111 protein-coding genes, 1 tRNA gene and 1 pseudogene (1 of these 113 only partly in view) are annotated in these 110,071 nt (G+C 66.9%); 61 read left to right on the top strand and 52 right to left on the bottom strand.

Annotated features, from left to right (window positions below; genetic code table 11):
* Positions 1–168: 168 nt before the first annotated feature.
* Positions 169–1,599 (top strand): oxygen-independent coproporphyrinogen III oxidase, encoded by a 1,431-nt coding sequence (gene hemN, locus NGK62_RS25335; protein WP_251880881.1) that lies wholly within the window; start codon positions 169–171, stop codon positions 1,597–1,599.
* 32 nt (positions 1,600–1,631) lie between these two features.
* Here hemN and NGK62_RS25330 read toward each other — a convergent pair whose 3' ends face one another.
* The gene (locus NGK62_RS25330; RefSeq protein ID WP_059380524.1) at positions 1,632–2,372 is read right to left on the bottom strand and encodes a response regulator; all 741 of its coding nucleotides are present in this window, start codon (positions 2,370–2,372) and stop codon (positions 1,632–1,634) included.
* Between the two features lie 598 nt (positions 2,373–2,970).
* On the opposite strand from NGK62_RS25330, the gene thrS reads away from it, so the two are divergent.
* The 6 genes from thrS (at position 2,971) to ptsP (ending at position 9,233) form a co-directional block, all read left to right on the top strand.
* Positions 2,971–4,923 carry a threonine--tRNA ligase gene (gene thrS / locus NGK62_RS25325; RefSeq protein WP_251880879.1) on the top strand — a complete coding sequence of 651 codons (1,953 nt, stop codon included), beginning with the start codon at positions 2,971–2,973 and terminating at the stop codon, positions 4,921–4,923.
* A gap of 20 nt (positions 4,924–4,943) precedes the next feature.
* Positions 4,944–5,495 carry a translation initiation factor IF-3 gene (gene infC / locus NGK62_RS25320; RefSeq protein ID WP_080551054.1) on the top strand — a complete coding sequence of 184 codons (552 nt, stop codon included), beginning with the start codon at positions 4,944–4,946 and terminating at the stop codon, positions 5,493–5,495.
* Positions 5,496–5,649: 154 nt separating this feature from the next.
* Positions 5,650–6,621: a glutathione synthase gene (gshB, locus tag NGK62_RS25315; protein ID WP_251880877.1), complete on the top strand. Its 972-nt coding sequence runs from the start codon at positions 5,650–5,652 to the stop codon at positions 6,619–6,621.
* 18 nt (positions 6,622–6,639) lie between these two features.
* Positions 6,640–7,041 (top strand): PTS sugar transporter subunit IIA, encoded by a 402-nt coding sequence (locus tag NGK62_RS25310; RefSeq protein WP_054458255.1) that lies wholly within the window; start codon positions 6,640–6,642, stop codon positions 7,039–7,041.
* A 109-nt stretch (positions 7,042–7,150) separates the two neighbouring features.
* The gene (locus NGK62_RS25305) at positions 7,151–7,420 is read left to right on the top strand and encodes an HPr family phosphocarrier protein (RefSeq protein ID WP_013392913.1); all 270 of its coding nucleotides are present in this window, start codon (positions 7,151–7,153) and stop codon (positions 7,418–7,420) included.
* A 103-nt stretch (positions 7,421–7,523) separates the two neighbouring features.
* A complete protein-coding gene (gene ptsP / locus NGK62_RS25300; RefSeq protein ID WP_059380527.1) occupies positions 7,524–9,233 on the top strand; it encodes a phosphoenolpyruvate--protein phosphotransferase in 1,710 nt (569 codons plus the stop codon).
* Between the two features lie 107 nt (positions 9,234–9,340).
* Here ptsP and amt read toward each other — a convergent pair whose 3' ends face one another.
* Entirely contained in the window at positions 9,341–10,579 is a 1,239-nt protein-coding gene (gene amt / locus NGK62_RS25295) for an ammonium transporter (RefSeq protein WP_013392915.1), read from the bottom strand.
* A gap of 28 nt (positions 10,580–10,607) precedes the next feature.
* Positions 10,608–10,946, bottom strand: coding sequence for a P-II family nitrogen regulator (locus tag NGK62_RS25290; protein WP_054458254.1), 339 nt, complete (start codon positions 10,944–10,946; stop codon positions 10,608–10,610).
* Between the two features lie 540 nt (positions 10,947–11,486).
* Between NGK62_RS25290 and NGK62_RS25285 the strand changes: the two genes are divergently transcribed.
* The 10 genes from NGK62_RS25285 to NGK62_RS25240 all read left to right on the top strand — a co-directional run bounded on the left by NGK62_RS25285 (position 11,487) and on the right by NGK62_RS25240 (position 19,622).
* Positions 11,487–11,900, top strand: coding sequence for a DUF5339 family protein (locus NGK62_RS25285; RefSeq protein ID WP_251880875.1), 414 nt, complete (start codon positions 11,487–11,489; stop codon positions 11,898–11,900).
* A gap of 180 nt (positions 11,901–12,080) precedes the next feature.
* Positions 12,081–12,332: an accessory factor UbiK family protein gene (locus tag NGK62_RS25280; protein WP_054458252.1), complete on the top strand. Its 252-nt coding sequence runs from the start codon at positions 12,081–12,083 to the stop codon at positions 12,330–12,332.
* 183 nt (positions 12,333–12,515) lie between these two features.
* On the top strand, positions 12,516–14,045 hold the full coding sequence (locus NGK62_RS25275; RefSeq protein ID WP_251880873.1) for a YifB family Mg chelatase-like AAA ATPase: 1,530 nt from the start codon (positions 12,516–12,518) through the stop codon (positions 14,043–14,045).
* A gap of 342 nt (positions 14,046–14,387) precedes the next feature.
* Positions 14,388–14,585, top strand: a complete 198-nt coding sequence (gene rpmI, locus NGK62_RS25270; RefSeq protein ID WP_006218740.1) for a 50S ribosomal protein L35 — start codon at positions 14,388–14,390, stop codon at positions 14,583–14,585.
* A gap of 17 nt (positions 14,586–14,602) precedes the next feature.
* On the top strand, positions 14,603–14,962 hold the full coding sequence (gene rplT, locus NGK62_RS25265; protein WP_006218741.1) for a 50S ribosomal protein L20: 360 nt from the start codon (positions 14,603–14,605) through the stop codon (positions 14,960–14,962).
* 75 nt (positions 14,963–15,037) lie between these two features.
* Positions 15,038–16,060: a phenylalanine--tRNA ligase subunit alpha gene (gene pheS / locus NGK62_RS25260; protein WP_118933318.1), complete on the top strand. Its 1,023-nt coding sequence runs from the start codon at positions 15,038–15,040 to the stop codon at positions 16,058–16,060.
* 13 nt (positions 16,061–16,073) lie between these two features.
* Positions 16,074–18,491 (top strand): phenylalanine--tRNA ligase subunit beta, encoded by a 2,418-nt coding sequence (gene pheT, locus NGK62_RS25255; protein ID WP_251880871.1) that lies wholly within the window; start codon positions 16,074–16,076, stop codon positions 18,489–18,491.
* A gap of 3 nt (positions 18,492–18,494) precedes the next feature.
* Positions 18,495–18,836, top strand: coding sequence for an integration host factor subunit alpha (locus NGK62_RS25250; protein ID WP_054458248.1), 342 nt, complete (start codon positions 18,495–18,497; stop codon positions 18,834–18,836).
* 57 nt (positions 18,837–18,893) lie between these two features.
* Positions 18,894–19,325 (top strand): MerR family transcriptional regulator, encoded by a 432-nt coding sequence (locus NGK62_RS25245; RefSeq protein ID WP_173142878.1) that lies wholly within the window; start codon positions 18,894–18,896, stop codon positions 19,323–19,325.
* Between the two features lie 220 nt (positions 19,326–19,545).
* Positions 19,546–19,622 (top strand) — tRNA-Pro (locus tag NGK62_RS25240).
* A gap of 146 nt (positions 19,623–19,768) precedes the next feature.
* Here the strand turns inward: NGK62_RS25240 and NGK62_RS25235 are convergent.
* Positions 19,769–20,206: an acetyltransferase gene (locus NGK62_RS25235; protein WP_059380533.1), complete on the bottom strand. Its 438-nt coding sequence runs from the start codon at positions 20,204–20,206 to the stop codon at positions 19,769–19,771.
* Between the two features lie 142 nt (positions 20,207–20,348).
* Here NGK62_RS25235 and NGK62_RS25230 point away from each other — a divergent pair, with 142 nt between their 5' ends.
* From NGK62_RS25230 to NGK62_RS25220, 3 genes are all read left to right on the top strand, one after another.
* Positions 20,349–20,795 carry a hypothetical protein gene (locus NGK62_RS25230; RefSeq protein ID WP_251880869.1) on the top strand — a complete coding sequence of 149 codons (447 nt, stop codon included), beginning with the start codon at positions 20,349–20,351 and terminating at the stop codon, positions 20,793–20,795.
* A 96-nt stretch (positions 20,796–20,891) separates the two neighbouring features.
* Complete coding sequence (locus NGK62_RS25225; protein ID WP_251880867.1) at positions 20,892–22,163, top strand: rhomboid family intramembrane serine protease; 1,272 nt, start codon at positions 20,892–20,894, stop codon at positions 22,161–22,163.
* Positions 22,164–22,268: 105 nt separating this feature from the next.
* Positions 22,269–23,021, top strand: a complete 753-nt coding sequence (locus NGK62_RS25220; protein ID WP_118933337.1) for an SDR family oxidoreductase — start codon at positions 22,269–22,271, stop codon at positions 23,019–23,021.
* 28 nt (positions 23,022–23,049) lie between these two features.
* Here the strand turns inward: NGK62_RS25220 and NGK62_RS25215 are convergent, their stop codons facing one another.
* Positions 23,050–23,916, bottom strand: a complete 867-nt coding sequence (locus NGK62_RS25215) for a spermidine synthase (protein ID WP_251880865.1) — start codon at positions 23,914–23,916, stop codon at positions 23,050–23,052.
* 242 nt (positions 23,917–24,158) lie between these two features.
* Here NGK62_RS25215 and NGK62_RS25210 point away from each other — a divergent pair, with 242 nt between their 5' ends.
* From NGK62_RS25210 to NGK62_RS25195, 4 genes are all read left to right on the top strand, one after another.
* Entirely contained in the window at positions 24,159–25,097 is a 939-nt protein-coding gene (locus tag NGK62_RS25210; protein ID WP_059380537.1) for an SMP-30/gluconolactonase/LRE family protein, read from the top strand.
* A gap of 36 nt (positions 25,098–25,133) precedes the next feature.
* On the top strand, positions 25,134–26,060 hold the full coding sequence (locus NGK62_RS25205; RefSeq protein WP_251880863.1) for a 3-hydroxyacyl-CoA dehydrogenase family protein: 927 nt from the start codon (positions 25,134–25,136) through the stop codon (positions 26,058–26,060).
* A gap of 434 nt (positions 26,061–26,494) precedes the next feature.
* Positions 26,495–27,505: a Bug family tripartite tricarboxylate transporter substrate binding protein gene (locus NGK62_RS25200; RefSeq protein ID WP_118933312.1), complete on the top strand. Its 1,011-nt coding sequence runs from the start codon at positions 26,495–26,497 to the stop codon at positions 27,503–27,505.
* 20 nt (positions 27,506–27,525) lie between these two features.
* Positions 27,526–29,262 (top strand): IlvD/Edd family dehydratase, encoded by a 1,737-nt coding sequence (locus NGK62_RS25195; RefSeq protein ID WP_251880861.1) that lies wholly within the window; start codon positions 27,526–27,528, stop codon positions 29,260–29,262.
* 2 nt (positions 29,263–29,264) lie between these two features.
* Here NGK62_RS25195 and NGK62_RS25190 read toward each other — a convergent pair whose 3' ends face one another.
* Positions 29,265–30,158: a LysR family transcriptional regulator gene (locus NGK62_RS25190; RefSeq protein ID WP_059378420.1), complete on the bottom strand. Its 894-nt coding sequence runs from the start codon at positions 30,156–30,158 to the stop codon at positions 29,265–29,267.
* A 134-nt stretch (positions 30,159–30,292) separates the two neighbouring features.
* On the opposite strand from NGK62_RS25190, the gene NGK62_RS25185 reads away from it, so the two are divergent.
* Entirely contained in the window at positions 30,293–31,282 is a 990-nt protein-coding gene (locus NGK62_RS25185) for a 2-hydroxyacid dehydrogenase (RefSeq protein ID WP_118933311.1), read from the top strand.
* 19 nt (positions 31,283–31,301) lie between these two features.
* Here NGK62_RS25185 and NGK62_RS25180 read toward each other — a convergent pair whose 3' ends face one another.
* Both NGK62_RS25180 and NGK62_RS25175 read right to left on the bottom strand, forming a co-directional pair.
* On the bottom strand, positions 31,302–31,781 hold the full coding sequence (locus tag NGK62_RS25180) for a hypothetical protein (protein WP_118933310.1): 480 nt from the start codon (positions 31,779–31,781) through the stop codon (positions 31,302–31,304).
* A 245-nt stretch (positions 31,782–32,026) separates the two neighbouring features.
* Entirely contained in the window at positions 32,027–32,455 is a 429-nt protein-coding gene (locus NGK62_RS25175; RefSeq protein WP_251880860.1) for a hypothetical protein, read from the bottom strand.
* A 141-nt stretch (positions 32,456–32,596) separates the two neighbouring features.
* Between NGK62_RS25175 and NGK62_RS25170 the strand changes: the two genes are divergently transcribed.
* Positions 32,597–33,502, top strand: a complete 906-nt coding sequence (locus NGK62_RS25170) for a PhzF family phenazine biosynthesis protein (RefSeq protein WP_118933308.1) — start codon at positions 32,597–32,599, stop codon at positions 33,500–33,502.
* Positions 33,503–33,751: 249 nt separating this feature from the next.
* Positions 33,752–34,186, top strand: a complete 435-nt coding sequence (locus NGK62_RS25165; protein WP_251880858.1) for a GNAT family acetyltransferase — start codon at positions 33,752–33,754, stop codon at positions 34,184–34,186.
* 30 nt (positions 34,187–34,216) lie between these two features.
* Here NGK62_RS25165 and NGK62_RS25160 read toward each other — a convergent pair whose 3' ends face one another.
* Positions 34,217–35,170: a M14 family metallopeptidase gene (locus NGK62_RS25160; RefSeq protein WP_251880856.1), complete on the bottom strand. Its 954-nt coding sequence runs from the start codon at positions 35,168–35,170 to the stop codon at positions 34,217–34,219.
* An 11-nt stretch (positions 35,171–35,181) separates the two neighbouring features.
* Complete coding sequence (locus tag NGK62_RS25155) at positions 35,182–36,180, bottom strand: Bug family tripartite tricarboxylate transporter substrate binding protein (RefSeq protein ID WP_059378413.1); 999 nt, start codon at positions 36,178–36,180, stop codon at positions 35,182–35,184.
* Between the two features lie 117 nt (positions 36,181–36,297).
* Here NGK62_RS25155 and NGK62_RS25150 point away from each other — a divergent pair, with 117 nt between their 5' ends.
* The 3 genes from NGK62_RS25150 (at position 36,298) to NGK62_RS25140 (ending at position 38,327) form a co-directional block, all read left to right on the top strand.
* Positions 36,298–37,161 carry a MurR/RpiR family transcriptional regulator gene (locus NGK62_RS25150; RefSeq protein ID WP_251880854.1) on the top strand — a complete coding sequence of 288 codons (864 nt, stop codon included), beginning with the start codon at positions 36,298–36,300 and terminating at the stop codon, positions 37,159–37,161.
* Positions 37,137–37,613 carry a hypothetical protein gene (locus NGK62_RS25145; protein WP_251880851.1) on the top strand — a complete coding sequence of 159 codons (477 nt, stop codon included), beginning with the start codon at positions 37,137–37,139 and terminating at the stop codon, positions 37,611–37,613. The genes NGK62_RS25150 and NGK62_RS25145 overlap by 25 nt, the downstream gene beginning before the upstream one ends.
* 120 nt (positions 37,614–37,733) lie before the next feature.
* Positions 37,734–38,327: a BPSL1445 family SYLF domain-containing lipoprotein gene (locus NGK62_RS25140; protein WP_059378409.1), complete on the top strand. Its 594-nt coding sequence runs from the start codon at positions 37,734–37,736 to the stop codon at positions 38,325–38,327.
* 68 nt (positions 38,328–38,395) lie between these two features.
* Here the strand turns inward: NGK62_RS25140 and NGK62_RS25135 are convergent, their stop codons facing one another.
* Positions 38,396–38,629 (bottom strand): hypothetical protein, encoded by a 234-nt coding sequence (locus NGK62_RS25135; protein ID WP_059378407.1) that lies wholly within the window; start codon positions 38,627–38,629, stop codon positions 38,396–38,398.
* 100 nt (positions 38,630–38,729) lie between these two features.
* Entirely contained in the window at positions 38,730–39,200 is a 471-nt protein-coding gene (locus NGK62_RS25130) for an Lrp/AsnC family transcriptional regulator (RefSeq protein ID WP_006226939.1), read from the bottom strand.
* Between the two features lie 160 nt (positions 39,201–39,360).
* Here NGK62_RS25130 and NGK62_RS25125 point away from each other — a divergent pair, with 160 nt between their 5' ends.
* From NGK62_RS25125 to NGK62_RS25100, 6 genes are all read left to right on the top strand, one after another.
* On the top strand, positions 39,361–40,272 hold the full coding sequence (locus NGK62_RS25125; protein WP_059378405.1) for a DMT family transporter: 912 nt from the start codon (positions 39,361–39,363) through the stop codon (positions 40,270–40,272).
* Positions 40,273–40,370: 98 nt separating this feature from the next.
* Complete coding sequence (locus NGK62_RS25120; protein WP_059378404.1) at positions 40,371–41,117, top strand: sulfite exporter TauE/SafE family protein; 747 nt, start codon at positions 40,371–40,373, stop codon at positions 41,115–41,117.
* Positions 41,118–41,187: 70 nt separating this feature from the next.
* A complete protein-coding gene (locus NGK62_RS25115; RefSeq protein WP_059378402.1) occupies positions 41,188–41,412 on the top strand; it encodes a hypothetical protein in 225 nt (74 codons plus the stop codon).
* 326 nt (positions 41,413–41,738) lie between these two features.
* Entirely contained in the window at positions 41,739–41,951 is a 213-nt protein-coding gene (locus NGK62_RS25110) for a hypothetical protein (RefSeq protein WP_008159938.1), read from the top strand.
* 148 nt (positions 41,952–42,099) lie between these two features.
* Complete coding sequence (locus NGK62_RS25105) at positions 42,100–43,206, top strand: AGE family epimerase/isomerase (protein WP_251880848.1); 1,107 nt, start codon at positions 42,100–42,102, stop codon at positions 43,204–43,206.
* A 103-nt stretch (positions 43,207–43,309) separates the two neighbouring features.
* Positions 43,310–43,525: a hypothetical protein gene (locus NGK62_RS25100; protein ID WP_042792993.1), complete on the top strand. Its 216-nt coding sequence runs from the start codon at positions 43,310–43,312 to the stop codon at positions 43,523–43,525.
* Positions 43,526–43,624: 99 nt separating this feature from the next.
* Here the strand turns inward: NGK62_RS25100 and NGK62_RS25095 are convergent, their stop codons facing one another.
* Positions 43,625–44,557 carry a LysR substrate-binding domain-containing protein gene (locus NGK62_RS25095; RefSeq protein WP_251880847.1) on the bottom strand — a complete coding sequence of 311 codons (933 nt, stop codon included), beginning with the start codon at positions 44,555–44,557 and terminating at the stop codon, positions 43,625–43,627.
* A gap of 112 nt (positions 44,558–44,669) precedes the next feature.
* On the opposite strand from NGK62_RS25095, the gene NGK62_RS25090 reads away from it, so the two are divergent.
* The 3 genes from NGK62_RS25090 to NGK62_RS25080 all read left to right on the top strand — a co-directional run bounded on the left by NGK62_RS25090 (position 44,670) and on the right by NGK62_RS25080 (position 46,936).
* The gene (locus NGK62_RS25090; RefSeq protein WP_054458219.1) at positions 44,670–45,659 is read left to right on the top strand and encodes a Bug family tripartite tricarboxylate transporter substrate binding protein; all 990 of its coding nucleotides are present in this window, start codon (positions 44,670–44,672) and stop codon (positions 45,657–45,659) included.
* A 2-nt stretch (positions 45,660–45,661) separates the two neighbouring features.
* On the top strand, positions 45,662–46,531 hold the full coding sequence (locus NGK62_RS25085) for an N-formylglutamate amidohydrolase (RefSeq protein WP_251880846.1): 870 nt from the start codon (positions 45,662–45,664) through the stop codon (positions 46,529–46,531).
* A 72-nt stretch (positions 46,532–46,603) separates the two neighbouring features.
* Entirely contained in the window at positions 46,604–46,936 is a 333-nt protein-coding gene (locus NGK62_RS25080) for a hypothetical protein (RefSeq protein ID WP_059378397.1), read from the top strand.
* A gap of 194 nt (positions 46,937–47,130) precedes the next feature.
* On the opposite strand, the gene NGK62_RS25075 is transcribed toward NGK62_RS25080, so the two are convergent.
* Positions 47,131–47,973, bottom strand: a complete 843-nt coding sequence (locus NGK62_RS25075) for a LysR family transcriptional regulator (RefSeq protein ID WP_118933302.1) — start codon at positions 47,971–47,973, stop codon at positions 47,131–47,133.
* A 107-nt stretch (positions 47,974–48,080) separates the two neighbouring features.
* Here NGK62_RS25075 and NGK62_RS25070 point away from each other — a divergent pair, with 107 nt between their 5' ends.
* The gene (locus NGK62_RS25070; RefSeq protein WP_059378394.1) at positions 48,081–49,064 is read left to right on the top strand and encodes a bile acid:sodium symporter family protein; all 984 of its coding nucleotides are present in this window, start codon (positions 48,081–48,083) and stop codon (positions 49,062–49,064) included.
* A 34-nt stretch (positions 49,065–49,098) separates the two neighbouring features.
* Here the strand turns inward: NGK62_RS25070 and NGK62_RS25065 are convergent, their stop codons facing one another.
* Together NGK62_RS25065 and NGK62_RS25060 are read right to left on the bottom strand one after the other, a co-directional pair.
* Positions 49,099–49,488, bottom strand: coding sequence for a Rieske (2Fe-2S) protein (locus NGK62_RS25065; RefSeq protein WP_251880844.1), 390 nt, complete (start codon positions 49,486–49,488; stop codon positions 49,099–49,101).
* Between the two features lie 51 nt (positions 49,489–49,539).
* Positions 49,540–51,345, bottom strand: coding sequence for an ABCB family ABC transporter ATP-binding protein/permease (locus NGK62_RS25060; protein WP_165867890.1), 1,806 nt, complete (start codon positions 51,343–51,345; stop codon positions 49,540–49,542).
* 335 nt (positions 51,346–51,680) lie between these two features.
* Here NGK62_RS25060 and NGK62_RS25055 point away from each other — a divergent pair, with 335 nt between their 5' ends.
* Positions 51,681–52,508, top strand: a complete 828-nt coding sequence (locus NGK62_RS25055; RefSeq protein WP_251880842.1) for an aldo/keto reductase — start codon at positions 51,681–51,683, stop codon at positions 52,506–52,508.
* Between the two features lie 33 nt (positions 52,509–52,541).
* Here the strand turns inward: NGK62_RS25055 and NGK62_RS25050 are convergent, their stop codons facing one another.
* Together NGK62_RS25050 and NGK62_RS25045 are read right to left on the bottom strand one after the other, a co-directional pair.
* On the bottom strand, positions 52,542–52,727 hold the full coding sequence (locus NGK62_RS25050; protein ID WP_054458208.1) for a hypothetical protein: 186 nt from the start codon (positions 52,725–52,727) through the stop codon (positions 52,542–52,544).
* Entirely contained in the window at positions 52,724–53,899 is a 1,176-nt protein-coding gene (locus NGK62_RS25045) for a PepSY-associated TM helix domain-containing protein (protein WP_251880840.1), read from the bottom strand. The genes NGK62_RS25050 and NGK62_RS25045 overlap by 4 nt, the downstream gene beginning before the upstream one ends.
* Positions 53,900–54,076: 177 nt before the next feature.
* On the opposite strand from NGK62_RS25045, the gene NGK62_RS25040 reads away from it, so the two are divergent.
* Positions 54,077–54,790, top strand: coding sequence for a metallophosphoesterase (locus NGK62_RS25040; RefSeq protein WP_059378388.1), 714 nt, complete (start codon positions 54,077–54,079; stop codon positions 54,788–54,790).
* A gap of 36 nt (positions 54,791–54,826) precedes the next feature.
* Here the strand turns inward: NGK62_RS25040 and NGK62_RS25035 are convergent, their stop codons facing one another.
* Together NGK62_RS25035 and NGK62_RS25030 are read right to left on the bottom strand one after the other, a co-directional pair.
* Positions 54,827–57,424 carry a penicillin-binding protein 1A gene (locus tag NGK62_RS25035; RefSeq protein ID WP_187774057.1) on the bottom strand — a complete coding sequence of 866 codons (2,598 nt, stop codon included), beginning with the start codon at positions 57,422–57,424 and terminating at the stop codon, positions 54,827–54,829.
* A 107-nt stretch (positions 57,425–57,531) separates the two neighbouring features.
* On the bottom strand, positions 57,532–58,332 hold the full coding sequence (locus NGK62_RS25030) for an AraC family transcriptional regulator (RefSeq protein WP_251880838.1): 801 nt from the start codon (positions 58,330–58,332) through the stop codon (positions 57,532–57,534).
* Positions 58,333–58,514: 182 nt separating this feature from the next.
* Between NGK62_RS25030 and NGK62_RS25025 the strand changes: the two genes are divergently transcribed.
* The gene (locus NGK62_RS25025) at positions 58,515–59,759 is read left to right on the top strand and encodes an MFS transporter (RefSeq protein ID WP_059378384.1); all 1,245 of its coding nucleotides are present in this window, start codon (positions 58,515–58,517) and stop codon (positions 59,757–59,759) included.
* Between the two features lie 62 nt (positions 59,760–59,821).
* On the opposite strand, the gene pgaD is transcribed toward NGK62_RS25025, so the two are convergent.
* From pgaD to pgaA, 4 genes are read right to left on the bottom strand one after another with little or no spacing between them, the layout of a single operon-like run.
* The gene (gene pgaD, locus NGK62_RS25020; RefSeq protein WP_251880828.1) at positions 59,822–60,268 is read right to left on the bottom strand and encodes a poly-beta-1,6-N-acetyl-D-glucosamine biosynthesis protein PgaD; all 447 of its coding nucleotides are present in this window, start codon (positions 60,266–60,268) and stop codon (positions 59,822–59,824) included.
* On the bottom strand, positions 60,265–61,605 hold the full coding sequence (gene pgaC, locus NGK62_RS25015; RefSeq protein ID WP_118934541.1) for a poly-beta-1,6-N-acetyl-D-glucosamine synthase: 1,341 nt from the start codon (positions 61,603–61,605) through the stop codon (positions 60,265–60,267). The genes pgaD and pgaC overlap by 4 nt, the downstream gene beginning before the upstream one ends.
* The gene (gene pgaB, locus NGK62_RS25010) at positions 61,602–63,635 is read right to left on the bottom strand and encodes a poly-beta-1,6-N-acetyl-D-glucosamine N-deacetylase PgaB (RefSeq protein WP_251880826.1); all 2,034 of its coding nucleotides are present in this window, start codon (positions 63,633–63,635) and stop codon (positions 61,602–61,604) included. Before pgaB ends, pgaC begins: the two co-directional genes overlap by 4 nt.
* Positions 63,636–63,655: 20 nt before the next feature.
* The gene (gene pgaA / locus NGK62_RS25005; protein WP_251880824.1) at positions 63,656–66,127 is read right to left on the bottom strand and encodes a poly-beta-1,6 N-acetyl-D-glucosamine export porin PgaA; all 2,472 of its coding nucleotides are present in this window, start codon (positions 66,125–66,127) and stop codon (positions 63,656–63,658) included.
* A 548-nt stretch (positions 66,128–66,675) separates the two neighbouring features.
* Between pgaA and NGK62_RS25000 the strand changes: the two genes are divergently transcribed.
* Positions 66,676–67,887, top strand: a complete 1,212-nt coding sequence (locus NGK62_RS25000; RefSeq protein ID WP_059378373.1) for a GGDEF domain-containing protein — start codon at positions 66,676–66,678, stop codon at positions 67,885–67,887.
* Here the strand turns inward: NGK62_RS25000 and NGK62_RS24995 are convergent.
* From NGK62_RS24995 to NGK62_RS24985, 3 genes are all read right to left on the bottom strand, one after another.
* Positions 67,877–69,793 (bottom strand): S9 family peptidase, encoded by a 1,917-nt coding sequence (locus NGK62_RS24995; RefSeq protein ID WP_251880822.1) that lies wholly within the window; start codon positions 69,791–69,793, stop codon positions 67,877–67,879. The genes NGK62_RS25000 and NGK62_RS24995 overlap by 11 nt on opposite strands.
* 123 nt (positions 69,794–69,916) lie before the next feature.
* Complete coding sequence (locus NGK62_RS24990) at positions 69,917–70,882, bottom strand: Bug family tripartite tricarboxylate transporter substrate binding protein (RefSeq protein WP_251880820.1); 966 nt, start codon at positions 70,880–70,882, stop codon at positions 69,917–69,919.
* 29 nt (positions 70,883–70,911) lie between these two features.
* Positions 70,912–72,984, bottom strand: coding sequence for a metallophosphoesterase (locus NGK62_RS24985; RefSeq protein WP_251880818.1), 2,073 nt, complete (start codon positions 72,982–72,984; stop codon positions 70,912–70,914).
* A 108-nt stretch (positions 72,985–73,092) separates the two neighbouring features.
* On the opposite strand from NGK62_RS24985, the gene NGK62_RS24980 reads away from it, so the two are divergent.
* Positions 73,093–73,908: an IclR family transcriptional regulator gene (locus NGK62_RS24980; RefSeq protein WP_251880816.1), complete on the top strand. Its 816-nt coding sequence runs from the start codon at positions 73,093–73,095 to the stop codon at positions 73,906–73,908.
* Between the two features lie 67 nt (positions 73,909–73,975).
* Positions 73,976–74,431: a BPTD_2524 family lipoprotein gene (locus NGK62_RS24975; protein WP_251880814.1), complete on the top strand. Its 456-nt coding sequence runs from the start codon at positions 73,976–73,978 to the stop codon at positions 74,429–74,431.
* Positions 74,432–74,461: 30 nt separating this feature from the next.
* On the opposite strand, the gene NGK62_RS24970 is transcribed toward NGK62_RS24975, so the two are convergent.
* Positions 74,462–74,884: a PaaI family thioesterase gene (locus NGK62_RS24970; protein WP_054458193.1), complete on the bottom strand. Its 423-nt coding sequence runs from the start codon at positions 74,882–74,884 to the stop codon at positions 74,462–74,464.
* A gap of 102 nt (positions 74,885–74,986) precedes the next feature.
* On the opposite strand from NGK62_RS24970, the gene dinB reads away from it, so the two are divergent.
* Positions 74,987–76,066 (top strand): DNA polymerase IV, encoded by a 1,080-nt coding sequence (dinB, locus tag NGK62_RS24965; protein WP_251880812.1) that lies wholly within the window; start codon positions 74,987–74,989, stop codon positions 76,064–76,066.
* A 66-nt stretch (positions 76,067–76,132) separates the two neighbouring features.
* Here dinB and NGK62_RS24960 read toward each other — a convergent pair whose 3' ends face one another.
* The 4 genes from NGK62_RS24960 to fabG all read right to left on the bottom strand — a co-directional run bounded on the left by NGK62_RS24960 (position 76,133) and on the right by fabG (position 78,986).
* Entirely contained in the window at positions 76,133–76,594 is a 462-nt protein-coding gene (locus tag NGK62_RS24960) for a GatB/YqeY domain-containing protein (protein WP_013392984.1), read from the bottom strand.
* A 78-nt stretch (positions 76,595–76,672) separates the two neighbouring features.
* On the bottom strand, positions 76,673–77,113 hold the full coding sequence (locus NGK62_RS24955) for an excinuclease (protein WP_251880805.1): 441 nt from the start codon (positions 77,111–77,113) through the stop codon (positions 76,673–76,675).
* Between the two features lie 47 nt (positions 77,114–77,160).
* Complete coding sequence (locus NGK62_RS24950) at positions 77,161–78,384, bottom strand: beta-ketoacyl-ACP synthase (RefSeq protein WP_251880804.1); 1,224 nt, start codon at positions 78,382–78,384, stop codon at positions 77,161–77,163.
* Positions 78,384–78,986: a 3-oxoacyl-ACP reductase FabG gene (gene fabG, locus NGK62_RS24945; protein ID WP_353506924.1), complete on the bottom strand. Its 603-nt coding sequence runs from the start codon at positions 78,984–78,986 to the stop codon at positions 78,384–78,386. The genes NGK62_RS24950 and fabG overlap by 1 nt, the downstream gene beginning before the upstream one ends.
* Before the next feature lie 87 nt (positions 78,987–79,073).
* Here fabG and NGK62_RS24940 point away from each other — a divergent pair, with 87 nt between their 5' ends.
* Positions 79,074–80,159 (top strand): IS5-like element ISPst12 family transposase, encoded by a 1,086-nt coding sequence (locus tag NGK62_RS24940; protein WP_251880955.1) that lies wholly within the window; start codon positions 79,074–79,076, stop codon positions 80,157–80,159.
* Between the two features lie 168 nt (positions 80,160–80,327).
* On the opposite strand, the pseudogene NGK62_RS24935 reads toward NGK62_RS24940, so the two are convergent.
* From NGK62_RS24935 to NGK62_RS24860, 16 genes and pseudogenes are all read right to left on the bottom strand, one after another.
* Positions 80,328–80,450 (bottom strand): annotated as a pseudogene (locus NGK62_RS24935) (SDR family NAD(P)-dependent oxidoreductase); the annotation flags it as partial.
* Positions 80,447–80,902, bottom strand: coding sequence for a hotdog family protein (locus NGK62_RS24930; protein ID WP_251880802.1), 456 nt, complete (start codon positions 80,900–80,902; stop codon positions 80,447–80,449). The pseudogene NGK62_RS24935 and the gene NGK62_RS24930, both read right to left, overlap by 4 nt.
* Complete coding sequence (locus tag NGK62_RS24925) at positions 80,899–82,098, bottom strand: beta-ketoacyl-ACP synthase (protein WP_251880801.1); 1,200 nt, start codon at positions 82,096–82,098, stop codon at positions 80,899–80,901. The genes NGK62_RS24930 and NGK62_RS24925 overlap by 4 nt, the downstream gene beginning before the upstream one ends.
* Positions 82,095–82,649 (bottom strand): DUF3261 domain-containing protein, encoded by a 555-nt coding sequence (locus NGK62_RS24920; RefSeq protein WP_251880799.1) that lies wholly within the window; start codon positions 82,647–82,649, stop codon positions 82,095–82,097. Before NGK62_RS24920 ends, NGK62_RS24925 begins: the two co-directional genes overlap by 4 nt.
* An 8-nt stretch (positions 82,650–82,657) precedes the next feature.
* Entirely contained in the window at positions 82,658–83,908 is a 1,251-nt protein-coding gene (locus NGK62_RS24915; RefSeq protein WP_251880797.1) for an NAD(P)/FAD-dependent oxidoreductase, read from the bottom strand.
* Positions 83,909–83,923: 15 nt separating this feature from the next.
* Positions 83,924–86,284 (bottom strand): MMPL family transporter, encoded by a 2,361-nt coding sequence (locus NGK62_RS24910; RefSeq protein ID WP_251880795.1) that lies wholly within the window; start codon positions 86,282–86,284, stop codon positions 83,924–83,926.
* On the bottom strand, positions 86,268–86,885 hold the full coding sequence (locus NGK62_RS24905) for an outer membrane lipoprotein carrier protein LolA (protein ID WP_251880794.1): 618 nt from the start codon (positions 86,883–86,885) through the stop codon (positions 86,268–86,270). The genes NGK62_RS24910 and NGK62_RS24905 overlap by 17 nt, the downstream gene beginning before the upstream one ends.
* The gene (locus tag NGK62_RS24900; protein WP_251880792.1) at positions 86,882–87,325 is read right to left on the bottom strand and encodes an acyl-CoA thioesterase; all 444 of its coding nucleotides are present in this window, start codon (positions 87,323–87,325) and stop codon (positions 86,882–86,884) included. Before NGK62_RS24900 ends, NGK62_RS24905 begins: the two co-directional genes overlap by 4 nt.
* On the bottom strand, positions 87,318–88,241 hold the full coding sequence (locus NGK62_RS24895; RefSeq protein WP_251880790.1) for a lysophospholipid acyltransferase family protein: 924 nt from the start codon (positions 88,239–88,241) through the stop codon (positions 87,318–87,320). The genes NGK62_RS24900 and NGK62_RS24895 overlap by 8 nt, the downstream gene beginning before the upstream one ends.
* Positions 88,238–88,990: a glycosyltransferase family 2 protein gene (locus NGK62_RS24890; protein ID WP_118933737.1), complete on the bottom strand. Its 753-nt coding sequence runs from the start codon at positions 88,988–88,990 to the stop codon at positions 88,238–88,240. The genes NGK62_RS24895 and NGK62_RS24890 overlap by 4 nt, the downstream gene beginning before the upstream one ends.
* Positions 88,977–90,677 (bottom strand): ApeI family dehydratase, encoded by a 1,701-nt coding sequence (locus NGK62_RS24885; protein ID WP_251880788.1) that lies wholly within the window; start codon positions 90,675–90,677, stop codon positions 88,977–88,979. Before NGK62_RS24885 ends, NGK62_RS24890 begins: the two co-directional genes overlap by 14 nt.
* Before the next feature lie 3 nt (positions 90,678–90,680).
* A complete protein-coding gene (locus NGK62_RS24880) occupies positions 90,681–91,229 on the bottom strand; it encodes a COG4648 family protein (protein ID WP_251880786.1) in 549 nt (182 codons plus the stop codon).
* Positions 91,226–91,480 carry an acyl carrier protein gene (locus NGK62_RS24875; protein ID WP_013392999.1) on the bottom strand — a complete coding sequence of 85 codons (255 nt, stop codon included), beginning with the start codon at positions 91,478–91,480 and terminating at the stop codon, positions 91,226–91,228. The genes NGK62_RS24880 and NGK62_RS24875 overlap by 4 nt, the downstream gene beginning before the upstream one ends.
* Before the next feature lie 17 nt (positions 91,481–91,497).
* Positions 91,498–91,758 carry a phosphopantetheine-binding protein gene (locus NGK62_RS24870; protein WP_059380556.1) on the bottom strand — a complete coding sequence of 87 codons (261 nt, stop codon included), beginning with the start codon at positions 91,756–91,758 and terminating at the stop codon, positions 91,498–91,500.
* A gap of 4 nt (positions 91,759–91,762) precedes the next feature.
* Positions 91,763–92,602, bottom strand: coding sequence for a lysophospholipid acyltransferase family protein (locus tag NGK62_RS24865; RefSeq protein ID WP_223283414.1), 840 nt, complete (start codon positions 92,600–92,602; stop codon positions 91,763–91,765).
* Positions 92,599–93,324, bottom strand: a complete 726-nt coding sequence (locus NGK62_RS24860) for a beta-ketoacyl synthase chain length factor (protein ID WP_059380558.1) — start codon at positions 93,322–93,324, stop codon at positions 92,599–92,601. The genes NGK62_RS24865 and NGK62_RS24860 overlap by 4 nt, the downstream gene beginning before the upstream one ends.
* Before the next feature lie 112 nt (positions 93,325–93,436).
* Between NGK62_RS24860 and NGK62_RS24855 the strand changes: the two genes are divergently transcribed.
* From NGK62_RS24855 to NGK62_RS24825, 7 genes are all read left to right on the top strand, one after another.
* The gene (locus tag NGK62_RS24855; RefSeq protein ID WP_251880784.1) at positions 93,437–94,093 is read left to right on the top strand and encodes a 4'-phosphopantetheinyl transferase family protein; all 657 of its coding nucleotides are present in this window, start codon (positions 93,437–93,439) and stop codon (positions 94,091–94,093) included.
* Between the two features lie 88 nt (positions 94,094–94,181).
* Positions 94,182–95,399, top strand: a complete 1,218-nt coding sequence (gene hmpA / locus NGK62_RS24850) for an NO-inducible flavohemoprotein (RefSeq protein WP_059380560.1) — start codon at positions 94,182–94,184, stop codon at positions 95,397–95,399.
* A gap of 61 nt (positions 95,400–95,460) precedes the next feature.
* Positions 95,461–95,898 carry an Rrf2 family transcriptional regulator gene (locus NGK62_RS24845; RefSeq protein WP_251880782.1) on the top strand — a complete coding sequence of 146 codons (438 nt, stop codon included), beginning with the start codon at positions 95,461–95,463 and terminating at the stop codon, positions 95,896–95,898.
* A gap of 108 nt (positions 95,899–96,006) precedes the next feature.
* The gene (locus tag NGK62_RS24840) at positions 96,007–97,257 is read left to right on the top strand and encodes a D-amino acid dehydrogenase (RefSeq protein WP_059380562.1); all 1,251 of its coding nucleotides are present in this window, start codon (positions 96,007–96,009) and stop codon (positions 97,255–97,257) included.
* Positions 97,258–97,414: 157 nt separating this feature from the next.
* Complete coding sequence (locus tag NGK62_RS24835; RefSeq protein ID WP_059380563.1) at positions 97,415–98,317, top strand: DMT family transporter; 903 nt, start codon at positions 97,415–97,417, stop codon at positions 98,315–98,317.
* 73 nt (positions 98,318–98,390) lie between these two features.
* Complete coding sequence (locus NGK62_RS24830) at positions 98,391–99,350, top strand: proline dehydrogenase family protein (protein ID WP_251880780.1); 960 nt, start codon at positions 98,391–98,393, stop codon at positions 99,348–99,350.
* Positions 99,351–99,371: 21 nt separating this feature from the next.
* Positions 99,372–100,205, top strand: a complete 834-nt coding sequence (locus tag NGK62_RS24825) for a helix-turn-helix transcriptional regulator (protein WP_251880778.1) — start codon at positions 99,372–99,374, stop codon at positions 100,203–100,205.
* Here the strand turns inward: NGK62_RS24825 and NGK62_RS24820 are convergent.
* A complete protein-coding gene (locus NGK62_RS24820) occupies positions 100,124–100,795 on the bottom strand; it encodes a flavodoxin family protein (RefSeq protein ID WP_118933745.1) in 672 nt (223 codons plus the stop codon). The genes NGK62_RS24825 and NGK62_RS24820 overlap by 82 nt on opposite strands.
* 128 nt (positions 100,796–100,923) lie before the next feature.
* Here NGK62_RS24820 and NGK62_RS24815 point away from each other — a divergent pair, with 128 nt between their 5' ends.
* The 4 genes from NGK62_RS24815 (at position 100,924) to NGK62_RS24800 (ending at position 104,541) form a co-directional block, all read left to right on the top strand.
* Positions 100,924–101,805, top strand: coding sequence for a LysR substrate-binding domain-containing protein (locus NGK62_RS24815; RefSeq protein WP_059380567.1), 882 nt, complete (start codon positions 100,924–100,926; stop codon positions 101,803–101,805).
* Positions 101,806–101,863: 58 nt separating this feature from the next.
* Positions 101,864–102,769, top strand: coding sequence for a LysR family transcriptional regulator (locus NGK62_RS24810; RefSeq protein ID WP_251880777.1), 906 nt, complete (start codon positions 101,864–101,866; stop codon positions 102,767–102,769).
* Between the two features lie 123 nt (positions 102,770–102,892).
* Positions 102,893–103,531, top strand: a complete 639-nt coding sequence (locus NGK62_RS24805; protein ID WP_059380569.1) for a glutathione S-transferase family protein — start codon at positions 102,893–102,895, stop codon at positions 103,529–103,531.
* A 29-nt stretch (positions 103,532–103,560) separates the two neighbouring features.
* Positions 103,561–104,541, top strand: coding sequence for a pyridoxamine 5'-phosphate oxidase family protein (locus NGK62_RS24800; RefSeq protein ID WP_251880775.1), 981 nt, complete (start codon positions 103,561–103,563; stop codon positions 104,539–104,541).
* Here NGK62_RS24800 and NGK62_RS24795 read toward each other — a convergent pair.
* On the bottom strand, positions 104,538–104,993 hold the full coding sequence (locus NGK62_RS24795; RefSeq protein WP_059380571.1) for a winged helix-turn-helix transcriptional regulator: 456 nt from the start codon (positions 104,991–104,993) through the stop codon (positions 104,538–104,540). The two genes, NGK62_RS24800 and NGK62_RS24795, sit on opposite strands and share 4 nt — an antisense overlap.
* 117 nt (positions 104,994–105,110) lie before the next feature.
* On the opposite strand from NGK62_RS24795, the gene NGK62_RS24790 reads away from it, so the two are divergent.
* Positions 105,111–106,385: an MFS transporter gene (locus tag NGK62_RS24790; protein ID WP_251880773.1), complete on the top strand. Its 1,275-nt coding sequence runs from the start codon at positions 105,111–105,113 to the stop codon at positions 106,383–106,385.
* Here NGK62_RS24790 and NGK62_RS24785 read toward each other — a convergent pair.
* On the bottom strand, positions 106,304–108,073 hold the full coding sequence (locus tag NGK62_RS24785; protein ID WP_251880771.1) for an acyl-CoA dehydrogenase: 1,770 nt from the start codon (positions 108,071–108,073) through the stop codon (positions 106,304–106,306). The two genes, NGK62_RS24790 and NGK62_RS24785, sit on opposite strands and share 82 nt — an antisense overlap.
* Before the next feature lie 39 nt (positions 108,074–108,112).
* The gene (locus NGK62_RS24780) at positions 108,113–109,771 is read right to left on the bottom strand and encodes an acyl-CoA synthetase (RefSeq protein ID WP_059380269.1); all 1,659 of its coding nucleotides are present in this window, start codon (positions 109,769–109,771) and stop codon (positions 108,113–108,115) included.
* A 162-nt stretch (positions 109,772–109,933) separates the two neighbouring features.
* On the opposite strand from NGK62_RS24780, the gene NGK62_RS24775 reads away from it, so the two are divergent.
* Positions 109,934–110,071, top strand: partial view of a Crp/Fnr family transcriptional regulator gene (locus NGK62_RS24775; protein WP_251880768.1) — the start only. Its footprint extends 573 nt past the window's final position; the window shows 138 of its 711 coding nt (coding positions 1–138); its start codon is at positions 109,934–109,936; the stop codon falls past the right edge of the window.

Genomic DNA, 110,071 nt, shown 5'->3' with positions numbered 1-110,071 from the left:
TGGTTTCCTTGTTGTGCATCTTTTTGACAGGCGCATTTTACGGGGACGAGGCCGCAAGCGCCGCAGGGAGTCCCTAGGGGGGCTGGCGGATAGGAGGGGGGGCAGCAAGACGCCGGCATTTGCGCAAGATCAACCCGGACTGGCCGGCGCAGGCGAATAATTCCAGGTATGCAAGCCGCCCTACGCCCGTCACAGACAGAATCCCGCGAGCCCTCCGCCGCCAGCCCATTGTTCCCGCCCCAACTGCTGGCGCGGCTGGACAAGAACGGACCCCGCTATACCTCGTATCCCACGGCCGACCGGTATCACGGCGGTTTCGGCGAGCAGGAGTACCGGCAGGCGCTGCAGCAGCGCCGCGCGGCGGCGCCGGCTGAGCCTTTGTCGCTCTACGTGCACATTCCGTTCTGTGAGTCGGTCTGTTATTACTGCGCCTGTAACAAGGTGGTGACCCGCCACCACGACCGCGCCGCCCGCTATCTGGACGCACTGGCGGCGGAGATCGAGCTGCATGTGCGCGAGCTGGGCGAGGGTGTGCCCGTATCGCAGTTGCATTTCGGGGGCGGCACGCCGACCTTCCTGTCCGACGAGGAATTGTCGCGCCTGATGGCAAACCTGCGCCGCGCCTTCCGCTTCGAGCCCGACGCGGAAATCTCGATAGAGGTCGATCCGCGCACCGCCACGCCCGAGCGCCTGGCCCATATGCGCGAACTGGGCTTTAACCGCCTGAGTTTCGGCGTGCAGGATTTCGATCCTCGGGTGCAGGCGGCGGTGCATCGCATGCAGTCGTTCGAAGACGTGCGGGCGCTGATGCTGAGCGCCCGGGCCTTGGGCTATGCCTCGGTCAACATGGATCTGATCTATGGCCTGCCGCTGCAGACCACGGAATCCTTTGCCCGCACCATCGCGCAGGTCATTGCGTTGCGACCCGACCGTATCGCGCTGTATGCCTACGCTCATCTGCCCGCGCGCTTCAAGCCGCAGCGCCGCATCAACGAGGCCGACCTGCCCGACAGGGAGACGCGGGTGGGGCTGCTGAGCGCCGCCATCGACGGTTTCCTGAAGCAGGGCTATGCCTACATCGGCATGGACCATTTCGCGCTGGAAACCGATGCGCTGGCGATCGCCAAGCGCAAGGGGGAACTGCACCGCAATTTCCAGGGCTACAGCACGCAGCCCGACCGCGACCTGGTCGCGCTGGGCGTGTCCGCGATCGGCCGCATTGGCAATACCTACAGCCAGAACGCCAAGGTCCTGGACGAGTATTACGCAGCGATCGAAGCGGGGCGCTTCGCCGTCGAAAGAGGGCTGGCGCTGAGCACGGACGATCTGGTTCGGCGCGAGATCATCATGGACATCATGTGCCAGGGCCGCGTGGACTACAGCCGGATCGAGACGCGCCACGGACTGCGGTTCGCCGACAGCTTTGGCCCGGAACTGCGGCAGATGGCGAATCTGGCCGAGCTGGGCCTGGTCAACCTGCGCCCCGACGAGCTGCGGGTGACCGGCCTGGGCTGGTACTTCGTGCGAGCCGTCGCCATGGCGTTCGACGGCTACCTGCAGGCGCCGGGCACCGCGGCGAGTTACTCGCGGATCATCTGAGCCGCGGCGTCGCGCGGAGCCTGGGGCTGCGTTCATTCGGCGAACTTCTCCCGAAGATAGAGCGCCAGCGACAAATCGTCGGACAGCTGCAGCTTGCGCATGGCGCGGCGCTTGTGGGTGCTGATGGTCTTCTTGCTGCGCATCAGGCGCGCCGAGATCTGCGTGACGGACAGGCCCTGGCTGATGTGGCGCAGTACCTCCACTTCCGAGGTGGTCAAGGCCGAATGAGGGTGCGTCGGCTGCTGCGGCCGGACCTTGCCGTCCTGCACCGTGAGGAACGCCTCTTTGCCAGCCAGCACGCCGCGGATCATTTCCGGCAGCAGCACCATGCCGCATTCCTTGGCGAAGTAGCCGTTCGCGCCTGCGCGAAAGGCGGCGTATTGGGTTTCCTGGCGGCTGCCCGCCGAGAAGGTGATGAGCGCCATTTCCGGGTGGTGGCGGCGCAGGCGCCGCAGATAGTTCACGCCATCCCAGGGTTCCAGGGGCAGGTAGAAATCGACGAGGGCGACTTCGCAGGGCGAGTGGGACAGTTTCTCCAATAGGGAACGTGCCGAAGTTTCCCGATGCACCACCCGGAAACCCGGCCGGCTCTCCAGATAGGCGCCCACGCCCACGGCAACCACGGGGTGGTCGTCCAGGATCGCCACCTTGATGAGAGGCGGCGGCCGGGACAGGAGCAGGTGCCGGCGCGTGCCCGGGCGGTCGCCGCTGTCGGCGGGCTCGGGGTTGAGGTGCGGGGGCGCTTTGAGGGTGAGCGCTGAGACAGTTTTCATCGATGCTCCACATGCAGGATGGGGGAACGCCGGCGGTCGATTGCGCAGGTCGCGGGTGTCCTGAATTTGCGAAGGCAGATTACGTTTTCGCATGGCCTGCGGGAGGTGAATCGCGCCAATATCAGACTGTTGCACCGTCGACCTGTCATATATGCGAGAAGCACGCGTGGAACAGCCGGGATTTAGGCCGCGACGGCAGATGAGGTTTTGAGTTATGGCGCCCGCGCGCGCCGGCGGGCGCAACCGACGCGCCCTGAAGGGCGTGTTGTGGCGCTTTAGCCACGGAAAAGGCGTAAGTAGTGATACAATCGTGGACGATAAGCACAGCTTCTGTTGCGCGGTGCATTGTTTGCTGTTTTTGATCCCTGCCGCTGCGGCGAGCATCATTAGGTCCAGACACCATGTTTTTCCCGCTGGCACGAACTACGACCCGGAACTTTCGCCCTATGTCGCGTTAAGTTTTCGTGCGTCGGGTTTCACCGTGTCAGGTCAGCGGTAGGACTCAGCAAGACAATCCAAGAAACGCGGCTCTCTGGCCGCGTTTTTCGTTTCCGTATTTTGTTTTTTAGTTCCCAGAACCCCCCAGGAAGCACTCCCGATGGTACAGATCACATTGCCCGATGGTTCGCAGCGCCAATATCCGGGGCCGGTAACGGTTGCCGAAGTGGCGCAATCGATCGGTACGGGCCTGGCGAAGGCCGCCTTGGGCGGCCGCGTGACGTTTGAGGGCTCGGATTCCAAGCTGGTCGACACCAGCTTCCGCATCGAGGGCGACGCGCGCCTCGCCATCGTCACCGCCAAGGACGCCGACGGCCTGGATCTGATCCGCCACTCGACGGCGCACTTGCTGGCCTATGCCGTCAAGGAGCTGTTTCCCGATGCCCAGGTCACCATTGGTCCGGTGATCGACAACGGCTTCTACTACGATTTCTCGTACAAGCGCCCGTTCACGCCCGAAGACCTGGCCGCCATCGAGAAGAAGATGGCCGAACTCGCCAAGAAGGACGAAGTCGTCACGCGCGAGGAATGGTCGCGCGACGACGCCGTTGAGTTCTTCAAGGGCATCGGCGAAAAGTACAAGGCCGAGATCATCGCCTCGATTCCGTCGAACGAGCCGCTCAGCCTGTACCGTGAAGGCGACTTCATCGACCTTTGCCGCGGCCCCCACGTGCCGTCCACGGGCAAGCTGAAGGTCTTCAAGCTGATGAAGGTGGCCGGCGCCTACTGGCGCGGCGATAGCAAGAACGAGATGCTCCAGCGCATCTACGGTACGGCCTGGGCGACCAAGGAAGAGCAGGAAGCCTATCTGCACATGCTGGAAGAGGCCGAACGCCGCGACCACCGCAAGATCGGCCGCGAGCTGGACCTGTTCCATTTCCAGGACGAGGCCCCGGGCCTGATCTTCTGGCACCCCAAGGGCTGGGCGCTGTGGCAGCAGGTGGAGCAGTACATGCGCTCCGTCTACCGCGACAACGGCTACCAGGAAGTGAAGGCGCCGCAGATCCTCGACATTTCGCTCTGGAAAAAGACGGGCCACTGGGACAACTACCGTGAAAACATGTTCACGACGGAGTCCGAGAACCGCGTCTATGGCCTGAAACCGATGAACTGCCCGGGCCACGTGCAGATCTTCAATGCCGGCCTGCATTCCTATCGCGAGCTGCCCCTGCGCTACGGCGAATTCGGCCAGTGCCACCGCAACGAACCCTCGGGTTCGCTGCACGGCATGATGCGCGTGCGCGGCTTCACGCAGGACGACGGCCACATCTTCTGTACCGAAGAACAACTGCAGGACGAGTGCGCCGATTTCACGGCGTTGCTGCAAAAGGTCTACCGCGACTTCGGCTTCACGGAAGTGTTGTACAAGGTCGCCACGCGTCCGGAAAAGCGCATCGGCACGGACGAAGTCTGGGATACGGCGGAAGCCGCCCTGATGGAGAGCCTGCGCCGCACGGGTTGCGAATTCGAGATCTCGCCGGGAGAGGGCGCCTTCTATGGCCCCAAGGTGGAATACACCCTGAAGGACGCCATCGGCCGCCATTGGCAGTGCGGCACGATCCAGGTCGATTTCTCCATGCCCGTGCGCCTGGGCGCCGAGTACGTGGACCAGAACGACCAGCGCCGCCCGCCGGTCATGCTGCACCGCGCGATCCTCGGTTCGCTGGAGCGTTTTATCGGCATGCTGATCGAAAACCACGCCGGCGCCATGCCTCCCTGGCTGGCTCCGGTGCAGGCGGTCGTGTGCTGCATTTCCGAACCTTCGGCCGATTATGCGGCTGAAATCACGCAAAGCCTGAAAAAACAAGGCTTTAGAGTAGAGTCCGATTTGCGCGGTGAAAAAATCACTCGTAAAATTCGGGAGCACAGCCTGCAAAAGGTGCCGTACATCCTCGTCGTCGGCGACAAGGAAAAGCAAAACGGCACCGTAGCCGTACGCGGACTGGGCGGATTGGATCTTGGAGCCATCGCATACGACGAGTTCGTCGCGCGTTTGTCCGAGGACGTTTCCGCCCGTCGCGACGTCGTTCATCCTGATAGCAGCGCTGCTTAACATTTCTAGGAGCTTTCAACATCGCCACTGAAAAAGCCAATCGCATCAACGGTGAAATCCGCGTCCCCGAGGTGCGCCTGATAGGTCTGGACGGAGAACAGCTCGGCATCGTCAAGATTGCCGACGCCTTCCGTCTTTCCGAGCAAAGCGACGTGGATCTGGTGGAAATCGCGCCGAACGCCGAACCGCCGGTCTGCCGTTTGATGGACTACGGCAAATTCAAGTACCAGGAGCAGAAGCGCCAAGCCGAAGCTCGTTCCAAGCAGAAGGTCATCCAGGTCAAGGAAGTCAAATTCCGTCCGGCCACCGACGAGGGCGACTACCAGGTCAAGCTGCGCAACCTGCGCCGCTTCCTCGAAGAAGGCGACAAGGCCAAGGTGACGCTGCGTTTCCGTGGCCGCGAAATGGCTCACCAGGAACTCGGTATGCGGGTGCTTGAACGTGTGCGCGACGATCTGCTGGAACTTGCCCAGGTCGAAGCCATGCCGAAGCTCGAAGGCCGTCAGATGGTCATGGTGCTGGCGCCGAAGAAAAAGGCCGTGCCTGCGGGCAAGCCTGAATCGGCTGCCTGAGCTCCTGCCGTAGTCTCCCCAGGGAGGCTACGCCGCTTGTGCGATCTGCCGCCAGCCATGGCGCCGGCGGGTTCGCTAATTGGGCGGCTCTGCGCTACGATGTCATAAAGCCGCCTTCCCGCGAGGGAAGGCGGTGTCCGTTCAGGGTGTCGCGATGCATGTATTGTTCGTTTTGGATCCCTTGCCGCTGCTCAAGGCGTACAAGGACAGCTCTGTCGCCATGATGCGCGCCCTGGTGGCGCGCGGCCATACGTTAAGCGTGGCCATGCAGGGCGATCTCTATATCGAGGCGGGCACGGTCAAGACCGCGGCCACCCCCATCGAATTGGTCGCGGACGCCGATCTGCACGGCCACGACTGGTGGCGCGAGTCTGCCGCCCAGGATCTGCCGTTGGCGGAATTCGGCGCGGTGGTCATGCGCAAGGATCCGCCGTTCGACATGGAGTATGTCTACTCCACGCACCTGCTCGAGTACGCCGAGGCGCAAGGCGCCCGCGTCTTCAATAGCGGCGCGGCGATCCGCAACCATCCCGAAAAGCTGGCCATCACCGAAATCAGCGAGTTCACCGCGCCTACGCTGGTGACCCGCAGCATGGCCCGCCTGAAGGCGTTCCACGACGAGCATCGCGATGTCATCGTCAAGCCGCTGGACGGCATGGGCGGCACGGGCGTGTTCCGGCTGCAGCCCAAGGATCCCAATCTCAACGCCATCCTGGAAACGCTGACGGACAATGGCGCGCGCACCATCATGGCGCAGCGCTACATTCCCGACATCGTCAAGGGCGACAAGCGCATCCTGCTGATCGGCGGGGTGCCGGTGCCGTATTCCCTGGCCCGCATTCCGCTGGCCGGTGAAACCCGCGGCAACCTGGCGGCCGGCGGCCGCGGGGTGGCCCAGGAACTTTCCCCGCGCGACCGCGAGATCGCCGAGGCCGTGGCCCCCAAGCTGGCCGCCCGCGGCCTGCTGCTGGTCGGCCTGGACGTCATTGGCGATTACGTTACCGAAGTCAACGTCACCAGCCCTACCTGTTTCGTGGAAATCGCGGAGCAAACCGGTTTCGACGTCGCGGGCATGTTCGTCCAGGCGCTGGAAAAGGCCGTGGCGCCCCCTGCCGCTGCCGCTTGACCCGCCAGGATTCCTGTCATGACCACCGGTATAGTCATCGTCGTGCACGCGCCCCTGGGCGCAGCGATACGCGATTGCGCCAGCCACGTCATGGGCAACCTGGACGGCATGCTGGCCATACACGACATCCAGCCTGAAGACCGGCCGGACGATCTGGCGCCGCAAGTCCTCAAGGACATCCTGGAGCAGGAGCACGGCGCGGGCGTACTGGTGCTGACCGACCTGATCGGCGCCACGCCCGCCAATATTGCCAAGCGCGCCGTCTCCGATGCCCAGGCCCAGGGCATTCAGTGCTGCGTGCTGGCCGGATTGAACACCCCGATGCTGCTGCGGGCCCTGACCTATCGCAATCTGCCCTTGGCCGAAACCCGCGAGAAGGCGCTGGCCGGGGGGCTTCAGGGTGTCTTACGTGTAGACTGACGGGCGGAAGTTTGCCCTATTATGTCGGCTATCCATTCAGGCCGATTGACGGTTCGACGGTTTGCTGTGATCAACACTGCGGCCTCATGCCGCAGCCATAATATTTCCTATGCCTAATACAGACATCGTCATCAGCAATAAACTGGGCCTGCATGCCCGGGCGGCGGCCAAGCTGACGCAGCTGGCCAGCAAGTTTTCCAGCGAGATCTTCATCTCGCGCGGCGCGCAGCGCGTGAACGCCAAGAGCATCATGGGCGTCATGATGTTGGCGGCCGGGCTCGGTGTGACGGTAAAGCTGGAGGCCTCCGGCAATGACGCCGATCAGGCCCTTTCTGAAATTCAATCATTGTTCGATAGCAAATTCGGTGAGCAGGAATAGAATTTCTTCCGAATCCGCCGGCCTGAGCATCGCCCAGGCCGGCGCGTCTACGACCCTCCATGATGCACCCAACGGGGCTGGCTTTGCCGGCCCCGTTGTCTGTTTGTACGGCAAAGGCGTCGCCAAGGGATATGCCATCGGCCGCGCGGTCGTCATGGGCGCGGCGGCGCTGGAGGTCGCGCACTACCGCATCTCGCCCGAGGATGTGCCTGCCGAAAGCAGCCGGCTCACCGATGCGCTGGCTTCGGCGCAGCAGGAACTGCTGCAGCTGGCCGATACCTTGCCGGCCGACGCGCCGCGCGAGCTCGGCGCCATGCTCAACGTGCACAGCCTGCTGCTGGGCGACCCGCTGCTGGCCGAGCAGACCCTGGCGCTGATCGCCGAACGCCACTACAACGCCGAATGGGCCTTGACGACGCAGGGCCAGATCCTGGGCCAGCAATTCGACGCCATGGAAGACGAGTACCTGCGCGAGCGCGGGGCCGACGTGCGCCAGGTCATCGAACGGGTACTGCATGTGCTGGCCGGCACCTCGGCGATCCTGCCCGACATGTCTCACATGGGCGGCGACGACGCGCTGGTGGTCGTGGCCCACGACATTTCGCCCGCCGACATGCTGCGCCTGCGCGGCGGCCGCTTTGCCGCCTTCGTGACGGACCTGGGCGGTCCTACTTCGCATACCGCCATCGTGGCGCGCAGCATGGCCGTGCCCGCGGTGGTCGCCATGGGCAACGTGCGGGAACTGGTTCGCGACGGCGACATGCTGATCATCGACGGCGCGGCCGGCGCGGTGATCGTCAATCCGTCCAGCCGCATTCTCGAGGAATACCGCCGCCGCCAGTCGGCCTATGCCGACGAGCGCGCCGAGCTGAGCCTGCTGCGCGACGAGCCTTCGGTCACGCTGGACGGCATCGATGTGGTGCTGCACGCCAACATCGAATTGCCTGAGGAAGCCGCGCTGGCGCTGGCTTCCGGCGCGCACGGCATCGGCTTGTTCCGCAGCGAATTCCTCTTCATGGGACGTCCGGACCTGCCGGGCGAGGAAGAGCAGTACGAAGCCTATTCGTCGGTGGTCAAGGTGATGGCCGGCAGGCCGGTCACCATCCGCACGCTGGACATCGGCTCGGACAAGACGCTGGACGGCGAGGCCACCGTGGCCACCAATCCCGCGCTCGGCCAGCGCGCCATCCGCTATTGCCTGGCGCGCCCGGAGATGTTCGCGACCCAGTTGCGCGCCATACTGCGGGCCTCGGCACACGGGCCCGTGCGCCTGCTGATTCCCATGATCGCGCACATGCACGAGGTGGTGGCGACCAAGGCTGCCATCGAATCCGCCCGCCGCGAGCTCGATGCGCGCGGCCAGGCCTACGCGCCCCACATGGACGTGGGCGCCATGGTCGAGGTGCCCGCCATCGCCATCGCCATCGAACCGTTCGCGCAGGCGCTGGATTTCCTGTCCATCGGCACCAACGACCTGATCCAGTACACGCTGGCGATCGACCGCGGCGACCACGACGTGGCGTCCCTGTACGATCCGCTGCATCCCGCGGTGCTGCGCCTGGTTGCGCACACCATCAATGCGGGCGAGCGCGCCGGCAAGCCGGTTGCCGTGTGCGGCGAGATGGCGGGGGATTCGCGCATGACCCGGCTGCTGTTGGGCCTGGGCCTGACCGAGTTCTCCATGCACCCCCAGCAGCTGCTGGACGTCAAGCGCGAGGTCCGGCGCGCGCACTCCAACGCCTTGCGCGTGAAGGTGGCCAGCGCCCTGAACCGCGCCTTGCCGGTAGACCTGGACACGCTGGACCTGGCCTGAGGCGGTTCGCCGCTGCATGAAAAAAGGCGCCGGGGCGGAATGCCCCGGCGCCTTTCTTATCCCCGCCCGCCCATGCCATCCGGCCGGCGGGGGGAGAGGCTTCTGACTTAGCTGTGATACGCCGATTCGCCGTGGCTGGTGACGTCCAGGCCTTCGCGCTCCTGGTCTTCCGGCACGCGCATGCCGCACAGGGCGTTGGCGATCTTGTAGGCGATCCACGCCACCACGCCGGACCAGACAATGGTCAGCAGCACGCCTTCCAGCTGGACCCACAGTTGATGGCCGATCATGCCCGGCTCGGCCAGGCCGGGACCGCCGAGGATCTGCGCATTGAACACGCCAGTCAGCAGGGCGCCCACGATACCGCCCACGCCGTGTACGCCGAATACGTCCAGCGCGTCGTCGGCGCGCAGCAGGCGCTTCAGGCCGTTGACACCCCAGACGCAGACGATGCCGGCAATGACGCCGATAACCAGCGCGCCCACCGGACCCACCAGGCCGGCGGCCGGGGTGATGCCGACCAGGCCGGCGACGGCGCCCGAGGCGGCGCCCAGCATCGAGGGCTTGCCCTTGACGGCCCATTCGGTGAACAGCCAGGACAGTACGGCGCCGGCGGTCGCGATCATGGTGTTGAAGAAGGCCAGGGTGGCGTTCTCATTGGCGGCCAAGGCGGAGCCGGCATTGAACCCGAACCAGCCCACCCACAGCAGCGCCGCGCCCACGAAGGTCATCGGCAGGTTGTGCGGCTGCATGGCTTCGCGGCCGTAGCCGACGCGCTTGCCCACCACGTAGGCGCCCACCAGGCCGGCCACGCCGGCGTTGATGTGCACCACGGTGCCGCCGGCGAAGTCCAGGGCGCCCTTGGCGTTCAGCAGGCCCGGCGCCGTTTCGGACGCGAACCAGACCATGTGGGCAATCGGTACGTAGGCGAACGTGAACCAGATCACCGTGAACACCAGCACCGCCGAGAAGCGGGCGCGTTCGGCGAAGCTGCCGACGATCAGCGCGCAGGTAATGCCGGCGAAGGTGGCCTGGAAGGAGGCGAACAGCAGTTCGGTCAGCGAGTTCGACATGGCGTACTTGCCGTCGGACGGGGTGAACATGCCGGAGAAGAAGGCGCGCGACAGGCCGCCGAAGAAGGCGTTGCCTTCGGTGAAGGCAAGGGAATATCCGTAGATGAACCAGAGCACCAGGCCCAGCACGAACGTGCACAGCACCTGCAGCAGCACGGACAACACGTTCTTGCTGCGCACCAGGCCGCCATAGAACATCGCCAGACCGGGTACGGCCATCATCAATACAAGCAGGGTAGAGACGAGCAACCAGGAGATATCTGCTTTATCCATTTTCAGGCTCCATTGAGTCTTTATTTATTTACAGCGCAGCTTCGCCGGATTCACCCGTTCTGATGCGGATCACTTGTTCGAGCGGCGCGGCGAAGATCTTGCCGTCGCCGATCTTGCCGGTGCGGGCCGCCTGTTCGATGGCTTCAATGACCTGATCGACCAGATGGTCAGGCACGGCGGCTTCGACGCGCAGCTTGGGCAGGAAATCGACGGCGTACTCGGCGCCGCGATACAGCTCGGTATGGCCCTTCTGGCGGCCAAATCCCTTTACTTCAGTGACAGTCAGACCCTGGACGCCGATCCCGGATAGAGCCACCCGCACTTCGTCGAGCTTGAAGGGCTTGATGATGGCGATGATGAGTTTCATGGCATTTCCTCTCATGGTTGCACGTTGGCCTCACCTATCAAGCAAATTCCATGCCATGTCGGACATGGCCCAGCGGAGGAGGTTGGTGCGCTGAAGGTGTGCCTGATTGCACCGATTTGGTGCTTCATGCACCGCTGGTCGGCTTCAAGTTGGTGCGCCGCGCCAGCCCTTGGGGCAAGCAACAAGATATGTTTCTCAACCAATATTTGTAGCAAATTGATGCGTGTTTTATTGCGTTTTATATTGGCATATCAGCTTATTTATAGAGCCATCGACGGACCGCCTGTTGCCCGCAGAGCCATGCGTGGCGCGCCTCTGGCGCAAATCGACAGACATGCGGCGAGACGTCGGAGCGCGCCGGAATCGGTGCGGCCGGCGCGGTCGCGTGATACGAGGGTTTACACCCGTCGGCTTGTTGCCGAAGAGCGGCTGCAGAAGAATCGATATCAGTTCAAGCCTGTCCCCAAACAGGCTGGGCCGCAGGCGGAGCCTCCGCGTCGACGGATCTCCAAGAGAAAGCAGGAACGGGAAGGGGTAGTCATGAAGATCCACCGCAAGGCTTTCTGCACTTTGGCCCTGGCCGCGTCGCTCGCCGCGCTGGCCGGTTGCAACAAGAGCGAAGAAAAGGCTGCTGCGCCGGCCGCCACCGCTCCTGCGCCCGCACCTGCGGCTCCCGCGACGCCGCCTCCACCCGCAACTCCGCCTTCCTCGGCTGCTCCAGCGGCAGGCGCTGTGGCGTCCGTTCCCGCCGAGTGCGAGGCCTACGTCGCCAAGATCAATGCCTGCATGGACAAGCTCGGCAGCGGCAATCCGGCTGCCGCCGCGATCAAGGAGCAGCTTGACGCGGCCAGGGCGCAATGGGGTGCGGTCAGCGACAAGGCGCAGCTGGCGGCGCAATGCAAGCAGTCGTCGGATGCGTTCACGCAGTCGGCAAGCCAGATGGGTTGCCCGTAACGATGTTGGTAGGGGGTTGCCGCCATGGCAGCCCGGTTTTCTCCTGTGCTTTGAAGGGCGGTCACCGCATGCGGCCCGCCCTCTTTTTTTGGATCGAGGCGGCCCTTTTTTGCCGGACGGGTCCGGAAACGGCATTCCGACGCACTACACTTGAGGCATCAAGAACACAGTGAGGCCGTCATGAACAATCGCACCCAGTGGATGGAAGACATCCAGAAGAACATCTCCGACCTGATCGCCCGCAGCCCGGCTGCGGATGTGGAGCGCAACGTGCGCGCGATGATGACGCAGGCATTCTCCAAGCTGGATCTCGTCACGCGCGAGGAATTCGACGTCCAGGCCGACCTGCTGGCGCGCACCCGCGCCCGGGTGGACCAATTGGCCGCGCAGGTGCAGCAGCTGGAGTCGCGCTTGTCCGCGCTGGACAAGTAAGCGCTGGCGGCCGCATCGCGGCCGGCAGGGAACGCTTCCCGGAAACGGCCGCGATCAGCGGCCGTTTTCCATTTCCGCGTGCGCATCTGTGGCGGGCGGGCGTGATGCTTCTGTCACGGCCGCCGCCGCGGACGCCTCGCGTTTGCGGATACTGGCGGACTCAGCTCTTACTCGGAGGCCGCCTTGACGCTAGCCGTACTTGCCAGCCGCGCCCTGTGCGGCCTGGATGCCCATGCGGTCCGCGTGGAAACGCATCTGGGCCCGGGCCTGCCCAGCTTCAATGTGGTCGGCCTGCCCGATACCGAAGTGCGCGAAAGCCGCGAGCGCGTGCGCGCGGCCATCCTGAATAGCGGTTTCGAGTTCCCGCCAGGCAGGATCACCGTCAATCTTTCGCCCGCCGACATCCCCAAGGAGTCGGGGCGTTTCGACCTGCCCATTGCCCTGGGCCTGCTGCTGGCCTCCGGCCAGTTGGCCGCGCCGGCGGACGTCCGTGATCCGGAATCACCCGTTCGCGATCCGGCCCTGGCCGACTTGGTGCTGGCCGGCGAGCTATCCCTGACTGGCGCGTTGGTGCCGGTCGCGGCGCCGCTGGTCATCGCGCTGAGCGTCGCCCGGGAGGCGCCCGGCGCCACGCTCATCCTGCCTGCGGGCAGCGCCGAGCAGGCAGCCTGGGTTCCCGGGCTGCGCGTGTTGTCGGCGCGCACATTGGCCGACGTGGCTGCGCACGCCGCCGGTGCGTGTCTATTGCCCAACGCCGTACCCCGGCCCTGGCCGGCGACCGCGCCCGGGCCGTGCCTGTCGGACGTGCGGGGGCAGCCGGGGGCGCGGCGGGCCCTGGAGGTTGCTGCGGCGGGCGGACATAGTCTCTTGATGATAGGGCCGCCGGGGGCGGGCAAGAGCATGTTGGCGGCGCGCCTGCCGGGGCTGCTGCCGCCGCTGGCGCGCGGCGAGGCGTTGGAAGTGGCCGCCGTTGCCGCGCTGGCTGGCTTGTCCGACGCGCCCGTGGGCCAGCCTCCGTTCCGGGCGCCGCACCATTCCGCCACGGCGGCGGCGCTGGTGGGCGGGGGGAGCCGTCCCCGTCCAGGCGAGATCAGCCTCGCGCATCATGGGGTGCTGTTTCTGGATGAATTGCCGGAGTTCAGCCGCCGTACGCTGGAGGCCCTGCGCGAACCCCTGGAGACGGGCAGGGTGGTCATCGCACGGGCGCTGCGCGCAGCGCAGTTTCCTGCCCGTTTCCAGTTGGTGGCGGCCATGAATCCGTGTCCTTGCGGTTGGCGTGGGCACCCGGGGCGGCCCTGCGCCTGCACGCCGGATCAGGTGGCGCGCTATGCAGGCAAGATATCGGGTCCGTTGCTGGACCGCATCGATCTGCACGTGGCCTTGCCGCCATCCGACCCCGAATGGATGGGCAAGCCGCCGGGGGAGGCGTCCGGCCCGGTCCGCGAACGTGTGGCGCGTTGCCGCCAGCGCCAGCAGGCCCGCCAGGGCAAGCCCAACGCTGCGCTGGCGGGAGCGGAACTGGACGAGCATTGCCGTCTGGATGACGAAGGCCAGGCCCTGCTGCTGCAGGCCATGCGCCGCCTGGCGGGCTCGGCCCGCGCCATGCACCGGGCGCTGCGGGTGGCGCGCACGATCGCCGATCTGGAAGGGGAGGACGCCCTGGGCGCCCGCCACATTGCCCAGGCTGTGCAGTACCGGCGGCCGGGCGTATGAGACTCCCTGCGGACGCCCAATGAGCCTGGGTTGCGCTTTGCCGGCTGCCTGGCTCGACAAAATGCAGGAAATCACCATATAATCAAAGGCTTTCCCGGATCCGGATCAGATTTGACCTTCTCTGGGGAGAATCCGCTTGGCAGCGATGCTGGCGGAAAGTACCCCGGAAGTACTTCGAGAAGTATCCCAAGAAGTACCCCCCGGAAGTACCCCAAGTAGTACCCCAAGAAGTGGCAACAGGTCTCCAAGTTTTGCCGCCATGGAAGGTTTCATCGGCCGTCCATGCGTCAAGCACCTGGTGTCATGCATATCAACAATGAGTGTTTAGTTTAGGGAATCAACATGCCCAAGATGAAAACCAAGAAAAGCGCCTCCAAGCGCTTTAAGGTTCGCGGCAGCGGCTCCATCAAGCGCGGTCAGGCGTTCAAGCGCCACATTCTGACCAAGAAGACCACCAAGGCCAAGCGTCAACTGCGCGGCTCGACGGCGGTCCATGAATCCAACGTGGCCTCCGTCAAGGCCATGATGCCTTTCGCTTGATCTAAGGGAGATCTACTATGCCTCGCGTCAAACGCGGCGTAACCGCCCGCGCACGTCACAAGAAAGTCATTGCCGCCGCCAAGGGTTACCGTGGCCGCCGCGGTAATGTGTTCCGTATTGCCAAGCAAGCAGTCATGCGCGCTGGCCAATACGCCTACCGCGACCGTCGTAACAAGAAGCGCACGTTCCGTGCTCTGTGGATCACGCGTATCAACGCCGCCGTCCGCGAACATGGCGTCAGCTACAGCGTGTTCATCGCCGGCCTGAAGAAGGCTTCGATCGAACTCGACCGCAAGGTTCTGGCCGACCTGGCCGTGCGCGACAAGGCCGGCTTTGCCGCCATCGTGCAGCAAGCCAAGGCTGCCTTGGCTGCCTGATCGCGCTTTAACTCATCGCGCATCGCTGCAAACGGGGCTGTAATGGCCCCGTTTGCGTTTTGAAGGCTGGATTTCATGACTCAAACGGTTGACGACCTGGTCTCCCAGGCGCAAGAACGCTTCGCCGCGGCCTCCGATGCCGCCGCGCTGGAAAATGCAAAGGCTCGGTTCCTGGGCAAGGAAGGCGCGCTGACGGTGCTGCTCAAAGCCCTAGGCAAGCTCGAACCCGAGCAGAAGCGCGAGATGGGCGCCCGGATCAATCAGGCCAAGCAACAGGTCGAAGAGCTCCTGAACCTGCGCCGCGCCGCGCTGGCACAGGCTGAACTGGACGCCCGCCTGGCATCCGAAACCATTGACGTCACCCTCCCGGGCCGCGGTCGCGCGCCGGGCGGCATCCATCCGGTGATCCGGACCTGGGAACGCGTGGAAGAGATCTTCCGTTCCATAGGCTTCGACGTGGCCGACGGCCCCGAAGTGGAAAACGACTGGACCAATTTCACCGCTTTGAACAACCCGCTGGACCATCCGGCGCGTTCCATGCAGGACACGTTCTACGTCGACATGAACGACGCCGACGGCCTGCCGCTGCTGTTGCGCACGCACACCAGCCCCATGCAGGTGCGTTACGCCCGCATGCACAAGCCGCCCATCAAGGTCATCGCGCCGGGGCGCACCTATCGCGTCGACAGCGACGCCACGCACTCGCCCATGTTCCACCAGGTGGAAGGGCTCTGGATCGCCGAGGACATCTCGTTTGCTGACCTCAAGGGCGTGTACACCGATTTCCTGCGCTGCTTCTTTGAAACCGACGACCTGGCCGTGCGTTTCCGCCCGTCGTTCTTCCCGTTCACGGAGCCGTCCGCCGAAATCGACATGATGTTCACCTCGGGTCCGAACCGCGGCCGCTGGCTGGAGATTTCCGGCTCGGGCCAGGTGCATCCGCAAGTGGTGCGCAACTTCGGCCTCGATCCCGAACGCTACATCGGCTTTGCCTTCGGTTCCGGACTTGAGCGCCTGACCATGTTGCGCTACGGCGTCAACGATCTGCGCCAGTTCTACGAAGGCGATTTGCGCTTCCTGCGCCAGTTCAACGAATAACAGACGGCTGATCATGCAATTTCCCGAATCCTGGCTGCGTACGCTGGTCAACCCCGCCATCGCCACCGATGAACTTGCACACCGGCTTACCATGGCCGGCCTGGAAGTCGAAGACACCGTGCCCGCCGCGCCCGCCTTTACCGGCGTGGTCGTGGGCCACATCGTCGAAATCGCGCCGCACCCCGACGCCGACAAGCTGCGCGTCTGCAAAGTGGACGACGGCTCCGGCGAACTGCTGCAGATCGTGTGCGGCGCGCCCAACGCGGCTGCCGGCCTGAAGGTGCCGCTGGCGCGCGTCGGCGCCGAGCTGCCTGGCGGCATGAAGATCGGCGTGGCCAAGATGCGCGGCGTGCAGTCCTCGGGCATGCTGTGCTCGGCCCGCGAACTGGGCCTGTCGCAAGACCATGCGGGCCTGTTGGAACTGCCTGCCGACATGACGCCGGGCCAGTCGATCCGCGAGGCGCTGGATCTGGACGACACGCTCTTCACGCTGAAGATGACGCCCAATCGCGCCGACTGCCTGTCCATCCTGGGCGTCGCGCGCGAAGTGGCCGCCCTGACTGGCGCACCGCTGTCGGTACCCACGGCCGTCGCCGTGCCCGTCACGCTGGATGAGCGCCTGCCGGTCAAGGTCGAAGCGCCCGATCTGTGCGGCCGTTTTGGCGGCCGCGTGATCCGCGGCGTCAACGCCCGCGCCGCGACTCCTGAATGGATGAAGACGCGCCTGGAGCGCGCCGGCCAACGTTCGGTGTCGGCGCTGGTGGACATCTCCAACTACGTCATGCTCGAACTGGGCCGCCCCTCGCACGTGTTCGACCTGGACAAGATCCGCGGCGACCTCAGCGTGCGCTGGGCCCGCGAAGGCGAGACGCTCGAACTGCTGAACGGCCAGACCGTTGCGCTGGACTCCAAGGTCGGCGTGGTAGTGGCCGGCGACCAGGTGGAAAGCCTGGCCGGCATCATGGGCGGCGAAGCCACCTCGGTCACGCTCGATACCCGCAACATCTATCTGGAAGCCGCGTTCTGGTGGCCGCAGTCGCTCGCCGGCCGCGCGCGCCGCTACAAGTTCAGCTCGGAAGCCAGCCACCGCGGCGAGCGTGGCGTGGACTACGCCACCATCCCCGAGCACATCGAATTCATCACGCGCCTGATCATTGACATCTGCGGCGGCGAAGCCGGCCCGCTGGATGATCAGATCGTCAACCTGCCCAAGCGCGAACCTGTGCGCATGCGCCTGGCGCGTTGCCACCGCGTGCTGGGCGTGCCCGTCACGCAGGCCGAAGTCGCCAAGATCTTCGGCAGCCTGGGCCTGGACTTCAAGATCGAAGGCGACGACTTCGTCGTCACGCCACCGTCCTACCGCTTCGACCTGGAGCTTGAGGAAGACCTGATCGAGGAAGTGGCCCGCATCTACGGTTTTGAAAACATTCCGGCCGAGCCGCCCATGGCGCGCGCCAAGATGTACTCGCAGCCGGAGATCCGCCGTGGCGCCCACGCGCTGCGCCGCCTCACCGCCGCGCAGGACTACCAGGAAGTCGTGAACTACAGCTTCGTCGAAGCCGATTGGGAACGCGACTACGCCGGCAACGAGACGCCGGTGCGCCTGGTCAACCCGATTGCCAGCCATCTGTCGGTCATGCGCTCCAGCCTGATCGGCGGCCTGATTGCCAACATCCGCCACAACGCCAATCGCAAGCAGACGCGCGTGCGCCTGTTCGAACTGGGCCGCGTATTCATGCGCGATGCGTCCGCCCAGGATGGTCCGCTGGAAGTGGCCGGCGTGCGCCAGCCCATGAAACTGGCGGGCGCGGCCTGGGGGCCGGCCGTGGAAGAACAGTGGGGCGCCGCAACGCGCCAGGTGGACTTCTATGATGTGAAGATGGATGTCGAGGCGCTGTTCGGCGCGCGCGGCAGCCGTCTGCGCTTTGAAGCCGCCTCGCATCCCGCTCTGCATCCGGGCCGCGGCGCCCGCATCGAACTGGACGGCAAGCATGTCGGCTGGATCGGCGAGCTGCATCCGCGCTGGGCGCAACAAGCCGACCTGGCGCACGCGCCTGTCGTGTTCGAAATGGACGTCGCCGCGCTGTCCGAAGGCGAACTGCCGCAAGTGCGTGAACTCTCGCGCCAGCCCGTGGTGGTGCGCGATCTGGCGCTGTGGGTCGATGCTCATGTGTCGGCGCAATCCATGCTCGACACCGTCGCCGCGGCCGTCAAGGCGGACCCGCAGCTGTCGGTGGTGCAGGACGCGCGCCTGTTCGACGTGTGGCGCGAGAAGGCCCAAGGCAGCGAGCCCGTCTCGGAGAAAAGCCTTGCTTTCCGTTTCTGGCTACAGGACACTGAGGTCACGCTGGACGAGGCCCGCGTGGCGGATTGCCTGGCACGCATCAAGGAAGCCTTGGTGGCTGCGCACGGCGCTCGCCAACGCGCTTGAACCATGGGGAACAGTATGCTTGCTGCCGAGCCGCGCACTCTGACCAAGGCTGAACTGGCCGAACTGCTCTTCGAGCGGGTCGGCCTGAACAAGCGCGAAGCCAAGGACATCGTCGATACTTTCTTCGAGGAAATCCGCGACGCCTTGGCGCGCGGTGATTCCGTCAAGCTCTCCGGTTTCGGCAACTTCCAGGTGCGCGACAAGCCGCCGCGCCCTGGCCGCAATCCCAAGACCGGCGAAACCATCCCCATCGCCGCGCGCCGCGTGGTTACCTTCCACGCGAGCCAAAAGCTCAAGAGCGTGGTGGAGCAGGCAGCGCCCGCAGCACCCGACGCCGAGGAGTGATACGCTTTGTCGGCAATTGTTATCGGCACCTGACGCATCGCGGCATAAAATCCCCTTATGACACGTACCGAATCCACCGTTACCTTACCGCCCATTCCCGCCAAGCGTTACTTCACCATCGGTGAAGTCAGCGACCTGTGTGGCGTCAAGCCTCATGTCTTGCGGTATTGGGAACAGGAATTCACGCAGCTCAAGCCGGTGAAGCGGCGCGGCAACCGCCGCTACTACCAGCATCACGAAGTGCTGCTGATCCGCCGCATCCGCTCGCTGCTGTATGAGCAAGGCTTCACGATCAGCGGCGCGCGCAATCGCCTGGGCGATGCGCGCGACGTGCCGCACGATCAGGACGCGGCAGTGCGCCTGTCGGGCGCCGAGATGCAAGCCTTGCGTAATGAGCTGGGCAACGTCTCGACGATGCTGGCCGAAGCCTTGGGCACGGCGGCGAACGTTGCAGGCGCAAGCGCCAGCAACGCCAGCCCCGCGGCCTGAACGCGGCGCGTCGTCTTTCCCAATATTGTTTGAACGCAGTACCTGCAACGCGCGGCTTATGCCGCGCGTTGCATTGAGCAGTACCTCGCGCTGCAATCATCGACGCGCATGCGGTTGATGCACTCGATGAACACAGCGCGAAATTTTTTTTGAGTATTCAGCACTTTTTTTGCACGAATGCGTGCAAACAATTTTTTGTTCTGCTATACTCTTTTTCTTTCGGGGCGTAGCGCAGCCTGGTAGCGCACTTGCATGGGGTGCAAGGGGTCGCGAGTTCGAATCCCGCCGTCCCGACCAGTAGTTCCAAAGGCCGTCAGTGAGAAATCACTGACGGCCTTTTCATTTTTGCTGCATCTATTTTCGATGCGACCAACGCAAGTCCAATGCATCGGCGCCTGCCAAAAGAAAGCCACCTGATGCAGGTGGCTTTTATTTTCTTCCGATCAGCTTCGATACGCCAGATGGATCAGCGGGTATGGCCTGCCTTGATCATCAAGCGGCGAACGTCCTGTACGCTTGAAGCCCATCCTTTCATAGAAGCCTACCGCCTGGCCATTCTGTTCATTGACGTCCGTCGTCATGTTGGGATGAAGCGAGAGTCCGTGCCGCACCAGCGCGGCGCCGATGCCTGTGCCGCGGCAGGCGGGATCGACGAACAACGCCTGCATGTGGCCGTCGTCGATCAGCATGAATGCCTGCGGATAATCGTTGGCGTCGACCGCAAGCCAGAGCGGCACTTGGGGGAGAAAGCCGCACACCATCTCGTCGATGGCCTGGCGATCCTCGGGTGAAAGAAAGTCGTGCGTGGCGTCCACCGCATTGCGCCAGATTTCGACGGCGCGCGCGCCTTCGTCGGGGCGGGAGGTTCTTATCGTAATCATCGGCGCAGAGTATTGGATTTCCTTTTGCGTCGTCAAATTGACGACGATCTGGTGCGTACCTGAATGGTATAAGTGCTCGGCAGCGCAACGACGGTGCGCTTGATGGTCACTGATTACTCCAGGCGGTCTGCGGATGAAAGTCATGAGAACTCTTGCGTTGCTCCTTTTGCTGACGCTACAGGCGGCCAACGCCGTTGCCGAAACGCAGGCGGACACGTCGGTCGCGCGCGTGGTGCAGGGCGGCCGCTGGACCGACGGCGCAGCCACGGGCGCGTACCGGATTGTCGTGGAAGAGGTCGGCTTCGAGCACGTCAGCTGCCGCGTACGGATTCAATGGATCGGGTCCGCGGCCGACGGCCGCCTCGCGAAACCCGTCGCGGAACAGACCTTTGCTGAACTCTCAACCACCTTCTGGAGTTGCGGGCAGGGCAAGCAGAGCGTGCTCGTCGGGGGCAATGTGCTGAAAGTGCAGGCCACGCACGCGTATTCCGGCGAGTCCTGCACATTTACGGCGAGGCTCGGCAAGCCGGGCCGATATCAATACGAAGGATGCAGCAACGAGAAGCCTGCAACCAAGGCTGGCGGTTGAGTCGCTCACCGCGGTGGTAAATCGCGCACCGCGAACCCCTGCGACGTCACGCCCGGCTTGGTTAAGATAACGCCCACTCTTCGATATGCCTACCTGATGCCTCTATCCCAACGCCGGTCCCTGCTCAAAAGAATATTCGCCAGCAAGATCACGCTTCTGCTGATTGCCTGCAATGTCGCGGTGTACGGCGTGGCGGGATTTTTGGACTCGCGGGCGTTCGAGAGCCTGAGCGAAACCTCGTTCCTGATCGATTGGGGCGGAAACGTGCCCGCCTTGACCTTGTCCGGGGAATACTGGCGCCTGTTCACCAGCATGTTCCTGCATGTCGGCTTCCTGCATCTGGCAATCAATATGCTGGCGCTGTGGTCGCTGGGGATCATTCTGGAGGCGCGTATGCGCTCCTGGGTGTTCCTGGGCGTGTATCTGCTATCTGGCCTGTGCGGCAGCCTGGCTACGGCGCTATGGCATCGCGACGATTTTTTCCTGAGCTGCGGGGCTTCGGGCGCGATCCTGGGCATTTTCGGGGCGGCGATCGTTTATGGCCTGCATGACCGGCGCATGGGCCGGCCGCACATCCCTCCCGGCAATCTGCTGTTCAGCCTGGTGCTGACCTTCGGCGCCGGCTTCGCGTTCGACGTCGACAACGCGGCGCACCTGGGCGGCTTGCTGTCGGGAGCACTGCTTGCGGGTATCGCGCTATACGCCGAGCGCTTGCGGCCGATGACGGCGGCGGTGGTCCTGGCCGCGACGGGCATGCTCAGCGCCGCGGCGCTGGCGGCGGTGACGCTAGCCAATCATGACCGCGACATGCAGGAACAGCTTGCCGCCGCCCAGTTCGGGCGCACGCTGGGAAAAATGGGATTGCTGGGCTCGGATCAGGCGCTATGGAAGGCTCCGTCGCTGGATGAGTGCATTGCCGGCGCGTTGTCCGCCGCTGCGCGCGACGGATCGCAAACGCCGGATCTGCGAGGTTGCGCGAAACCCGGCGACAGGGATCTGGCCTTGTTGGCGAGGTTCATGCCGCAGCAATACCAAAGCTGCCACGCGCAGATCGCAGGGTTGCGGAAACTCTACACGGCTGCCGCTGCGCAAGAGGCATTGACCGCGGCAGACCAGTACTGCGAACTTCAAACCCGGATCTATGGCGCGGTCTTTCAAAAAGACGGCGCTGAGATCGATCCTGAAACAGCGCGCCAGACACGTTTGAAGATGAACTTCCTGCTCGACACGAAGGGGATGTATCGGACCGATTCGGCGCAATTGCGGGCGCAGGCAGCAGCCCTGAAGGCGATACTCCGGCGGCCGGGTGAACTCGCATTGGCGGTCATCAGCCGGTCTGGTTGCCCATACTGGAGTTGCGAGCGCTAGCGCCAGCGACCGGGGCCATAAGCAAACGCAGCAATAAACGGGAGGACAAGGCGCCCCGGCATTCGTAGGATGCAGGCATTGTTCATGTGCCTGGAGCAGACGCCGATGTCTTTATCTCTTGCTGGAAAAGTGGCTTTGGTGACGGGCGCGTCCTCGGGCATCGGGCGCGCGGTGGCGTTGCGCCTGGCAGCCGAAGGCGCGGCGCTGGTGCTGACGGCCAGGCGCCGTGATCCGCTGGAGCAGGTGGCCGATGAGATCAGAAGCGCTGGCGGGCGGGCCTGCGTTGCGGCGGGAGACGTCGCCTTGCCGGACACGCACAGACTGGCGGCGCAGAGCGCGCAGCGCGAGTTCGGCGGCCTGGATATCGCGATAAACAATGCCGGCACCATCGGGCCCTTCAAGCCGCTTGCGGAAGTGGCCCTGGACGAATGGGAACACACGCTGAGCGTCAATCTCACGGCGGCGTTCCTGGGGGCGCGGCATCAGATCCCGGCGATGCTGGAGCGGGGCGGCGGCGCGCTGGTCTTCGTGTCCAGCTTTGTGGGGACGAGCGTGGGCCTGCCCGGGATGGCTGCCTACGGCACGTCGAAAGCCGCGCTGATGGGCTTGGTCAAAGGCATTACGGCGGACTACGGCGCGCAAGGCATCCGCGCCAATGCGCTCTTGCCTGGCGGAGTGGACACCGAGATGGCCGGGAATCAGGAGCAGAAGGACTGGGCGGCCAGTCTGCACGCGATGAAGCGGATTGCGCGGGCCGATGAAATCGCCTCGGCGGCGCTGTTCCTGGCCAGCCCGATGGCAAGCTTCGTGACGGGGTCGGCGCTTTATGCGGATGGCGGCAACTCCGCGGTGAAGTGAGCGCGCGGCAAGCACTCGCCGCGTGCGCTCAATCGTGCAAGACCGGCGCCTCGTTGGCAACCGCCTGCCGGCGCGAGTACATGTCCAGGGCTTCCTTGGCATTGACGCCCAACGGCCCGAGGACGCCCTCCAGCGCCTTGGCATTGCGGGCAAGCTGATCGCGGCCGGGTAGTTCGCCGTTGACCGCCATGATGACGCGATTGCCTGTTTGCAGATTGAAGAACTCTCCGAACACCGCGGCATAGGTCGCCGATTCGCGCGCGTATAGCTGGCTCTCGGTGAACGTGTTCGCCACCGCCACGCCGCCCGGCGCGAGGATGCCGCGCACGTGCTGCAGGAACTCCAGCGTCATCAGGTGTTCGGGGATGTAGTCGACGTCGAACGCGTCCAGCATCACCATGTCGTATTGCAGGCCGTCGCGATGGGCGCGTTCGATGTGGGCGCGGCCGTCTTCCAGGAAGAGGCGTTGCCTGGGGCCTTCCTGATAGCCGAAGTAGCGCGCCGCGACCTTGCCCACGGCGGGATCGATTTCAACGGTATCGATGACGGTGTCGGGCAGGAGCGCGGCCAGGGTCTTCTGCAGCGTGGCGCCGCCCAATCCGACGATCAGGATGTTGCGCGGCTTGGGATTGATGTAGAGCGCGGTCATCATCATGCGCGTGTACGAAAACACCAGCTGCCCGGGATGCGCAAGGCTCATGCAGGTCTGGCGGCCGACGTCGTGCATGGAGTTGAAGTTCATGCATCGCTCGCCGTTTTCCTCGAACACGAGCAGCTTGCCGAACTGCGAATCTTCGCTGTGGATCAGCTGGGGGCCGCCCGTGCCTCGCAGCAGCACCAAGGCGGCGCTGGCGATGACAAGGACGAGAATGGCGCGCAGGGCAATACGGAGCATGTAGCGGCAAGCAACAAGTGGGGGACGCGTCATCGTATCGTGCGCCGAGGCCTACCGTGCGGCGCGTTGGCGCGTGACCCCGGCTGGCAAGGCTGCGGCAACCTCGGGACGGCAGAAATCAACGATCGTTTTTTTGGAAAGACACGTTCGATATATTTCATTTCCTTAAATGCTCGGCTCTCCTTAGAATTTTGCTCGAAACGGGGCATAGATTCCCGTCCGGAAAATCAGAGGAGACCCGCATGTTCTACGATCCCGTCCCCAGGATTCAGGCCAGCGTATACGCCCGGCTGCCCGACGAGCTGAAGTGGCAAGGCCGGGACCTGAACGAGTGGGTCGCCAGCCAGCCGCAGGGCAATCCGCCGCGCTCGTTGCTGGAAGGGCCTTCCTTCGGGCCGGACGGCCTGTTGTATTGCGTGGACGTGATCAACGGCCGCGTCCTGCGTGTCGACGCGCGCGGCGAGTTCGAGCCGCTCGTGCAGTACGACGGCTGGCCCAATGGCCTGAAATTCCATCGCGACGGCCGCATCTTCATCGCCGACTACAAGCACGGCATCATGCAGTTCGACCTCGAGCGCCGCGAGGTGCGTCCGGTGCTCGAACGCTACAACATCGAGCGCTTTAAGGGCGTGAACGACCTGTTCTTCTCGCAAGCGGGGGACCTCTATTTCACCGACCAGGGCATGACCGGCTGGCAGGATCCGACCGGCCGCTTGTTCCGCCTGCGGCCGGACGGAAAGCTGGACTGCCTGCTCGACTGCATTCCCAGCCCCAACGGCCTGGTGATGGATCTGGACGAGCACGCGCTGTATGTGGCGGCGACGCGGGCCAATGCCATCTGGAAGGTGCCGCTGCTGCGCAACGGCCAGGTCGGCAAGGTCGGCACCTTCATCCAGATGTCGGGCGGCGGCGGCCCGGACGGCCTGGCGCTGGATGCCCGGGGAGGGCTGTGCATCGCCCACGTGGGCCTGGGCACGGTGTGGTGCATGGACCCCCTGGGCCAGCCGGCCCTGCGCATCCAGTCTCCGGAAGGGCTGCACACCACCAATGTGGCCTTTGGCGGGCAGGGCGGGCGCACGCTTTACATCACCGAGTCCAGTTCGGCCAGCATCCTGCGCGTCGAACTCGACGTGGCGGGCAAACCCATGTACCTGCCGGCGCCGCAGGCGCAGGCTCTCTGAACACCACATACCCCAACTACCAAAAGGACGGAAAAGATGGATCAGGCAATTGTGCTGGGCGCGGGCACCATGGGGGCCGACGTCGCCGCCGGCTTTCATGCGGCCGGCTGGCGCGTATGGCTGGTGGAGCCCGACGCGACGGCGCGCGCGGCGGCGACGCGGCGCGTGAACGCATCCAGCGAAATGATCGGCGGGCAGGCGGACGCCGGGCGCATCGTCACCAGCGCGACCATGGAGGAAATCGACTGGCGCGATACCCGCATCGTGGTCGAGTGCGTGCCGGAACTGCTGGAAGCCAAGCGTGCGGTGTTCGCCCGTCTGGAACAGCTGGCGCCCGCTTCCATTCCCTTGACCAGCAATTCGTCGAGCTTTCCCATCAGCGCCATCGGCGAGGGCTTGCAGACCCGCGCACGCATGGTGGGCCTGCATTACTTCATGCCGGCCCATTTGGTGCCCGCCGTGGAGGTGATACGCGGCGAGGCCACCGATGAAGCCATGGCCCAGGAAGTCAGCCGCATCATGCGCGATACCGGCAAGAAGCCGGTGCAGGTCAAGCGCGACGTGCCTGGGTTTCTTGCCAACCGCATCCAGCACGCGCTGATGCGCGAGGCGATCGCGCTGGTCGAGGAAGGCTTCGCGTCCGCCGAGGACGTGGACACCGCCGTGCGCTACGGGTTCGGATTCCGCTACATCGCGGCCGGCCCGCTGCTGCAGAAGGATCTGGCCGGCATCGACATCCATTGCGCGGCGGCTGCGACCATGTATCCGCATCTGCGCACGGACGACAGGCCCAGCGCGCTCATGCGCGAGCTGGTCGAGCAGGGCAACATCGGCGTCAAGTCGCCGTCGCTGAAGGGCTTCTATCAATGGACGCCGGACCGTGTCGCCCAGGAGCAGCGGCGCTACCAGGTCGCCCTTGGCAAGGCCATGCAGATCCTGAAGGATGAGGAAGCGTTGGCCTGACGCAGATTGCGACCGGGCTTCGAGCTTGCGGATGTCAGGGTTCTTTAGCCGCCAAGGCAGCCCTGCGCCATTCCGATGCTCGCCCCAATGGGGCTGCGCTTCGGATGGCTCCGGGCTACCTCGGCTGACAGTCGCCTAATGCGTTGGCTTCAGCCCCCTTCATGGGCAGATGCCTTGAGCCGGTGGCCGGGCGGAGGGATCCGAAGCGCAGCCCCACCGGGGCGAGCATCGGAATCCCGCAGCCCGGACGCCGGCGACTCAAGAACCCTGCTTCACAACACCGAAGTGCGATCCCGGATTTTCCTCATCCGAACGCCCCAGGACTCGCACGGATTTTTTTGACAGAACATAAATTTTTTTCTCTTTTCGCAGACGAGAGTTTGCGAACATGCGCCTAGAGCTTTCAAGCCATAAGAACGCATCGGGAGACAACAATGTTCTGTAAGAATGCCGCGCGCAAGCGCATTCACATCGCCGTGGCCGCCTTCATCGCGGCAGCCGCCTTCACCGTTCCTGGCCATGCCTACGCACAGGGCGCCGATAGCTATCCCGGCAAGCCCATCCGCCTGATCATTCCGTACCCGCCGGGAGGCGCGACCGACGTGATCGGGCGCATCGTCGGCCAGCGCCTGAGCGAACAGATCGGCGGCCAGGTCGTGATCGAGAACCGGGGCGGAGCGGGCGGCAATATCGGCGCGGCCGAAGTGGCGCGCGCCCAGCCCGACGGCTACACATTGTTGATGGGGGCGCTGACTTCGCATTCGGTCATGGCGACCCTGGAGAAGGACACCATTCCCTACGATTTGCGCAAGGACTTCGCGCCCGCCGGAGTGGTCGGTTTCGTGCCGCTGGTGGCCGTGGTCAATCCCAAGCTGCCGATCAACTCGCTGGCCGATCTGGTGAGCTACGCCAAGGCGAATCCCGGAAAACTCAATTTCGCCTCGTCGGGCGCGGGCGCGCCGCAGCGCATGGCGATGGAACTCTTCAAGCAGATCGCGGGCGTCAACATCGTGCACGTGGCTTATCGCGGCAGCGGCCCGGCCATGACGGACCTGGTCGGCGGCCAGGTGGAGACGATGACAGAGACGGTGCCCGCCGCGATCTCCTTCATCAAGTCCGGCCAGCTGCGTCCGCTGGCCGTGCTGACGCCGCAGCGCGTTTCGATGTTGCCGGATATCCCCACCGCCGAGGAACAAGGCTTCAGCGGCTTCAACGTCAGTTCGCTCTTTGGCGTGATGGCGCCGGCCGGCACGCCGGCTCCCATCGTCGCCAAGATCAACAAGGCGCTGACCACGGCGCTGGCCAAGGACGATGCCAAGGCCCAGCTGTTGCAGCAAGGCGTCTACGCCGACGCGTTAGACGTCGAAGCCTCCAAGGCGCGCCTGAACGCTGAAATCGAGCAGTGGGCCAAGGTCATCCGCGACGGCGGCATTACCGCAAATTAACTGGAAGCAGCTTGAACAAGATGAGCAAGAAAAACACCGAGGCGTCGCAGGGCGAGGCCGGCGGCCTGCGCAAAGGCCTCACCAGCTATGGCGACAGCGGCTTTTCGCTGTTCCTGCGCAAGGCCTTCATCAAGGGCGCGGGCTACACGGACGGCGCGCTGGACCGGCCGGTGATCGGCATCGCCAACACGGGCAGCGCCTACAACCCCTGCCACGGCAACGCGCCGCAGCTGCTGGAGGCCGTGAAGCGCGGCATCATGTTCGCCGGCGGGCTGCCGATGGACTTCCCGACCATCTCCATCCACGAGAGCTTTTCCTTTCCCACCAGCATGTACTTGCGCAACCTCATGTCCATGGACACCGAGGAGCTGATACGCGCCCAGCCCATGGATGCGGTGGTGCTGATAGGCGGATGCGACAAGACCGTGCCCGCCCAGCTCATGGGGGCCGCGTCGGCGGACATCCCGGCGATCCAGCTGGTGACGGGGTCGATGCTGACGGGTTCGCACCGTTCGGAACGGGTGGGCGCATGCACGGATTGCCGCCGGTACTGGGGCAAGTACCGCGCCGAAGAGATCGACGCTCAGGAGATCGCAGACGTCAACAACCAGCTCGTGGCCAGCGTGGGCACCTGTTCGGTCATGGGCACGGCAAGCACCATGGCCTGTATCGCCGAAGCGCTGGGCATGACCGTGCCTGGCGGCGCCACGCCGCCGGCCGTCACTGCGGACCGAATGCGTATCGCTGAACTCACGGGCGCACAGGCCGTCGAGATCGCCAGGCAGCGCCTGTCGGTCTCGAAGATCCTGACCGCGGATTCCTTCGAGAATGCCATGCGCGTGCTGCTGGCCATCGGCGGGTCCACCAACGGCATCATCCACCTGACCGCCATCGCCGGCCGGCTGGGCCTGGACCTGGATCTGCAGGCGCTGGACCGCATGGGGCGCGAGACGCCCGTGCTGGTGGACCTGAAACCGTCGGGCCAGCACTACATGGAGGACTTCCACAAGGCGGGCGGCATGGCCACGCTGCTGCGCGAACTCAAGCCGCTGTTGAAGCTCGACGCGCTGACCGTGACCGGCAGGACGCTGGGCGAGGAGATCGAGCGCGCGGGGCCGGGGTTCCCGCAGACCGTGGTCAGGACCAGGCAGAATCCGATCTATCCGCAGGGCGGGATAGCGGTGCTGTCCGGCAACCTCGCGCCCGAGGGCGCCATCATCAAGCAGTCTTCCGCCAACGCCGGGCTGATGGAGCACGAAGGCCGCGCCGTGGTGTTCGAGAACGCCGAAGATCTGGCGGGCCGCATCGACGCCGCCGATCTGGACGTCACGCCGCAGGACATCCTGGTGCTGAAGAACATCGGTCCCAAGGGCGCGCCCGGCATGCCGGAGGCGGGCTACATCCCGATCCCCAAGAAACTGGCGTCGCAGGGGGTGAAGGACATCATCCGGATTTCGGACGGCCGCATGAGCGGCACCGCCTTTGGCACCATCGTGCTGCACGTCACGCCGGAAGCGGCCATAGGCGGGCCGCTGGCCTATGTCAGGAACGGCGACCGCATACGCCTGAGCGTGAGCCGGCGCGAGATCTCCCTGCTGGTGCCGGACGAAGAGCTGGACCGCCGCCGCCGCGAGCAGCCGGTCACGCCGCCGACGGCCGAGCGCGGCTACAAGAAGCTCTTCCTCGATACGGTGACCCAGGCCGACAAGGGCGTGGATTTCGACTTCCTGCGCGGCGTGCCGGGCAAGTCGAAGTAGGGCTATGGCGTTGCCCGGCGTGCTTCCATGTTGCCGAAGAGGGTCCGGGCATCCTGGGAAATCGACGCGGCCATCTTGGCATGATGGCCGCGGGTATTCCAGATCAGGCCGTTCCGGCGCACGGGCGCGCGGTTGGGCAGCGGGATGCGCGCTACGTCGAGCGACTTCCACATGGACGACCAGTCCGGAATCAGCGCAACGCCCAGGCCTTCGTGCACCAGCGCGACGATGGCAAGCAGGCCGTCGATTTCCAGCCGCTGCTTGGGCCAGATCTGATGGTCGCGCAGATAGCGGTCGGCCAACTGGCCGCCGTAGATGTTGCGGTCATACCGTATGAAGGGTTGGGTCGACAGCAGGGTGTGGGCGTCCTGGTCCGCAAGATGGGACGGCGCCACCACGACCAGCGGCTCTTCCATGAACGGCTGCCAGAGACAGCTCTTGGGCACGGCGAACTGCGGTTCCACCACGATGGCAGCGTCCAGTTCGCCGCTGACCACCTTGCCGCACAGGTCGATGGAGCCGCCGGGCGTGACGAAGACGCAGGCGTCCGGATGCTTGCGGTACAGCGATTTCAGTATCGGCGGCAGCACGTTCGTCAACGCGGACACGAAACAGCCGATGCGGAATTCGCCCGGCTGGTCGCCGTCGACGGCCATGGCGCGCAGATCGCGGATATTGCGGATGGCCGCCTTGGTGCCTTCGAGGATGCGCATGCCGCTCTCGGTCGGCCGCACCGAACGCCCCGAGCGCTTGACCAGCGCCACGCCCAGGTCCATCTCCAACGCCTTGATGCGCGCGGCGATGGCGGCCGAGGTCAGATCGAGCTTGCGCGCCGCTTCGGCGAACGAACCGGCTTCGACGACCGCGACGAAGCTCTGCATGCACTTGATGTCCATGATGCGATGGGCCTATTGCCCTGAAAGGAGAAACTTCAGGTTGAAGATCGCACGAACCGCTACGAACCCGGCTGCGATGGTTGCAGGCTTATCGCGCCAATTTTCCGTATGTTATAGCGTCGAGGTTGAAATCCATGATCGAGCATGAACTGGCCCAAGCGCGCCAGGCAGCAGCAAATGGCCCCGGCAAGGGGGACGGCGGGTTTCCCCCTCTGCTCAAGGTAGGGGTTTTTCCCGAGTCGGTGGAAGCGCAGTTCCGTTCGAGGTTCACGTTGATCGACGAGGAGGCGCTGCAAAACGATCCCGCGCAGGCCGAGGCGATCGGCGGCATCGTCACGCGCTCGAACTACCGGATTCCCGCCGAGCTGATGGATCGTTTGCCTGGGCTGCGCATCATCGCCACCAACGGCGTCGGCTACGACGGCATCGCGCTGGACCGCGCGCGTGAAAAGAACATCGTCGTGACCAACACGCCGGACGTGTTGAACAAGGCCGTGGCCGAATTGGCGGTGGGGCTGTTGCTCGCCCTGCTGCGCAAGCTGCCTGCGGCCGACAGCTTTGTGCGCGCGGGCGCGTGGGAGGCCTCGCCCTTTCCGTTGGGGGCGAGCCTGGCGGGCAGGAAGGTCGGCATCGTCGGTTTAGGGCGCATCGGCAAAGAGATCGTCCAGCGGCTCGTGCCGTTTGAAGTGGACCTCAGCTACTTCGGCCGCACGCGCCAGGAGGCGCCGTGGCGGCATTTTGATTCTCTGCCTGCCATGGCCAGCCATGTGGACGTGCTGGTCCTGTCGTGCCCCGGCGGGGCGGCGACGCACCATATCGTCGACGCCGCCGTGTTGAGTGCGCTGGGGCCGGAGGGGCTGGTCGTCAACGTCGCCCGCGGCTCGGTGATCAACGAGGCCGACCTGTGCCATGCGCTGGCCAACGGCATCATCCAGGGCGCCGCGCTGGACGTCTTCGAAAGCGAGCCGTTGGGCGAGAGCCCGCTGCGGCACCTGTCCAACGTGATCCTGGCGCCCCATATCGGCAGCGCCACGCACGAGACTCGCCGCCAGATGGCGGAGCTGGCGATACGGAACCTGGTGTCGTTCTTTACGACGGGGAGGGCAGTTACGCCAGTGGCGTAGCTGGACGTTGGGCTGCCCGCTAGAACCACACCGTGGCAATCAACAGCGCGCAGCCCGCCGTCGCGGTGGCTGCCATGATGACGGCCAGGCGCAAGGCGATCTTGCGTTCCTTGCGGCCGACGTTGGGGTTGCCGACGTTGGCGGAGCGCAGTTGTTCCCAGGTCCACGCGGCGCCCGCTTCGCGGCTCTGCAAGGCCGAGGCGGCGTTCGCCGTGGAGCGGGAAATGCGGGTGAGCCGCAGCGCCGGATAGGCCAGCAGCAGCCCGGCCAGGAACAAGGCGCAGGCGCTGATTGCGCCCGCCGTGAAGGCCGAGCTGTCGCGCGCGGCGAACAGGATAAGGGACGCCGCCAGGCCGATGAGGTTCAAGCCGGCCAAGGCTTTCAGCGCCTGGACTCCCCAGGGGCCAGTGGCTTCCTCGGTGAAGTCTCCGACCGAGCGCCAGTAAGCGGCGTCGTTGGATGCGGCCTGGAAAAAGAAGGCGAGATCCCTCAGGAGCACGTCGCCTTGCCTGTCGTCGGGGCTCGTGTCCCGATGCCATTGGGTGGCGAACTTCCGGCTTCGATCGGCGTCCGCGTGATGCGCGCGGGCCCAGTTCTCTGCCAGACGTACCGCCGCTTCGACGGTAAGAGCCCCCGCGGGTCTTGCACTGTCTTTCATCTTTTTCATCCCCATATATGGGACATTGTACTAGGCCTGCGTGGGGGCGAGTTGATGCAAGACAGGAGGGCGATGCGCCGCGGAGATCAAGGCAGGGCGGCGCCCGGACCTGGGGCAGGCCGGGAGAAACACACTTCGAGCAGACTGTTGCTGCGCAATTTGATGGTGACGTCCATTCGTTGCCTGCCCGGGGCGGTGGCTGCAAGCAGTCCGAGGCCCAGGGCGCCGATCCAGGCGGGAAGAAAACTGGCCAGATCCCAACCCGTGATGCCGGTGTTGTAGGGCTGCTTGAGCACCCGAGCGGTCAGTCCGTGTTCATGGCAGAACGCCTGCATCGCCGCGGCGGTTTGATCGATGTCGACGATGTTCTCAAGAAAGAACGGCTCCTGCGCCAGCATCAGGCGGACAAGTTCACCAGCAGGCAGGCGGTTCTCGAAGTAGGTGCGTACCGTGGACATATGGCGGGTTCCGGGCGTGAGCAAATCGTCATGTGCCGGTGGCTGGAAGGCAAGCATGCCAGTCTTGGGGAATAGTCTATGCCAAATCCCCCCGCTGTTACGGTCCCGATTCACCGCCTCTGTGTCTGGCGGGCCACACGCTGGCCCCGCAAACTTTACAGGTCGCCGCGCAGTCCGTGCGGTTTGAGAGGACGTTCCATGCGCTACCGTTATGTCACCGCCGATGTGTTCACCAGCCAAGCGTACGGCGGCAATCCGCTGGCCGTCGTGTTCGACGCCCAGGGGCTGAGCGGGGCGCAGATGCAGCGCATCGCGCGCGAGTTCAACTATTCCGAAACCAGCTTTGTGCTGCCGCCGCGGGATCCGGCCCATACCGCTTGGGTGCGTATCTTCACGCCCGACCGCGAAGTGCCGTTCGCGGGGCATCCCAACGTCGGTACGGCCGTGGTGCTGGCACGAGAAATGGCTGCCTCCGGCCGGACTGTGCCGGAAACCTTTGTGTTCGAGGAAGAGGCGGGACTGGTGCGCATTGCGCTGCGCACGGGCGCAAGCGGCGCGGCCGGTGCGCAGCTGCTTGCGCCGCAACCGCTGTCGCGCGCCAGCGAGGCGCCGGCCGCCGCGGTCGCGCGGGCCTTGAGCCTGGAGCCTGCGGACATCGATACCTCCACGCATGCGCCGCAGGTGGCGTCGGTAGGCCTGATCTTCCTGGTGGTGCAATTGGCCAGCCGCGACGCCTTGCGCCGGGCCGTGCCAGACCCGGCAGGCTACGCGGCCTTGCTGCCGCTGGACGGCGCAAAGTCCATCTATGCCTACACCACCGATACGGGCGCGGGTGCACAGGCGGATGTCCAGGCTCGCATGTTCACGGGTCGCATGACCGAAGACCCCGCGACCGGCAGCGCGACGGCGGCCATGACGGCCTTGCGCACGGCCCTGCGCGGCGCGGGCGCGCTGCGCCTGCGGGTGGAACAGGGCGTGGACATGGGACGCGCCAGCGTGCTGCTGGCCCACGCCGAACCGCGCGCAGATGGCGTCTGGGCGGGTGTGGCGGGAGAGGCCGTGGTGGTGATGGAAGGTACGCTGGCGGCGCCTGATGTGTCTTGAGCCTGGCGGCTCCGCGTGGCCTCGTGTATGCTGACCGCATGAACGCACCGCATTTCGCGCCGATCTCCGGCGCAACCTGCCGACGAATCGCTCGACGTTTACGTTGAGTGGCCAGTCACGTCCAGGCGCCGAACCCTCGGCGCCTATCCCTGAAAGCCACGATACTCCTCGTGGCTTTTCTGTTTCTGGCTGGTCCCGCTGTCGAGGCGTATCGCAAGGCTTTCGTTGCCATCCTTGAAGGAACGAAGCATGAGTGCGCAAGACTTCGCCATCCGGCCCTACCATTCGACCGATGAAGCCGCGATCATCCAGCTGTGGCATGACTGCGGCCTGACCCGCCCATGGAACGATCCGCGCAAGGACATCGAGCGCAAGCTTGCAGTGCAGGCGGATCTGTTCCTGGTGGGAGAGGCGGACGGCGCGATCGTCGCGACGCTGATGGGCGGCTATGACGGCCATCGCGCCTGGATCAACTACCTGGCGGTCTCGCCCGCGCATCAGCGCCGCGGCCACGCGACTGCGCTGATGCAGGCAGTCGAGCGCAGGTTGCTGGAAATGGGCTGCCCCAAGATCAATCTGCTGATCCGGTCCGGCAATGCCGCGGTGAAGGATTTCTACGCGACCCTGGGCTTTCAGCAGGACGAGGTCATCAGCCTGGGCAAGCGCCTGATTCCGGACCTTTGACGGCACCGGACCAGGCGCGCGCGGCAGCGATCAGATCGCCACGGTCAGGTATACCGCTTCGCGGCCCACGATGGGCATGCGGGTGGGCATGAAGATGGTGCAGTCATCGCAGGGCGAACGGATTTCCTCGGTGCCGTTCATGGCGATGAGTTCACCCTTGACGAAGGTCTCGAAGCCGATCACCGGACGCGTGAAGGTGAAGTCCTCGGACTTCACCATATGCACTTCGAGCAGGCGGTAGCGCTGCGGCGCGGGCGGGGGCGGCGTGCCGGCAGGCATGTCGATCAGGCCCGTGTGCGCCAGGAAGCGCAGCGTGACGTCCGTGGCCAGGTCGGCGGCGGATTGCGCGAAGTGCTGGCCGCATTCGACCACCAGCGATCCGCTGCTGTCCGAGTGCGGATCGCCATGGCGGCCGTAGCCCATGACGCCGGTGCCAGGGAAAAGGTCGGGAGGCATCACCAGATGCACCTGCGGCACGCCGACGGCGCTGGCCAGCGCCGTGTTGCGGTCCATCTCGGTGTAGACCCAGAAGGGCTGCACCGGCGCACGCGTGGAGTGGATGTCGAGCACGAAGTCTGCAGCGTCGAGCACCGGACGCAGCTCGCGGGCGCGGCGCAGTTCGGGGCTGTCTTCCGGGCCGTCCAGCATGGCTGCCGACCAGATGCGGTTCAGGTTGTGGACGAGCTGGCGGTTCTCGTAGGGGTTTTCGATATCGAAGGCTTCATAGGCTTCGACGTGCGCGAAGCTGACGGTGAGCGTGCCGATCTTGGGGCGCACGCCGCTGTCCAGCAGATGGGTCGCAGCCACCATGCCGCAGATTTCGTTGCCGTGCGTGATGGCGTTGATCAGCACGTGCGGGCCGGGGCGGCCAGACTCGAAACGGTGCACGTAGGGAATGCCGACATTGCCCTCGCGGTAGGCCGAGAGATCGCGCGGCAGGACTTCGAGCGGAGCGGTGTCGGGTTCGAAAGCGGGATTTTTCATGGGGGTAGGGCCTATTCAGGACGGATGCCGGCGCGGTCGATCAGGTCTTTGTACAACGCCAGGCGCTCGGACATCATGGCGGTGAACTGCTGCGGAGTCTGGTTCTCGGGGGGCAGCGCGCCGGCCTTTTCCAGGGATTGCGGCATGCCATCCTCGGTGGCGGCGGTGCGCACGGCGGCCAGCAGCTTCTGGACGATGTCGGGCGGCGTGCCGGCGGGCGCGGCCAGGCCGATCCACGACATGGAGTTGAGCACGGGATAGCCCAGTTCCTCGAAGGTCGGCACGTCGGGCAGGGAGTCCAGGCGCTTGGGGGCGGCCACCGCCAGCGCGCGCATCTTGCCGACCTGGATGTGGGGCAGGAAGGGCGCCAGGTTGTCCAGCGCGAACTGCGCCTGGTCGGACAGCAGCGCGTTGATCAGCGGCGCGCCGCCGCGATAGGGCACGTGCACGGCCTGCAACTGCAAGGTGTTCTTCAGCAGTTCGGCGTTGAGCTGACCCATGCTGCCGATGCCCGCGGTGGCATAGTGCAGCTGGTCGGGGCGCGCCTTCAGCAGCGCCACGAATTCCGCCAGGTTGCGGGCCGGCACGGCGGCGTTGGTCACCAGCACATTGGGCGTGCGCGACAGCTGCGAGATCGAGACGAAGTCCTTGATCGGGTCGTAGCCCAGGTCATTGCGCATCAGCGGGTTGGCCAGGTGCGAGCTTTGCGAGGACGCGACCAAGGTGTAGCCGTCCGGCGTGGCGCGCGCGACGCGCTTGCTGCCGATGGCGCCGCCCGCGCCGTCGCGGTTCTCGATGATGACGCTGGTACCCAGCGCCTTGCCCAGGGCGTCCGCGTACAGCCGGCCGATCAGGTCGACGGAGCCGCCCGCAGGAAAGGGGACGACCAGCGTGATGGGGCGCGAAGGATAGGCGTCGGCGCGCGCGGCCAGCGGCAGCAAGGCGGCGCCCAGGCCGGCCAGGACCAGGCTGCGGCGGGTCAAGGACGGCCCCTGGGGGTGATGCTTCATGGAACTCTCTTGTGATGTCTGCGGGTTTGGTCTAATTTGCAATGAAAATTGCAGGCTGCAATATAAGATGCAATGTGTGTTGTGAGATTTGGGGTTATCACCTAGGGCCATGCAAGGATGAACCTGCACCAACGTATCGCCGGCTACGGCCGCAAGCTCAGCAAGAGCGAACAAATGCTGGTCGAGGAAATGCAGGCGCGCTATCCGCAGAGCTTGCTGGAATCGGCGACGGCGCTGGCCAGGCAGGTCGGCACCAGCGCTTCCACCGTGGTGCGCCTGTTGGCCAAGCTCGGCTACGAAAGCTATGCGCAGGCGCAGATGGAGGCGCGTGCGGAGGTGACGGCGCGCCTGGCCTCGCCCGGCGAACGCGCAGACGCGGTAGGCGCCGACAAGCCGTCGCCGCGCGCCTGCCTGCACAACGCCTTGCTGCACGACCAGCACAACCTGAAGGAGACTTACGCGTCGATCGACGTGGCGGCTTTCGAGGCCGCCGTGCGGCTGCTGACGCAGCGCAAGGGGCGGGTGCACGTGCTGGGGCTGCGCCAGGCCGCGCCGCTGGCCAGCCACGTGGCCTTGTACCTGAACCTGTGCCTGCCTTCGGTCAGGCCCATGGTCGCCGCCGGTCCGTTGTTCCTGGAAGACCAGCTGCTCTGGATCGACGAGGCCGACGTGCTGCTGGCGTTTACCTTCAGGCGCTATTCAGTTGCCGCGGCCAAGGCGGTGCAGTACTTCCGGCAGCGCGGCGGCAAGGTGATCCTGATCACCGATTCGGCGTCGGCGCCCGCTGCGGCGTCGGCACACCACGTGCTGATCGCGCGCAGCTCCAGCGCATCGCCTTTCGATTCCTACACCGCGGCCTTTTCCGTCTGCAATGCCTTGCTCGCGGCGGTGGCGCAGCGCAGCAAACAGGCCTTGGGCGCGGCGTTGGAGCGCGGCGAAGGCTTGTGGGATGCGCAATGGATACGCCCGCCGGGCGGCTGAAAGACGCGGCTCGCACCGTTGTGCGCGGCGAGTGCCAAAGGCCTGGATTCGGACCGATTTTCGGCCATTTGGAGGCGCGGCAAGATGCGTTCGCACTACCTGCTCTAGTACTCCATAACTCCTTGAAAACATTGCTTTTCAAGCCAAAAATTTTTTGGCATATTGCGGCCGGGAAAAGCAATTTCGAGGAGCAAGGAATGGGCGCGTGGCCACAGCGTCATATTGATGGATTCGAGGTGGAATGCCAGGTCATCCGGCTGGATACCGGCATGTTGGCGATCGAGGTTGCGGTATGCCGCAGGGTGGCAGGCGAATTCGAGCGCCGCTGGTCGCTGCCGCGCTTCGTGACCTTCGAGGATCCCGGGACGGCCAGACGCCATGCCGAACTGGTGCTGTCCGGCATCGTGTCGGTGGATGAAGCCACGGGCGAACCGCGCTACGGCATCCTGTAGCGGCGGGCCCGACCCGCGGCGGCAGGCAGGTTTTTGTTTCTTTTCACACAATCGCATGCTTTGCGCTGGCGGATTTGCCCGGTACATTGGTGTAGGGTGACAACAACAAAGGAGAGTTCCATGTTTGATACTTTTCCTGTCTTGCGCCGCGCTGGCCTGGCCGCCGCGGCGATCGGCGTGGCCGGCCTGATGTTTACCGGCTGCACCACCACCAGTCCCAAATCCTCGGCAACCGCGACTGAACAGCGCCAATCGCTGAACAGCGCGGCCGACGCCACCTTGGGCAAGCTCTATCAAGCCTCGCCGCAGTCCAGGGAACTGGTCGCGCGCGCCCGGGGCGTGCTGATCTTTCCCGATGTGTTGAGCGGCAGCTTCATCATCGGCGCCGAACATGGCAAGGGCGTGCTGCGCGTGGGCAGCTCCACCGCTGGCTACTACAGCACCACGGCGGGTTCCGTCGGCTTCCAGGCGGGCGCGCAGTCCAAGGCGATGGTGCTGTTGTTCATGACGGACGAGGCGCTTGCCAAGTTCCGCAACAGCAGCGGCTGGACCGTGGGCGCCGACGCGACGGTCGCGGTCGTCAACGTGGGCGCCAATGGCCGCATCGACACCAACACGGCGCAGCAGCCCATTGTCGGTTTCGTGATGAACAACGGCGGCCTGATGGCAGGCGTGTCCCTGGCTGGCACCAAGATCTCCAAACTGGATCTTTGAGCTGCCTGCCAAGCAAAACGCCGCGGATGGTCTCTGCGGCGTTTTTGTTTGGCGCGTCAGCCGGCGCTTCAGCCCATGAGCGTATCGCCGTTGTTGCGCACCGAACTCTCGCGCTGCATTTCGGCAGCTTCGATGTCCGGGTCCAGGCCGCGCCAGCGTTTGATGCGGCCGCGATCCTGCTCGGGCTCCCAGCCGAGCAGGCCGTAGCGCGTGATTTCGGTTTGACCCGTTTCGAATTCCACTTCGAAGTAGCCCTGACGATCGGGTAGCGTGCCGCCGGGGAACCAGTCGGTTTCAGGCATGGTGTTCTCCTTGCTAGGCGATGGGAGGGGCGCCGGCGCGGGGCGCGGCGCTTTCATTGTGGAGGGGCGTCGCGGATCCCGCAAGTTGCCGCCGCAGGCCTCACGCGAGCGGGACGGCAGTGGTGTACAGCACCTGCTTCAAGGCAAAGCTGGAACGGATGCTGGCTACGCCGGGGATGCGGGTGATGTGTTCGACGATCAGCCGCTCCAGTGCGTCCACGTCGGGCACCAGGGCGCGTATGAGGTAGTCGGCGTCGCCTGACATGAGGTAGCACTCCATGATTTCCGGCAGGACCGCGATCTCGCGTTCAAACACGTCCAGCGCCGCCTTGCGCTGCTTGTCCAGCGAGATCTGGATGAACACGTTGACCTTCAGGCCCAGCTTGCGGGCATTGAGCAAGGTGACGCGGCGGTCGATCAGGCCCTCGGTTTCGAGCCGGCGCACGCGCGCCAGACAGGGCGAGGCGGACAGGTTCACGCGCGCGGCGAGCTCGACATTGGTCAGCCGCGCATCGCGTTGGAGTTCGTTGAGGATACGGATGTCGGTGGCATCCAGGTTGATTTCCGGCATAAGTCACCCAGGTATGGTCATTCAGCAATTCATCTGTGCTGAGTATGACGGGTATCGCCCTTGAATGCAGTGAAATATGCTGGGGTTAACCCTATAGACTATTCCATCGTTTGGCAATTGTGCCAAAGCGCGGAATATTCAAGCAGTAGATTGGGCAGTAATGAGTCAGCAGAGCACGTTGGGCAGGTTTTTGCCGCTGGTCGGCGCGGTAGCCATCTGGGGCGGCAATTGGCCCGTCATGAAGCTGGGGCTGACGCACATGAGCCCGCTCTGGCTGGCCGCCAGCCGCTTCGGCTCGGCCGCGCTGATCAGCGCGCTGGTGCTGGGCATGCTGGGCCGCCTGCGCCTGCCCACGCGGCAGGAAATGCCGCTGGTGGCCGGCGTGGCGTTGCTGCAGATGGGCGCGTTCACGGCGCTGGCGCTGTGGGCGATGCAATACGTGGCGCCGGGGCGCGCGTCCGTGATCGCCTACGCCACTTCCATCTGGGTCATTCCGCTGTCCTCGCTGATCCTGAAGGAACGCCTGTCGATGGCGCAATGGCTCGCGACGGCGCTGAGCTATGCCGGCATCGCCGTCATCGTCGCGCCCGCGTTCAGCCCCTGGCAGGCGCACACGGTGGTCGGCCTGGCGATGCTGCTGGGCGCGTCCTTTGCATGGGCCTGCAACATCATCCAGCTGCGCGGCTACCGGCATATCCGTCTGGGCGCGGACATGATTCCCTGGCAGACCGCCATCGCGGCGCTGCCGCTGGCCGCGCTGGCGTGGATGCGCGATGGCGCGCCCGTCTTCCTGGCGCAGCCCGAGGCATGGCCGGTGATCCTGTACACCGGCCCGCTGGCTACCGCGCTGACCTTTATTGTGGTGCTGGGCATGACGCAGAAGATGCCGCCGGTGGCGACCTCGATCGCCATGCTGTGCGTGCCGGTGATCGGGCTGATCGTTTCGTCGCTGGTATTCCAGGAGCGCATCTCGGCCGACCTGGCGCTGGGCCTGGCCCTGATCGGCGCCAGCGTGGCGGCGTCGGCGGCGGCGACGCGCCTGAAGCGGCCTTTGGCGCTGCGCGCTTCGTAGTCCGCCTGCACGCCGCCGCCGCGAAGCCAGCCAGCGATGCGGTCTAGAATGTCGAGCGCCGGAACCGTTCCGGCTTCTCTAGCAGGCATGCGGCGGGTATGGATTCCTTATATGTGCTGGTCGCGGCGGGCGCCATGGCCGCCGGGTTCGTGCAGGGCCTCTCGGGCTTCGGCTTCGGCATGGTGGCCATGTCGTTCTGGGCCTGGACGATAGATCCGAAACTCGCTGCCGCCATGGTGGTGTTCGGCTCGCTGACTGGCCAGTTGCTGGCCGCCTTTACCATGCGCCGCGGATTCGCGGCGGTGCATCTGCTGCCCTTCGTGGCAGGCGGATTGCTGGGGATTCCGTTGGGCGTCAAACTGTTGCCATACCTGGATCCGCTGATGTTCAAAGCGCTGGTGGGCGGGCTGCTGGTGGTTTGGTGTCCAGTGATGTTGTTCGCGACGCGCTTGCCCCCCATCAAGGCAGGGGGGCGATTGGCCGATGGCGTGGTGGGCGCGATGGGCGGCGTCATGGGCGGCATAGGCGGATTCACCGGCGTCATTCCTACCTTGTGGTGCACCTTGCGCCGCTTTGACCGCGACGTACAGCGCGCGGTGATCCAGAACTTCAACCTGTCGATGCTGGTTGTGACGATGGCGAGCTATGTCTACACCGGTGTGGTGACGCGCGACATGCTGCCGCTGTTCGCGGTGATCGTGCCGGCGATGCTGGTGCCAACCTTATGGGGCACGCGCGTGTACGTGGGCATCAGCGACGTGTCGTTTCGCCGCATCGTGCTGGGCCTGCTCACTGTTTCGGGCGTGGCGCTGCTGGCGTCATCCTTGCCCAAGCTGCTTGCCTAGCGTCCTTGACCGGTCATCGGGGCGGGACCGGCGACATGCTATCGTTGGGTATTCAAGAGAGAATCACCGCATGGCATTGCACCGTTTCGAGAAAGGCGAGTTGGGACATTGGCTGCGCATCGTGGCCGACAATTGCGCGCCCGGCGCCGTCCAGACCGAAGTGCCCGCGCACGTCGCGCAGGCGCTGGAGACGCTGCGTTGCATTGCAGCCGACGCCGACGGCCGCTGGCTCATCACCGAGAAGGGCAAGCTCGCCCTGCGCATGGAAGAGCCAGGCGCCATCCACGTGCGCTGACCCGCGAAATCCGATTATGTCGACAGCAGCGGCCCGGGGCCGCTCTCCGCGTTTCGCTGCGTCTTGACCGTTTGGTGCGGGAATTTCCACACAATTTGCGAATGTTTTCGCAGTATTTCGCGAGTTCGCGACCACTAGGGCCGTGCTACGGGAATTTCCTGAGACGGAATGCGCGATTTGGCTGCTTTTCGACGTATCGCAGGCCACGAGTCGCCAGTAAGATGAACTTGCGTGACGTTTGCAGGTCTATTCATTTGCGCGGGGATTCTGCCCCCGCAACGTCACGCGTGGTTCACGCGTTTAGGTAACCGACTGGGAGGTAGCACATGCAGCATCGTGACCAGGAAGTTCTGATCGACGTTTCCACAGCGGCCATGGATACCGGCGGATATGGCGTACTGCTGACGGTTACGGCCGAGGGCGGCACCGAAGTGGATGCCGCGTTTTCCCACTTGGGCAACTGCGCTTCGTTGGACGAAGCACGCGATCGCGCGGAAGTATTCGCGCAGAACTGGGTAGAGGAAAACATCTTCCGATAGGGCGCCCCGCCCTGGACGGAGCTGATTGGCTGGACCGGTCTGTGTGAGCATGACGCTTCGGAGAATACTCAAAGGTTTGCGACGAAAATTTCGGTTATCGTTGCTGCTCCAAAATCTGGGGCCCTCAGTGGGTATGCGCCGTTCCAAGATGACTGCCGCACAGACCAACTCTTCACTTGCGGAACACATCCGCGCATTCCGCGACCATTTTGATTCCGTTGTCCTGCCTCTTTGGATGGGGCAGGGTTTCAATGGCGCGCTGGGTCTGCCTTTTGAATCGCTGGACGCAGCTACCGGCCGCCCGCTGCCGGCCGAGCGCTACCGCGCCATGGCTTGCGCGCGCCAGCTCTACGTTTTTTCAGAAGCGTCTGGCGCCGCCGCGCGCGCGCATGCCGATGTGCTGTTCGAATCGCTGCGCCGCGTATTCCGCGACGAGTCCCATGGCGGATGGCGCTACAGCGTGGACGCCGCCGCACATGCGCTGGACGACACGCAGGACCTGTACACCCACGCGTTCATCGTGCTGGCCTGCGCCGCCTATTTCCGCCGCAGCCGCAATGCCGATGCGCGCAAGCTCATGTTGTCGACGTCGTCGACCATCGAGGCGCGCTTCAAGACTGCCGACGGGCTGTATCACGCGGCGCTCAGCGCCGACCTGAGCCAGCCGCTGCGCCCGCCCGCGCAGAATCCCATGATGCATCTGACCGAGGCATATCTGGCGGCGGCCCAGGTCGCGGAGCCGGCGCTGTACGCGCAGCGTCTGCGCGGCCTGGCGCAAGGCATCAGCCATTTTTTCGTGCATGCGGCCTCCCAGTGCATCTCGGAACAGCGGCAGGGTACGGCCGGCAACCGGCTGGAGCCCGGGCATCAGTTCGAGTGGCTGTCGCTGGTGCAAGGCTCGGCCGAGGTTTTCGACGGCCTGGAGCTGACGGAGTCGCTGCCGCGCGCGGTGCGCTGGTCGCGCCGCCATGGCGTGGACGCGGGCGGGGTGGCGGCATCGCTGGACGAGTCCGGCGCCGTGATCGACGATACGCGCCGGATCTGGGCGCAGACCGAGTATTTGCGGGTGCTCGGCGTGCTGGGGGATCTGCCCGCGCTGGAGGCCGGCCTGGCCATGTTCCGCGCGCGTTTCCTGCACGCTGGCGGCTGGTACGAATGCCTGGACGCGGACGGGGTGGTGGTGCGCGCGGACATGCCTTCGACCTCCCCATACCACCTGGCTACCTGCCTGTCCGCCATGCCGACCGTTGTTTAATTGTGGCGTTAACAATTATTTTTGGATTTATCGTCATATATTGATAGAAAAGTATTGGTGGAATCCCTTACAATTTGGTTACTATGTTTGTAGGGAAGCATCAATGAGCGTTATGTGCCTGGCTTGCCAACGCATTAACCCTGGGCTTGCTGGCGTTGCGCCGCATGCCCATCTGGGGCATCAGGGATTCACCAACCCGACGCAGAAGGGCCGGGAAGAAAGCCGTGAAGACCACTTCCGCTGCCTGAATTGCGGGGCGAAATGGCTGCGTGAAACCGACAAGTGGGGCGTGGACCTGGGGTTCAAGCTCGCACCCTGAGCTATTCGCTGCGCCATCCAGACGGGCTCCTCAGGAGCCCGTTTTCATTTCGTCGCAGTTGTTCTCCGTCACACGAAACCACATGTTGCTTGCTGCCGCTCAACCCGGGCCGGCGGCGACCACGTCGGGATCCTGCCCGGCAGTCTCCAGCAGCCATAGCCGGAAGCAGGCCAGCGCATAGTGGTCGCGGCGCTGGGCCGGCGCGCATAAGTGATAGCCGCGGGCGATGCGTATGGGCAGGTCGGGAAACGGGGCCGCCACGCGTCCCGCCTGCAGGTCGTCGCGGACCAGGCAGCGCTGCAGCACGGCAATGCCCATGTCGGCCATGACGGCGCGGACCAGGATGGAAACCTGGTCGAAACCATTGGACAGCTGGACCGAGGCGCGCGGCACGCCAGCAGCGGCCAGCCACTGCATCCAGTTGTCCATGCCATTCGAGTGATACAGCAGCGGCTCCCCAAGCAGGCCGGCCGGGGTGTCCCAGAGTCCCTGCGCGCGCCGCGCCGCCAGCCGGGCGGGGTGGCAGATCACGACCAGTTCGCGCCCGATCACGTAGTCCACCTGCCAGCCAGGCCATTGCTCGGGCAGGCCGGACAGGATGCTGGCATCGGGCGTCGCGCCCGAAAAGTCCTCGTTGCGGCGGTAGGCCGCGAAGCCGAGCTGGATATCCGGATGGCGCGCGTGAAAGTCGGACAGGCGGGGCACCAGCCAGGCGCTGGCCAGCGTCGGCACCGTCGACAGCGTCAGGCGCAGGCGGCGGTCGTTGGCGCGCAACCCGGCGCTGAGCGATTCGATCTGCTGCAGCGGGCCTTGCGTGCCGTCGTACAGGCGGCGTCCGGTTTCAGTCAGGGTCAGGCCATGGGCGTTGCGATGCATCAGCGGCTGGCCGAAATGCGCTTCCAGGCGGGAAATGGCGCGGCTGACGGCGCCCTGGGTGACGCACAAGACCTCCGCGGCGCGGGTGAAGCTGCCCAGGCGTGCCGCCGTCACGAAGGCGTGCAGTTCGGACATGGAGGGCGAGTGCAGTCGCATCTAGCATGACCATTGGTAATGAAGCCGTGCAATATAGTCGTTTGAAAGGGGATCGTAAAGTTCGGACACTGGCGGCCTTGTCGACTGACCTTCAACTTTCGGAGTCATCCCCATGTCCCGCCGCCTTCTGGGCCGATCCGCGCGCTTCGCGCTCGCCGGCATGTTCGCTACCCTGTCCTTCGCCGGCATCGCCCAAGCCGCCGACTATCCCGCCCGTCCCATCAAGCTGGTGGTGCCGTTCGCCGCCGGCGGTTCGACCGACATCGTGGCGCGCCTGGTGGCCGAGTACGCCGGCCGTGACCTGAAGCAGACCATCGTGGTCGAGAACAAGGCTGGCGCCGGCGGTTCCATGGGCATGGAGCAGGTGGCCCGCGCCACGCCCGACGGCTACACCATCGGCATGGCCACGATGAGCACGCATGGCTCGAATCCGGCCGTGTTCCGCAAGATGAACTACGACCCGGTGAAGGATTTCGTGCCGGTGGCCAACGTGGTCGCCGTGCCCAGCATCTTCGCGATCAACCCGGGTCTCCCGGCCAAGAACATGGCCGAGTTCGTGGCCCTGGCCAAGAAGCAGCCGGAACGCTATAGCTTCGCTTCGCCGGGCGTGGGTTCGCTGGGTCACGTGAACATCGAGAACTTCATGATGCTGTCCGGCATCAAGCTGCTGCACGTGCCGTACCGCGGCGCCGGTCCGGCGTTGAACGACGTGATGGGCGGCCAGGTGGACGCGATCACCGACAACCTGTCCTCGACCCTGCCGCAGGTGCAGGGCGGCAAGCTGCGCGCGCTGGCCGTGCTGGGCGCCGAACGCTCGCCGCTGCTGCCCGACGTGCCGACCTACATCGAGCTGGGCTACCCCGACATGGGCACGGGCGGCTGGTTCGGCCTGGTGGCGCCCGCCGGCACCCCGCCGGCCGTGATCGAGCGCCTGAACAAGGCGGTGCGCGCCGCCCAGGACGATCCGGAATTCCGCAAGAAGGCCGAGGAAGTGGGTGGTACGCTGGTGCGCACCACGCCCCAGGAATTCGAGGCGCAGATCCAGCAGGCCCTGGCGCGCTACGCCAAGGTCGCCAAGACTGCCAACATTCAGGCTGATTGACGATGACCCACGCCGACTTCGACGCTGTTTCCGTACACGAGCCCACCGGCCCGGCCTTGCCGCTGGTTTGCGATTCGCCGCATAGCGGCGAGCGCTATCCCGACGATTTCGGCGCCGCGGCCACCCTGGCGCAATTGCGCCAGGGCGAGGACACGCACGTGGACGCGTTGTGGTCGGCGGCGCCGGCCCTGGGCGCGACGCTGATTGCCGCGAACTTTCCGCGCGTCTATATCGATCCGAACCGCACGTTGCAGGACCTGGACCCGGAGCTGCTGGCGCAGCCCTGGCCCGAACCGCTGGACCCGGGCGAGAAGACGCGCCTGGGCAAGGGTCTGATCTGGCGCAGGATGGACAAGTCCACGCCGATCTACGATCGCAAGCTGACGCTGGCCGAAGTGCGCCACCGCATCCAGGCGTACTACGAGCCCTACCATGCTGCGCTGTCCCAGGCGATTCAGCAGGTGCGGCAGCGTTTTGGCGCGGTCTGGCATCTGAACCTGCATTCCATGCCCAACGACGCCTACGAGCGCCTGGGCCGCCAGAGCGAGCATCCGCTGGCGGACTTCGTGCTGGGCGACCGCGACGGCACGACCTGCGAACCCGAGTTCATCGCCCTGATCGAGACCGCCTTGCGCGACAAGGGTTACACCGTGGCGCGCAACGACCCCTACAAGGGCGTGCAGCTGATCGCGCAGATCGGCCAGCCGGCCTTGAACCGCCACAGCCTGCAGGTGGAAATCCGCCGTCCGCTGTACATGGACGAAGCCACGCGCGAGCGCAACTCGGGCTTTGCGCCGCTGCAGACCGACCTGTCCGACGTGCTGGCCCAGGTGGCGGCCTACGTGCGCGCGCGCCAGGCGGCGCCGGCTTAAGTTTCCCCGCGGCTGGCCGTAGTCGGTAACAAGGAACCGCGCTTTTTTTGGGCGCGGCCACACGGAACCGCAATGGCTGAGAAGATCATCAACGGATTTTCGGTGCTCGCGTACGCGACCCAACCCGAGGGGCGCGTGCCGCCGCGCGCTTTCATCGAAACGCGGCGGCTGCCGAAGAAAAAGAGCCAGGCCGAACTGGACGCGCAAGCCGCGACCCAGGCTGATGCCTCAGCGCCGCCGGATGAAGCCGCGCAGCAGGAAGCCGAGCCCGACACCCAGGCTTTCGAGATCTTTATCAGCCGACGCTTCCGCAGCACGGTCGAGGCCATGTCGGCCGCGCGCAACGCGCTGGACCGCGTCAAGCTGGTCGATGAGGACGGCGTTCCGGACCACTTGCCCGAATAGTCCGGCCATGGGGCGGCAACGCGCCGCTCATATTGTTATCCCGCCTTTGTATTTGTCGAGCCCCAGAGCGCAGGCCGATGATGCCGCATGGCAAGCATCGCCATGTGGTCGTTCCGGATAGACGCCGCGAACATTGGCCGCGGCGCTTGCCCGAACACATGCCAACCCCAAGCGAGGCAGTCAGAAAGAAAGCCTCAGGTCAGCGTGCTGCGCATCAGGATCTCGGTCAGCGCCCGCGTGGGCTTGTTGGGCGCGGGCGCCGAGATCACGATGAATTCCACCTGTGGCAGCGCGGGCAGCTGCGCGGCGCCCGCCGGAGCGGCAAGGCCCAGGGTGGACAGGTGCGAAGGCTGCACCGTGATGCCCAGGCCGGCGCGGGCGGCCGCCTGGCAGCCGGCGTAGCTGGTGCTGGTGCACACGATCTGCCAGCTGCGGCCGGCGCGGGCCAGGGCGTCCAGCGTCAGGCTGCGGGTCACGCTGGGTTCGCGCAGCAGGATCAGGGGCAGCGGCTCGCCGGGCGCCACGCGCAGGCCTTCCTTGGCCTGCCACAGCAAGGCTTCCTTGTGCAGGGTCTGGCCGCGCCGGTCGCCCTTGCGGCGCTTGCCTATCATGACGTCCAGGCCATTGTCGTCCAGCAGCTTGTAGAGCTCGCTGGTGACGCCGATGGTCAGGTCCAGTTCCACCTCGGGGTGGGCCAGCCGGAAGGCGGCCAGCACGTCGGGCAGCGGGCCCATCGCCAGGTCGTCCGAGGTGCCCAGGCGCACGCGCCCGCGCAGGCGGGGCGCGTCGAACAGGCGCTCGGCACGCTCGTGCGCGTCAAGGATGATCTGCGCATGCACCAGCAGGCTGCGGCCGTCGCTGGTGAGCGCGAGCGAGTGCGTGTCGCGCTGGAACAGGCGCCGGTTCAAGGCCTGTTCCAGCTGACGGATGTGCTCGCTGACCGTGGGCTGGGTCAGCCCCAGCCGCCGGGCGGTTTCGGTGAAGCTGGGCGCGGCGGCGGCAGCGGCGAAGGTCTTGAGCCACAGAGGATTGAGCATGGCGGCCTGGTCATAGGAAAGTCCGATGACAGTTAAAGTACCTAGTGGGCTTCACGATGGCAAGCGCCGTGCCTATAGTTTCCGCAATCCCTACGGAAACCTTTGCCATGCGCCGCTTCCTGCCCGACCAATTCACGCTCATCCTGATCGCCACGGTGGTCTTCGCCAGCTTTTTCCCGGCCGTGGGCAAGGGCGCGGCGTTCATGACCGTGGCCAGCAACATCGCCATTTCGCTGCTGTTCTTCCTGCACGGCGCCCGGCTGTCCACCGATGCCATCGTGGCCGGCGTGAAGGACGTGCGCCTGCACGCGCTGATCCTGGCTTGCACCTTCCTGCTGTTTCCCGCGCTGGGGCTGGGTTTGCGGGCGCTGTTTCCCAACCTGTTGACGCCGTCGCTGTGGCTGGGCGTGCTGTTCGTCTGCACCCTGTCGTCCACCGTGCAGTCGTCGATCGCCTTCACCTCCATGGCGCGCGGCAATGTGCCGGGCGCGATCTGCGCGGCCACCGCGTCGAACCTGCTGGGCACGGTGCTGACGCCGCTGCTGGTGGCGGTGCTGCTGCACCGCCAGGGCGGGGGCCACGGGCTGGCCGACGCCGGCCGCATCCTGCTGCAGCTGCTGCTGCCGTTCGCGGTGGGCAGCCTGCTGCGGCCCTGGATCGGCGCCTGGGCCCAGCGCAACAACCGCACGCTGTCGAAAGTGGACCGCAGTTCGATCCTGCTGGCTGTCTACACCGCGTTCAGCGAGGCGGTGGCGCAGGGCATCTGGCACGCGTTCCCGCCCATCGACCTGGCCTCCATGGTGCTGGTGAACGCCTTGTTGCTGGGAACGGTGCTGCTGATCACGACCTGGGGCAGCCGCAAGCTGGGGCTGTCCAAGGAAAACGAGATCACGCTGGTGTTCTGCGGCTCGAAGAAGTCGCTGGCCTCGGGCATTCCGCTGGCCACGGTGCTGTTCGGCACCTCGCAGATGGGCGTGGTGGTGCTGCCGCTGATGATCTTCCACCAGATGCAGCTGATGGTCTGCGCGGTGCTGGCGCGGCGCTACGCGGAACGGCAGGCGCCGGCGGAAGCGGCGGCGGCGCGGGCGTGAAATCCGCGCAAGGGTTCTGCTGGAGCGTACCGTTCTAGGCGGCCGCCTCTTCCCAAGGACGGATCTTGCCGGCCGGCTGCCAGTAGACCGCGCCGTCGCGTTCCTCGACGGCCAACGCGGTCAGGCGGCCGTTCTTACAGGGGCCGCCCACGCATAGCCCCGTGTCCGGCTGGTAGGTGGCGCCGTGGCGCGCGCACATGATCAGGTCGCCGGCGCGGGTGAAGAAGCTGCCTTCCCAATCCAGTTCTACGCCGACGTGCGCGCAGCGGTTCAGATAGCCGTGCACGCGGTCCTGATAGCGCACGAAGAAGGCCGTGGTGCGGCCGGCGGCATCCGACACGGGGAGCTTCACGCCCAGGCCGCCGTTGGCGAGGTCGGAGGAAGCGCAGACGCGGACGGCGGGGACGGGGGCTGAATCCTGCATGGTGGGCCTGGAAATCAAAGGGTGCGATGTTCGGACAGGGGGAAGGGCTTGTCAATCCGGCGCGCCGGTCAGGGCGCTTTGCTGCTGGCGGGCCCACATGCCGGCGTAGATGCCGTCCTGCGCCAGCAGCTGCGCATGGCGGCCGCGTTCGACGATGCGGCCTTCGGCCAGCACGATGATCTCGTCCGCATCCGCCACGGTGGACAGGCGGTGGGCGATGATCAGCGTGCTGCGGCCCTGGCTGACTTCGCGCAGATTGGCCTGGATTTCGCGTTCGGTGTGGGTGTCCAGCGCGCTGGTGGCTTCGTCGAACAGGAAGATGGGCGGGTTCTTCAGGATGGTCCGGGCGATCGCCACGCGCTGCTTTTCGCCGCCGGACAGCTTCAGCCCGCGTTCGCCCACCATGGTCTGGTAGCCGTCCGGCATGGCCATGATCAGGTCGTGGATGTGGGCCAGGCGCGCCGCCGCCTGGATCTCTTCCTCGCTGGCGCCGGGGCGGCCGTAACCGATGTTGTAGAGGATGGTGTCGTTGAACAGCACGGTGTCCTGCGGCACGACGCCGATCGCGGCGCGCAGGCTGGCCTGGGTCACGCTGCGCACGTCCTGGCCGTCGATGAGGATCGCGCCGCCGTCGGCGTCGTAGAAGCGGAACAGCAGGCGCGCGATGGTCGATTTGCCGGCGCCGGAGGTGCCGACGACGGCCACGGTCCTGCCCGCGGGGATGGTGAAGCTGACGCCCTTCAGGATGGGGCGGCGCGCGTCGTAGCCGAAATGCACGTCGCGGAACTCCACTGCGCCGCCCGCCACGCGCAGGGGCTGCGCATCGGGCCGGTCGGCCACTTCGCGGTCCTGTCCCAGCAGTTCGAACATGCGCTCCATGTCGATGATGGCTTGCTTGATCTCGCGGTAGACGAAGCCGAAGAAGCTCAGCGGCTGGTACAGCTGCAGCAGGTAGGTGTTGACCAGCACGAAATCGCCCAGCGTGTAGCGGCCCTCGGCGATGCCGGTGGCAGCCATCCACATGACCAGGGTGAGGCCCACCGAGATGATGGCGGCCTGGCCGATGTTGAGGATGGACAGGCTGACCTGGCTGCGCACGGCGGCGCGTTCATAGCGCTTGAGCGACGCGTCGTAGCGGCGCGCCTCGTGTTCCTCGTTGCCGAAGTATTTGACCGTCTCGTAGTTCAGCAGGCTCTCGATGGCCTTGGTGTTGGCCTCGGAGTCGGTTTCGTTCATCTGGCGCCGGAACTTGGCGCGCCATTCCGTGACCAACAGCGTGTACGCCATGTACAGCGTGACGGTGGCGCCGGTGGCCAGCGCCAGCCAGATGTCGAACATCTTCCACAGCACCACGCAGACCAGCCCGATCTCGAAGAAGGTCGGCAGGATGCTGAAGAGCAGGAACGACAGCAGGGTCTGGATGCCCTTGGTGCCGCGCTCGATGGCGCGGTTCAGGCCGCCGGTCTGGCGCGTCAGGTGAAAGCGCAGCGCCAGCGCATGCAAGTGGCGAAAGACCTGCAGGCCGACCGCGCGGATGGCGTGCTGCCCGACGCGCGCGAAGATGGCGTCGCGCAGTTCCGAGAACAGCAGCGAAAGCACCCGGGCCGTGCCATAGGCCAGGATCAGGCCCAGCGGCACGGTGACGGAACCCGGGGCGCCCTGGCCCAGCTCGTCGATGGCGTGCTTGTACAGCAGCGGGACATAGACCGTGGCCACCTTGGCCGCGAACAGGCACAGCAGGGCCGCGATCACCCGCGTTTTCAGGCCCGTCTCGCCGGGCGGCCAGAGATAGGGAAAGAGGGTGCGCAGGGTGGAAAAGCCGCCGCGGCGCTCGGGCCGCGTGTCAGGAGCGTTCATGGTCTGGGGGGATGCATGGGCCGTCGGGCCGTCGGAAGCGCATTATCGGCCACAGGCGCCAATTCTGCCGCAGCACCGCGCCCAGGGGCGAAAACGCCTGCTTTGGCAGAGGGCATTCAGGGATTTTGCGGCTCTGGGGGTAATATCGGCCTCACGACCCCTGGGATGTGTAGACCTCTCCCGGGGGTTTTCAATCCGGCATGGTGACTCGGGCGCAGCCTGGCGGGCCCGTTCTTTACTGTCTCAACCAAGGATGAAGCCTGGCTGCCCCTTGGTTGCGCGACCCGGCGCATATTCGCCGCGCGGACGTCGCGTCGCAAGCTACGGAGGGTCTTATGGCGAAAGTACCGGCAATGCAATTGAACGACGGCGGCAAGATTCCCCAGCTGGGCCTGGGCGTCTGGCAGGTGCCGAACGATCAGGCCGCCGCAAGCGTGAAAGAGGCGCTGGCGGCAGGCTACCGCTCGGTGGACACCGCGGCCATCTATGGCAACGAGGCTGGCGTGGGCGCGGGCTTGCGCGCGGCCGGCGTGGCGCGCAAGGATCTGTACGTCACGACCAAGCTCTGGAACGACAGGCACGGCTACGACGAGGCCCATAAGGCCATGGACGAGAGCCTCGAAAAGCTGGGCCTGGCCTATGTGGACCTGTACCTGATCCATTGGCCCGTCGCCGGCAGCACGAAGTTCCTGGATGTCTGGAAGGCCATGATCGAAATGAAGGAAGACGGCCGCGCGCGCTCGATCGGCGTGTCCAACTTCACCCAGGCCAACCTGGAGCGGCTGCTCGACGCGTCCGGCGTGACGCCGGCCGTGAACCAGGTGGAACTGCACCCCGGCTTTACCCAGCAGGCGCTGCGGGCTTTCCACGCCAAGCACGGCATCGCGACGGAGTCATGGAGCCCCTTGGCCCAGGGCGGCGTGGCCAAGGACAAGGTCATCCTGGAATTGGCCAGGAAGCACGGCAAGTCGCCGGCCCAGGTGACGCTGCGCTGGCATCTGCAGCACGATCTGATCGTGATCCCGAAGTCGGTGACGCCCGCCCGCATCCGCGAGAACATCGACGTCTTCGACTTCGAACTGTCGGCGGCCGACATGGCCGCCATCGACGGCATCAAGCAAGGCGCGCGCCTGGGGCCGGACCCCGAGACCTTCGGCAAATAATGCCGGACGCCGGCACGGGCCTGGCGGTCGCGTCTAGCGCTGCAGCGGGAACACCCAGTAGCGCACGATGACCGCCAGCAGGATGGCCAGGGCGATCCAGGACGCCCAGTGCCAGCCTCCCGTGCCCAGCAGGGCGGCCAGCAGGCCGAACACGCTGAGCACGCCCAGCAGGATCGGCGCGCCCCAGACAAACATGAAACCACGGGCCGTCTTGCTCATGCGGGGGTCCTTTTCGGGATGGCGGCGGCCTGGTGCTTGCGCACGAGTTCGGCGATGCGCGCCTCGGTGGCGCGGCGGCGGGCCAGCCAGAGATAGAGGCCGCTGACCAGCACGATGATGGTGATGACGTCCAGCAGCGCCCAGATGATCTTCAGCGGCATGCCGCCGTAATCGCCGAAGTGCAGGGGCCGCGACAGTTCCAGCGCGGTCAGGTACCAGGGCATCTTGGCCACGGTGGTCAGTTCGCCGGTCTTGCCGTCCACCAGCACGGGCGTATTCAGCTTGGAGGTAAGCGGCGTGTCGCCGCGCATCCAGGTGATGTAGTGGTGGGGACTGCCGAAGGCGTTGCCGGGGAAGGCGATGAACGATACCTCGTTGCCGGGCAGCGCCTTTCTGGCCGTATCGGCCGCGCCTTGGGCCGAGGCCAGCTCGGTGGGGACGCTCTGGCCCTTGTAGGGTTCCAGGATGCGCACCAGCTCGGTGGACTGCCACAGGCGGAACAGCGGCGTGGAGAGTTCGTTGATCACGCCGGTCACGCCCACCACGAAGGCCCAGACCAGCGTCACGATGCCCAGCAGGTTGTGCAGGTCCAGCCATTTCAGGCGGGTGGAGCGGGCGACGCGTACCGTGCCGAATTCCAGCTTCTTCATGAAGGGGCCATAGAGCACCACGCCGGAAACGATCGCCACGCAGAACAGCAGCCCCATGAAGCCCAGGAACAGCTCGCCGGGCAGCCCCGCGAACAGGTCCACGTGCAACGCCAGCATGATGCCCATGAAGGAAAATTTGTCCTGGGTGTAGAGCGGGCCGTCCAGCAGCACGTCGCCGGTGCGGGCGTCCATGCGCACCGCGTGGCCGGATACCTGGCCGTCGCCGGGCGTTTTCGCCATGCCCACGTAGACCTGCGGCTCGTCGGGATCGAAGAACAGATAGTCGACGACCTCGCCCGGATACATGGCGCGGGCGCTGCCGACCAGCTTGTCCAGGTCGGCGCGAGGGGTCGAGGCCGGCACGTTGGACAGCGGCTTGCCGTCGTCGAGCCAATGTTCGATCTCGTGGTGGAACACCAGCGGCAAGCCGGTAAGACAGATGACGAGCAGGAATATCGTGCAGACCAGGCTGGTCCATTTATGGACCAGATACCAGGTTTTGATGGTGGACGCGGCAGTCATGGGGGAGGGCGGGGCCCTTGCAGGCGCGGATTTAAGAAAGCTGAATATTATCGCGAATAGTTTCGATTCTCGTAACCAAATTTTGACCATGACGGGGCAAAAGGGGATGGATGGGGCGGCGCGAAAGCGGGTTAAAAAGAGGGATCGAGCATCAACCAGTGGTAGCCCCGGATCATCATGGAGCAGCGTTTTCTCAAAGTCCCGCGCAACGAGCTAGGCCGCGATTTCGCGGTGGGCGATCTGCATGGGCATTTTTCCCGCCTGCAGGAAAGCCTGGACGAGTTCGGCTTCGATCCGTCCCGGGACCGCCTGTTTTCGGTCGGCGACCTGGTGGACCGGGGGCCGGAAAGCGAGGCCGCCCTGGAGTGGCTGGCCCGGCCATGGTTCCACGCGGTCCAGGGCAATCACGAGGATTACGCGATCCGCCACGTGCGTACGGGGCAGGTGGACGTGGACAACTGGCGCGGCTACGGCGGCGGCTGGTTCCTGGATCTGCCTGCTGATCGCCAAAAGGTCTTTGCCGAGGCTTTCGCGCAATTGCCCATCGCCATCGAGGTTGAAACCCTGGACGGCGCGGTGGGGCTGCTGCACGCGGATTGTCCGGTGCTGTTCTGGCCGCGGCTGGAATCCGCCTTGCAGGATCGCTACCGGCGCACCAGCGCCGCCTGCCAGTGGTCGCGCGACCGCCTGCGGCAGATGGACCGCACCGGCATCCGCGGGGTGCGGGCGGTGGTGGCCGGACACACGCCGGTCCCGGCGCCGCTGCTGCTGGGCAACGTCTACCACATCGATACCGAAGGCTGGAAATCCGGCTACTTCACTTTCCTGGATCTGGAATCCCTGCGGGCCTGGCCGCGCGAGGTCGTGACCGAACTCGCGGAGCAGGAATAGCAGGCCTGGATTCCCGGCGGCTGGCGCCGGCCGCGGTCAGAGCGGCCGGGCGGCCACCGGCGCGGCGCCACTGACGGCGCTGGCGCGGGCGGGGGCGTCCGCGTCCACGCGCGGCACGGGGATGGGCGGGATGGCGGGCGGCGCGTTGCCTGCCGGCGCGCCGCCCGCAGGGGCCACGGGAACGGGCACGGCCACCGGCGGTTGGGCGGGACTGCTTTGCGGCATTGCGCCGCCGCCGGGCGGCAGGGGCTTGACCGAGGTGTCCACGCCGTCCGTCGAACGGTTGTTGTTCAGGAAATCGGTCAGCGCGTCGCCCGAGGACAGGTCCAGCGAGGCCACGGCCTGGCCCGGCGGGAATTCCGAGAAATAGTATTCGCCGTTGTCCACGATCAGGCCGTCCGGCCGCGGCGCGGGCTTGGCTTCCGGCACGCCCTTCAACGCCGGCTGCATGTAGTCCAGCCAGGTGCTAAGCGCCAGGCCGCTGCCGAATTCGTTGGTGCCCAGCGACTTGGGCTGGTCAAAGCCCATCCAGACGGTGGTGGCCAGGCTGGGCGTGAAGCCCGAGAACCACACGTCCACGGCCTCGTTGGTGGTGCCGGTCTTGCCGCCGATGTCGTTGCGCTTGAGCACCTGGTGCGCGCGGGCGGCGGTGCCGCTGACCGTGACGCCGCGCAGGATGTCGTCCATGACCCAGGCGGTGCGGGGATCGATGGCGCGCGCCAGGGCGTCGCCGGCGACGACCGGTTGCGCCTGCATCAGCACGTTGCCCGAACGGTCGGTGACGCGGTCCACCAGATAGGGGGTGACGCGGTAGCCGCCATTGGCGAATACGCTGTAGCCGTTGACCACCTGCAGCGGCGTGGCGCCGCCGGCGCCCAGCGCCAGCGGCAGCACGGCCGGCCAGCGCGACTTGTCGAAGCCGAAGCGGGTCAGGTAGTCCTGCGCATACTGCGGCGAGATGGCCTGCAGGATGCGGATCGACACCATGTTCTTGGAACGCATGAGGCCCTGGCGCAGGGTCAGCATGGGTTCGTACTTGTTGCCGTCGTTCTTGGGCTGCCAGGCCTTGGAGCCGGTTTGCTCCGCGGTCAGCATGAAGGGCTGGTCGGAGATCTGGGTGGCCGGGGTCAGGCCGCGCTCCAGCGCCGCGGCGTAGACGAAGGGCTTGATGTTGGAGCCCGGCTGGCGCCAGGCTTGCGTCACGCGGTTGAAGCCGCCGCGGTTGTAGTCGAAGCCGCCGATCATGGCGCGGATGGCGCCGTCCTGGGGCACCATCGAGACCAGCGCCGCCTGCAGCGTCGGCATGTTGATGATTTCCCAGCCGTCGCCGTTCTTGTGGATGTAGACGACCGAGCCGCGGCGCAGCCGCTGGCTGTCGCTGGCTTTGGGGTTGAGGGCGCGCGCCACCACCGCCAGCGCCTTCTTGTCATTGATGGTGATGATGTCGCGCGCGCTGCGCGCCAGCGTCACTTCGGTGGGGCTGGCGGCCAGCACCACGGCGGTCAGCAGGTCTTCGCTGTCAGGCGTTTTTTCCTGCACGCCGTCCAGGATTTCATCCAGCGCGGCCGGGTCCTGCTCGACGCCCTCGGGCAGGTCGATCTGGTCTTCCGGACCCGGATAGACGGCGCGGCGCGTGTAGTCCATCACGCCGTCGCGCACGGCGCGGTAGGCGGCTTCCTGGTCCTTGGAATCGATGGTCGTGTAGACGTCGATGCCCTTGCTGTAGGTCTGTTCCTGGAACACGCCGTACATCAGCTGGCGCGCCAATTCGGCTGGGTAGTCGCCGTGGATCGCGAAGCCGCGCGCGCTGGCGCCGTCCGCGCCGCGGATGGTCAGGCGCTGCTTGAGCGCTTCGTCGGCCTGTTCGGGCGTGAGATAGCCCAGCGTCTTCATGCGGCCCAGCACGTAGTGCTGGCGGATCTCGGCGCGCGGGAAATTGGTGATGGGGTTGAAGCGCGACGGCGCCTTGGGGATGCCGGCGAGCATGGCGGCCTCGGCCGGCGTGACTTCCGACAGGGGCTTGCCCAGATAGGTGCGCGAGGCGGCCGCGAAACCATAGGCGCGGTGGCCCAGGTAGATCTGGTTCATGTAGAGCTCGAGGATCTGGTCCTTGGAGAGCTCGGATTCGATCTTGAACGTCAGCAGCAGTTCATAGAACTTGCGCGAATAGGTCTTTTCCGACGACAGGTAGAAATTGCGCGCCACCTGCATCGTGATGGTGCTGCCGCCCTGGCTCTTGGAGCCCTTGACGAGGTTGGTCAGCACCGCGCGCGCCACGCCCATCCAGTCGACGCCGCCGTGGCTGTAGAAGCGGTCGTCCTCGGCCGCCAGCACCGCCTGGCGCATCACGGGCGGAATTTCGTCAAAGCGCAGCACGTTGCGGTGCTCTTCGCCGTATTCGCCGATCAGCACCTTGTCCGCCGTGTAGATGCGCAGCGGCACCCGCGGGCGGTAGTCCGTCATGGCGTGCAGGTCGGGCAGGCTGGGCCAGGCCAGGGCCAGCGCCAGGCCGAGCGCGATGCCGCCGCACACGGCGAGGCCGCCGGCGGCCACGCCGGTCTTGACGAGGATACGTTTCCAGGGGAGGCCCGGTTTGCCGCCCGGGGTGGCGGAGGATTGCTGGGGGGTGCTCATTGCAGGCGATTCTAGGGCAGAACACGATGGACCGCCCAGAGGGTCATAAGGTTTCAGTAACTAAACATGAATTGCGTCGCGGATGACGCCAAATCCGGTTGCAGGCGTCAGCTATTGTTCAGGTAACGTTGCGGCGGCGCGCCCAGCGCGCGGTGGAACATGGCCGAGAAGGCGCTGGCGCTGCGGTAGCCCAGGTCGGCGGCGATGCGCGCGACCGGCACGCCCTGCGACAGCCGGCACACCGCCTCGGCCAGCCGGACCTGCTGCACCCACTGCCGGTAGTTCAGCCCCAGTTCCGCCTGGAACAGGCGGATCAGCGTGCGCGCGCTGGCGCCGACTTCGTCGCCCCAGTCTTCGATGCCGCGCTGCAGTCCGGGATCGTCCAGGATGGCCGCGCATATGGTCTGCAGGCGGCGGTCGCGCGGCCAGGGGATCTGCAGCGGCGCCACGCGGGCGGCGGCCAGTTCGGAGAGCAGCAGGGCGGCGACCTGCCCGGCGCGGCCGTCCAGCGGATAGTCGATGGGCTCGGCGGTCAGGGCCAGGATCAGCTCGCGCAGCAGGCCGCCGACCTCGACCACCTGGCACTGCGGCCAGTAGTCGCGGGCGGTCTCGGCTTCGAGATAGAGCGAACGCATGGATACCGCGCCCACCATGTCCACGCCATGCGGCACGCCGGCAGGCACCCACAGCGCGCGCAGCGGCGGCAGGGCCCAGAAGCCGCTGGGCGTGGTGACGCGCATGACGCCTTCGACCGCGTAGACCAGTTGCGCTCGGGGGTGCGAGTGGGTGCCCGTGCGGGTGCCCGGCGGGAATTCCTTGGCCATGGCCGTGACGGCGCGCGGCCGATGCTGGTAGTCCTGCGGATTGACGCTGCGGGCGGGGTCGGGCAAAAGGAGTCGGGCGGGCATGCGTGTCACTTCCGGCATAAGGATGAGCAGGGCGGCTCAGGCGTGATTTGCGGTTTTTGTCACCGTATTTTGTCACTTGTGCGACGAAAATTGGCAGATCGGTTCCGTCCCGGATTCCTACACTGGCTACAGGTCCCGGCGCGCTGCCGGGCATGCTCCCACTTTATCCCCGTCCGCCACCCATGAATCCACCGCAGAATTCCGCCGCCGGCGTCACCGCCGCCAATACGGCTCCACCGCCCGCCGCCTCATCGGATCCGTCCACCGCCTTCAAGGTGCTGGGCGCGATCAGCGTGGCGCACCTGATGAACGACATGATCCAGTCGATCCTGTTGGCCATCTATCCCATGCTGAAGGATTCGTTCAGCCTGTCGTTCGCGCAGATCGGCCTGATCACCCTGGTCTATCAGCTTGCGGCCTCGCTGCTGCAGCCTTTCATCGGCTTTTATACGGACCGCAACCCCAAGCCGTACTCGCTGCCGGTGGGCATGGGCTTCACCCTGCTGGGGCTGTTGCTGCTGTCGATGGCGCCGTCGTTCGGCTGGCTGCTGGTGGCCGCGGTGCTGGTGGGCACGGGCTCGTCGGTGTTCCATCCGGAGTCCTCGCGCGTGGCGCGCATGGCGTCCGGCGGACGCCATGGATTGGCGCAGTCGCTATTTCAGGTGGGCGGCAATGTGGGCTCGGCGCTGGGGCCGCTGCTGGCCGCGTTGTTCATCATTCCGCACGGGCAGCGCAGCGTGGCCTGGTTTTCGCTGGCGGCGCTGTTCGGCATCGTGGTGCTGACCGGCATCGGCCGCTGGTACAGCGCCAACCGCGTGCTGCTCAAGCCGCGCGCGCGGCGCGAGGGCGCGGGCAACGGGCTGTCGCGCAACCAGGTGCTGGGCGCATTGGCGGTGCTGGGCGTGCTGGTGTTCTCCAAGTATTTCTACCTGGCCAGCCTGAACAGCTATTTCACCTTCTACCTGATCGACAAGTTCGCGCTGTCGGTGCGCGAGGCGCAACTCTACCTGTTCCTGTTCCTGGCCGCGGTGGCGGTGGGAACCGTGGTGGGCGGGCCGGTCGGCGACCGCATCGGCCGCAAGATCGTGATCTGGGTCTCCATCCTGGGCGTGGCGCCGTTCACGCTGCTGCTGCCCTACATGAACCTGTTCTGGACCGGCGTGCTGGTGGTGATCATCGGCATGGTGCTGGCCTCGGCGTTCTCGGCCATCGTGGTCTATGCGCAGGAGCTGGTGCCGGGCAAGGTGGGGATGATCGCCGGACTGTTCTTCGGCTTTGCCTTCGGCATGGGCGGCGTGGGCGCCGCGGCGCTGGGCAAGCTGGCCGACGCCACCAGCATCGGCTACGTGTACCAGGTCTGCGCCTATCTGCCGCTGCTGGGCGTGGTCGCGATCCTGCTGCCGGATGTGGAGAAGGCGCGCCGCTGAAGGCGGGCGCCGGGCCTGGCGCGGTCAAGCCATCCGGCTCGCGGCGCCAGGCAGCGATAACATCAGCCGGCCTGCACCGCGTTCAGGCGAGGGCGGCCGATTTCGATGCTGGTGATGTCGCCGGCCGCGCCGTGGTGGACGATGCAGGTGTGCGCGGAACGCACCTGCATCAGCTGCGCCGTGCTGATCGCGAAGCTGGCCGCCACGCGGCGGTCGCCCACCGGCTTGATCGGCTTGCGGCGGTCGCGGCCGGCGAACTTGCGGTGGTTGTAGACGGCCCAGCCCACCAGCACGCCCGCGTTGATCAGCGCCAGCAGCGCATAGCCCCAGAGCGTGTGCACGGTGGGCAGGAACACCGGCCATAGCGAGACATCGGGGCCGCCGGCGGCGGCGCGCAGGATCGCCAGGATGCCGGCGCCGAACAGATACACGAAGGCGAACCAGCCGATGGCGGTCAGGACCAGGTCGAACAGATAGCCTGCGCGGGAACGTTGCGTGGTGATGATCATGACGTTGCGTCCGGTGATTTGATGCCCCGGTCCGGGCTGGTCCAGCGCGCGCGCCGGGCCTGCTTGCGGAGCATGACTTTGGGGAAGCTGACCAGGGTGGTGAACAGGCTCACCATCCAGAAGGCCAGCGGATACCAGATGACCCAGTACAGCGAGCGGGCCAGGCCGGGCTCGTAGCGGCGGTCGATCAGGATGCTGACGACGAATTGCAGCAGGCAGACCACGGCCAGCATCATGCCGGTGAAGGCGGGCGGCATCAGGCTGGCGATCTGCATGTTGTTGGGCAGCGTGACCACCTGGCTGACGGCCCACAGCAGCACCGACACGCCGAAGGCGAAGGCCCAGGCGGTGGACAGGCAGAACTCGGCCATCAGCGGCCACAGCCGGCGGTGGCGCCAGACCCAGATGGAACGCAGGTTCTTCAGGAAGACCTCGGCGCCGCCCTGGGCCCAGCGCAGCCGCTGCTTCCACAGTCCGCGCAGGGTTTCGGGCATCAGGATCCAGCACAGGCCGCGCGGCTCGTAGAAGATCGACCAGTGGTCGCGCTGCAGCTTCCAGCTGATGTCGATGTCCTCGGTGATCATGTCCAGGCTCCAGTAGCCCACGCGGTCCAGCGCCGCGCGCCGGAAGGCGGCGACCACGCCGGACACCGTGAACACCTGGCCATAGACGCGCTGGGTGCGCTTGATCAGGCCGATGATGGAAGAGAACTCGCCGACCTGGATGCGCCCGATCATGGTGGAGCGGGTGCGGATGCGCGGGTTGCCGGTGACGGCGCCCACACGTGGATTGTCGATCAGCGGCGCCACCAGGTAGGCGGCTGCGTCCGGGTCCAGCATGGCGTCGCCGTCGATGCAGACGAGATACTCGCTGCGTGCGGCCATGGCGCCCATGCGCAGCGCCATGGCCTTGCCCTGGTTCTGCGCCAGGTGCACCACGCGCAGCCGCGGATGGGCGGCGGCCATGCGGTCCAGCATGTCGGCGGTGCCGTCGCTGGAGCCGTCGTTGATGGCGATGACCTCGATGTGCGGATAGTTCTGGCCCAGCGCGGCCAGCAGCGTCTCTTCGCCGTTGTCGGCCTCGTTGTAGCAAGGCACCAGGATGGACACCAGCGGGTTGCCGGCCAGGACCGGCGGCTGGCTGTCCTTGCCCCATTTCCAGTGCCGCTCCCAATGCCACCAGAAATAGATGCCGCCGGCCATCCACATGCCGGACATGAACAGGGGGTAGAAGAACACGAAGCCCAGCAACGCCTCGCCGGTCAGCATCAGGGTGAAGCCGAAGGGCGCGCCAAGCACCGCGCAGAGAATCAGCAGGGCAATCAGTCGGTCTATCATTTGATCGGATACCAGGCTTCGGAAATGGCGGGCCGGATGCCTTGCAGCCGGGGCTGGTCTTGCGAGAAATCGTCGGGGTAGTAGCCGAAGCTGCGCGAGCCGCGCAACTGCAGGCGCTTCATCCAGCCGGCGAGCACGGCGGTGTCGACCGGCGTGGCTTCAGGACGGCCCGGACCGGTGCGCCAGTCGCGCGCCTGCAGTTCGAACACGGTCTTGTCCAGCGCCCCGGGGCGCTGCGCGACGGTATCGACCAGCCGGTCCAGCCAGGCGTTTTCCTGGCCGGCCGGCACGTTTTCCATCAGCGGCATCGCCATCGGCGCGGTCCAGTCGTAGGCGCCGAGGAAGTCGTCCAGGTTCTGCGCGAACCAGGTTTCGCTGCCCGGATTCAGGATGGGTTCGGCAAAGATGTTGCGCGCCGTCTTGATCTGCGGGCCGCGCACCGCGCGCACCCGCTGCGTGAGTTCGGCGGTGAAGTCCACCAGCGCGCGGCTCTTGTAGCGGGTCCAGCGTTGCAGGGTGTCGGGATCCGCGCGCAGTTCGGCGATGCTGCCCGGCAGGCCCGCGGCGCGATAGGCGGCCAGCGCGCCGGGGCTGGCGTCTTCGAAGTCCGACAGCAGCGCGTCGTCATGGAACAGGATGCCGTCGAAGATCGCGTAGCGGGACAGGTCTTCGTACAGGTCGCCGATGCGCGCGCGCACGGTGGCGTCGAACGGCGACAGGCGGCGGTACTGGTCGGGATCCGGCTCCGGCTGCGCCTGGCCTTCCTGCCAGCGCGTGACGCGCGGCAGGGCGGGATCCAGGTCGAAGGACAGCACCGGCATCCAGGCGTAGACCATCACGTTGGCGCGGTTGTGCAACTGCCAGGCGGCGCGGTTGAACAGGTCGGCGCGCATCGGCAGCCAGCGGTTGGGGAAGTAGACCGATTTCACCAGGCCGTCGCCCACCGGGTCCGAGTAGGCCTGCAGGAACACCGTGTTGATCTGCATGTCCAGGATGCGTTGCACCAGCTCGCCCAGGTTGCGGTCGGTCTGCGCCGGGTCCGGGTCGTAGACGTAGTCCAGGTCCACGTGCGCCACGCGCATGAAGGGCTGGGCTTCCATGCCGACCACGCTGTTGGCGAAGGGCTTGAGCGTGGGGTCGCTGGACAGCAGCAGGCGCGGCGTGGACATCAGGCGGCCGACGCGTCCCGGGCCGTCCTCCAGCGTCAGCGCCAGCTGATAGCCGTGTTCGGCGGTGATGCGCAAGGTGGAGCCGCCTTCGGCGCCATAAGGCCAGACCCAGACGCGCGGCTTCTTGCCGGTGGCGCGGCGGATCTTCTCGGTGATGGCGGCGACGTCGCCGCCCATGCGCGCGTCGAACTCCGCCTCGGTTTCGTAGCGGCGGGTCTGCGCGTCATAGGCGCGGATGGCGGCGGCGGGCTCGGTATTGCCCTGGGGATTGGCCAGCGCGCCGTAGTGCGAGGCGTTGGTGTGCGCGGCGATCTCGACCAGCCCCGAGCGCGAGATCTCGCGGATCTCGTCCCAGTTGAGGAAGCGCTTGCGTTCTTCGGGGCTGCCGCCGAAGTCCACGCGCTGGTTGGCTGGCGTGTCCATCCAGACGCCGACCGGCGCCAGCAGCGCAGGCCATTGATAGGCCTTGAGGATGGGCAGCACGCGGGTGTAGAAGCTGCGGTAGCCGTCGTCGAAGGACAGCAGCACCGCGCGCTCGGGCAGCGGCTTGCCGCCCTGGCGCGCGGCCAGGATCTGGTCCACGGTCACGGCCTGGTAGCCGTTGGCGCGCAGCCAGGCCAACTGTTCGACCAGGCGGTCGGTGCGCACGCTGAGAAAGCCCTGGTCGGGGTCTTCGTCTTCGACGTCGTGGTAGGCCAGGGCCAGGAACTGGCCCTGGACCCAGGGCTGTTCGGCGGGGGCGAGCGGGCGCTGGTGCGGCGGCGTGTAGACCGGGATGTCCTTGGCGCAGGCGGTCAGCGCCAGGATCGCGAGCAGCAGCAGGCCGGCGAGAATCAGGCGGGTATGGGTTTTAAGCATCATGGCGTTACTCGGTGCCGGGTTCAGAAGCGGTACGTCAGGTCGAACACGATGCGCAGTTCGCGCTCGCGTTCGCCGTCGTACGGGCGGCTGGTGCCGGTGATCATGGCGCCCATGTCGAGGACGTCGTTGGCGCGGTATCGCTGGCCGTAGCCCAGCGCGATCACGCCGCCGGTGCCGTAGCCTTGCTGGGTGTAGGCGCCGGCGCCCAGGGTGCCGATCTGTTCCCAGGCGGTTTCGTAGCGGCGGTACAGGGTGTGCGTGAGACGCACGCCGGGCAGCAGCATCAGATCCGAGCGGGGATTGAAGTAGGGCACGTTGCTGTCATGGCTGTTGCGCTGGGTGGACGCTTCGAACTCCAGGTCCGCCAGCAGGTGCGGCGCGGTGTAGACGCGCTCGCGCCCGGCCAGGCCCAGCGCCCAGCGGTTGTTGCCGTCGCTGAAGTGCGAGGGCGACAGCGCCAGCGTCCATTCGCGGCGCTCGTCGGCGCGCCAGCGCACGTAGGCCGACACGCTGTTGGAGGTGATGCCGCTGGTCAGCGCGCGCAGCGGCGTTTCGCGCGACATGATTTCGCCCGAGCCGCCCACCTGCCAATGATCGTCCAGGTCGTAGGCGGCCGACAGGCGCGCGCCTGGCTTCACGCCGTGGCCGTAGTCGTGGGTGGAGACTTCGCCTTCGACCGTGAGGTCGCGGCCGCGCCATTCCACGCCGGTGCGCAGCCAGCGGTAGTTGCCGCGGCCTTCCTCGAAGTCGCCGGAGGCATAGCCGCCGCCGCCGAAGACCCGCCAGTTGTAGTCCAGCGGAGAGGAGTACAGCACGGCGTCGACGCCGAAGTCGCCGCTGCCGTTGACCGGGCTGTCCGATGCCAGGCCGCGGTAGCCGTTGATGCGCAGCTCGGCCTTGTTGTGCACTTCCCATTCGCGCGCCAGGCGGCGGCTGGTCAGGTTTTCGGGCGAGCGGGCCATGGTGTCCTGCGACAGGGCTTCGGCCTGGCGCCATTCCTGCAGGTCCAGCGCAGTGAAGCCCTGGCCGTTCTCCACGCCCAGGCTGCGCGGCGCCAGCGTCTCGCCCATCTTCAATTCGACCTCCGAGGCGCGGGGAAGCGAACGGGCGCGATAGACGGTGGCCAGATCGCTGCGCAGGCCAGAGTTGTTGGGCGCGTTCGCGACCATCTCTTCGAGGCGCTGCTGGGCGGCGACGGTGTCATTGGCCTGCAGACGGGCCGACGCCAGGGTCTGGCGGCTTTCCAGGTTCAGGTCGTTGGGCATGCGGGTGGCCTGGCCCTTGTAGTACAGCCAGGGGGCATAGCCCGATTCGACCTCGTCGGTGACGGCGCCGGTCTCGTTGAACTGCTCGCCCTCGGCCAGCGAGTAGTACAGGCCGGTTTCGGTCGCCAGGCGCTGTTCGGCATCGTCGCCGCGCAGGGCATCGTTGGCGGCGACCTGGCGGTAGATGTCGCGGGCGCGTTCGGGCTGGCGCACGTACAGGTAGGCCGATGCCACGTCGTTCAAGGCGTAGCGCGGCACCGTGACGCCTTCGGCCAGCAAGGCTTCGTATTCGCGGACCAGATCGGCCATGCGCACGCGGACGTGCAAGGCGTGCAAGCGGTCGATGCGGGCGCGCAGCGCGTCGGCGCGGGCGTCCTGCTGCTGCTGCCAGGCGGGGATCAGTTCGTCGTAACGGGCCAATGCCTTGTCGGCCAACACGAAACGCTCGGCCTCCGACCGCGTGGGCATGGCCGCCAGCCGTACCTGCTGGGCCAGCGCGTCGGCCTCGAAGCCGCGCATCTGGCCGGCGTCGAACAGGTCCTGGTGGCGGCGCGCCAGGTCCAGCGCCACGTCGGCCATGCGCGCGCGCTGCAGCGCCCAGATGTATTCGCGCAGCACGTAAGACGTGTTGGGCGCGGCGGCCAGGGCCAGGTCGGCCTGGTGCAGCGCCTCGTAGGGCTCGCCCTGGCGGGCGTGAACGTAGCTCAGGGCAAGGCGGGCGTCGACATCGCGGGGATGCCGCTTGAGCCAGCGCGCCGCGGCGTCGTGCGCCTCGGGGTAGCGGCCGGCGTCGGCCAGCGTCATGATTTCGCCGGCGGGGAAGGCGGACTGGCCGGGATGGCGGCGCGCGCCCGCCTGATACGCGGCCAGCGCCTCGGGCCAGCGCTGCAGGTCGCGGTAGGCGCGTGCGACGGCAAGCTGGATGTCGGCGGGTAGCGCCGCGCCTTGCGGCAACTGCTCGTAGGCGGCAACGGCTTCGGCCGGCTTGCCGGCCCAGCCCGCGATGATGATGTGGTCGTGGATGGCGCGGCTGCCGCCGGCCGGACCTTGCTGGCGCAGCATCGTCAGGGCGGGCTCGTAGTCGCCGGCGCGCGCCCGGGCGATCAGGGCGTCATAGTCATTGCCGGGGCCGGCCAGCGCCATGGCGGGCGCCAGGATGGCGCAAGCCGCCAGCAGGCTCAGTCTCGGTCCAACGGCACCCAGGGGTGTCGATCCTCTGTTTTGCATCTGTCTTACTTCCGCAGTTGCGACTCGGGGCGTTCCTGTTCCGGCCGCCCAGGGGCATGCCTTTTTTCGGCGCGAGCCGAGGCGACACCTGGCGCAAAGGCGCCGGCGGCACGGGAAGGAACATTGGGTTAGGACTGCGCGGCGCCCGCTGCGGGGACCTTCGCACTCGCGCAATGGGAGTGCATGGCTAGTACGCGCCACGCCCGTAGGGCGTGATTGCGGCGCTCTTCATGGCACCGTCAATGGCACGAATTATAAGTGTGTTAACTGTCAGTCAACTGTCAATTAGTGCAAAGGGCCATGGCGAAAGTCCTGCCGTGGCGTATTCTTCGTCGCTTGCCGCGCAATCGTCTTGGCGCGGGCGGTAAAGGTTCAGGGCGAAACGGCGTGCGGCGACGGACGGGCGCCAGGTAGTGCCGGTCTGTCGCTGTACGGGTAACAAAAAGCGTCAGGAGTGGTGGGATGTAACCCCTCCAGGCGCATGAACCCAGTGCAACAGCAATGACGAGCGACGGCGGGCGCCCTCGGGGCGCAAGCCGGCAAACACCATGACGACTTCTCTTTTCTTCCTGATGTGGGGCCTGGCCACGGCTCTGGCATTGCCATTGCTGGCGCCGTTGCGCGCCCGCGACGTGGGCGGGGTCGGCGCGTTCACGGCGGGCAACGCGCTGGCAGTGCTGTCGCTGCTGGCCTATGCCGCCTCGCCCATTCTGCCGTCCGCTGTCTATGTGATGGTCTCGAACGCCGCCTGGGTCTGCGCGGTCAGCCTGGTCTACGTCGGCGTGCGGCAGTTCTTCGGCCTGCGCCCGCTGGCGCGGCGCACGGCGGCGCTGGGCGCGCTCAGTATCTCCGCGTTCGCGCTGCTGCTGTACGTGGCGGATGACTTGCGGGCGCGCATGCTGCTGTTTTCCGCCTACACCTTCGTGGCCATGATGGCGACGGGCCTGGTGTTCTTCCGCCAGCGCAGGCGCCTGCACACGCGCGGGGTGATGCTGTACCTGATGCTGGCGAGCTTCGGCCTGGCCGCGCTGCATGCCCTGCGGCTGGCGGTCTACAGCATCGGCGGACAAGAACCCTCGTCGTTGCTCGAACCCAGTCCCTGGGGCCTGTTCTTCATTGTCTGCGGGACGGTGACCGTGCCCGGGCTGTTCCTGGCGCTGCTGCTTCTGATCCAGACCAGCCTGTCCGAACAGATGGAAGCTGCGCTGACCTTCGATGGCCTGACAGGCGCCTATTCGCGCCGCAGCATCCTGGACGAACTGGAGCGCGAGCTGCAGCGCTGCCAGCGCGCCGGCGGCAAGCTGGCGGTGCTGGTGCTGGACATCGATCACTTCAAGTCCATCAACGACCGCTACGGCCACGCCGCTGGCGACGCGGCGCTGCGCCATTTTTCGAAGGTGGTGCAGCGGGCGGTGCGCGCCAGCGACCGCTTCGGCCGGTTGGGCGGCGAGGAATTCGTGCTGCTGATGTACGACTGCGACCCGGCCCGCGCGCTGGTGCAGGCGCAGCGCGTCTGCGACGCCCTGCGCGACACGCCTTTCCACCTGCAAGGGCGCGAAGTGCGGATGACCACCAGCGGCGGCCTGGCTTCGTATCAGTCCGGAGACGGCGCGGACGGCATCCTGGCGCGCGCCGACGACGCGCTGTACCGCGCCAAGGCACATGGGCGCGACCGCGTCGAGATGGCCTGGATCGGTCGTCCCGCGGGCCGCGCGCAGGAGCGCGGCCCGGCGGTGCTGGAGGAGGAACTCAGGGCTTGAGGTGTTCCGTCAGGAACTTCTCCATGGCTTCGTAGAACTCGAACTTGTTCTCGTCGTTGTGGAAGCCGTGGCCTTCGTTGTCCTTGACCATGTACTCGACCTCGACGCCGCGGGCGCGCAGCGCCTTGACCATCTGGTCGCTTTCGTCTTTGTTGACGCGCGGATCCTTGGCGCCCTGGGCCACGAACAACGGCGTCTTGATCCTGTCCGCGTGCAGCGCGGGCGAGGTGGCGGCCAGGCGTTCGCGGTCGCGTTCGGGGTCGCCCACCATGTCCTGCATCTTGTCCAGCATGGGCTTCCAGTACGGCGGAATGGACTTCATGAACGTGAACAGGTTGGACACCCCCACGTAGTCCACTGCGGCGGCATACAGGTCGGGCGTGAACGCCACGCCGGCCAGCGTGGCGTAGCCGCCGTAGCTGGCGCCATAAATGCCGATGCGCTTGGGATCGGCGATGCCCTGTTTGACCAGCCACTGCACGCCGTCGGTGATGTCGTCCTGCATCTTCAGGCCCCATTGGCCGAAGCTGGCTTCCCAGAAGGCGCGGCCATAGCCGGTCGATCCGCGGAAGTTCATCTGCAGCACGCAGAAGCCGCGGTTGGCCAGGAACTGGACTTCGGGGTTGTAGCCCCAGCCGTCGCGCGCCCACGGGCCGCCGTGAGGATTCACGATGCAAGGCAGGTTCTTGGGATCGCGGCCGGCGGGCAGCGTCAGGTAGCCGTGGACCGTCAGGCCGTCGCGGGTCTGGTAGCTGATGGGCTGCACGCGCGACATGTCCGCCTCGGGAATGGCGGGGTTGATGTCGGCCAGCTTGGTCAGGGTGTCGGCGGCGGCGTCGTAGATGTAGCGCGAGCCGGGCGTGCGGTCGTTGTAGGCGGCGACGATGAACTTGTCTTCGTCGCGGTTGGAGCCCTGGATGGCGAAGTCGTAGCCGGTGAGCTGGGCCGACAGCTTCTTGAAGAGGGTCTCGCTCTGCGCGTCGAAGAACTTGTATTGCGGCTTGTCGGTCTGGTAGGCGGCCACCGTCAACACGCGGCGCTTGCGCGAGTAGCCGGCGGAATCCAGGTCGACGGTGTCGGGCGTGAAGATCTCTTCCTCGGCCTCGGGCTGGGCGGGGTCGATCACCACCAGCGACAGCTTGTCGCGCCCGCGGTTGGACAGGGCGTAGAACTTCTTGTCGTCGAAAGTGAAGAACGCCGGACTGACGCTGGTGCGGTAGTCGGTAGTAATGAGCGGACGGAATTCGGCCGATTCGTTGTCGCGGTAGAGCAGGGTGGTGTTCAGGCCGTCGCTGGCGACGGCGGCGCGCACCTTGCCGGCGTGGTCGGTCTGCCAGCCGACGATGTTGCCCGGGTTCTGCGCCACCAGCTCCGCGGCGCCCGTGTGCACGTTGACGCGGTAGACGTCGAAGACTTCCGGATTGCGCTGGTTGTGGCTGATGAGGACGTGGTCGGGGTCGTCTTCCAGATCGTCCTCGATGCCGGCGCGCACGCCTTCATAGGGCGTCAGGTCGGTGATCTTGCCGGTCTTGGCGTTGACGGCCAGCACGTGGAAGTTCTCGTCGCCGCCGAAGTCCTTCTGGTAGAGCACCACGTCGGCGCCTTTCCAGAAGAAGTTGCTGATGTCGCGCGCGGTTTCGCTGGTCAGCTGGCGCGCGTCGCCGACAGGCGTGCTGCCTTGCAGCGGCTGCACGTAGATGTTCATGCGGGCGGGATTGCCGTCCACGCTGGTGGGCTGCATGAAGCCCAGTGTGCGGCCGTCGTCGGCCAGGCGGAAGAAGCCCCGCTCGGGGTTGCGGAAGAAATCCTTGAGGGGATAGGCGCGCGGCGGTTGCGCGGCGCTGGCGCCCAGCGATACGCCGATGATGCTGGCGGCCAGGACGGTGCGCTTGAGGAATGAGAACAAGGGGGACCTCCGAAGTTGCCGCGGCGGGCGCTTGGGGCCGGCCGCCGGGTGGTCCGTCGATAATGCCATAGCGGCGCGGGCGGTGTCGAACCGCCCGCGGACGCTGTCGGCCGTGCCCCAGGCCTACTGCGGCTCCAGCCCAGTCGCCTTGACGATGGCGCCGTACTTGGCCATTTCGGCGCCGATGAAGGTTTTGAATTCCTGGGGCGGCTTATAGGAAATGGCCAGCCCTTGGCCCTGCAGTTTTTCCTTTACATCGGCGGCCTTCAGCGCCTGGGCCGTGTCCTTGGAAATGCGCTCCACCAGGGCCGGTGGCATGCCGGCGGGGCCGAACAGACCGAACCAGTTGGAAATGTCGAAGTCGTCCAGGCCCACTTCCTTGGCCGTCGGCGTAGAGGGCAGGACGTCCTGGCGCCGGGGACCGGCGATGAACAGCGGGTGCAGCTTGCCGGCGCCGATCTGGCCGATGATGGCCGGCGCCGTGGCGAAGAAGATGTCGATCTGGCCGCCCACCAGATCGGCCACGGCCAGCGCCGTGCCGCGGTAGGGCACGTGGGTCAGGTTCATGCCGGAACGCACCCGCAAGAGTTCGCCCGCCAGATGCTGCTGGCCGCCCATGCCCGGCGAACCGTAGACCAGCGGCGCCTTTGCGCCCTGTTGCTTGAGATCGGCGTAGGTGGTGGCGGGCAGCTTGGGACCGCTGACCAGCACCAGCGGCGCATCCGCCACCAGGGCGATGGGCTGCAGGTCCTTCAACGGGTCGTAGCGCATCTGCTTGTAGACCAGCTTGTTGATCGAGACCTCGGGCGTGTAGGCCAGCAGCAGGGTGTAGCCGTCGGGCGTGGCGCGCGCGACCTGTTCGGCGCCTATCATGCCGCTGGCGCCGGACTTGTTCTCCACGATGACCTGCTGGCCCCAGCTGGTGCTCAGCTTGGCCGCGAGGATGCGGGCGATTACGTCGGTGGCGCCGCCGGGCGTGTAGGCGACGATCAGGCGCACCGGCTTGTCGGGATAGGGCTGCGCCTGCGCGTACAGGGGAAGGCAGGCGGCGGCCAGCAGTCCCGCGAGTTTGACTGCGTATCGAAACATGGGGTGGCTCCTGTGCGGGGGATGGGGGTTCAGCTGCGCTGGATCAGCAGCACGGACTGGCCGGGCAGATGCAGGCGCGAGTATTCGTCCCAATGGTTCTGGGTCGGCAGCGCGCGCTGGGACGTCAGGTCGACGACGCGTTTGAACGCGCCGGCCTCGACCTGGCGCTTGAGGGCCGGACCGGGGCCGTAGGCCAGTTCATAGGTCTGCTCGCCGCAGCGGTAGCGGCACAGGCGCAAACCGGCTTCGCCGTCGATGCGCTCGGCAGATCCGGCGCCTGCGGCCTGGCCTGCAAAAACCGCGTTCAGCGCTGCCAGCGCCAGTCCGGCGGCGCGCGGATCGTAGCGGCGGTCGATCAGGCCGTTGCGCGGAAAGTAGCCGCGGTCCACGTCCATGAAGGTGTCGAAGGAATAGCTCACCGCGTCGGTGGTCCGGGCCGCCAGGAAGGCTTCGGCCACCAGCGCGGCGATCGCGGTGTCGTCGGTGTTCGCCGCCGCCAGGCGGTCGGCCAGCTTGACGCCCACGTTCACCGTCACGCCCCAATCGCGCGCCTGCGCGGCCAGTTGCTGGTGCGTGGCGATCAGGTCGGAACCCCAGTCCAGGCGCACGGTGAAACCGTCCAGGTTCTTCTGCGCGAAGTGCGGCAGCAGGGTGGATTGCGCTGCTTCGAGCTCGCAGGCGCGCAGTCCCGTGTTGACGAAATGGCTGTAGTGCTTGCCGTCGAAGTGGGCGTCGTCCGCGCCCGTGCGGATCTTGCAATAGACAAGGCGGGCGTCGGTGTGCTCGCGCAGACGCTGCAAGGCTGCGCCGGCCTCTTCCAGCGCCTGGGCGTTCAGGTTGATCTCGATGGCGGCGATGGCCAGGCCGTGTTCGCGCGCCTGTTGCAGCAGCCTGGCGTCCGGCAGCCCCAGCGAGGTCAGCACGAAGCGGTGGCCGACGTCGGACATGAGGCGCGCGCGGCGCAGGGTCTTGTCGTCGCGCAGATCCTGCACGGGAATCTTGAGCGTGCGCAGTCCCATTTCCCACATGGACATCAGCGGGTAGTCGTTGCGCGCCAGCTTGCGGCCGAACTCCTGCACGCCGCCGGTGCAGGGAATCTCGACGATCTCGGCCCAGGGGTGCCGCATCTCGACCGCGATGCCGTCGCAGGCGGCGGTCTTGGTATGGACGGTGGGCAGGGTGCGCGCCGCAGCCCGGCCCGCTTCGGCCTCGCCGCGCATGGCGCCGTGCGTGCGGATCAGCTTGGCCACGTGGCCTTGCTCGTGGACATCGACGATGAAGTAGCCGAATTTCTCGACGTCGCCGCGGCCGAACTCGTCCGCAGGCGGCACCCGGTAGAACTCGGAAAAGTCATGCCGCAGGAAGGCGGTCGACGGCAGCATGTAGACCTCCGCGCCGCCTATGACGTCGTACCAGAAATTGTGGACGTGGCCGGCGAACACGCCTTCCACGCGCGGATCGGCCAGGCGCGACAGCAGCCAGCCGCGGCCGGGCTCGTCGATGTTGTCGTAGGAACCGCGTTCGTTTGCGTCGTGCAGATAGGGCGGGTAATGCAACGACACGAAGACGCGGCCGCTGGCGCTGGCCAATTGCTCGTCGATCCAGGCGCGCTGCGCGTCATCCGCCGCCAGTCCGGAGTTGAACAGCAGCGCATTCAGGAACAGGAAGCGCACGCCGCCATGGTCTACCGCGTAATAGTCCGGGCCGAACACCTGGCGGTACTTGTCGAGGTAGTCGTCGCAGACGATGTCGGCCGGCATCCAGTCGATGCGCTTGTCGCCGACGTCGTGGTTGCCGGGCACCAGGTGCAGCGGCATGTCGATCTGGCCGGCGATGGCCTTGAAGCGGCTGGCGGCCACTTCGAACGAGGGCATGCTGGGCACCGGATGGACGATGTCGCCCAGGTGGATGGTGAAGGCGGGGGCGGGGTCCAGGCTGGCGATGTCGGCGAAGACGTGTCGCGCCCGGGCATTGGCGCGGGCATTGGTGGCAAAGGGCGACGCGCAGGTGTCTTCGGATTCATTGACATGGGTGTCGGCCACGACGGCGAAGCTGAAGAGGCGGGCGCCCAAGGGCTGGCGGGAGAAGCGGGAATTCGTCATCAACTACCCTTTCAATTTCAATAAATGGAATTCAAGTGTGTATAGTGAACGGAATGTTTGTATTTCGACAGGCGATATACTGTCAATGCTCCGGAACCCTAGGCCGCCATGCACTCGAAAACGCCGCTCAACTACGAACTCGAATCCCGCGCCTCCCTGGAAGCGCATCCGCGATTTGCCTCCACGCTTTCCAACGGGCTGGACGTGCTCAAGTGTTTTTCCGCGGCCGAGCCGCAGTTGGGCAACAAGGAAATCGCCGAAATGCTCGGCCTTACGCGCCCGACGGTGTCCAGATTGACGTTCACGCTGGTGGGGCTGGGCTATCTGCGGCGTGATGAGCGCACCGGCAAGTACTCGCTGGGTCCGGCGGTGCTGACGCTGGGCTATCCCTTGCTGGTGCACCTGACGTTGCGGCAGCTGGCGGCGCACGACATGATCGAACTGGCGCGCTATGCCAAGGGGCCGGTGTCCATGGCCATCCGCGACCGCCTGCAGGTGGTGTACGTGGAAACGGTGCACGACGGCGCGTCGAACGCCTCGCGCCCGGACATCGGGTCGGCCCGCCCCTTGCTGCGCACCGCCACCGGGCGGGCGCTGCTGTATGCGCAGACGCCGGAGGAGCGCGAGCTCATCTGCGGACGGCTCGCGGAGGAATTTCCCGAGGACTGGGAGCGTTTCGGGCCGTCATTGCAGCCCGCGTTCGAGGCCATCGACCAGCACGGTTTCTGCGTCGTCAGCAAGGACTGGCGGGCCGAGCTGTGCGGCATCGCCACGCCGATGCGCTATCGCTCCAATGACCTGCCGCTGGCCTTCAACGTGACGATCCCGGCCGATAACCTGGACGAAAAGCACGTGTACGAGACCCTGGGGCCGCGCCTGCGGACCCTGGTGAAAAACCTGGAATACCGCATCGGGATCATGTGAACGCGGCTGCGCTTATCGCGCGCAGCCGATATGCGGGATAATCGCGGGCACTGATCTGGAGATACACATGCATTGGAAACTGGTCGCGGCTTCGGCGCTGGCCCTGGGCCTGGCAGGCTGCTCGATGGGCATTTCGTCCGGCAGTTCGTCGCCGCACAGCGAATTCAAGGCCCCGGTGGCCTTCAAGGACGCCTACGACGCGACGATCCGGCAGGCCAATGCCTGCCTGCGCAGCACTGACAACGCTTATCGCGTGGTGGACACCATGAACGAAAGCGCGCAGTCCGGCGTGGTGCAGGTGCTGGCGCCTTATAGCGACAATGAGATGACGCGGGTCGACTTGAAGGCCGCCGGCCCCAAGACCACCGATGTGCGCATCGTGGTGTGGGGCAAGGGCACCTGGGACGCGGCCGCCATGCGCGCGATGCAGGACGCCATCTATTACAGCCTGGTGTCGTGCAGCAGCTATATGCCGCTGGATCCGCGCCCGCCGGTCAAGCCCTCGCGCGACCTGCCCAACTGATGCGCGGACGGCGGCATGCCGCCGCCGCGCTCAGTCGCCGCCCGGGCGGCGGCGGATGATCTTGAAGGTGGCGGTGGCGCGCGCCACCAGTTCGCCGTCGGCGCGCCGGACCTCGCCTTCGCAGAAAGCGATCGAGGCCCCTTTGCGCAGGCAGCGCGCTTCGATCACCAGGTCGCCCGTGCCGGGCGACAGGAACGAGGTGTTCATGTCGATGGTGGCCATGCCTTCCGTGCCGTCGGCCGAGCCGCGCGCGGCGGCGCTGAGCGTGAAGTCCAGCACGCTCATCAGCGTGCCGCCATGCACGTCGCCGCGGCTGTTGGTCAGGTCGGCGCGCCAGGGCAGCGAGGTGCGGGCGTAGGCCGGCGCAATGCTCTCGGGCACCAGGCCGATGAAATGCATGAAGGGAATGGTCAGGCCGAAGTAGTCGGTTTGGGGCGTGGAGGCTGCAGTCATGGACCGTTGCGGGCAGGAATGGAAAGTCGGTTGTCGCCGGTCATAATATATGTTTTGCCACGGGGTTTCAGGCGATGAAAGGCTCATGGGGGCATCACCACCATGATTGAATTACGGAAGATCGTGCACGTGGACATGGACGCGTTCTACGCCTCCGTGGAACAGCGTGACAACCCCGATCTGCGCGGCAAGCCCGTGGTCGTGGCCTGGACCGGGCCGCGCTCGGTGGTGTGCGCCGCGTCCTACGAGGCGCGGCGGTTCGGCATCCATTCGGCCATGTCCGCCGCCCGCGCGGAGCGCCTGTGTCCGCATGCGATCTACGTGCCGCCGGATTTCAACCGCTACCGCGACGTGTCGCGCCAGGTCAGGCAGATCTTCGCCCGCCATACCGACATGATCGAACCCTTGTCGCTGGACGAGGCCTATCTCGACGTTACCGTCAACAAGCTGGGCCTGCCTTCGGCCACCGAGGTTGCGCAGGTCATCCGGCAGCAGATCCGCGAGGAAACCGGACTGACGGCTTCGGCGGGCGTCGCGCCCAACAAGTTCCTGGCCAAGATCGCGTCCGATTGGAACAAGCCGGACGGCCTGTTCGTGGTCCGGCCCGCCAAGGTGCTGGCCTTCCTGGAGCCCTTGCCGGTGCGCAAGGTGCCGGGCGTGGGCAAGGTGACGCAGGCGCGCCTGGAGCAGCTGGGCATCCATACCGTGGGCGACCTGGCCACGCACAGCGCCCAGGAACTGGAGCATTACTTCGGCCGCTATGGCCGGCGCCTGTACGAACTGGCCCGCGGCATTGACGAGCGCGAGGTGCAGACGGACCAGCCCTTGCAGCAGGTATCGTCGGAGACGACGTTCTCGCAGGACATCCGCCTGGACGCGGTGGGCGAGGCCATCGACCGCATGGCGGAACGCGTGTGGGATCAGGCGCTGAAGAAAGGCGCCCTGGGCCGCACCGTGGTGCTCAAGTTGAAGACGGATCGCTTCCGTATCCTGACGCGCAGCCAGACCAGCCTGAATCCGCCAGGATCGGCGGCGGAGCTGGCCGCCGTCGCCAGGCTGCTGTGCGAGCGCGTGGACTTGCCGCCGGAAACGCTGTACCGGCTGGCGGGGGTGGGGATGAGCAATTTCGCCGACCCGCAGGAGCAGTCGCGCCAGCCCGATCTGTTCGGGGGCGCGTTCTGAGCTGAGCGGGGCGGCTGGCTACCGTGGCTGGCTGGAAGCCTGAACGGCAGCCAACCCCGGCAGGGCTCAGGCCAGGCGGGCCTTCACTTGCTGCGACAGTGCCGTCATGTCGGCGCGGCCGGCCAGGGCCTGCTTCAGCAGCGCCATGACCTTGCCCATGGCGGGCGCGCCGGTCACGCCCTGGGCGGCGACTTCCGCCAGCGCGGCGTCGATGGCGGCCGCGACTTCCTCGGGCGTGGCGGCTTGCGGCAGGAATTCCTGCAGCACGAGCAGTTCGGCCTTTTCCTGTTCAGCGGTTTCGGTGCGGCCGGCCTGTTCGAACGCGGCGATGGACTCGCGGCGCTGTTTGACCTGCTTTTCGATGATGGCCGTGATCTCGGCGTCGTTCAGGTCGCGGCGTTCGTCCACTTCCTTCTGCTTGACGGCCGCCAGCAGGAAGCGCAGCGTGGTCAGGCGTTCGGCGGCCTTGGCGCGCATCGCGTCCTTGACGGCATCGGAGAGGCGGGTCTTGAGCGTAGCAGTGCTCATGGGTAAACCTTTGTGGTGTTGCGACAAACAAGCAGTTTAAACCGGCGGCGGGCGATTTCCCTCGGCTGGCGATCCGCCTTACTTCACATTGGCCAGGTCGCCGCGCAGGGCGACGCCCGCCACCATGGCGCCGGCATGGCATTCGTAGTCGGTCTTGCTGCTGTATTCGTTCTTGCGGTAGTAGCTGATGATATTGGTCACCGCGTTCGCGCCGGCCTTCTTGGCCGCTTCGTGCAGGGCGATGATGGCGGATTGGGCCACCCACAGGCAGGCGTCCTCGTCCTTCTTGGCGAAGGCGTTGGTCTTACGGTTGGTGACGACGCCGGATTCCAGCACCGTGCCCTTGGGGCCGGTGCCGGCCAGGTAGAACTTGACGCTGCCGTCGATCTTGCCGGCGGCCTGGGCGGCTTCGACCGCAGCCTGCATGGGCAGATGGACGGTACGATCCGCCGCCAGGGCCTGCGCCGAGCAGGCGAGCGACAGCAGCAGGGCGGCGGACAGCTTGTAAGAAACGTACATGACAGGCATTCCATTCGTGAGAGGGGAAAACGCGGGGGTGGCGGACATCAGCGCCAGCGGCGGAAGATCAAGGACGTGTTGATGCCGCCGAAAGCGAAGTTGTTGTTCATGACATATTCGTTGTTCATGCTGCGGCCCTCGGTGAGGTAGTCGAGTTCGCCGCAGCGCGGGTCGACGTTGCGCAGATTGAGCGTGGGCGCGTACCAGTCGCGGTTGAGCATTTCAATGCTGAACCACGACTCCAGCACGCCGCAGGCGCCCAGGGTATGGCCCAGGTAGCTCTTCTGCGAACTGATGGGCATGCGGCTGCCGAACAGGCCGTGCGTGGCCTGCGTTTCGGCGATGTCGCCCTGTTCCGTGGCGGTGCCGTGGCCGTTGACGTAGCCGATGGCCTGCGGCGGCAGGTTGGCGTCGGCCAGCGCCATTTCCATGGCGATGCGCATGGTGCTGGCTTCGGGGCGCGTGATATGGGTGCCGTCCGAATTGCTGCCGAACCCGACGATCTCCGCGTGGATGCGCGCGCCGCGCGCCAGCGCGTGGTCCAGCGATTCCAGCACCAGCATGCCGCCGCCCTCGCCGATCACCAGGCCGTCGCGGTCGCGGTCGTAGGGGCGGGGCGTGAGTTCGGGCGTGTCGTTTTTCTGGCTGGTTGCATAGAGCGCGTCGAACACCAGGGCTTCGCTGGCGCAGAGCTCTTCGGCGCCGCCGGCCAGCATCAGCTCCTGGCGGCCGTAGCGGATGGCTTCGTAGGCGTAGCCGATGCCCTGGCTGCCCGAGGTGCAGGCGCTGGAGGTCGGGATGATGCGGCCCTTCAGCTCGAAGAAGATGCCGACGTTGGCCGCGGTAGTGTGGGGCATCATGCGGACGTAGGAGTTGGCGTTGAGGTCGTCCGTGACGCCGTTGAGCAGCATGTTGCCGAAGGCGCGGATTTCCGCCGTGCTGCCCACCGAGGAGCCGCAGGCCACGCCCATGCGGCCGTCGGCGATGCGCGGATCGCCCAGCAGCGCCGCGTCGTCCAGCGCCAGTTCCGCGGCGCGCACCGCCAGCTGGGAAACCCGTCCCATGCTGCGCAACTGCTTGCGGGTCCAGTGCGCGGGCGTGCGGAAGTCCTCGATGGGGCCGGCCAGGCGGGTGTTCAGTTCGGCGTAGCGCGACCAGTCGGGCATGACGCGGATGGCGCTGCGGCCCGTCTGGAACGCCTGCTGCACGCTGGCCCAGTCATTGCCGAGCGCGCTGATGCCGGCCATGCCGGTGATGACGACGCGTTTCATCAGCACAGTCCTCCGTTGACAGCGATGACCTGGCGCGTGATGTAGGCGGCGCCGGGAGACATCAGGAACACGACGGCGGCGGCCACTTCCTCGGGCCGTCCCATGCGCTGCGCGGGCACGGCCTTCAGAATTTCCTCGACCGGCACGTGCTCGTCGATCATGTCGGTGTCGATCAGCCCCGGCGCCACGCAGTTGACGGTGATCTGGCGCTTGGCCAGTTCCACGGCCAGGGCCTTGGCGGCGCCGATGAGGCCGGCCTTGGAAGCGCTGTAGTTGACCTGGCCGCGGTTGCCAATCAGGCCGGACACGGACGCCATGCAGACCACGCGGCCCGGCGCGCGGCGGCGGATCATGGGCATGGCGAGCGGACTGAGCACGTTGTAGAAGCCGTCCAGGTTGGTGCGCAGCACCTGGTCCCAATCGTCGCCGGTCAGGGCGGGGAACGCGCCGTCGCGGGTCAGGCCGGCGTTGAGGACCACGCCGTAGTAGGCGCCGTGGGCGTCGATGTCGGCCTGCAGGGCGGCGGCGCATTGCTGACGGTCCGCCACGTCGAATTGCAGCACGCGCGCCTGGCGTCCGCGGGCCTGGACCTCGGCCTGCACGGCTAGCAGGCCGTTGAAAAAAGCCAGAGCCCGCGTGGCTCTGGCAAAATGGCGGCCATCCTCTTCTGCCGAAGCCAGCCCAAGCCGATGCGTGGACTCGACCTCAAACAAAACGAGCTGTTCAGTTATACGACGCTGGAGCAGCGCATCCCGAACGATCACCCGCTGCGTCCCCTGCGAGGCCTGGTCGATACCGTTCTGGCTTCGATGGATCGGGACTTCGACGGGCTGTACTCCACCCTGGGACGGGCCTCGATTGCGCCGGAGCGGCTGCTGCGCGCCTCGTTGCTGCAGGTGATTTACACCATTCGCTCCGAGCGGCAGTTGGTCGAGCAGATTGATTTCAACCTGCTGTTTCGCTGGTTCGTCGGCTTGTCGATGGACGAGCGCATGTGGGATCACTCGACCTTCAGCCAGAACCGTGACCGCTTGTTCAACCAGGATGTAGCGCGGCTGTTCTTCCAGCGCATCAAGTCGCTGGCCGCATGGTCCGAGTACGCCAGCAACGAGCATTTCAGCGTCGATGGCACGCTGATCGACGCCTGGGCCTCGCACAAGTCCTTTATCAAGAAGGATGGCGGCGACCCACCGGAGGATGGCACGCGCAACCCCGATGCCGACTTCAAGGGCGAGAAGCGCAGCAACGCGACCCACCAATCGACCAGCGATCCCGAGGCCCGGCTGGCGCGCAAGAGCAATGTCGATGCCAGTCGCCTCGCGCACATCGCCCACACGATGATGGAGCACCGCAACGGTCTGATCGTGGATGTGGAATGCACCGAGTTCAATGGACGTGCCGAGGTAGAGGCGGCGCTGGAGATGCTGGAGCGCACGGCCAAGCCGGGCAGCACGGTAGGTGCAGACAAGAATTACGACCAGAAGCGTTTCGTGCAGAGGGCGCGCGAGCTGAAAGTGACACCGCATGTGGCGCAGAAGCGCAAGGGCAGCGCCATCGATGGGCGCACCACGCGGCATCCGGGGTATGCCGCCAGCCAGAAGATCCGCAAGCGGATCGAAGAAGGTTTTGGCTGGCTGAAGACGGTTGGCGGCCTGCGCAAGACCAAGCTGATCGGTCGCGCCAAGCTGAGTGCTCAGTTATTGCTGGGTTTCTCGGTCTACAACCTGATCCGACTGGGTAGCCTGTCGGGTTGGTGGCGAGGATCGCATGTATAGGGCGAGTTACGCCCAAAAAACGCCGAAAGGCGTGAACGTGGTGCTGAAACCTGTCAAAAAGGCCTGAAGTCAGGCCTTGTGTGGACTCCGTTAGGCCAAAGCGCTTGAAAAAGCGCCAAACCGGACGGGTTGGGGCAGTTGAAGCCGAGTTTTTCAACGGCCTGCTAGCGCCTGGTCGAGCTGCTGGCGGCAGTGCAGCACCAGGTCGTGGCCGGCGTCGGCCAGGGCCAGCGCGATGGCGCGGCCGATGCCGCGGCTCGAGCCGGTTACGAGTATGGGGGCAGCGCTCATTCGGGTGATTCTTCCTGGATAAAAGCGGCGGGGTCCTTGGGCTGATAGACGTTCAGCCTGGCCTCGGCCAGCAGACGCGCGTCGTCGCGCAGTTCGCATTCGAAGACGCTCATGCCGCTGGCGTCGACCAGCCCGCGGCGCGCGTGTATGGTCAGACTGGCGCCGGCGGGCAGCGCGTCGGCATGGCTTTCGTAGCGCCGCGTGCCGAGCAGAAAGCCCAGTTTGACGGGTTCGCCCGCCAGTCGCGCCTGGCAGCCGGCCCAGGCGCCCACGGCCTGCGCCATCAGCTCCATGCCCAGCCACGGCGGCAATGAGCCGTCGGGCAGCGAGTAGGGGCCGGGCTTGACCACGGCGCGCGCGGTCAGGCTGTCGGCGTCGTGGCTGCAGACCTCGTCGATCAGGATCATGTCGCCGGCGTGCGGCAGCAGGCTGGATACTGGCCAGGTCGTCATGCTTGGGCTCCCAGGATCAGGCTGGCGTTGTTGCCGCCGAAGGCGAAGGAATTGCTCATGGCCAGGCGCGGCCGGCCTTGGGCGTAGCGGTGCTGCGCGGTGCTGAAATCCAGCGCCGGCAGCGCGGGATCAGGCTGCCCGTCCCAGACGTGGGGCATCAGCCGTCCTGCGGCATTGCCGGGCGACAGCGTGGCCCAGGCCAGCGCCGCTTCCAGCGCGCCTGCCGCGCCCAGCGCGTGGCCGGTCAGCGCCTTGGTCGAGGCGCAGGGCACGCCCTGCGGAAAGACGGCGTGCATGGCCTGGCTTTCCATGGCGTCGTTGTGGAGGGTGCCGGTGCCGTGCAGATTGACCCAGCCTATGCTGTCCGCGTCCACGCCGGCCGATTGCAGCGCGGCCTGCATGGCCGCCCGCGCGCCGGCGCCGCTGGGCTCGGGCGCGGACATATGCCAGGCGTCGGAACTGGCGCCGCCGCCCAGCAGCGCCACGCAGGGGCCAGCCGCCGGTTCGCGTTCCATCAGGAACAGCACGCCGGCTTCGCCGATGTTGATGCCGCGGCGGTTGGCCGAGAACGGCAGGCACAGCGTGTCGTCGATGGCTTCCAGCGTGGCGAAGCCGTTGATGGTCAGGCGGCACAGGGTGTCCGCGCCGCCGCAGACCACGGCGTCGCACAGGCCCGCGGCGAGCAGGCGGCGCGCGGACAGCAGGGCGCGGGCGCTGGAGGTGCAGGCCGTGGACAGCGTATAGGCGGGGCCGGTGGCGCCCAGCCAGTCCGCGAAAAAGGCGGCGGGAGACGACAGCGCCTGGCGGCGGTAGTCGTAGCTGTCTGGCCATGCGCCCTGCGCCGCCAGCTGCCGGAAGGCGGGCGCATTGTCGTTGACGCCGGAAGTGCTGGTGCCCAGCACCACGGCGACGCGGTGGGCGCCATGGCGGGCCACGGCGGCGCGCAGTTGCGGTTCTATCTGCAACGCGGCGGCCAGCAGCAATTGGTTGTTGCGGCTGTGGTGATGGGCGGGCAGCGTGTCGGGGATGGGCGGCAGCGCGTCCGCATGGCCGCCCAGCGTCAGCGTGCGGCCATGGACCCAATCCGGCTGCGGGCGCATGCCCGAGGTGTCGCCGGCGAAGGCGGCGCGAGCTACCGCGTCGATGCCGGCGCCCAGCGCGCACACCACGCCGGGCGTACCCAACCAGGTGTTCATGGCTGCTCCTTCAAAGGCGAGATCCGCCAGGTGACCTGGTCGGCAGTGGTGACGGTGAACGTGCCGGCCTGCGCGGCCTGCGGCCAGCGCACGCTCCAGCGCGGACGGCCCCGGTCCAGCAGTTCGCGTTGTACGGCATCGCCCTCGCGGCTGGCGCGCCAGTTGCCGGCGCCGTAGGCCGCATCCAGCTGCGCTTCGGGCGTCCACGCGAAGATCAGGGCGGCGAACAGATCGCGCGCCTGGGCATTGGGCCGCAGGAAGCCGTCGTTGCGCCATTGGCCCTGTTCCAGCATCTGCCGCGCCTGCGGCACGCCCATGGGATCGAACAGGGACCAGCGCAAGGCGGCGCCTTCGCGCTGCACCACCAAGAGCGCGTCCAGCGCGGGCTGGCCGGCGGCGGACTGCACCACGTGGAGCTGGCGCGGCAGCGGGAAGTCCGCGTCCCGCGCCGGCAGGGGCGGCGTGCCTGCGCAGCCGGCCAGCAGGGCAAGCGTCAACAGCGCGCCCAACGCGCGTGCGGCGGACAGGAAGGAGGAGCGGGCGGCGGCCATGGTCGGGATCAGGCGGGCAGCGGCTGCGCTTCGGCGCCGCGGCAAAGCTCGCTCAGCATGCGCAGGCGGCGTTGCGGGTTGGCGACGAAGGGGTTGTTCTGGTCCCAGGCGTAGCCCGCCAGAATGGAGCTGATCATGCGGCGGATCTCGGGCTGCGCGTTCTCGTAGAAGACCACGTCCTGGAATTCGCCGCTGTACCAGCCCTGGACATAGGCGCGGAAGGTCTCCACGCCCACCATCAGCGGATCGGCGAACTCGGCCTGCCAGTCGACCTGCGCGCCGCTCAGATGGCGGTGCAGCGCGTCGGCCGCCAGCTTGGACGAGCGCAGGGCGATGGTGACGCCCGAGGAAAAGACCGGGTCCAGGAATTCCGCCGCGTTGCCCAGCAGCGCATAGCCGGGGCCGTGCAGCTGCGTCACGCTGGCCGAATAGCCGCCGATGGTATTGGCGGGCGTGTCCCAGACCGCGTTCTTCAGGACGCGCTTGAGATTGGGGGCGGCGTCGGCCATCTCGCGCAGCGTGGCCATCAGATCCTGGCCGGGGCTGCCAAAGAGCCTCTCGCCGCCCACGACGCCGAACGAGCAGCGGCCATTGGAGAAGGGGATCAGCCAGTACCAGATGCCGCGTTCTTGCGGATGCACGCTGATCAGGATCTTTTCGCGGTCGAATCCGGGATCGTCGATGCGGTCCTCGATATGGGTGAAGATGGCTTTGCGCGGCGGCATCGACGACGGGCGCTCCAGGTCCAGCAGGCGCGCCAGCACGCGGCCGTAGCCGCTGGCATCGAGCACGAACCGGCTCCGCACCTGATAGGACGTGCCGTCAGCGCTGCGCACGTCCAGCAAGGGGCCGTCGGCGCTGCTGAAATCGGCTGCCGTCACTTCTTGCAGATAGCGCACTTCCACGCCCTGACGGGCGGCATCGTCGGCCAGCACCTGGTCGAAGCGCGCGCGCTGCACCTGGAACGTGGTGCCGGGGCCGGGGCTGAACTTGTCGCGGAAATCGAAGTGGGTGTAGCGCTCGCCGCAGGCGAAGGCGGCGCCGTTCTTCACCTGGAAGCCGGCGGCCTGCACGGCCGGCAGCATGCCCGCTTCTTCCACGAACTCCAGGCAATGGGCGAGCAGGCTTTCGCCGATGGAAAAGCGCGGAAACTGCTGGCGCTCCAGCATCAGGACGTCATGTCCTTGGCGCTTCAGCAGGGCGGCGGCGACCGCGCCTGCCGGTCCCGCTCCGATGACTACAACTTCGCGATGTTCCATGCCGGAGATGTCCTTTTAGTTATTGAAAGCAGGATGCGGCGCGACGGCGCGCGGCGGATTGATCCATGGCGCCCACAGCAGCGAGAAGGCCACGCCCAGCGCGACCGCCAGCCCGAAGTTGGCGATGGCGGGCGTGTGGCTGACGGCGAGCAGGCCGAAGGACAGTAGTGTGGTGGCGGCGCCCAGCAGGATGCCGACCAGGCTGGCGGCCGCGCCCGCGACCCGTTCGTACATGAAGATGGCGTAGTCCACGCCGATGGCCGACACCAGCAGCAGGCCGAACAGGCTGAACAGGGTGAGCGGCTGGCCCAGGTAGCCCAGCGCGGCCAGGCTGCATGCGGTGGCCGCCAGCGGCACGGCCAGGATGCGCCAGGCGGCGGCGCGGCCCAGGGTCAGCAGCAGCAACAGCGCCGCGACCCCATAGGACAGCAGCTTGAGTTCGGCGGCTTCGATGCGCGTTGCCGCGAACATGCGGTTCAGTTCGCCGCTGCGGTCCACCAGCGTGACGTCCGGCGCAACCTGGGCGATGGCCTCCAGCGCGGAAGCGTCGCGCAGGCCCAGCAAGGTCACCATGCCCGCGGCCTGGCCGTCGCGCAGGCCCAGCCACAGCGGCCGCCAGCGCTCCGCCAGCGGGCCTTGCAGCGCGTCCTCGATGGCCTGCGGCGGCAGCGCGGCCATGGACTGCAGTTCCTGGCGCAAGGCCGCGTAGGGGATGCCGATGTCGGTAAGCGGCTTCCAGGCGTCAGGCTGTGCGGCCAGGCCGGCCAGCGTCGCGCCCAGCGCCTTCTGGTCGGCGGTGGGCGAGGCCAGCTGGCTCAAGGCGTTGTAGGCGGCGAGATCGCCGCGCGCGACCAGCGCGTCCAGCGCCTGCGACACCCGCGCCTGCCTGCGCAGCAACTCGTCCGCGTCGGGCGCGCGCACCAGGAAGAACTGGCTGGTCGGCATGAAGCCGGTGATTTCGCCGATCTGCCGGGCCTGCTGCAGCAAGGGCGCGGGTAGGCTGAGCCACTGCCGCAGATCGTCCTGGATGCTCAGCCGGCTGATGCCGCCGGCAGTGGCGGCGATAAGGGCCAGGGCGCCCAGCCAGAGCGCGGCGCGGCGTCCGGCCAGGCGCTGACGCGCGCGCAGCGCGGCCTCGGCAAAGCGCAGCAGCGGCTGCCAGGGGCGGGGCCGCCAGCCGTCCATCCAGGCCGGCAACTGGCACACGGTGCAGGCGTAGGCGCCCAGCAGGCCAGCGGCCGAGAACACCGCGGTCTGCGTCAGCGCGGGAAACGGCGTGAACGCCAGCGCGACGTAGCCGACCAGGCTGGCGGCGAGGCTGATGGTGAGCCCGGGCAGGACGCGCCGCAGCGCGGGCCAGGCCTGCCAGTCGGTCATGCCATAGCTCTTGCCCAGCCAGTGCATGGGGAAATCCACCGCCACCCCGATCAGGCTGGCGCCGATCACCAGGGTCAGGACATGGATGGAGCCGAACACCGCCACGCAGGCCACCGCGCCCGTCAGCAGCCCGACGGCGACCGGCACGAAAGCCAGCAGCGCGCGCACGCGCCGCAGCGCCAGCAGCAGGACCAGCACGATGCCGATGGTGGCGCCGGTACCGATCCAGCTGCTTTCGGCAACCGCTTGCGCCCGGCCCGCGGCCGCGTACAGGGGACCGCCCGCCACCAGCAGCTCGGCGCCGGCCGCGCCGAGTGCCGCGCGGTCCTGTTCGAGTTGCGCGGCGATTTGCTGGGGCGCGGCCGCATCGAAGGCATCGCCGCGGGTTTCGGCGCGCACCAGCATCCAGCGCCTGCCGGCGTGTTCGGCCTGCAGGGTGCCCGTGCCCATGTCGTACTGCACCGCGCCGCCCGGGCGCAGCGCCTGTTCGGCGCGGCGCGTCAGGCCCAGCCAGTCCTGGTCCGCCGGCACCAGGCCCGAAGATGAAAACGGATCGGAGAGTTCGCGCGCGCGGCGCTGGGCGTAGGCCGCAGGATCGGTCTCGAGCTGATGCCGGTCGGCCGCAGGGAGCATGGCCAGCCGGCCCGCCAGCAGTTGCGCGCGCAGCGCGGGCACGTCGACTTGCAGTTCCACCTGCACGGAAGAAAACAGGCCGCTGTCGGTCCAGCGCTGCGCCAGCAGGCGTGCGGGGGCTGTCGCATCCGCGCCGGCGTTTGCGCTTTGAGCCGCGACCAGCGCGATGAGCTGCCGCGACAGGGGTTCCTGGATGCGGGCCTCGGCCAATTGGCGCGTGGCGTCGGCGCCGGCCTGGGGCACCAGCTCCATCAGGTTGGCCGACACCGGCCAGCCATGGCGGCTTTGCCAGGCGCCGGCGCAGAGAATCAGCAGCAGCCCAAGCTTGAACAGCCGCGGCAGCCAGCGCTCAATCGGCGAACGCACGTTGCTCCTCGGCGGTCAGGGCCTGGGCGGCCTGCGCATCCGTCATCTGCAGCACGCTGCGGTCGCCCTGCGTCTCGCGCAGCTCGATGCGGTCGACCAGCTTGCCGCCGTTGATCTGGATGTTGTCGAAGATCTGCCGCAGCAGCGCCGAGCGCGGCGTCAGCAGCAGCTGCCAGGCATCGGCGTCGCCGCTGAGCGCCAGGTCGAAGTTTTCGCGCAGCCCGGCGGTGTCGCCTGCCAGCACGGACAGGAACAGCCGGTTCTCGCGGCCGGCGCCGGCGTGTTGCGGCAGGGCCTGCCATTTGCCGGCTTCGTCGCGCCGCGAGATGCCGCGGGCGTCGATGCGCAGGTCCTGCGCGATCGGCGTGCGCAGCAGCCACAGCAGGCCCTTGCCCGCCGCCAGCGTGAAATCGCCGCGGCTGGTCAGCGGCTGCGGTAGCGAGCGCAGGAACTTCTGCTGCACGAAATGGCCGCGCACGACAGGCGTGGCGTTCAGTTGCGTTTGCAGATCGGCCAGGTCGAAGGCGCGGGCGGCCAGGGGCAGCAGGGCCAGGGCCAGCAGGGCGCACAGGCGGCGCATGAAAACCAGGCGGCGCGTCATGCGGGCGTCTCCATCGATTGCAGCTTGCGCCGCACGGCGTCGACCAGCGCGGCGGGCGAGGTCAATTGCATTTCGCGGGTCTGGATGCAAACCGCCACCTGTTCGGACGTGGCTCGCGTCAGGCGCTGGCCGCTGGCGGCGTCCAGGATCAGGTAGTTGATCTTCAGCCGGTGCTCCCATTCCACCAGTTCGGCGCGCACCGTCAGGCGCTGGCCGAATTGCGCGGGCTGGGCATAGCGCAGATGCAGGTCGATGACCGGCCAGGCGTAGCCGCTGGCGCGCATGGCGTCGTAGTTGTGCTCCAGCAGGTCCAGCAGCTCGCAGCGGGCCTGTTCCAGGTATTTGACGTAGTGTCCGTGCCAGACCACGTTGAGGGGATCCACGTCGAAGAAGGGCACGCGGATTTCGACTTCAGCGCCGATGACGCCCCGTTTACGCATCGTCTTTCCAGAAAGGGTAGAAGTTGAACCATTGCAGCGGCGCCAGGCGGCAGTGCGCGGCAAGGCGGTCGGCGTAGCGCTGGGCCAGCTCGGCGATGCGGGCCTGGCGCGTGGCGCGCGTCCATTCGATGCCGTCCGACAGGCGTTCCATCGCCACGCGGTAGCGCGCGCCGTGGCGCGTGCAGAACAGCAGGTTGACCGGGCAGCGCAACAGGCCGGCCAGCAGCCAGGGGCCTTGCGGCAGCAGCGCGCTGGCGCCCAGGAAGTCCACGGGCGTGCAACGGTCGCCCTGCAGCGGCACGCGGTCGCCGGCGATGGCCAGCCATTCGCCGCGGTCCAGGCGCTGCGCCAGGTCCAGCATGGCGGGAGCATCCAGCTCGCTGACCTGGATCATGCGCAGCCCGCCGCCGGCCTCGTGCAGCAGGCGGTTGAAATGAACCGCGTGCTTGTCGTGCACCAGCACATTGAGTTTCAAGGTGCCGCTTTGCGCCGCCAGCGCGCGGCAGACCTCGATATTGCCCAGGTGCGAGCCGACCAGGATCTGGCCACGGTTCCTGCCCATTTGCGCATGCAGGCCGTCAGGGTCGGCGATGTCCAGATGGGCCATCGTGATCTTGCCCTGCCAGACGTCCAGCTTGTCGAGGATGGCGTTGGCGAACGCGAGGTACTGGCGGTAGACCGGCATGCGGCGCGGCAGCGGCTCGGCCAGCGCGCCGGATTGCGCCAGACGGCGCTGGTAGGCCGCGATCGAACGCCGGGCGCGGCTGCCGCTGGCATAGAAATACAGCACGACCAGCCAGACCACGGGCGCGACGAGGCGGCGGCCCAGGGTGCGCGCGGCCCAGGCCGTCAGGCGCATCAGCAGGGCGCTGCCGCGCTCGGGCTGATCGGCCCAATGCTGATCGGCGGCGTTCATGGACGCGGACCTCCGGCAAGCCTGCGCCACAGCAGCGCCGGCGAGCGCGCCAGCATGCCGAAGAAAAGGCCCGCATGCATGCGGCTGATCAGCAGGTTGTCGCGCAGGCCCTTGAAATGGGAAATGCCGTCTTCCGGGTAGGCCACGCGCGTCGGCAGCCACACCATCGCGACCCCGCGCCAGTGCAGGCGCACCAGGACGGCGATGTCGAAATCCATGCGCCGGCCTACGCGCGCGCCGTCGATCACGGGCAGCGCCGCGGCCAGCGGGTAGACGCGGAAACCGCACATGGCGTCGGGGATGTCGAGCGAAAGCGTGTTGATCCAGACCCACACGCGCGTCAGCCAGCGGCCGTAGAGACGGCTGCGCGGCACATCGTCGCCATACAGCGGCGCGCCGCAGACGAGGGCGTCGGGCCGGGCCCGGGAGGCCGCCGCGAAGGCCGCCGCGTCCGCCAGGGCGTGCTGGCCGTCGGCGTCGACCTGCAAGGCGTGGGTATAGCCCAGCGCCGCCGCCGCGCGCAGCCCGTCCTGCACCGCCGCGCCCTTGCCGCCGTTGACCGCGCGCCGCAGCAGATGCGTATGCGGCTGGGTCGCCAGCGCATCCAGCGCCGCCGCGCAAGACGGCTCGGAGCCGTCGTCCACCAGCACGCAGGGCAAGCCTTGCGCCACCAGCTGCGCATGCACCGCGGCGACCGTGGCGCCGTGGTTGTACACGGGAATGAGCGCGCAGAGCTTATGCGGGGGCATGGCCGCCTGCCTGCAGAATGCGGCCGGACGAGCAGGGCGCGTCGTTGACCGTGTAGGTGAAATACAGCTTCTGCTTCGCGGCGTCCCATTTCAGCGCCAGCATGGCGGTATCGCCCGGACGCAGCAGCCGCTGGAATTTCAGCGCCTCCATGCCGGCGAAACGCAGCTCGGGATGAAGGTCGCGTTGCGCCAGCGACATGGCCCAGCCGATCTGGGCCACCCCGGGCACAACGGGAGCCGTGGGGAAATGGCCGCTGAAATGGGCGAGGTCGTAGGGAATTTCCAGCGCATAGCGGCGTTCGTGCTCCGACGGGCGGGGCAGTTCCACCGCCTCGGGCGCAAGCGGCCGGGCGCCCGCGGCGGCGTCGAACAGGCTGCGCGGCAGCTTGCCTTGGGCGTTGGCGGGCAGCTGTGCGAAGAAGCGCCAGGTGCGCGGAATGGCCAGCGATTCGAAGCCTGCGGCCAGATGCGCGCGCAGGGCGTCCACGACCGCCTTGCGGCCCTGGTTGCGCAAGGCATGCAGGCCCCGCGCCGACAGGGCGACCAGCGCGGCCAGGCGCGTGGCCCCGGCCAGACCGCCCAGGCGCGCTTCGGCAACGTAGGGATGGCGCGCCAGCGCCTGTTCCAGCATGGGCAGCGAAATGCGCTTTTCCTCGATCTTCACGATGCGGTCGAGGCGCCCCAGCAGCCGGAAACCGCCATGCGCAAGCTCCGCGCCGTCGGCGGTCTGCGCCTCGGCGGGGTTGACCCAGGGCGATTGCACGCGCAGGGCGCCTTCGGCGTTCAGTTCGACGGCCACGCCTGGCAGCGGCTGCCAGGGGCTGTCGCCTTCGCGCCAGGCGACGGCGCCGGTTTCGGAGCTGCCGTAGATCTCGCTGGGGCGCAGGCCCAGGTGCTGCGCGATATGGTCGGAGGCCTCGGCGGGCAGTTCGCCGCCGGAGGAGTGGATGCGGGTCAGGCGGCCACGCAACTGGTTCCAATCCAGCCGCTGTCCCAGGCGGCGCAGCAGCGCGGGGCTGGCGATCCAGGTGCAGGCCGGATGGCGCAGGCTGGCCTGCTGCAGTTCTTCGGGATAGAGGCGCTGCGGCCGGTCCAGCTGGCGTCCCGCGCACAGCGGCCACAGCACCCTGAAGGGCAGGCCGTACATGTGCTGCGCCGATACGCTGCCCAGCACGGGGCCGCGCGCATCTGGCCATTGCCGTTGCAGCGCGCGGACTTCTTCCATCAGTTGCCGCCAGTGCTTGGCGATATGTTTGGGCGTGCCGCTGGATCCCGAGGTGCACAGTACCAGCGTCAACGCGGAATCCAGTTCGGCGGGCGCGAGCGGCGCGTGGCCTTGCAGGTCGGCCAGCCGGCACAGCCGTTGCGCCGGCAGCGGCAGTTCGGTGTCGCTCAGCCAGGCATCCACCGTGGCGTCGAGCATGGCGCAGGTCTGCGCCTGGGCATCGCCCGGCAGCACCGCGACCGCGCCGGCGCGCCAGCAGGCGAACAGGGCGACGGCCATCTGCGCGGCGTCCTCGAACCAGATCGCGACGCGCCGCAACTGTCTGGCCTGCAAGGCGCCCGCAGCCTGCAGGCTGGCGCACGCAAAGGCCTCGCGCGTCAGCGGCGGCTCGTCGGCGACCAGGGCGCCGGCCAAGTCAGGCGGGGCGGGCAGCAGCAGCTGCGAGAGATCGGTCCAGGCCATGCTTTACGCCGCCTTGGCAGCGGCGGGGCGCAGCAGCCATTCGCCCGCCAATAGCAGGCCCATCAGGACATAGCTCACGGCGCCGTTGTAGGCGGTCCACCAGCTCCAGGGGCCCCAGGCCGCCAGCGCCGCGGCCACGCTGCCGTTCAGGGCGAAGAAGGCGCACCACACGCGGGTGACATTGCGGGTGTAGCGCACGCCTTCAGGCGGCAGGTCGGGATGGCGCAGGCGGGCCAGTTGTTCGATCACGGGGCGGCCGCGCCGCAGGCTGGCGCCGAAGATCGCCAGCATCATGCCGTTGACCAGCACCGGATACCAGCGCAGCCAGTCTTGCGAATTCGAGATGGCCAGGATCAGGCAGAACGCCACCGCCACGGCGGGCAGCAGGCGCGCGCCCGGCCGGGCGGCATCCGCGGTCAGGCCGCGCGCCAGCCACAGCAGGGCCAGCGGCAGCGCCAGCCAGGCGGGGCTCACCCGTCCCAGCGCCGCGTGGACGGCGAAGGGATAGGCGATGCCGGCCACGGCCAGGGCTGCCGCCACGCCGCGTCTCATGCGGCGGGGTCCTGTTTCTGGCACATGGCCTGCACCACGTCCTCGACCGTGCGCACGGTGCGGAAGTCGTTGGCGTCGAGCTTGCGGCCGGTCTGGCGGCGCACGTGGTCGATGAGGTCGATGGCGTCGATGCTGTCGATCTCCAGATCCGTGTACAGGTTCGCTTCGGGCGTGATGCGTTCAGGTTCGATCTCGAACAGTTCGACCAGCGCGCCGCGCAGCGTATTGAAGATTTCGTCGCGGGTATGCATCCTGGACTCCATATCCATTAGGCGCGGCGTTGGGCGCCGACAAACTCGGCCAACTTGGCGATGCTGGCGAAATGCTCGCGCATGTTGCGCGTTTCGGGATCGATGGTGATGCCGTAGCGCTTTTGCAGCGCGAGGCCCAGCTCCAGGGCGTCCACCGAGTCCAGTCCCAGTCCGTCGCCGAAGAGGTGGGCATCGCTGTCGATATCGTCGGGCGCGATGTCCTCCAGGCCCAGCGATTCGATGACGAGGGTCTTGAGTTCAAATTCCAGCTGGTTCATCCGGTCAGGACTCCACTTCCACCGCCTGGGGCGGTTGTTCATTCATGATGGCGCCGGCGGGCGCGGCGGGCGCCAGCTCGGCTTCGAAATAGGCGTGCAGGTAATCGTTCATCTTGCGTCCGGCGATGGGCAGCGGGTGCGCGCCGCTCCAGGCGGCGGGATCGATGTCCTCGCCCACGCGGATCACGTAGCGCATGCGGCAGGGCGGAATCCGGTACCAGGGCTCGCCCTTGGTCAGGCTGCGGGGATTCATGCTGATGACCACGGGCGTGACCACGCGCGCGCCGCGCAGCGCGATGGCGCAGGCGCCGCGATGAAAGCGCGGCATGGCGTCGCGCGGCGTGCGCGTGCCTTCCGGAAAGACGATCAGGGTCTCGCCCGCGCGCAGCACGTCGGCGGCGCGGTCGAACATGTCGAAGCTTTCGTCGTTGGTGATGTAGCCGGCATTGGCCACCGGGCCGCGGGTGAACGGGTTGGTGGCCAGGCCGTGCTTGACAATGCAGTTGGCGTTCTTGACGTGGCCCACCAGGAACACCACGTCCAACAGCGAAGGGTGGTTGGCCAGGATCATCTGTCCGGGCTTGCCGAGACGTTCGGCGCCCTTGAATTCCACGGTCAGGATGCCGGTTCGGACCATGAAACGGATGAACAGGCGGAAGGTGCCGTTCAGCGCGCCGCGCGCGCGGCGCTGGCGGTCCGCCTTGTCGCCGGGCAGCAAGCGCTGCGGCGGGAACACCAGCACGCGCAGCAGCACGCCGCCCAGCCCGAAGAGGGTGAAGGCCATGCCGGTGGCGAACAGACGCCAGAGCCAGAAGTCCTGCCGCGGTGGTGTGGCGCTCGTCATGCCGTGCGTGTCCAGTTCCATAGTCGGGAGCGGTTGGCGTGGCGCCAGCCGGGCGTGCGCAGCAGGAGGTGGCGCAGCAGGTTCAGGGGATTGGGCCAGGCCTGCGCGCCGCGGGCGGCATCGGGCGCCTGCGGAGCCAGGGCCAAGGTCCAGTCGGCGCCGGGCTGCAGATGCAGGGCGACCGCATAAGCGTAGGGCGCGTCATCCATCCAGGGGGCGTAAGGCGCGGGCGGCCGTTCCTCGGCCAGCACCACGAGCACGTCCTGGTGGCCGGCGTCGAACAGCATCGACGCTTCGATGCAGGCATGCTCCAGGCCGTCGTCTTCCACCGACAAGGCCACGGATTCGGTGGTTTCGCGGCGTATGATCGACCACTGCGCGGCGATGGCGTTGTGGACCGACAGGCCGAAGGCCGTGGGCGACAAGGGTTCGTCCGCCGCCAGTGCTTGCAGCAGGCCGAAGTTGCGGGTGGTTTCGCCATGGCGGGAGGCAAATACCAGCGGCATGGGCGGGCGTCCCTCGGCCAACGGCCACGCGCACTCGAACACCCCGCGAGCCAGCGGGCTCAGGCGGCGGCGTTGCAAGGGAGGCAGGAAGTCCAGGCGGGGCGGATTCTGATTTCCGATCGGGCAGAACGGATGTTCGGCCCATTTCAACCAGTCGCTGGGGCCATCGATTCCTTGCGCCCAACCCTGCCATTGCGCGATCGAAAACGTCAACATAGCGCGCGATTCTACTATGGCGATGTCAGGCCATTTTGATTTAAAACGTTACATAATACACAATATTTCCAGTATTTCTTACACTTAAGCTTGCTATTTGTTACTTTCTCCCGTGAGCGTTCAGGAACTTTTAATCTGGTGGGCAGACAAAGGCGCCGCTGCTGGCTACCGCAGCCAGGACCTGTCGGCCGCGGACGCCGCGCGTGCGCCGGCGCTGCGCAGTTCGAAGGCCCAGGTCGATTGGCGGGTCAGCAGGGCGCTGCTGCAGGACGCCAGGCAGGCCATGCCGCGTGCAACCCTGTCGCTCAGCCATAGCGGCGGTCACGCGGTCTGCGCGTCCGCCCCGCTGGGGTGGCAACTGGGCGCCGATCTGGAGCGGGTGCGGCCGCGCGAGGTCCTGCGCCTGGCCGAGTGGGTATGCGCGCCGGCCGAGCAAGCCGCGCTGGCCGGCCTGGAAGGCGCAGCCCAATTGGAACGCTTTTATCTCTTGTGGACGCTGAAGGAAGCCTTCATCAAGGCGGCCGGACTGGATTTCCCCGCAGACATGGCCACAGTGGGCCTGGCGTTCGACGGCAAGGCGGGGTGGCGCCTGCGTGCGCCGCCGGGGCGGTGGCGCGCCTGTTCGTGGCGCCTGGGCGAGGACTGGATCGCGTCCGTGGCGTGGCGCGGACCGGCTGACGACGCAGCGCGACCCCAATGGCGCGCCGGGGCCGATTGCGTGTTACCGCCGCTTGCCATCCTGGGCGGGTGGACTTCCGGACCGGATTGAATCGGCTGGTGTTTTTCAGCGGGCATTTAAAGATGTATTATAAATGCATGTTTAATGGCGATTCCGATCGCGCCACAAGGAGCAGTTGATGTTGAGTCCCCAAATCCGCGCCCTGGTCAAGGGCACGGCGCCCGTTCTCAAGACGCACGGCGTTGCGCTGACCAAGCATTTCTATGCCCGCATGTTCAAGCACAACCCCGAGCTCAAGCATGTCTTCAATCAAGGTCACCAAGCCGGCGGCGAGCAGCAGCAGGCGCTGGCCGGCGCGGTCGCGGCCTATGCCGAGCACATCGACGATCCCTCGGTGCTGATGCCCGTGGTGACGCGCATCGTGCACAAGCATGTCAGCCTGGGCATCCGGCCCGAGCACTACCAGATCGTGGGTAAGCATCTGCTGGCCTCCATCAGCGAAGTGCTGGGCGAGGCGGCGACGGAAGAACTGGTGGCTGCCTGGGCCGCGGCCTACGGCCAACTGGCCGACCTGCTGATCGCCGAAGAGGCGCGCCTGTACGCGGAGTCGGCCGCCAAGCCGGGCGGCTGGACCGGCTGGCGTGCGTTCCGCGTGGTCGGCAAGCAGCGCGAAAGCGCCGAGATCACGTCCTTCTACCTGGCGCCGGCCGATGGCGGCGAAGTACCCGCCTACCGCCCCGGCCAGTACGTGTCGGTGCGCGTGTTCGTGCCCGAACTGGGCCTGATGCAGCCGCGCCAGTACAGCCTGTCCGACGCGCCGGGCCAGGACCGCCTGCGCATCTCGGTCAAGCGCGAAGCGGCTGGCGCCGATACGCCGGCCGGCCGGGTTTCCAATGCCCTGCATGACCGCCTGGAAGAGGGCGGGGTGCTGGACGTGGCGCCGCCCCAGGGCGATTTCCATCTGCGCGACGAAGGCAGCGCGCCGGTGGTGCTGCTGAGCGGCGGCGTGGGCCTGACGCCCATGGTCTCCATCCTGAACCATCTGGTGGGGTTGAACGACGAGCGCCAGATCCGTTTCGTGCACGGCTGCCGCAACAACTCGGTCCACGCCATGCGCGATCACGTCAACAGCATCGCCGCCGAACGCGCCAACGTGCGCAAGGCCGTGTTCTACGAGGAGGTCGGCCACGGCGACCAGCCGGGCCGCGACTACGATTACGCTGGCCGGGTGGACCTGAACGCCATCCGCGACGAAGTCATCGTGCCTGGCGCGGACTACTACCTGTGTGGCCCGGCCGGCTTCATGCGCGCGCAGCGCGAGGCCTTGACCGGCCTGGGCGTGCCCGCGGACCGCATCCATGCCGAAGCCTTTGGCAGCGGCGGCGCGCCCGCCTGAGCGGTGTATCCTGGCGGCCTGAGTTTCCGGGCCGCCAGCGCCCATTCCTTTCGTCCCTGCCATGCAACTGACCCGATTCACCGATTTCGGCCTGCGCGTCCTGATGTACCTGACGCAATGCCGCGACCGGTCCGCCGCCGTCACCATTCCGGAGATCGCCGACCGCTTCAGCGTGTCGCGCAATCATCTGGTGAAGGTGGTGCACTTCATGGCGCAGCAGGGTTGGGTCAGCACCTCGCGCGGCAAGGGCGGCGGCCTGCGGCTGTCGCAGGCCGCCGACCGCTACCGGCTGGGCGACCTGATCCGGCAGCTGGAGCAGCAGGGGCCGCTGATCGACTGCCGCGAGCCTCCCTGTGCGCTGGACGGTGCGTGCCGCTTGTCCGGCGTGCTGGCGCAAACCTTGCAGGCCTTCTACGAGGCGCTTAACGGCTACACCCTGGCCGATCTGGTGCGCGACCCCACGGCCGCCGCCATCATCAAGCTGCACCGCGCCGCCTGAGGCGGGGCATGATGTTTTGTTATGGACCCTGCGGAGTTTGGCATTTGCCGGACGGGCGGGGCGCGTCCCAGAATAGCGCGGTGTCCCTGTCTTTCTGGATCTAAGAGTATGCGGGTTTGCGTAATCGGCGCTGGCGTCGTGGGCGTCACGTCGGCCTATTTCCTGGCGCGCCAGGGCCATGACGTGGTGCTGGTGGACAGCCAGGCGCGTCCGGCCGAGGTGTCCAGCTACGCCAATGGCGGCCAGCTCAGTTATAGCTACGTGGCGCCTTTGGCCGGTCCCGGCGTGCTGCCCAGCGTGCCGGGCTGGCTGCTGCGCGAGGATTCCCCGCTGCGTTTCCGGCCCAGGCTGGATCCCCATCAATGGCGCTGGTGCCTGCAATTCGCGCTGGCGTGCCGGGCCTCGGTGGCCAAGGCTTCCACGGTCCAGCTGGCTGGCCTGTCCTATCTGAGCCGGGACGTCATGCATTCGCTGCTGGAGCAGGAAGACCTGGATTTCGGCCATCTGAAGAACGGCAAGCTCATCGCCTACCGCAGTCCGGCCCTGCTGGACAAGGCGCGCGAACTGGTGGCGTACCAGGCCGACCACGGCGCCGAACAGCAGGTGCTGGACGCCGCCCAGACGCTGGCGCTGGAACCCGCGCTGGCCGGCATGGGCGCAAGCCTGGCCGGGGCCATCTACACCCCCAGCGAAGAGGCGGGCGACTGCCGCCAGTTCACCGAGGCGCTGTTCGACCGCCTGCAGACCATGGCCAACGTGCAATGCGCCATGTCCAATCCGGTGTCCGGCCTGCAGCGCGAAGGGCGCCGCATCGTGGCGGTGAACACGCGCGATGGCGACATCGGCGCCGACGCCATCGTGCTGGCCACCGGCATCGGCACGCGCACGCTGCTCAAACCGCTGGGCCATGACGTGCCGCTGTATCCCCTGAAGGGCTACAGCCTGAGCGTGCCGCTGGCCGAGGACGACGACTCGGTGGCGCCGCGCATCAGCGTCACGGACTACGAAAGGCGCATCGTCTACGCCCGCGTCGGCGGCGTGCTGCGGATCGCGGCCATGGTCGACATCGGCAGCGCCGATGCCGGCATCGACACGGCGCGCATCGGGTTGCTCAAGCGCCAGGTGCACGAGGCGTTTCCGGCGCTGGACCTGCGCCAGGCAGTACCTTGGGCGGGGCTGCGTCCGGCCACCCCCACCAGCAAGCCTCTGATCGGGCGCAGCCATGCCGCCGACAACCTGTGGCTGAACATCGGGCAGGGCGCGCTGGGCTTTACCCTGGCCTGCGGCAGCGCCGCGCTGTTGACGGCCCAGATGGGCGGGCTGGAGCTGCCGCTGGATCCGGCGCCGTTCCGCCCCTGATACGGGCGATGTCCATTTTGCGATAGTGGCTGCCTTTTCATCGGCAGACGGACCGGATCGCGCTCAATAGGATAGCGATACTCCTGCCGCCTGCGTCGCCCCAAAGGGGCGCCGCAGGCGGCAGGAGGCCATCTCTCATCCTCCGAGCGCAACCACCATGTCCTACTTGTTTCCGTTGTTCGCCATCCTGTTCTGGGCGGGCAACGTCATCGTCTCCAAGATGGCCGCCAGCGCCATCTCACCCACCGCCATCACCTTCTACCGGCTGGTGCTGGCCCTGTTCCTGATGGGCCTGTTCACGGCCGGCCCGGCCTGGCGCAACCGCAAGACCATCCTGCGCCATTGGCCCAAGCTGGCGCTGTACGGCGCCCTGTCGTCGGCAGTGTTCCAGGCGCTGTCCTATCGCGCAGCCGAAACCACCACCGCCACCAACATGGCCATCCTGACCGCGCTGATTCCCTTGCTGAGCATGCTGCTCAGCGTGGTGATCCTGCGCGATCCGCTGACCCTGGGCATGGCTGCCGGCGGCGCGCTGTCGTTCCTCGGCCTGCTGTACCTGGTGGGCCAGGGCGACATGCTGAGCGTGTTCCAGCACGGCATCCACGTCGGTGACGGCCTGATGCTGCTGGCCGCCTTGTCCTATGCGCTGTACGGCGTGCTGCTGCGCCACTGGAAGGTGCCGCTGCCGGCCTGGCAGTCCACCTTCGTGCAATCGATCTTCGCGCTGCTCTACATGCTGCCGCTGTATCTGCGCGTGCCGGCGGCGCAGGCCGCGCTGGACATGAACACGGTGCCGCTGATCCTGTACGCGGGCATCTTCTCGTCGGTGCTGCTGTCCTTCCTGTGGATCGAAGGCGTGCAGCGGCTGGGGCCCAATCGCTGCAGCATCTTCATCAACCTGTTGCCGCTGTTCACCGCGCTGGCCGCTTTCGTCATGCTGCGCGAGCAGCTGCACCTGTACCACCTGCTGGGCGGCGCGGTGACGCTGGCCGGCGTGCTGCTGGCGCAGACGGTGCAGCGCCCGCTGTTCGGTCGCGCCCGCGGGCTGGCGCTGGATTAGGCAGTTTTCACTGGCGTTCAAGACGGGCGCGCGCCGCACCGGCACAGTGGCTCTCTTTATAGGGAGAGAGCCCATGAGCATGTTCCAGAGAACCGCGATCGCGCTGGCGCGCAGCCCGGGCGTGGGACGGGCGATGCGGGCCATGGCGGCCCGCACGTCGCTGGCGGCCCGTTTCGTCGGCGGCGCGGACGTCGACGCTGCGGTCCGCACGGCCGCCAGGCTGCGCGAGGCGCACGGCATCCGCGCCTCGCTCTTCTACCTGGGCGAATACGTGGACGATCCCCAGGCCATCGAGCAAAACGTGGCCCAGGCGCTCGACGCCTGCCGGGCGCTGGAGCATGCGGGGCTGGACGTGCACGTGTCGGTCGATCCCACGGCCATCGGCTATATGCGCGACGATGCGCTGGGCCGCGACAATGCCCGGCGCATCGGCCTGGCGGCGCGCCGGACGGTCGGCCTGGGACGCGACTGGATGGTGCTGGACATGGAAGATTCCTCCATCTGCGACCGCACCTGCGCCTTGCACCGCGAACTGCTGCAAGCCGGCATACCGGCAGGCCTGACGCTACAGGCGCAGCGGCGCCGCACGCCGCAGGACCTGGCCTGGGCGATTCGCCAGCGCACGTCGCTGCGGCTGGTCAAGGGCGCGTTTCCGGAGCGCGCGCTGGACCACGCCGGCCGCGCGCGCATCGACCAGGCCTATCTGGACGCCGCCGCCATCATGCTGTCGCGCGAGGCGCTGGATTCCGGCTTCCAGCCCGTCTTCGGCACCCATGACGACCGCCTGGCCGGCGCCATCCTGGCGCTGGCGCGGGAGCGCGGCTGGCCGCCCGAAGCCTTCGAATTCGAAATGCTCTACGGCGTGCGGCCGGACTGGCAGCTCGCGCTGCGCCGTTTGGGCTATAACGTCAGGGTCTATCTGCCCTTTGGCGGCGACTGGTGGCCATATGCCGTGCGCCGCGTGGGCGAGAATCCCCGCAACGCATGGCTGCTGGCCCGCACGCTGACCTCGGACCAGAGCTACTTCGGCTAGGCGCCCCACGCACACGTATCCATGGCGGTTTCCCGACACATCTGGCATTGCGGCGCCGGCCTGCCCGGCGACGTCCTGATCGCGGACCTGCGCGGCTACCGCTATGCGCCGCACTTCCACGACGCCTGGTCCATCGGCGCCATCGCGCAGGGCCGCTGCGCCTTCACCGTGCATGGCGAGCCGCAGGCCGCGGGCGAGGGCGATCTGGTGGTGATTGCGCCTGGCCAAGTCCATACCGGCGGCACTTCGGATGCGCCGCTGGGGTACCGCATGGCCTATATCGATCAGGCCTGGTTCAGGAACCACGAACTTGCGCTGTACGCAGGCGGCGCAGCGCTGGCGGGGCCCGTCATCCGCGATACGGCGCTATGCCAGGCGTGGCTGGACGCACTCACGCCAGATCCCATCGCCGACCCCGAGCGTCGCGAGCGCATCTCCGCGGCGCTGTTCGGCCTGCTGGCGGCGCATGCGCAGGCCAGCCCCGCAGCGGCCGGCGACGAGTCCGACGTCTGCGCGCTGCTGCGCGCACGCATGGCCGCCGACCCGGCCTGCGCGCCGGACCTGGAGGCCCTGGCGTTGGCGCAGGACCGCCACCGGACCACCCTGGTCAAGCAGTTCGCGCGGCGCTACGGCCTGCCGCCGCAGGCCTGGCTGCGCAACTGGCGGGTGGCGCGGGCCCGGGCGCTGCTGCGCGACGGCCTGGCGCTGGCCGACGCCGCGCATGCCGTGGGCTTCGCCGACCAGGCCCATCTGACCCGCGTGTTCAAGCAGGTCTACGGCAGCACGCCCGGCGTGCTGCGCAACGCAGGGGCGGGCTCCCAGACATTGCGGGCGCGCGGCGTTTCCACCCGGTAGTCGGAGTACTTGCGGGTAAAGAACGCGGCGCCCAGTTCGGCCGCCGCCTGCAGCGGCTGGCGCGGATCCGCCGCGATTTCGCCGCGCAGGTTGCCGGCGCCATGCACGTAGCCGACGAAGTCCGAATGGGTGTAGCGCGCGTATTCCTGGATCTGGTGCACGATGCCCAGCGCCGCGCCGGGGTAGGTTTCCTCGGACGCGACCGCCAGGCCCAGGCGCTTGCCGGTCATGCGCTGCTTCACCCGGTCGGGCTCGGGGCCCTGGCCGGCATAGTGGCTGAACGATCGGTCGAAGAACGCCTTGGTCTGCGCCGACATGCCGTACCAGTAGATCGGGGTGCAGATCAGCACGCCGTCGGCCGGCAGGAAGTGTTCCAGGAACAGCTCGGAGTATCGGTCGGTCGGCGGGGGCGAACGCCGCAAGTCCGGCAGGAAGGCCTCGATGTAGTCGTCCAGGAACAGTAGCGTGGCCTGGGTGCCCGCCGTCTCGGCCCCGCGCAGCGCGGCCGCGCCCAGGGCCGCGCTGTTGCCGTCGCGCCGCGGGCTGCCGACCAGGATCAGCAGGCGCTTGGTGGGATGATCTGAATTCATGTCTGGTTCCTCTTGTTGGCATGGACGCTTCCATGTGGTGAGGAAAATTCTGTCTTACGGACTGACAGGCGACAAATGATGAATCCTTGAATATGATGAATTGATTTCATCCATAGAGCCAGGAATCCATGTTTGCCACGCTACCGGTGACCGCGTTGCGCACCTTCGAGGCAGCCGCCAGATTGCTCAGCTTCAAACTGGCCGCGGCCGAACTGGCGGTCACGGCCACGGCCGTGTCCCATCAGGTCAAGGCGCTGGAGCGGCACGTGGGCTACGCGCTCTTCGAACGCGTGCCGCGCGGCGTGCGCCTGACGGAGAAGGGGGCGCGCCTTTTTGCAGGCGTGCATGGCGCCTTGCTCGACGTGGCGCAGACCCTGGACGCCTTGCGCGCCGCGCCGGCCTCGGGTGCGCTGACGCTGTCCACCACGCATTCGTTCGCGGCCTTATGGCTGGTGCCGCGGCTGGGGCGCTTCTACGCGGCGTTTCCGCAATACCAGCTGAACCTGAACACCAGCCCCGAAACGGTGGACCTGCTGCGCGACGCCAGCGTGGACCTGGCCATCCGCTACAGCCGCGCGCGCTGGCCCGGGCTGCACGCCGCCTGCTCGTTGCAGGAGTGGTTCGGCGTCTATGGGGCGCCCGCGCTGGCCGCCCGGCCGGGCAGGCGCGCGCCGTCGCTGGTGACCGTGCGCTGGCGCGATTCGCAGTTGTACGAGCAGGGCTGGCTGGACTGGTGCGAGGCGGCAGGCCTGCCGTCCTGGCGCAAGCCGGCGGCGCTGCATGCCTACGAGGAAGAGCACTATGCCCTGCAGGCCGCCATTGCCGGCCAGGGCCTGGTGCTGGCCAGCTCCGTCATGGTGTCGGACAGCGTGGCGGCGGGCACCCTGGCGGCGTATCGCCCTGAAGTGCGGGTGGCGGGGGCCGCCTACACCGCGCTGTGCGCGCCGGGCCGCGAACGCCATCCGCCGGTCAAGGCTTTCCTGGGGTGGTTGCGCAAGGAGTTCGATTGACGCGCCCCTGCGCGCGCTTCTACTCTCTTTCCCAAAATCAGCGCGGAGGCCGCAAGGCGTGAATCGATTCCATGAAATGAGCGTATTCCTGGCGGTGGCCGAAGCGCAGAGTTTCGCCGCGGCGGCGCGCCGCTTGGAGATGTCGGCGCCGACCGTCACGCGCAGCGTTTCGGCGCTGGAGCGGCGGCTGGGCGCCTTGCTGCTGGTGCGCACCACGCGCAGCCTGCGCCTGACCGAGGCCGGCCAGCGTTATGCCGACGACTGCCGCCGCATCCTCGACGAAGTGGAGCAGGCCGACGACGCCGTGGCCGGCGCGATGGCCGCGCCGCGAGGCGCGCTCAGCATCACTGCGCCGGCGTTCTTCGGCGAATTGCACGTGATGCCGGCGGTGCTGGCCTATCTGCGCACGCACCGCGAAGTTTCCGTGCGCACGCTGCTGGTGGACCGCGTGGTGAACCTGCTGGACGAACGGGTGGACGTCGCGGTGCGCATCGGCGCCTTGCCGGATTCGACGCTGACGGCGGTGCCGGTGGGGCAGGTGCGCCGCGTGGTCTGCGCCGCGCCCGCCTTCCTGCGCGAACACGGCGTGCCGCGGGACCTGGAGTCGCTGCCGCGCTTTTGCACCGTCACCGCCGCCATGGAGGGCCGCACGCCGCAATGGCGCTTCCAGCAGGACGGCCAGCCCCGCAGCCTGCGCGTCGATTCGCAGCTGACGGTCACGTCCTTTCAGGCCGCGGTGCTGGCGGCCTGCGAGGGCTGGGGGCTGACGCAGGTGGTGTCCTACCAGGTGGCGCGGCACCTGGCCAGCGGCGCCCTGGAGGTGGTGCTGCGCGACTTCGAGCTGCCGCCGCTGCCGGTCCACCTGGTGTATCCGGAAGGCCGCAAGAGTTCGGCCAAGGTGCGCAGCTTCGTGGAGTTCTGCGTCGAGGCCTTGCGGCGCGATCTGGCGACGCTGCCGGCGTAGCGTCCGGGCCCGCGCTCGCCATCTTTCTTTCATCCGCTGCAAGAGTGTCTTGCCGCCGCTGGCCGTTCACGCGCGCCCGGCGCCGGCACAAGATGGAGCCTGTATCCGACTTGGAGCCCGCTCATGCAAACCGCCCAGACCCCCTCGCTGACCTTCTATGGCTTTCCCCTGTCCGGCCACGCCCATCGCGTCGCCCTGATGCTGTCCCTGCTGGACGTGCCGCACCGCAAGGTCGACGTGGACCTGCGCGGCGGCGAGCAGAAACGCCCGCCGTTCCTGGCGCTCAACGCCTTCGGCCAGGTGCCGGTCATCGACGATGACGGAGTGGTGGTCGCGGATTCGACCGCCATCCTGGTCTACCTGGCCAAGCGCTACGGCGGCCAGGCCTGGCTGCCGGAGGATCCCGCCGGCGCGGCGGCGGTGCAGCGCTGGCTGTCGGTGGCATCCGGTCCGCTGGCCATCGGCCCGGCGGCTGCGCGCCTGGTGACGTTGTTCGGCGCGGCCTATGACGTGGACAGCACGCTGGCCCGCGCCCATGCCTTGCTCAAGGTCATGGACGGCGAACTGGCCGGGCGCGATTTCCTGGCGGGCGCGGCGCCCACCATCGCGGACGTGGCCTGTTATGCCTATGTGGCGCATGCGCCTGAAGGCAACGTCTCGCTGGATGCCTATCCGCACGTGCGCGCCTGGCTGGGCCGCATCGAAAGCCTGCCGCGCTTCGTGGCCATGCCCCGCTCGCCCGTGGGCCTGCAGGCCGCCTGAGGGCGAGCGCCGCGCGCAAGGAGCACGCCATGTCCATCGCAGAGCCCGCCACCCTCCCGCCGTCGCCCTGGCATGCCGGCGAACGCCTGCTGCAACAGCACGTGGGGATCGCCGAACGCATGGCGGTGACCGGACCCAAAGTCATCCGCGACTACATGCCGGACCAGCACCGCCTGTTTTTTGAGCAGTTGCCGTTCCTGGTAGCAGGCGCGGTGGACGGGCAGGGCGATCCCTGGGCCGGCGTGCTGGAAGGCCTGCCCGGCTTCGTGTCCTCGCCCGATCCGCGCAGCCTGCGCGTGTCCGCCGTGCCGGATGCCGACGATCCGCTGCTGGCCGGCCTGGGGATGGACCGGCAGGTGGGCCTGCTGGGAATCGAGCTGCACACGCGCCGGCGCAACCGCGCCAACGGCCGCATCGCGGCCTGGGACGGCAAGCGCTTCGAGGTGGCGGTGACGCAGTCCTTCGGCAATTGCCCGCAATACATCCAGGCCCGGGAATTCCAGTTTTCGCGTTCGCCGGCGCTGCGCTTTCCGGGCGTGCCCAATGAGCGTGTCGGACTGGACGATGCCGCGCGGGCGCTGATCGCCCGGTCCGACACGTTCTTCGTGGCGACCTACGCGGACGAAGGCGGCCGCAAGGTCGACGTGTCGCACCGCGGCGGCAAGCCGGGCTTCGTGCGGGTGGACGGCGACGTGCTGACCATTCCCGACTTTTCCGGCAACCGCTTCTTCAACACCCTGGGCAACATGGTGCTAAACCCGCGCGCCGGATTGCTGTTCATGGACTTCGAGCGCGGCGACGTGCTGCAGCTGACGGGCGCCGCTGAAATCATCCTGGACAGCCCGGAGATTGCGCAGTTCGAGGGCGCCGAGCGGCTGTGGCGGGTGCATGTGCGGCGTGTGGTCCGCCGGCCCGGCGCGCTGGCGTTGCGCTGGCGCTTCGATTCGTATTCGCCCACCGCGCTGGCAACCGGGCAATGGCCTGCCGCTGGGGCTGCGCAGCGGAGCTAGCCCGCGAGCGCGGTCTTCTGCACCACGGCATCGTCCGGCCCGAGCAGGCGGCCGTCCTGCGCGCGGATTTCCAGCTTGCGCACGGGCTGGCCGCGCTTGCGGTCGATCAGCGTCGAATGGGGTTCGGCGGGGCCGTAGTAGTGCTCTTCGCCCCATTGGCGCAAGCCCACGATCACGGGAAAGAGAGCCCGGCCTTTGTCCGTCAGCACGTATTCCTGGTAGGCGCTGCCGTCCGAGGCCGGCGCCACTTCCAGGATGCCGTGCGCCACCAGCGTGCGCAGCCGGTCGCTGAGGATGTTCTTGGCCACGCCCAGGCTTTTCTGCAATTCGCCGAAGCGCCGCAGTCCGTCGAAGGCGTCGCGCACGATCAACAGCGACCACCAGTCGCCGATCGCGTCCAGGGAGCGCGCCACCGGGCAGGCGGCGCCTTCGAGACTAGTGCGTTTGACCATATCGGATCCTTGCTGAGGGAAAGGCGGTGATGGCAGGCGTATCGAAATTTCGGTTGCATTATAAAACCTCGAAAACTACTATTCTGGTTTTATAAAGCAACCAAATTGGAGCAAGAAATGTCAGCCCGACCAGAACCCGCCGATTCCGCACCCCCAGGCCCGACGCCCAGATCCCTGGTCATGCTGCTGGCGGTGGCCTGCGCCCTGAGCGTGGCGAATGTGTATTACGCCCAGCCCCTGCTGGACGCCATCGGCCGCGAGTTCGGCATCGCCGAAGGCGCGGTGGGTATCGTGGTCACGGCCACCCAACTGGGCTGCGCGCTGGCGCTGCTGTTCGTGGTGCCGCTGGGCGACCTGCTGGACCGCCGGCGCCTGATGCTGGGACAGTTGGCGCTGCTGGTGCTGTCCTTGGCGGCCGTGGCGCTGTCGGCCGGCACGCCCTGGCTATTGATGGGCATGGTGGCGCTGGGCTTGTTGGGAACGGCAATGACGCAGGGCCTGCTGGCCTTGTCCGCGGCGCTGGCCGCACCGGGCGAGCGAGGCCGCGTGGTTGGCGCCGCGCAGGGCGGGGTGGTGATCGGCCTGCTGCTGGCGCGCACGCTGGCCGGGGCCGTGGCGGACCTTTGGGGCTGGCGCGCGGTCTACGTCGTGTCCGCGGCGCTGGCCGCCGTGCTGGCGGTGGTGCTGGCGCGGCGCCTGCCGCAACGCCAGTTGCCCGCGGTGGACATGGGTTACTGGGCCTTGCTGCGCTCGCTCTACGGCCTGTTGGCCACCGAACGCGTGCTGCGCGTGCGCGGCATGATCGCGCTGCTGATGTTCGCCGCCTTCAGCGCCTTCTGGACCGCGCTGGTACTGCCCCTGAGCGCGCCGCCGCATTCGCTGACGCATAGCGCGGTGGGCGCATTCGGACTGGTGGGCGTGGCGGGCGTGCTGATGGCGGCGCGCGCGGGACGGTTGGCCGATAGCGGGCAGGGCGAGCGGACCACGGCCGCGGGTCTGGCGTTGCTTTGCCTGGCCTGGGTGCCGATTGCCTTCCTGGAGCAAAGCCTGTGGCTGCTGGCGTTGGGCGTGCTGGTCCTGGACATCGCCCTGCAGGCGCTGCACGTGACGAATCAGACCATGATCTTCAGCGTGAATCCGCAGGCGCATAGTCGATTGGTCGGCGGGTACATGATGTTCTATGCGGTGGGCAGCGGATTGGGGTCTATCGCGTCGACGAGCGGCCTACGAAGCACTGGAACGCAACCCCGAAAGCCGCAAAACCTCAGACGCCCCTTGTATCAAGCCCGCCTGACGCCAATCGTCGGCAGTCAAGGCTGCACCTCATACTCTCCAGATCCCAGCACCACCGTCGCAAGCCCGGGCGCCTGGCTCAGCTTGTGCAGCGCGTAGCACTGCGCGGTGGCGATCTTGGCGTCGTGGAAAGCCGGGTCTTCCTGGCGCAGGTCCAGGCTGGCCAGCAGCGCTCGCGCCATCTGCCAGCCGGCAAAGGTGGTGCCCGCCAGCAGCAGATACGGCACGGCGGCGGCGAATACCGCGTTGGGGCGGCTGGCGGCGTTGGCCAGCACGAAGTCGATGGCGTCGGCCAGCGCCGCGCGGGCCTGGCGCAGCGGCGTCAGCATCAGGCGGGCGGCGGGTTCGCTGCGGGCCTCCAGCGCCGCTTCGGTCTTGCCGACTTCCGCCAGCAAGGCGCGGGCGACGGCGCCGCCGTCGCGTAGGGTCTTGCGGCCCACCAGGTCATTGGCCTGGATCGCCGTGGTGCCTTCGTAGATCGTGAGGATGCGCGCGTCGCGGTAGTACTGCGCCGCGCCGGTTTCCTCGATGAAACCCATGCCGCCGTGCACCTGCACGCCCAGGCTCGCCACGTCGATGGACATTTCGGTGCACCAGCCCTTGACGATGGGCACCAGGTATTCCTGCACCGCCAGATGGCGCTTGCGGGCCTCGGCGTCCGGGCTGGCGTGCGCCAGATCGGCGTGGCCCGCGGTGTAGTAGGCCAGCGCGCGGCCGGCTTCCGTCAGCGCGCGCATCGTGCCCAGCATGCGGCGCACGTCGGGGTGCTGGATGATGGGCACCGCGTCCTTGGACGAGCCGTCCACCGGGCGGCTCTGCACGCGCTCGGCGGCATAGGCCAGCGCGTGCTGGTGGGCACGGTCGGCGACGGCCACGCCCTGCACGCCCACCGCGTAGCGCGCGGCGTTCATCATGATGAACATGGCGTCCAGGCCGCGGTTTTCCTGGCCCACCAGATAGCCCAGCGCGCCGCCCGCATCGCCGAACTGCAGCGTGCAGGTGGGGCTGGCCTTGATGCCCAGCTTGTGTTCGATCGACACGCAATGGACGTCGTTGCGCGCGCCCAGCGTGCCGTCTTCGTTGACCAGGAATTTGGGCACCAGGAACAGCGAAATGCCTTTGACGCCTTCGGGCGCGTCGGGCAGGCGCGCCAGCACCAGGTGCAGGATGTTCTCGGCCAGATCGTGCTCGCCGTAGGTGATGAAGATCTTGGTGCCGGAGATGCGGTAGGTGCCGTCGCCCACGGGCTGCGCGCGCGAGCGGACCATGGCCAGGTCCGAGCCTGCCTGCGGTTCGGTCAGGTTCATGGTGCCGGTCCAGCGTCCGGAAATCATGGGCTCGATGAAGCGCTGCTTCAGTTCAGGCGAACCGGCCGTCAGCAGCGCCTCGATCGCGCCATTGGTCAGCAGCGGACACAGCGCGAACGACAGGTTGGCGGCGTTCAGCATTTCCGAGCAGGGCGAACCGATCAGGCCGGGCAGGCCCTGGCCGCCGTATTCCACCGGATGCGTCATGCCCTGCCAGCCGGCCTCCGCGTACAGGTTGAACGCCTGCTTGAAACCCGGCGAGGTGGTGACCGCGCCGTCGCGCCAGGAGCTGGGCTCACGGTCGGCGGCATGGTTCAGCGGCGCCAGCACGTCGCCGGCGTAGCGCGCGGATTCCTCCAGCACGGCCTGGGTGGTGTCGGGCGTGGCCTCCTCGAAACCTGGCAGCGCGGCGACTTGCGGCAGGCCGGCAAGATGGTTCAACACGAACAGCATGTCTTTCACGGGGGCTTGGTACGTCATGGCGTCGGAGCTCCTGGATGGGATTTGGGGACGTGGAATTCAGCCGGTCTTCTTGCCGGAACCGGCCACGTCGATGGCCTGGGTCGCGCCGACGGCGGCGCGCAGTTCGAATTTCTGGATCTTGCCGGTGGAGGTCTTGGGCAGTTCGCCGAAGCGCACCGCGCGCGGCACCTTGAAGCCGGGCAGCAGCAGCTTGCAATGCGCAATGATCTCTTCGGCGGTGGCGCTGCAGCCGGGCTTGAGCTCGACGAAGGCGCAGGGCGTTTCGCCCCATTTGGGGTCGGGCATGGCCACCACGGCCACCGCCGCGACCGCGGGATGGCGATAGAGCGCGTCTTCCACTTCGATGCTGGAGATGTTCTCGCCGCCGGAAATGATGATGTCCTTGCTGCGGTCCTTGATGCGGACGTAGCCGTCGGCCGTCATCACGCCCAGGTCACCGGTGCGGAACCAGCCGCCGGCAAAGGCCTGGTCGGTGGCGCGTTCGTTCTTCAGGTAGCCCTTCATGCAGATGTTGCCGCGGAACATGACCTCGCCCACGGTCTGCTCGTCGGCCGGCACCTCTTCCATGGTGTCGGGATCGCGCACGGACACGCCCGCCTGCAGGTGGTAGCGCACGCCCTGGCGCGCATTGCGCAGCGCGCGCTCTTCCTCGTCCAGCGCGTCCCAGGCTTCCTGGCGGGCGCACACGGCCGCGGGTCCATAGACCTCGGTCAGGCCGTACACATGGGTCAGCTCGAAACCGATGTCGCGCATCTTGGCGATGACGGCGGGCGCGGGCGCGGCGCCCGCCACCATGGTGCGTACCGTGTGGTCGATGCCGGCGCGCAGCTCGGCCGGCGCATTGGCCAGCGCGCTCTGCACGATGGGCGCGCCGCAATAATGGGTGACGCCTTCATTGCGGATCAGGTCGAACACGGTCTGCGGATCGAACTTGCGCAGGCACACGTTGACCCCGGCGCGCGCGGCCACCGTCCAGGCGAAGCACCAGCCGTTGCAATGGAACAGCGGCAGGGTCCACAGATAGACCGGGTGCTTGGGCATGTCCCATTCGAGGATGTTGCTGATGGCGTTCAGGTAGGCGCCGCGGTAGTGGTAGACCACGCCCTTGGGATCGCCGGTGGTGCCGGACGTGTAATTCAGCGCGATGGCGTCCCATTCGTCGGCGGGCGGCTTCCAGTCGTAGCGGGCGGGGGCGCCGGCCAGGAAGGCTTCGTAATCGACCGCGCCGGGCAGTTCCGCCGGGGCGCTTTCCAGGTCGTGCACCGAAATGAGCTTCAGGTGCGGGAATTCGGTCCGCGCGCGCTGGGCGAGTTCGGCGTACTCGGTGTCCACGATCAGCGCCTGCGCTTCGCCATGCCCCAGCATGAACAGCACGCTGGGCGTGTCCAGGCGGGTGTTCAGGGTATTGAGCACCGCGCCCAGCATGGGCACGCCGAAATGGGCTTCGACCATGGCGGGAATGTTGGGCAGCATCACGGCCACGGTGTCGCCGCGCTTGATGCCGGCTTGCGCCAGCGCGCCGGCCAGGCGCTGGGCGCGCTCGTAGGTCTGGGCCCAGTTGCGCCGCACCTCGCCGTGGACGATGGCCAGGCGCTGGCCATAGACTTGGGCCGCGCGGGCGATGAAATCCACCGGGGTCAGGGCTTCGTAGTTGGCGTCGCGGCGCTCAAGGCCGCGGTCGAACATACCGCTCATGCTTGTCTCCAGTTGGGACGCGCAGGCGTCCCTTATCCGTATGCCGGGAGTTTGATCCCCGTCGCTTGCCCTAGCTTACGGGGCCGCCGAAAATACTGTCTGTCACCTGCATGACAGACGGCCGGCCGACCTGGCTTCCCCAAGTTTTACACAGTTATTCCCATGTCCGACGTTTCAAACATCGTTTCCGCCGAGGAACTGGCCGGCCTGTTCGGGGCCTGCGCCTGGTTCGACGCGCTGGAGGCCCGCCACCAGGACCTGGTGCTGGCGACCGCGCGCGCCGAACACGTGGCCAACGGC

It is taken from the genome of Achromobacter sp. Marseille-Q4954 (assembly GCF_943737025.1).
GTDB classification, from domain to species: Bacteria; Pseudomonadota; Gammaproteobacteria; order Burkholderiales; family Burkholderiaceae_B; genus Achromobacter; species Achromobacter bronchisepticus_A.
This window is presented reverse-complemented; position numbering and strand designations above follow the sequence as displayed.

Coding starts and splice junctions, on each gene's coding strand:
- hemN (WP_251880881.1), top strand. CDS start 169: ATGCAAGCCGCCCTACGCCCGTCACAGACAGAATCCCGCGAGCCCTCC.
- NGK62_RS25330 (WP_059380524.1), bottom strand. CDS start 2,372: ATGAAAACTGTCTCAGCGCTCACCCTCAAAGCGCCCCCGCACCTCAAC.
- thrS (WP_251880879.1), top strand. CDS start 2,971: ATGGTACAGATCACATTGCCCGATGGTTCGCAGCGCCAATATCCGGGG.
- gshB (WP_251880877.1), top strand. CDS start 5,650: ATGCATGTATTGTTCGTTTTGGATCCCTTGCCGCTGCTCAAGGCGTAC.
- NGK62_RS25310 (WP_054458255.1), top strand. CDS start 6,640: ATGACCACCGGTATAGTCATCGTCGTGCACGCGCCCCTGGGCGCAGCG.
- NGK62_RS25305 (WP_013392913.1), top strand. CDS start 7,151: ATGCCTAATACAGACATCGTCATCAGCAATAAACTGGGCCTGCATGCC.
- amt (WP_013392915.1), bottom strand. CDS start 10,579: ATGGATAAAGCAGATATCTCCTGGTTGCTCGTCTCTACCCTGCTTGTA.
- NGK62_RS25290 (WP_054458254.1), bottom strand. CDS start 10,946: ATGAAACTCATCATCGCCATCATCAAGCCCTTCAAGCTCGACGAAGTG.
- NGK62_RS25285 (WP_251880875.1), top strand. CDS start 11,487: ATGAAGATCCACCGCAAGGCTTTCTGCACTTTGGCCCTGGCCGCGTCG.
- NGK62_RS25280 (WP_054458252.1), top strand. CDS start 12,081: ATGAACAATCGCACCCAGTGGATGGAAGACATCCAGAAGAACATCTCC.
- rpmI (WP_006218740.1), top strand. CDS start 14,388: ATGCCCAAGATGAAAACCAAGAAAAGCGCCTCCAAGCGCTTTAAGGTT.
- rplT (WP_006218741.1), top strand. CDS start 14,603: ATGCCTCGCGTCAAACGCGGCGTAACCGCCCGCGCACGTCACAAGAAA.
- pheS (WP_118933318.1), top strand. CDS start 15,038: ATGACTCAAACGGTTGACGACCTGGTCTCCCAGGCGCAAGAACGCTTC.
- pheT (WP_251880871.1), top strand. CDS start 16,074: ATGCAATTTCCCGAATCCTGGCTGCGTACGCTGGTCAACCCCGCCATC.
- NGK62_RS25250 (WP_054458248.1), top strand. CDS start 18,495: ATGGGGAACAGTATGCTTGCTGCCGAGCCGCGCACTCTGACCAAGGCT.
- NGK62_RS25245 (WP_173142878.1), top strand. CDS start 18,894: ATGACACGTACCGAATCCACCGTTACCTTACCGCCCATTCCCGCCAAG.
- NGK62_RS25235 (WP_059380533.1), bottom strand. CDS start 20,206: ATGATTACGATAAGAACCTCCCGCCCCGACGAAGGCGCGCGCGCCGTC.
- NGK62_RS25230 (WP_251880869.1), top strand. CDS start 20,349: ATGAGAACTCTTGCGTTGCTCCTTTTGCTGACGCTACAGGCGGCCAAC.
- NGK62_RS25225 (WP_251880867.1), top strand. CDS start 20,892: ATGCCTCTATCCCAACGCCGGTCCCTGCTCAAAAGAATATTCGCCAGC.
- NGK62_RS25220 (WP_118933337.1), top strand. CDS start 22,269: ATGTCTTTATCTCTTGCTGGAAAAGTGGCTTTGGTGACGGGCGCGTCC.
- NGK62_RS25215 (WP_251880865.1), bottom strand. CDS start 23,916: ATGCTCCGTATTGCCCTGCGCGCCATTCTCGTCCTTGTCATCGCCAGC.
- NGK62_RS25210 (WP_059380537.1), top strand. CDS start 24,159: ATGTTCTACGATCCCGTCCCCAGGATTCAGGCCAGCGTATACGCCCGG.
- NGK62_RS25205 (WP_251880863.1), top strand. CDS start 25,134: ATGGATCAGGCAATTGTGCTGGGCGCGGGCACCATGGGGGCCGACGTC.
- NGK62_RS25200 (WP_118933312.1), top strand. CDS start 26,495: ATGTTCTGTAAGAATGCCGCGCGCAAGCGCATTCACATCGCCGTGGCC.
- NGK62_RS25195 (WP_251880861.1), top strand. CDS start 27,526: ATGAGCAAGAAAAACACCGAGGCGTCGCAGGGCGAGGCCGGCGGCCTG.
- NGK62_RS25190 (WP_059378420.1), bottom strand. CDS start 30,158: ATGGACATCAAGTGCATGCAGAGCTTCGTCGCGGTCGTCGAAGCCGGT.
- NGK62_RS25185 (WP_118933311.1), top strand. CDS start 30,293: ATGATCGAGCATGAACTGGCCCAAGCGCGCCAGGCAGCAGCAAATGGC.
- NGK62_RS25175 (WP_251880860.1), bottom strand. CDS start 32,455: ATGCTTGCCTTCCAGCCACCGGCACATGACGATTTGCTCACGCCCGGA.
- NGK62_RS25170 (WP_118933308.1), top strand. CDS start 32,597: ATGCGCTACCGTTATGTCACCGCCGATGTGTTCACCAGCCAAGCGTAC.
- NGK62_RS25165 (WP_251880858.1), top strand. CDS start 33,752: ATGAGTGCGCAAGACTTCGCCATCCGGCCCTACCATTCGACCGATGAA.
- NGK62_RS25160 (WP_251880856.1), bottom strand. CDS start 35,170: ATGAAAAATCCCGCTTTCGAACCCGACACCGCTCCGCTCGAAGTCCTG.
- NGK62_RS25155 (WP_059378413.1), bottom strand. CDS start 36,180: ATGAAGCATCACCCCCAGGGGCCGTCCTTGACCCGCCGCAGCCTGGTC.
- NGK62_RS25150 (WP_251880854.1), top strand. CDS start 36,298: ATGAACCTGCACCAACGTATCGCCGGCTACGGCCGCAAGCTCAGCAAG.
- NGK62_RS25145 (WP_251880851.1), top strand. CDS start 37,137: ATGGATACGCCCGCCGGGCGGCTGAAAGACGCGGCTCGCACCGTTGTG.
- NGK62_RS25140 (WP_059378409.1), top strand. CDS start 37,734: ATGTTTGATACTTTTCCTGTCTTGCGCCGCGCTGGCCTGGCCGCCGCG.
- NGK62_RS25135 (WP_059378407.1), bottom strand. CDS start 38,629: ATGCCTGAAACCGACTGGTTCCCCGGCGGCACGCTACCCGATCGTCAG.
- NGK62_RS25130 (WP_006226939.1), bottom strand. CDS start 39,200: ATGCCGGAAATCAACCTGGATGCCACCGACATCCGTATCCTCAACGAA.
- NGK62_RS25125 (WP_059378405.1), top strand. CDS start 39,361: ATGAGTCAGCAGAGCACGTTGGGCAGGTTTTTGCCGCTGGTCGGCGCG.
- NGK62_RS25120 (WP_059378404.1), top strand. CDS start 40,371: ATGGATTCCTTATATGTGCTGGTCGCGGCGGGCGCCATGGCCGCCGGG.
- NGK62_RS25115 (WP_059378402.1), top strand. CDS start 41,188: ATGGCATTGCACCGTTTCGAGAAAGGCGAGTTGGGACATTGGCTGCGC.
- NGK62_RS25110 (WP_008159938.1), top strand. CDS start 41,739: ATGCAGCATCGTGACCAGGAAGTTCTGATCGACGTTTCCACAGCGGCC.
- NGK62_RS25105 (WP_251880848.1), top strand. CDS start 42,100: ATGACTGCCGCACAGACCAACTCTTCACTTGCGGAACACATCCGCGCA.
- NGK62_RS25100 (WP_042792993.1), top strand. CDS start 43,310: ATGAGCGTTATGTGCCTGGCTTGCCAACGCATTAACCCTGGGCTTGCT.
- NGK62_RS25095 (WP_251880847.1), bottom strand. CDS start 44,557: ATGCGACTGCACTCGCCCTCCATGTCCGAACTGCACGCCTTCGTGACG.
- NGK62_RS25090 (WP_054458219.1), top strand. CDS start 44,670: ATGTCCCGCCGCCTTCTGGGCCGATCCGCGCGCTTCGCGCTCGCCGGC.
- NGK62_RS25085 (WP_251880846.1), top strand. CDS start 45,662: ATGACCCACGCCGACTTCGACGCTGTTTCCGTACACGAGCCCACCGGC.
- NGK62_RS25080 (WP_059378397.1), top strand. CDS start 46,604: ATGGCTGAGAAGATCATCAACGGATTTTCGGTGCTCGCGTACGCGACC.
- NGK62_RS25075 (WP_118933302.1), bottom strand. CDS start 47,973: ATGCTCAATCCTCTGTGGCTCAAGACCTTCGCCGCTGCCGCCGCCGCG.
- NGK62_RS25070 (WP_059378394.1), top strand. CDS start 48,081: ATGCGCCGCTTCCTGCCCGACCAATTCACGCTCATCCTGATCGCCACG.
- NGK62_RS25065 (WP_251880844.1), bottom strand. CDS start 49,488: ATGCAGGATTCAGCCCCCGTCCCCGCCGTCCGCGTCTGCGCTTCCTCC.
- NGK62_RS25060 (WP_165867890.1), bottom strand. CDS start 51,345: ATGAACGCTCCTGACACGCGGCCCGAGCGCCGCGGCGGCTTTTCCACC.
- NGK62_RS25055 (WP_251880842.1), top strand. CDS start 51,681: ATGGCGAAAGTACCGGCAATGCAATTGAACGACGGCGGCAAGATTCCC.
- NGK62_RS25050 (WP_054458208.1), bottom strand. CDS start 52,727: ATGAGCAAGACGGCCCGTGGTTTCATGTTTGTCTGGGGCGCGCCGATC.
- NGK62_RS25045 (WP_251880840.1), bottom strand. CDS start 53,899: ATGACTGCCGCGTCCACCATCAAAACCTGGTATCTGGTCCATAAATGG.
- NGK62_RS25040 (WP_059378388.1), top strand. CDS start 54,077: ATGGAGCAGCGTTTTCTCAAAGTCCCGCGCAACGAGCTAGGCCGCGAT.
- NGK62_RS25035 (WP_187774057.1), bottom strand. CDS start 57,424: ATGAGCACCCCCCAGCAATCCTCCGCCACCCCGGGCGGCAAACCGGGC.
- NGK62_RS25030 (WP_251880838.1), bottom strand. CDS start 58,332: ATGCCCGCCCGACTCCTTTTGCCCGACCCCGCCCGCAGCGTCAATCCG.
- NGK62_RS25025 (WP_059378384.1), top strand. CDS start 58,515: ATGAATCCACCGCAGAATTCCGCCGCCGGCGTCACCGCCGCCAATACG.
- pgaD (WP_251880828.1), bottom strand. CDS start 60,268: ATGATCATCACCACGCAACGTTCCCGCGCAGGCTATCTGTTCGACCTG.
- pgaC (WP_118934541.1), bottom strand. CDS start 61,605: ATGATAGACCGACTGATTGCCCTGCTGATTCTCTGCGCGGTGCTTGGC.
- pgaB (WP_251880826.1), bottom strand. CDS start 63,635: ATGATGCTTAAAACCCATACCCGCCTGATTCTCGCCGGCCTGCTGCTG.
- pgaA (WP_251880824.1), bottom strand. CDS start 66,127: ATGCAAAACAGAGGATCGACACCCCTGGGTGCCGTTGGACCGAGACTG.
- NGK62_RS25000 (WP_059378373.1), top strand. CDS start 66,676: ATGACGACTTCTCTTTTCTTCCTGATGTGGGGCCTGGCCACGGCTCTG.
- NGK62_RS24990 (WP_251880820.1), bottom strand. CDS start 70,882: ATGTTTCGATACGCAGTCAAACTCGCGGGACTGCTGGCCGCCGCCTGC.
- NGK62_RS24985 (WP_251880818.1), bottom strand. CDS start 72,984: ATGACGAATTCCCGCTTCTCCCGCCAGCCCTTGGGCGCCCGCCTCTTC.
- NGK62_RS24980 (WP_251880816.1), top strand. CDS start 73,093: ATGCACTCGAAAACGCCGCTCAACTACGAACTCGAATCCCGCGCCTCC.
- NGK62_RS24975 (WP_251880814.1), top strand. CDS start 73,976: ATGCATTGGAAACTGGTCGCGGCTTCGGCGCTGGCCCTGGGCCTGGCA.
- NGK62_RS24970 (WP_054458193.1), bottom strand. CDS start 74,884: ATGACTGCAGCCTCCACGCCCCAAACCGACTACTTCGGCCTGACCATT.
- dinB (WP_251880812.1), top strand. CDS start 74,987: ATGATTGAATTACGGAAGATCGTGCACGTGGACATGGACGCGTTCTAC.
- NGK62_RS24960 (WP_013392984.1), bottom strand. CDS start 76,594: ATGAGCACTGCTACGCTCAAGACCCGCCTCTCCGATGCCGTCAAGGAC.
- NGK62_RS24955 (WP_251880805.1), bottom strand. CDS start 77,113: ATGTACGTTTCTTACAAGCTGTCCGCCGCCCTGCTGCTGTCGCTCGCC.
- NGK62_RS24950 (WP_251880804.1), bottom strand. CDS start 78,384: ATGAAACGCGTCGTCATCACCGGCATGGCCGGCATCAGCGCGCTCGGC.
- NGK62_RS24940 (WP_251880955.1), top strand. CDS start 79,074: ATGCGTGGACTCGACCTCAAACAAAACGAGCTGTTCAGTTATACGACG.
- NGK62_RS24930 (WP_251880802.1), bottom strand. CDS start 80,902: ATGACGACCTGGCCAGTATCCAGCCTGCTGCCGCACGCCGGCGACATG.
- NGK62_RS24925 (WP_251880801.1), bottom strand. CDS start 82,098: ATGAACACCTGGTTGGGTACGCCCGGCGTGGTGTGCGCGCTGGGCGCC.
- NGK62_RS24920 (WP_251880799.1), bottom strand. CDS start 82,649: ATGGCCGCCGCCCGCTCCTCCTTCCTGTCCGCCGCACGCGCGTTGGGC.
- NGK62_RS24915 (WP_251880797.1), bottom strand. CDS start 83,908: ATGGAACATCGCGAAGTTGTAGTCATCGGAGCGGGACCGGCAGGCGCG.
- NGK62_RS24905 (WP_251880794.1), bottom strand. CDS start 86,885: ATGACGCGCCGCCTGGTTTTCATGCGCCGCCTGTGCGCCCTGCTGGCC.
- NGK62_RS24900 (WP_251880792.1), bottom strand. CDS start 87,325: ATGCGTAAACGGGGCGTCATCGGCGCTGAAGTCGAAATCCGCGTGCCC.
- NGK62_RS24895 (WP_251880790.1), bottom strand. CDS start 88,241: ATGAACGCCGCCGATCAGCATTGGGCCGATCAGCCCGAGCGCGGCAGC.
- NGK62_RS24890 (WP_118933737.1), bottom strand. CDS start 88,990: ATGCCCCCGCATAAGCTCTGCGCGCTCATTCCCGTGTACAACCACGGC.
- NGK62_RS24885 (WP_251880788.1), bottom strand. CDS start 90,677: ATGGCCTGGACCGATCTCTCGCAGCTGCTGCTGCCCGCCCCGCCTGAC.
- NGK62_RS24880 (WP_251880786.1), bottom strand. CDS start 91,229: ATGAGACGCGGCGTGGCGGCAGCCCTGGCCGTGGCCGGCATCGCCTAT.
- NGK62_RS24875 (WP_013392999.1), bottom strand. CDS start 91,480: ATGCATACCCGCGACGAAATCTTCAATACGCTGCGCGGCGCGCTGGTC.
- NGK62_RS24870 (WP_059380556.1), bottom strand. CDS start 91,758: ATGAACCAGCTGGAATTTGAACTCAAGACCCTCGTCATCGAATCGCTG.
- NGK62_RS24865 (WP_223283414.1), bottom strand. CDS start 92,602: ATGACGAGCGCCACACCACCGCGGCAGGACTTCTGGCTCTGGCGTCTG.
- NGK62_RS24860 (WP_059380558.1), bottom strand. CDS start 93,324: ATGTTGACGTTTTCGATCGCGCAATGGCAGGGTTGGGCGCAAGGAATC.
- hmpA (WP_059380560.1), top strand. CDS start 94,182: ATGTTGAGTCCCCAAATCCGCGCCCTGGTCAAGGGCACGGCGCCCGTT.
- NGK62_RS24845 (WP_251880782.1), top strand. CDS start 95,461: ATGCAACTGACCCGATTCACCGATTTCGGCCTGCGCGTCCTGATGTAC.
- NGK62_RS24840 (WP_059380562.1), top strand. CDS start 96,007: ATGCGGGTTTGCGTAATCGGCGCTGGCGTCGTGGGCGTCACGTCGGCC.
- NGK62_RS24835 (WP_059380563.1), top strand. CDS start 97,415: ATGTCCTACTTGTTTCCGTTGTTCGCCATCCTGTTCTGGGCGGGCAAC.
- NGK62_RS24830 (WP_251880780.1), top strand. CDS start 98,391: ATGAGCATGTTCCAGAGAACCGCGATCGCGCTGGCGCGCAGCCCGGGC.
- NGK62_RS24825 (WP_251880778.1), top strand. CDS start 99,372: ATGGCGGTTTCCCGACACATCTGGCATTGCGGCGCCGGCCTGCCCGGC.
- NGK62_RS24820 (WP_118933745.1), bottom strand. CDS start 100,795: ATGAATTCAGATCATCCCACCAAGCGCCTGCTGATCCTGGTCGGCAGC.
- NGK62_RS24815 (WP_059380567.1), top strand. CDS start 100,924: ATGTTTGCCACGCTACCGGTGACCGCGTTGCGCACCTTCGAGGCAGCC.
- NGK62_RS24805 (WP_059380569.1), top strand. CDS start 102,893: ATGCAAACCGCCCAGACCCCCTCGCTGACCTTCTATGGCTTTCCCCTG.
- NGK62_RS24800 (WP_251880775.1), top strand. CDS start 103,561: ATGTCCATCGCAGAGCCCGCCACCCTCCCGCCGTCGCCCTGGCATGCC.
- NGK62_RS24795 (WP_059380571.1), bottom strand. CDS start 104,993: ATGGTCAAACGCACTAGTCTCGAAGGCGCCGCCTGCCCGGTGGCGCGC.
- NGK62_RS24790 (WP_251880773.1), top strand. CDS start 105,111: ATGTCAGCCCGACCAGAACCCGCCGATTCCGCACCCCCAGGCCCGACG.
- NGK62_RS24785 (WP_251880771.1), bottom strand. CDS start 108,073: ATGACGTACCAAGCCCCCGTGAAAGACATGCTGTTCGTGTTGAACCAT.
- NGK62_RS24780 (WP_059380269.1), bottom strand. CDS start 109,771: ATGAGCGGTATGTTCGACCGCGGCCTTGAGCGCCGCGACGCCAACTAC.